The organism is Azospira sp., from assembly GCF_030247495.1.
In the GTDB taxonomy this organism is placed as follows: Bacteria; Pseudomonadota; Gammaproteobacteria; order Burkholderiales; family Rhodocyclaceae; genus Azospira; species Azospira oryzae.
Window position 1 is genome coordinate 1 of sequence record NZ_JAOTRW010000012.1, and the last position, 106,088, is coordinate 106,088.

Genomic DNA, 106,088 nt, shown 5'->3' on the forward strand with positions numbered 1-106,088 from the left:
AGGCGAAAGCTGGGGGCGAAAGCTGGGGGCGAAAGCTGGGGGCGAAAGCTGGGGGCGAAAGCTGGGGGCGAAAGCTGGGGGCGAAAGCTGGGGGCGAAAGCTGGGGGCGAAAAAAAACGGCGGCCCGTGGCCGCCGTTTTTAATCTCTGTGTTCTCTGTGCCCTCTGTGGCTAAGCTTTCCCGCCTCAGTCGATGCGGAAGAAAGCGATGTTCTGCTTCAGCCGCTCGGCCTGGGAATGGAGTTCCTGGGCCGTGGCTGCCAGCTCCTCGGAGGCGCTGGCGTTGTGCTGGGTGGTCTGGTTCACCTGGCTGATGGCCTGGCTGATCTGGCCGGCGCCGATGGCCTGCTCCTCGGAGGAGGCGGCGATTTCCTTGACCAGCTGGGCGGTCTTTTCGATGTTGGGCATCATGTCCTGGAACAGGCGCCCGGCGTTTTCCGCCTGCTCCACGCTCTTGCCGGCCAGTTCGCCGATCTCGTGGGCGGCGGCCTGGGAACGCTCGGCCAGCTTGCGCACCTCGCCGGCCACCACGGCGAAGCCCTTGCCGTGCTCGCCGGCCCGGGCCGCCTCGATGGCGGCGTTGAGGGCCAGCAGATTGGTCTGGTAGGCGATCTCGTCCACGATGCCGATCTTGTCGGCGATCTGCTTCATGGCCTCCACCGTGGCGCCCACGGTCTTGCCGCCGACCTGGGCATCGCTGGCGGCCCGGGCCGACATGTCCTGGGTCAGGTGGGCATTGTCCTTGTTGTGCTCGATATTGGCCGACATCTGGTCGATGGAGGCGGAGGTCTCCTCGACGCTGGCGGCCTGCTCGGAGGCGGACTGGGAGAGGCTGTGGGAGGTGACGCTGACCTGGTCCGAGGCATTGACCAGGGCATCGGCGCTGACCCGCACCTCCTGGATGACCTTGCGGGTGCGGTCGATCATGCGTTCGGCCGCCTGCAGCATGAGGCCGATTTCATCCCTGGCGTCGGAGGAGGCATGGACCGTCATGTCGCCCTCGGCCAGGGCCTCCATCACCTTCTGCATGCGCTGCACCGGCCCGACGATGGTCTTCATCAGATAGACGGAGAAACCGATGAGCAGGATCAGGCCACCGATGGCCAGGCTGCCCTGGGTGGTGGCGGCCTTGAAGAAGACCGCATCCACGTCATCGATATAGATGCCCGAGCCCACCAGCCAGCCCCATTCCTTGAAGGCCTTGACGTAGGAGATCTTCTCCACCGGCTCGCTCTTGCCCGGCTTGGGCCAGAAATAGGCGTAGTAGCCCTGGCCCACGTCCCGGCCGATGCGGGACATTTCCGAGAACAGGCGGTTGCCCTTGGGGTCCTTGGTTTCGGCGAAATTCTTGCCATCCATCTCCGGCTTGATGGGATGCATGACGATGTTGGCGTTGAAGTCCATGAGGAAGAAGTATTCCTCGCCCTCGTAACGCAGGCCCTTGATGGCGGCGGCGGCGGTCTGCCGCGCGTCCTCCTCGGAGAGGCGGCCTGCCTGCTGCTCCCGGTAGTAGTAGGCCAGGATGCCGTGGGCCGTTTCCACCACGTTCTTGGTCTTCAGCTTGCGGTCTTCCAGCAGGTTGTCCTTGAGCAGGAACAGCCCCTGGCCGGAATTGACGAGGAAGCCGGCGACCGCCAGGGCCACCAGCAGGAAAAGCTTCCAACCCAGCTTCATGTTTTTCATCGATTGTCTCCCGCCTCTCAACCCTTAGTTGTGCCAGCGATATTGTTTTGGTCGGCCCCTCCCCGCCTCGGTCGGCGGGGCTGCCGCAGGCTATTCTAGCCATTTTGTCGCCGTCTTTGCGCATCGCTTTTGGCACTGGCCTGCCGGGGCGGGTAAAATGGCGGGCTTGAGGTGGTGGCCCCGGCGCCGCGACCTGTCCACCATCCCTGCCCACCATCCCGCCCACGCCCCATGTCCGCAAACCGCCGCCTCCTGGACCGCAGCCTTGCCGCTGTCTGGCATCCGTGCACCCAGATGCAGCACCACCTGGCGGCCGACGGACTGCCCCTGATCCCCGTCCAGAGCGGCGCAGGGGTATGGCTGACGGACTTCGACGGCCGCCGCTACCTGGACGGGGTCAGCTCCTGGTGGGTCAATCTCTTCGGCCACCGCAACCCGCGCATCAACGCTGCCCTCAGGGACCAGCTGGAAACCCTGGAGCACGTGATCCTGGCCGGCTTCACCCACGAGCCGGTGGTGCAGCTCTCCGAGCGCCTCTCCGCCCTTACCGGCGGCGCCCTGGGCCATGCCTTCTACGCCTCCGACGGCGCCTCGGCCACCGAGATCGCCCTGAAGATGTCGCATCATTACTGGCGCAACACGGGCCAGCCGGAGAAGACCGATTTCCTTTGCCTGGAAGGCAGCTACCACGGCGAGACCGTGGGCGCCCTGGCGGTCACCGACGTGGCCCTGTTCAAGGATGCCTACGCCCCCCTGATCCGCCCCGCCGCCGTGCTGCCCTCCCCCGACGCCCGCCTGGCGCGGGACGGCGAGACCGCCGCCGACGTGGCCCGCCGCGCCGCCGCCGCCCTGGAAGCCCATCTGCAAGCCCACCACGGCCACATCGCCGCCCTCATCGTGGAGCCCCTGATCCAGTGCGCCACCGGCATGGCCATGCACGATCCGCTCTACCTGAGTCTGGCGCGGCAGGCCTGCGACCGCTACGGCGTGCACCTCATCTGCGACGAGATCGCCGTGGGCTTCGGCCGCAGCGGCACCTTCTTCGCCCATGAGCAGGCCGCGGTGGACGGCAAAACGGTGCGCCCCGATTTTCTCTGCCTCTCCAAGGGCATCACCGGCGGCTACCTGCCCCTCTCCGTGGTGCTGACCACCGACACCGTGTATGAAGCCTTCCTCGACGATGCCGTGACCCGGGGCTTCCTCCACTCCCATTCCTACACCGGCAACGCCCTGGCCTGCCGGGCCGCCCTGGCCACCCTGGACATCTTCGAGCAGGACGGCGTGATCGCCGCCAACCGGCAGCTCTCGGAGCGCCTGCACCAGCTGCTGGAACCCCTGCGCCAGCATCCCCGGGTGCGCCACTACCGGCGCCGCGGCATGATCCTGGCGTTCGACGTGGAAGGGGCCGACGCCTCCTTCTCCCGCCGCTTCTACAAGGCCGGCCTGGAGCGGGAACTGATGCTGCGCCCCATCGGCAACACGGTCTATCTGATGCCGCCCTACGTGCTCTCCGAGGACGAGGCCCGCCATCTCTGCCAGGGCACCCTGGCCACCCTGGAGGCCACACTCGCATGATCTGGGAAAGCCTGGACGCCGAACTCAAAGCCATCGAAGCCGAAGGCCTGACCCGCCGCCGCCGCATCGTCGATTCCCCCTGCGGGCCGGAAATGGTGGCAGACGGCAAGCCGGTGCTGGCCTTCTGCAGCAACGACTATCTGGGCCTGGCCAACCACCCGGAAATCGCCGAGGCCATGGCCGAAGGCGCCCGGCAGTGGGGCGCCGGCTCCGGCGCCTCCCATCTGGTGAGCGGCCACCTGCGCCCCCACCACCAGCTGGAAGAAGCCCTGGCCGCCTTCGTCATGCGCCAGCGGGCCCTGTACTTCTCCACCGGCTACATGGCCAACCTGGCCATGATTCCGGCCCTGGTGGGCCGGGGCGACGCGGTCTTCGCCGACAAGCTCAACCACGCCTCCCTCATCGATGCGGTGCAGCTCTCCCGGGCCGACAGCCACCGCTACCGGCACCTGGACCTGGCCCATCTGGAAAGCCAGCTGGCCGCCAGCCAGGCGCCGCGCAAGATGATCGTCACCGACGCCATCTTCAGCATGGACGGCGACATCGCCCCCCTGGAAGAACTCTACGAACTGGCCGAGAAATACGACACCTGGCTGGTCATCGACGACGCCCACGGCTTCGGCGTGGTGGGCCAGGGCCGGGGCAGCGCCGCCGCGGTGAAGCTCATTCCCTCGCCCCGGGTCCTCTACATGGGCACCCTGGGCAAAGCCGCCGGCGTCTCCGGCGCCTTCGTCGCCGGCAGCGCTAAGGTCCTGGAATGGCTGCTGCAGAAGGCCCGCACCTACATTTTCACCACCGCCGCCAGCCCGGCCGTGGCCTGCGCCCTGCAGAAGAGCCTGGAACTGATCGCCGCCGGCAGCGAGCGCCGGGCCCATCTGGTGACCCTCATCGCCCGCCTGCGCCTGGGCCTGGAACCCCTCTGCGCCGAGCGGGGCTGGCAGCTGCTGGATTCCCCCACTCCCATCCAGCCCCTGGTCATCGGCGACAACGAACCCACCCTGGCCCTGAGCCGGGCCCTGCTGGAGCGGGGCATCTGGGTGCCCGCCATCCGCCCGCCCACCGTGGCCAAGGGCCAGGCCCGGCTGCGCATCACCCTTTCCGCCGCCCACACCGTGGGCCAGGTGGATGCCCTGGTGGCGGCCCTGGCCGAATGCGGGCCGCTGAAAAATTGAGTCCGACGCCATGAATTCCCCTGCCAAGCGCCCCCTGGCCCTGCTCCACGGCTGGGGCCTGGATTCCCGGGTGTGGGAGGCCCTGCTGCCCCACCTGACGCCCCATTTCTCCGTCACCCGGCTGCAGTTGCCCGGCTATCCGGGCCGCCCCGACGGCGCCGACTCGGTGGCTGCCACCGCGGACGCCCTGCTGGCCGACGTGCCCGAGGGCGCCCTGCTGCTCGGCTGGTCCCTCGGCGGCCAGCTGGCCCAGCTGATGGCGGCCCGGGCCCCCAAGCGCATCGCCGGCCTGGTGCTGGTGGCCACCTCGCCCCGCTTCCTCGCCGGCAACGGCTGGAACGCCGGCCAGCCGGCCAGCCTGCTCGGCGGCTTCTCCGCCGCCGTGAGCCTGGCCCCGGGCCCGGTGCTGCCCCGCTTCGCCACCCTGATGAACCAGGGCGACAGCCTGGCCAAGGACATCAACCGCCAGCTGGCGCCCCTGACCAAGCCCCCCCTGGCGGAAAAGGCCGCCCTGCTGCGGGGCCTGGACTGGCTGCGGGACCTGGACCTGCGCGCCCTGGCGCCCAAGCTGCCCCAGCCGGCCCTGGTCATCCACGGCGAGGCCGACCCCCTGATGCCGGTGGAGGCCGCCCGCTGGCTGGCCGCCCAGCTGCCCCACGGCCAACTGCAGCTCATGGCCGAAGCCGCCCACACCCCCTTCCTGCACGATCCGGCCGCCTTCGCCGGCCTGGTGCAGGCCTGGGCGGAAGGACTGCCCGCCTGATGGAAAAACGCCACATCCGCCGCGCCTTCGACCGGGCCGCCGATTCCTACGACCAGGCCGCGGCCCTGCAACGCCAGGTGTGCGACGCCCTGGAATCCTCCCTGCCGCCCGGGGACGGCCAGCTGCCCGCCGGCTTTCTCCTCGACGCCGGCTGCGGCACCGGCTACGGCGCCGGCCTGCTGGCCCACCGCTATCCGGGCCGCCCCCTGCTCCTGGCCGACTTCGCCCCGGCCATGCTGGCCCGGGCCCGGGATGGCGGCAACGGCGGCCTGCCGCTGTGCGCCGACCTGGAGCACCTGCCCCTGGCCGCCGGCGGCGCCGCCCTCTACTGGTCCAGCCTGGCCGTGCAGTGGTGCGACCTGGGCCACAGCCTCAAGGAAGCGGCCCGGGTGCTGGCGCCCGGCGGCGTCCTCGCCTTCAGCACCCTGGGACCCGGCACCTTCGCCGAACTGGGGGAGGCCTTCGCCGGCATCGACAGCCATCGCCACGTGCTACCCTTCGCGCCTCCGGCCACCTGCGGCGAAGCCATGCTCGGCGCCGGTTTCCAGGAACTGCGGGTGGAGCGGCGCAAGCTGCAGATCTTCTACCCGGACCTGCGCAGCCTGCTGCGGGCCATCAAGGACATCGGCGCCAACCAGGTGGGCGGCGCCCGCCGCACCGGATTCCTCGGCAAGGCCGCCTGGAAGACCGTGGAAGCGCGCTACGAACGCCACCGCAGCGCCGCCGGCCTGCCCGCCACCTACGACGTGGTGCTGTGCACGGCGGTGAAGTGAGCGGGTGGAAATTCTTTTTTGCCACAGAGGGCACAGAGAACACAGAGGGGAAGAACTGTCCGGCTGCCACGGCCGGCGGCAGCATTCCGTCCCCTCTGTATTTCAGGCTTTTCTCTGTGATCTCTGTGATCTCTGTGCCCTCTGTGGCCAACGCCTTTCAGTGAGGACCGCACCATGAAACAGGGTTATTTCATCGCCGGCACCGATACGGAAATCGGCAAGACCTTCTCCGCCTGCGCCCTGCTGCACGCCGCCCGGCGCCAGGGGCTGTCGGCCCTGGCCATGAAGCCGGTGGCGGCCGGCACCGAGGCCGACGGGGATAACGACGACGTGCGCCGCCTGATGGCCGCCGCCTCCGTGGCGGCGCCCCGGGACCTGGTCAATCCCTATCTGTTCGCCCCACCCATCGCCCCCCACATCGCCGCCGCCGAAGCCGGCCGGCCCATCAAGGCGGCGGTGATCCGCCATGCCTTCCAGGAGCTCAAGCCCCTGGCCGAGGTGCTGATCGTGGAAGGAGTGGGCGGCTGGCGCGTGCCCCTGGGGGACGATTTCGATGCCGCCGACCTGGCCCGGGAGCTGGGCCTGCCGGTGATCCTGGTGGTGGGCATGCGCTTGGGCTGCATCAGCCATGCCCTGCTCACGGCCGAGTCCATCGCCGCCCAGGGCCTGCCCCTGGCGGGCTGGGTGGCCAACCGCATCGATCCGGCCATGAGCCGCTTCGAGGAAAACCTGGCCTGCCTGGAGCGGGCCCTGCCGGCGCCCCTGCTGGGCGTCATTCCCCACGGCGTGGACGCTGCCGCGGCCGGCGACCTGCTGCGCCTGCCCTAGGCGCCCGGCAACAAACCCCTGCGGGCACCCGGCCAGGAGGCGCATCCCTGGCCGATGTCCGGCATGGCATGACGGAAAGCGTCGCCGGACGGGCGTCTCCGGCCTGCCGCCGCACGCAACCCACGACTCCCGATCCCCAGCGGGCCATCCGGGCCCAGTTCCCCCACGGCAGGCTCCCGGCTTGCCGTTTCAGGCGGCGGGCGCGTCCGCCAAGAGTTCCTGGCGCACCAGTTCCAGTTCTTCCTGCAGTTGCCGCACCAGCACGCCCAGGGTTTCCACGTGGCCGCCCTTGGCCCGGGTTTCCAGTTCCAGGGCCAGGGCCGTGCCGCGGCCGGCGCTGAAGGTGGCCAGCAGCCCCTTCAGGGTGTGGGCCTCCCGCGACAGGGCCTCCATGTCCTGCCCCGCCAGGGCGGCGTTGAGGCGCTGCAGGTAGTTGGGCAGGTCGTCACTGAACATTTTCACCAGCATGGCGAACAGTTCCTCGTCCCCTTCCAGGCGGGCCACGGCCTCGGCCCGGTCGCAGCGCCGCGGCGCCGCCGGCGCCGACTCGGAGGGGGCCGCGGCAGCCGCCGCCTGGCCGTCTGCGGGTATCGCCGCAGCGGCGCCGGCCTGGCGCAACAGCTCGGGCGGCAGCACGTCGGCCATGGCGGAGAAGAATTCGTCCCGGCGCAGGGGCTTGGAAACGTAGCCGTCCATGCCCGCCTCCAGGCACAGTTCCCGGTCCCCGGCCATGGCGTTGGCGGTCATGGCGACGATGGGCAGGTGCTGACCGTCGCCCCGGGCCGCTTCCGCCGCCCGGATGCGGCGGGTGGCTTCGAGGCCGCCCATGACCGGCATCTGCATGTCCATCAGCACCAGGTCGAAATGGTCCGTCGCCAGGGCCGCCAGGGCCTGCTGGCCGTTGTCCGCCAGGGTCACCCGGTGGCCCCGCTTCTGCAGCAGGGTCAGCACCAGCTTCTGGTTCACCGGGTTGTCCTCGGCCACCAGCAGGCGCAGGGGCGGCAGCACCACCTCGCCCCGGCCGGCGTCGGCCTCGCCACTCTCGGCCGGACCGGCCACGGCCTCCAGGCGGGCGGTGAAGTGGAAGGTGCTGCCCTGGCCCGGGTCGCTCTCCACCCACATGTGGCCGCCCATCAGGCGCACCAGCCGGGTACAGATGGTGAGGCCCAGGCCGGTGCCGCCGAAGCGGCGGGTGACCGAGCTGTCGGCCTGGGAGAAGGCCTCGAAGATGAGCTGCTGCTTGTCCGCCGGAATGCCGATGCCGGTGTCGCTGACGGCGAAGTGCAGGAGCCCGTCCCGGGCTTCGACGCGCACCGCCACCTGGCCTTCCTCGGTGAATTTGATGGCGTTGCCCACCAGGTTGATGAGCACCTGGCGCAGCCGCCCCGGATCCCCCAGATAGCCGTCGGCCACCTCCTCCGGCACTTCGCAGCGCAGCGTCAGGCTGCGCTGGCGGGCGCGCAGTTCCAGGGGCTTGAGGGTTTCCCGCAGCAGCTGGCGCAGGTGGAAGTGGATGTGCTCCAGCTCCAGCTTGCCGGCCTCGATCTTGGAGAAGTCCAGGATGTCGTTGATGATCACCAGCAGGGCGTCGGCGGAGGACTTGACCATCTCCAGGTAGTCCCGCTGCTCCGGCGTCAGGGCCGAATCCAGGGCCAGGTCGGTCATGCCCAGGATGCCGTTCATGGGGGTGCGGATTTCGTGGCTCATGTTGGCCAGGAATTCGCCCTTGGCCCGGTTCGCCGATTCCGCCGCCTCCTTGGCCTGCTGCAGTTCCAGCTCCGCATGCTTGCGCTCGGTGATGTCGCGGAACAGCCACAGGTGGCCCCGGTAGTCCTCCGGCTGGGCCACCTGGGGGAAGAGGTAGATGGGAATGTAGTCCCGCTCCAGGACGCGCCCGTCGGCCAGGCGGATTTCCTCGCCGAGGACGGCGCGCCGGTCCTCCACCACCGCCTCCACCCGGGGCACGAACCGGGCCCCGTCGGCGCACAGGCCCTGCAGATGCTGCAGCACCAGGCGGCAGTCCACCCCCACCAGCTCCTGGGGGTCCACATCCAGCTCGAACAGCTGGCCCAGGGCCTGGTTGGCCAGCACGATCTGGCGGTTCTCGTCCTCCACCAGGATGCCCGCCTGCATGCTCTCGATCAGGGCCGAGAGGCGGGAGGTGGTGGCCATGAGGAAATCCTCGTCCCGCTTGCGCTCGGTGATGTCCTGGAAAGCGGCCACGGTGCCGGTGAAGCGCTCGCCCTCGAAGAGGGGCACGGAAACGACGGAGATGGGGAAAACGCTGCCGTCGCTGCGGGTGAAGGCATCCAGCTCGGAACGGAAGGGCCGGCTGGCCACCGCCGGCGAGTGCAGGGGGCATTCGTCCTGGCTGACGTGGAAGCCGGTGGCGGTCTGGAAGTGGATGGTGTGGTGCACATCCTTGCCCAGCAGCTCCTGGCGGCGCCAGCCGAGCATGCGCTCGCCCTCGGCGTTGATGAAGGTGCAGCGCCCCTCGGCGTCGGTGGCGATGACCCCTTCCCCCAGGGCGTCGGTCAGGCTCTGCAGGAAGCGGCTGTTTTCCTCGATGGTCTCTTCCTGCTGCTTGAGGCGGCGCGAAGCCCGGTTGAGGGCCTGCACCAGCTCGCCGATCTCCAGGCTGCCGTGGTAGGCCGGCAGGCTCTGGCCCCGCAGCACGTCGAGGCGGGAGGCGAAATCCGTGGCCTGGCGCAGGGCTCGCAGGGGCCGCAGGAGAAACAGCAGCAACAGGGTGGTGCTGCCGATGATGGCGGCCAGGGCGGTGACGATGCTGTCCTGCCAGATGTGGCGCTGGGCGTCGGCCAGCAGGTCGAGGCCGATCTCCAGGCGCAGCCAGCCCAGCACCTGGCCGCTGACCACCGGCTGCCACAGCAGCAGGCGGCGCCCGGCCGGGGTTTCCAGCAGGTTGGAGCGGGCTTCTTCGCCGTGGGGCGGCAGCAGGCGGGAAACGCCGTATTCGGCGCTGGAGCCGCCCTGGTCGTCCTTGCGTACCGAGGCCAGGACCTTGCCCCTGGCGTCGATCAGGGTCAGGGCCTGGATGTCCGGATACTCGGCGGAGCGCAGCAGGAAATATTCGAGGGTGCTTTCGTCCCCCAGCACCATCTGGGGCGCCGCGGTGAAGGCGATGTTCTCGGCCAGGGCCTGGCTGTGGCGGGTGATGGTTTCCTGGGACAGGTCGGCCTGCTCCTGCACCGTGTAGGCGGTGAAGGCGAACACGGTGAGCATGAACAGCAGGGACACCAGCAGCGCCACCTGGGAACTGATGCGGTAGGGCAGCAGGCTGAAGCGGCGGCGGACGGCAGGAGTCTGGTTCATGGGCAAGGGCCGGAAGAACGGAAAGTGCGCCCAAAGGGCCGCGACGAAAGGGTCCGGCGGGGCCGGGGAAGCGCCTGCCGGCGGCGGGCTGCAAAGCCCCGCCTCACGGTGTTTTTCGTGACGATTTGTAACCGCAAAGTATAGCAGAGGCGCCATGGACAGCCCGGGGGAAAGCCGCCATAATCCAGCGACCCCAGCACGGCTGCATGCCCCTTTCCGGATACCCATGAAGTTTCTCTTCGACCTGTTCCCCGTCCTCCTCTTTTTCATCGCCTTCAAGTTCGCCGGCATCTACGTCGCCACCGCCGTGGCCATCGCCGCCACCTTCGGCCAGATCGGCTGGCTCAAGCTGCGCCGCCAGCCGGTGGACACCATGCTCTGGGTCAGCCTGGCCATCATCGTCATTTTCGGCGGCGCCACCCTGGTGCTGCACGACGAGACCTTCATCAAGTGGAAGCCGACGGTGCTGTACTGGATGTTCGCCCTGATCTTGGGCGGCGCCACCCTGTTCTTCCGCCGCAACCTGATCCGCAGCCTGATGCAGGAAAAGATGGAACTGCCCGATGTCGCCTGGCAGCGCATGAATCTGTCCTGGATCGCCTTTTTCAGCCTCATGGGGGCCCTCAACCTCTATGTGGCCTTCCACTACCCCACGGAAACCTGGGTCAATTTCAAACTGTTCGGCGGCATGGGCCTGATGCTGGTGTTCGTCCTCATCCAGGGGGCCATGCTGTCCAAGTACGTGAGCGACGAGGAGAAAAACTGATGCTCTACATCATCATCGGCGAAGACCGCCCCGGCAGCCTGGAGGCCCGTCTGGCCGCCCGTCCCGCCCACCTGGAGCGGCTCACCCAGCTGCAGCAGGAAGCCCGCCTGATCCTGGCCGGCCCCTGCCCTGCCATCGACTCCCCCGATCCCGGCCCGGCCGGCTTCTCCGGCAGCCTCATCGTCGCCGAGTTCGCCTCCCTGGAAGCCGCCCGCGCCTGGGCCGATGCGGACCCCTATGTGGCCGCCGGCGTCTACGCCCAGGTCACGGTCAAGCCCTTCAAGAAGGTGCTGCCGGCGTGAGCGACACCCTGGCCGAAATGCAGCGGCGGCTGGCCGTGCTGGCCCCCCTGCGTCTGCACATCGACGACGAGTCGGCGGCCCACCGGGGCCATGCCGGCGCTGCCGGCGGCGGCGGTCATTACCGCCTGACCCTGGTCAGCGCCGCCTTTGCCGGCAAGAACACGGTGGCCCGCCACCGCCTGGTCTACGACGCCCTGGGCGACATGATGCGGGGGCCCATCCATGCCCTCGCCATAAATGCCCTGACGCCGGACCAAGACTCCGTATAATCGCGTTTTACCCCACCCATCACACAGCACAAGGACAAGTTCATGCAGACTATTTCCAAGTCCGCTTCCAAGCTGGCCGCCGCCCTGGTTTGCGGCGCCCTTCTCTCGGCCAATGCCATGGCCCAAAAGGCTCCCGCCGCCGTGGTGGTGAACGGCACCGCCGTGCCCCAGAGCCTGGCTGATGCCTTCATCGCCGAACAGAAGGCCCAGGGCGCCCCCGAAGGTCCGGAACTGCGCGCCGCCGTGCGCGAGGAACTGGTCCGCCGCGAAATCCTCAGCCAGGAAGCCAAGAAGAAGGGCCTGGACAAAAAGGCCGACGTCGCCGCCCAGATGGGTCTGGCCTCCCAGGCCGTGCTGATCCGCGCCTTCATCCAGGACTACCTGGCCAAGCACCCGGTCACCGATGCCCAGCTGAAGAAGGACTACGAAGAGATCAAGTCCAAGCTCGGCGGCAAGGAATACAAGGCCCGCCACATCCTGGTGGACAACGAAACCGAAGCCAAGGTGATCCTGGACAAGCTGAAGAAGGGCGAGAAGTTCGAGGAGCTGGCCAAGCAGTCCAAGGACCCCGGCTCCAAGGACAACGGCGGCGACCTGGGCTGGGCCAACCCCAGCAACTACGTCAAGCCTTTCGCCGACGCCCTGGTGCGCCTGGAAAAGGGCAAGCTGACCGACGCCCCGGTGAAGTCCGACTTCGGCTGGCACATCATCCAGCTGGAAGACACCCGCCCCCTGAACCCGCCTCCCTTCGACCAGGTCAAGGGCCAGCTGCAGCAGCGCGCCCAGCAGCAGATCGTGGAAAACATGGTCAAGGACCTGCGCGCCAAGGCCAAGGTGGAATAAGCCTGCTGGCGGCCTCTCCCCGGAGAGGCCCGCCGATCAAGGGGGAGCGGCCCATGGCCCTCCCCTTTTTTTCATCCCGCGTCATCGCCATGTAACCTCCCCCGCCTACAGTGGCGATCCTGCCTCCCTGGTGGAGAAGACGATGACCGCCGCCTCCCTGCTCGAACGCCTTGCCCTCAATTTCCGCGCCCACTCCCTGCCCGGCGCCGAAGAAGCCGACATCCTGCTCGAACTGATCCGGGAAGGCCGGCTCACTCCCGTCTTCCAGCCGATCCTGGATTACCGGGGCCAGTCCTACATGGGCTTCGAGGGCCTCATCCGGGGCCCCATCGACTCCCCCCTGCACACCCCGGCCGCCCTCTTCGAACTGGCCCGCCGCCTGGACCTGACCATGGAGCTGGAGCGGGCCTGCCGCATCGCCATCTTCCGCGCCTTCGCCCAGCTGAACCTGCCCGGCAACCTCTTCGTCAATGTCAGCCCCGGCTGCCTCAAGGACCCGGAATTCCGCAACGGGGAAACCCAGGGCCTGCTGCGGGAACTGGGCCTGTCCCCCAGCCGCATCATCATCGAGCTGACGGAAAACCAGCAGATCGAGGACTTCGCCGACCTCCACGATGCCCTCATGCACTACCGGGGCCAGGGCTATCGCATCGCCATCGACGACCTGGGAGAGGGTTTCTCCAACCTGCGCCTGTGGTCGGAGCTGCGCCCCGAATATGTGAAGATCGACCGGCACTTCATCCAGGGCATCGCCGACGACGCCCTCAAGTTCAAGCTGGTCAGTTCCATGCACGAGATCGCCGAAACCTGCGGTGCCTACATCATCGCCGAGGGCATCGAGACCGAGGCCGACTTCACCACCGTGCGCGACCTGGGCATCGCCTGCGGCCAGGGCTTCTTCATCGCCCGCCCGGCGCCAACGCCGCGAACCCTGCCGGAAAGCGACACCCTGGCCGCCCTGAAAAATCGCCAGATCGCCATCTTCCCCAATGCCGGCGGCGCCGGCGGCAGCACCGCCCGGGCCCTCAGCCACTTCATCGAGCCCATCGCCCCGGACGCCTGCAACGACATGGTTTACCAGCGCTTCGAGGACAACCCGGAACTGCACGTGCTGCCGGTGGTGCACCAGGGCCAGCCCCTGGGCCTGATCAACCGCCACAACCTGATCGACCGCTTCGCCCGCCCCTTCCGCCGGGAGCTGTACGGCAAGAAGCCGTGCACCCTGTTCATGGACCCGGCGCCCCTGGTGGTGGACCAGAACCTGTCGGTACAGGAGGTGGGGCTGATGATCGCCCGGGCCGCCAAGCACTATCTCTACGACGGCTTCGTCATCACCGACCAGGGTTCCTACGTCGGGGTCGGCAGCGGCCAGGACCTGATGGCCATGATCACGGAAATGCAGATTTCCGCCGCCCGCTACGCCAATCCCCTGACCCAGCTGCCGGGCAACGTGCCCATCAACGAGCATGCCGAGCGCCTGCTGGAGAGCCAGACGGCCTTTGCCGCCTGCTACTACGACATCGACAACTTCAAGCCCTTCAACGACGCCTACGGCTACCGCAAGGGCGACGACGTGATCCAGATGCTGGGGCTGCTCATGGCGGAAGTGGCGGACCCGCGCCTGGACTTCATCGGCCACATCGGCGGCGACGACTTCATCATCCTGTTCCAGAGCCCGGACTGGGAGGAGCGCTGCGCCCGCGCCCTGCGCCTGTTCGACCAGCGCATGCCGACCCTGGTGGCGCCGGAAGACCTGGCCCGGGGCGGCTTCGTCGGCGAGGACCGCAAGGGCCGCACCGTCTTCAATCCCCTGCCCTCCCTTTCCATCGGCGCCCTGCGGGTGGAGCCGGGCCTCTTCAGCTCCCACCACGAGGTGGCGGCGGCAGCCAGCATGGCCAAGAAGCAGGCAAAAAGACAGGCCGGGAGCACTCTTTTCATCGAGCGCCGCCGGCCTGGCCTGGCGGCCGCAGCCGCCATCTGATTACCGTATCGTTGGAGGCGGCTAGAGGGCGCCCTTGGACTTGAGGAAAGGCACGTAGGCCCGATCCACCTGGCAGATGTGGTGCACCAGCCATTCCTTGAGGAAATCCAGGGCTTCCATGGTCACCTCTTCCCCGTCCTCGAAACGCATCAGCAGATCCATGGCCTTGCCCGTGAAACCGTCGTGTTCGGCCTTGTGGGCCGGGGTTTCCGGGTAACCGAACTGCTGGAACAACACCTCCTCGACGATGAAGTGGTTGTGGGTGTAATCCACCAGCCCCTCCAGAATCTGTCCCACCTTGTCCCGGCTGGGGGCCGGGGCGGACAGCTCGTCGTGCAGCGCGTTGGTCTGATCCACGAGCCAGTGGTGCTGCCGGTCGATCTCGGCCAGCCCCAGTTCCAGCTCCTTGGTCCATGGCATGAATGCCATCGCATACCTCCCTGAAAGTTGAGGGCCGTTCCTGTGGCGCGGCGCCGGATCTTCTGTCCGGCTGCCGCCCCCGGCCCTGGGTGTTCCTAACCCACCCAGCGGCGGGCGTTGCGGAACATGCGCATCCAGGGGCTGTCTTCGCCCCAGGCGCTAGGATGCCATGACATTTGCACGGAGCGGAAGACCCGTTCCGGATGCGGCATCATGATGGTGAAGCGACCGTCGGCGGTGGTGAAGCCGGTGACGCCGGCAGGCGAGCCGTTGGGGTTGTAGGGATAGACCTCGGTGGGCGCACCCTTGTTGTCCACATAGCGCAGGGCCACCAGGGCCTTGGCCTGGTCCTGGGCGTTGGCGAACTCGGCCCGGCCCTCGCCGTGGGAGACGACGATGGGCATGCGGGAACCTGCCATGCCGGCGAAGAACAGGGAAGGCGACTCGGTCACTTCAGCCATGACGAAGCGGGCTTCGAACTGCTCCACGATGTTGCGCTGCAGGGCGGGCCAGTGCTCGGCACCGGGCACCAGTTCCTTGAGGGCGCTCATCATCTGGCAGCCGTTGCAGACGCCCAGGGCGAAGGTATCGGGGCGCTGGAAGAAGGCGGAGAACTCGTCCCGGGCCTTGCCGTTGAAAAGGATGGTCTTGGCCCAGCCCTGGCCGGCGCCGAGCACGTCGCCGTAGGAGAAGCCGCCGCAGGCCACGGCACCCTTGAAGTCCTGCAGGGAGACCCGGCCGGCCAGGATGTCGCTCATGTGCACATCGACGGAATGGAAGCCGGCCCGGTCGAAGGCGGCGGCCATCTCGTAATGGCTGTTAACGCCCTGCTCGCGCAGGATGGCCATCTTCGGCTTGGCGCCGCTGTTGATGAAGGGGGCGGCCACGTCTTCGGCGATGTCGAAGGTGAGGCTGGCGGAGAGGCCCGGGTCCTGGGTGTCCAGGATGCGGTCGAATTCCTGCTGGGCGCAGTCCGGGTTGTCGCGCAGGGACTGCAGCTTGTAGGAGGTCTCGGACCAGGCCCGTTGCAGGTCCACCCGGCTCTCGGAGAAGAGGGGCTTGGCGTTGCGGAAGACGCGCACCTGGTCCCGGTCGTTGGGGTAACCCACCAGGGAGTAGCACTGGCCCAGGCCGGCCTGGCGCAGGATGGCGGTGATCTTCTCCCGGTCGGCCCGGCGGATCTGCACCAGGGCGCCCAGTTCCTCGTTGAAGAGGGCCTTCACCAGCAGCTCCATGGAGCGGCCCTCGAGCAGGTCGGGGCGCTTCTCGGCGCCATCCACATCGTTCTGCAGGGGGTCGTAGGCCAGGATGTCGGCGTTGATGGTGATACCACAACGGGAGGCGAAGGCCATCTCGCAGGCAGCGGCGAAGAGGCCGCCGTCGGAACGGTCGTGGTAGGCCAGCAGCAGGCCGTCCTGGTTAAGCTGCTGCACCACGGCGAAGAAGGCTGCCAGCAGCTTGGGCTCATCCAGATCGGGCACCTGTTCGCCGGTGGCGTTGTAGACCTGAGCCAGGGCTGAGCCGCCCAGGCGGTTCTTGCCGGCGGAGAGGTCCAGCAGCAGCAGTTCGGTTTCGCCCTGATCCAGCTGCAGCACCGGGGTCAGGGTGCGGCGCACATCCGGGCTGTGGGCAAAGCCGGTGACGATGAGGGACAGGGGGGAGACCACCTGCTTCTTTTCACCGCCCTCTTCCCAGGCGGTGCGCATGGAGAGGGAATCCTTGCCCACGGGGATGGAAAGCCCCAAGGCCTGGCACACCTCGGAGGTGGCCTTGACCGTATCGAAGAGGCGGGCGTCCTCGCCCGGGTAGCCGGCAGCGGCCATCCAGTTGGCGGAGAGCTTGACGTCGGAGAGCTTGTTGATGGGGGCAGCGGCCAGGTTGGTCACCGCCTCGCCCACGGCCATGCGGCCGGAAGCGGGGGCGTCGAGCACGGCCAGGGGGGTGCGCTCGCCCATGGCGAAGGCTTCGCCCTGGTAGCCCTGGTAGCCCATCAGGGTCACGGCCACGTCGGCCACGGGCACCTGCCAGGGGCCGACCATCTGGTCCCGGGCGGTCATGCCGCCGACGGAACGGTCGCCGATGGTGATGAGAAAGGTCTTGTCGGCCACGGAGGGCAGCTGCAGCACCCGGTAGCCCGCATCCTTGAGATTGATGCTGTCGGCGGCGAAGAGCACGGCGGCGGGCGCCTGGTGTACGGCCTCCCGGGTCATGCGCGGCGGCTTGCCGAGCAGGGCTTCCATGTCCATGTCCACCGGGTCCTCGCCCAGCTTGGCGTCGGTCACCTTGAGGCGGCCATCGGCGGTGGTGACGCCGACCACGGCGAAGGGACAGCGCTCCCGCTCGCACAGGGCCTTGAATTCCTCCAGGCGGGAAGGCGGCAAGGCCAGGACGTAGCGTTCCTGAGATTCGTTGCTCCAGATTTCCGCCGGGCTCATGCCCGGTTCCTCGATGGGCACGGCACGCAGGTCGAAGGTGGCGCCGCACTGGCCGGAGTGGGCCAGCTCGGGGAAGGCGTTGGACAGGCCGCCGGCACCCACGTCGTGGATGGAGAGGATGGGGTTGCCGTCGCCGGGAGCGGCGATGTCGTTCTTCGGCACGCCCATTTGCCAGCAGCGGTCGATCACTTCCTGGGCGCGACGCTGGATTTCCGGGTTGCCCCGCTGCACGGAGGCGAAGTCCAGGTCCTCGTTGTTGGCGCCGGTGGCCATGGAGGAAGCGGCGCCGCCGCCCAGGCCGATGAGCATGCCGGGGCCGCCCAGCTGCACCAGCAGGGTGCCGGCGGGGAACACTTCGGCCTTGAAGGACTGGCCGTCCTCGATGTTGCCCAGGCCGCCGGCGATCATGATGGGCTTGTGGTAGCCGCGCACTTCCGGACCCACGTTTTCTTCATAGGTGCGGAAGTAGCCGGTCAGGTTGGGGCGGCCGAATTCGTTGTTGAAGGCTGCGGCGCCAATGGGGCCTTCCAGCATGATGGAGAGGGCCGAGGCGATGCGGGAAGGCTTGCCGATGCTGGTTTCCCAGGGCCGCTCGGCGCCAGGCACAAACAGGTTGGAAACGGAGAAGCCGCAGAGGCCGGCCTTGGGCTTGGAGCCGCGGCCGGTGGCGCCCTCGTCGCGGATCTCGCCGCCGGAGCCGGTGGAGGCGCCGGGGAAGGGAGAAATGGCGGTGGGGTGGTTGTGGGTTTCCACCTTGGTCAGGATGTGGGTCAGCTCTTCCCTGTAGGCGTAGGAGCCGTCGGCCTGGGGGTAGAAACGGGGCACCTTGGCGCCCTCGATGATGGAGGCGTTGTCCGCATAGGCCATCACCGTGCCCTGGGGATTGGCCTTGTGGGTGGCCTTGATCATGCCGAACAGGGTCTCGTCGCGGGCTTCCCCATCCACCACCCAGGCGGCGTTGAAGATCTTGTGGCGACAGTGTTCGGAGTTGGCCTGGGCGAACATCATCAGTTCCACGTCGGTAGGGTTGCGCCCCGCCTTCTGGTAGATGTCCAGCAGGTAGTCGATTTCGTCCTCCGACAGGGCCAGGCCCAGGTCGGTGTTGGCCGCCACCAGGGCGGGCCGGCCGCCGGCCAGCAGGTCCACGCGGGACAGGCGCTGGGCTTCGAAATGGCGGAACAGGCCGGCGGTCTCGTCGAAGTCGGCCATGACGGATTCGGTCATGCGGTCGTGCAGCTGGGCCGCCACGGCAGCCCGTTCCTCGGCGGAAAGGCTCCGGCCGCCCGGGGTGCGCACCCAGTAGGCGATGCCCCGCTCGATGCGTTCGACGGCGGCAAGGCCCGCATTGATGGCAATGTCGGTGGCCTTGGAGGACCAGGGGGAAATGGTGCCGATGCGGGGCGTCACCAGGAACAGTTCCAGGTCGTCGCCGCGTTCCTCGCCGTGACGCTCTTCGAGCAGTCTGGCCAGCTGGCCGCGGGCATCGTCGGCCAGGGGCTGGTCGAGCTGCACGAAGTGCCAGTAGTCCGCTTCCACCCCGGCCACGGCGGGCACGGCGGCGCTCAATCGAGCCTGGAGACGTTGCAGACGGAAAGCGGAAAAGGCGGGAGCGCCACGCAGGAAGATGATGTCGGCCATGGGATTTCGAGAGGGAGTGGCTGAAGGGGTAAGGCGAAAGGCGGGATTATACCCGCTTGGCGCCCCCCTAGCCCGGGGTAACGACGGTGTCTGCGGGGAGCCCGGCAGGCGGCGCCGCCACCACCCGGTTGCGCCCGGCCCCCTTGGCGGCGTAGAGCGCCCGGTCGGCCTGCAGCAGCAGTTCTTCCGCCGAGGCCAGATCGCTGCTGTAAGCGGCAATGCCGATGCTGACGGTGAACTGCACCACGCCCTGGGGCGTCGGGATGCGGATCTCGGCCACCTTCTGGCGCAGGCGCTCGGCCACGGGCTGGGCCTGTTCCACCGTGGTCACCGGCAGCAGGATGCCGAATTCCTCGCCCCCCAGGCGGGCGAACTGGTCGGACTGGCGCAGGCAGGACTGGGCGGCGGCGACAAAGGCGCCGAGGGCCTTGTCGCCCACCGCATGGCCGTAGCCGTCGTTGATGCGCTTGAAGAAATCCAGGTCCAGCACCATCAGGCTGAGGTCGTCGCCGTGGCGCTGACTGCGGGAAAACTCCCGGGTCAGAGAGGCCATGAAATGACGCCGGTTAAGGCAGCCCGTCAGGTCGTCGGTGCTGGCCATGCGGAACAGCTCGCAGCGGGCCCGTTCCTGGTCCCGCAGCAGCCAGATGAGGCGGCCGGAGGCGGCCAGGGCGAAGACGGTGAGGATCAGCCCCACCAGGGTGATGACCGTGGCGTCCAGCTCCCAGCGGGCCAGGATGTCGTCGGTGGCGGCGGCCACCACCACCACCAGGGGAAAATCGTCCATGGCGGCATAGGAGGTGAGCTTGCTGACGCCGTCGGTGGCGCTGGAGGAAGAGAACTCCACCCCCCGGGGCTCCCGGGGCAGGAAGTCGGCAAAGACGTCGGTCTGGGCCGCCGACTTGCCCAGCAACTGGGGCAGGTGGGGAGCCCGGGCCAGCAGGGTGCCGTCCCGGCGCAGCAGGGTGATGGCGCCGTTGGGGCGGATGCGCTCCTGCTCGAAGACGCCGGCGAAATAGTCCACCCGGATGGAGGCGAGCAGCACCGTCACGTCGTGGCTGCTCCGCTGCAGGGGCACGGAGATGGGGATCAGCCAGTGGCCGTTCTCCCGGCTCTGCACCGGGGTGCCGATGTAGAAGCCGCGCCGTCCGGCGTCGCCCTGGGCGAGGAAATAGTCCCGGTCGCCGACCCGGGCGTTGGGCTTGGGGCCTTCGGCGGGAATGCGGTAGAGGGCGCCGTCGCGCTTCACCAGGCGCAGCTGGATGGCATTGCCGGAAGCCCGGTAGAAGCCTTGCACCAGGGCGGAGAACTGGGGATCGGTGAGGGGATCGGCCTGGGGATGGTTGGCCAGCCACAGGTCGGAGGTGTCGAGAAAGACTTCCACCAGCTTGAACATGCGCCGCACCTGCTCTTCCGCGGCGGTGGACAGGCGCACCAGGGTGACCCGGGTGCTGTCGATTTCCAGATCGCGGCTGCGCAGGCTCCAGTAGGCGACGAAGGCCCACAGGCAAAGCAGGAAGACGGCGGTGAGTCCCACCACCAGCCTGATCGAGATACGCTCCGTATCCTTCCCCATGCTCCCCGTCCCTGCCCGTCTGCGCCCTGGATACCGCATTGTATCCACGACCCCGGGCTCTTCTGCTGGAGAGAACGCAAAAAACGCGAAAAGTTCGCCGGCCTCAGGCCGCCGGCGACGGCAGGATCGAATAGACGCCGGCCTCGCCATTGACGTGACGGGCCTCGCACACCGCCAGCCAGTCCTCGAACAGCTGGGGCGGATCGAACCAGGTGCCCTGCCCCAGCTCGATGCCGATCTCCCGCACCATGGCGAAGACCGCGGCATCGTCCACCATCTCGGCCACGGCGGCCACGCCCAGCTGGCGGCTGATATCGTGGATGGCCCGCACCAGGGTCTGGCTGACCCGGTCGTCGGTCATGCGGTGGATCAGGTCGCCGTCGATCTTCACATAATCCGGCGGCAGGGCCCGCAGGTAGGCGAAGGAGGAGAGGCCGCTGCCGAAAGCGTCGAAGGCAAAGCCGCAGCCCAGCTGGCGCAGGCCCTGGGCGAAGGTCTGCACCTCGGCGAACTGGCGGCTGGCGGCAGCCTCGGCCACTTCGAAGCAGAGGCAGGCCGGGGCAATGCCGTAGTGCTGCAGGCGCTCGCCGATGTATTCCAGGGTCTCGGGCCGGCCCACGGTCTGCACCGAGAGGTTGATGCCGCACTGCAGGCTGGGGTGGCTTTCCTGATCCAGCAGCCGGCGCAGGCCGGAGCAGGCCGCATCGATGGCCCAGCGGTCCAGCCGGGGCATCAGGTTGAAGCGCTCCGCCGCCGGCAGGAACACCTCCGGCAGCACCACCTCGCCCCGTTCGTTGAGCAGGCGCAGGAAGACCTCGAAGCGCAGGCAGGAGGAAATGCCGGAAACCAGGGGCACCACCGGCTGGGCGTAGAGCAGCAGGCGGTTTTCCTCCACCGCCTGGGTCAGGCGGGAGGCCCAGTCCATTTCCCCCTGGTGCCGCACCACCTCCCGATCGTCGGCCTGGTAGACGTGGATGCGGTTGCGGCCCAGGTCCTTGGCGGCGAAGCAGGCCTGGTCGGCGGCGGCCAGGGCCTCCTCCAGGGTCTGGATGCGGGAATCCAGTTCCACCAGGCCGATGCTGGCGCCAATGCCGAAGGCCCGGTTGTTCCAGACGAAGCGGAAGTCTTCCACCAGCTGGCGCAGGGATTCCACCACCCGCAGGCCGTCTTCCAGGCTGCAGCGTTCCAGCAGCAGGCCGAACTCGTCGCCGCCCAGGCGAGCCAGCAGATCCTGCCCCCGCACCCGCTGCCGCAGCAGCTGGGTGATCTGGCGCAGCAGTTCGTCGCCGGCGGCGTGGCCGCAGGTGTCGTTGACGACCTTGAAACGGTCCAGGTCGATGTAGCACAGCACGTGGTGCAGTTCTTCGCCACCGCGCCCGTCCAGGGTGGCCTGCAGATGCAGTTCGAATTCGCGCCGGTTGGCCAGGCCGGTGAGGGGATCGTGGCTGGCCTGGTGGGCCAGCTGGGCAGTGGCGGTGGCAATGCGCTCCTGCATGGATTCGTGCATGTCCTGGAGACGGCTGGCCATGTGGTTGAAGCCCCGTTCCAGGGCCCCCAGTTCGCCGGCGGAGGCCTGCTCCACCCGGGCCTCCAGCTCGCCGGCAGCCATGCGTCCGACGGCCTTCAACAGGCGCCCCACGGGACGGGACAGGGAACGGGCCATGCGCAGGGCCACGTAGGCGCCGGCCCCCAGGCCGGCCGTCAGGATCAGCAGGGTATGCAGCAGCAGGGCCGACTTGCGCGCCTGCAGGTCTTCGCTGGACAGTTCCACATAGACCCAGCCCAGGCGGTCGCTGCCGGGGGGCTGGGGCGGCATCGGCTCGAGACTGAGGAAATCGTCGATATCCAGCTGGCTGCGGCGCACCGGGGCGACGAAGCCCAGGGTGTCGTGACTGCTGGCCAGCAGCCCCACCAAGTCGCCGGCCTGCTCCGCCAGGCGCACCGGCAGCTGGGTGCGGCCGCTGATGGCCAGGACCCGGCCCTGGAAGTCCGTCACCACGGCGGCGCGCACGTCGGGCTGCTGCATGGCGGCCTGGACCAGGGCCTGCAGACTGGGCCGGTTGCCCGAGATGAGGCCGTACTCGCTGGCCGGCGCCAGGTACCGGACGATGGTGTGGCCACGCCGGCGCAGTTCCTCGTCCAGTTCGCCCATGCCGGTGATGGAGAAATAGGAGGCCAGGGCCGTGGCCACCAGCACGGCCGGCAGCAGGGCCAGCCACAGGGCCCGCTGGCGGATGCTGCCGACCAGACGCAGATAGAGGTGCTGCATCATTCGCCCTCCCCCGCCTTTTCCAGGGCTTCCCGCAGCACACCCTCGTCCGGCAGATCCAGTCCCAGGGAACGGGCCACGTTGCGATTGACGGCGACGCTGAAGTAGCTCGGGTACAGGGGCGCCCCCAGGGTCACCCGTCCCGCCGGCAAGCCCCGCAGGAACTCGGCCGTCTGGCGCCCCATCTGGGCCGGGGTGGAGAACACCGCCGCCAGGGCTCCGGCAGTCACGTAGGCCTGGGAAAAGCCCACAACCGGGCGCTGGTGGCGATAGGTGGTGAGCAGCACCGGCCGGGCCGTGTTGCGGTTGAACACCAGGCCGTCGGGCAGGGCCAGCAGCACGTCGGTACCCGGCAGCAGGCGGTTGAGGGCGGGCACGATGTCCCCCTCCTCGGCCACCTGCTCCATCTGCAGTTCAAAGCCGGCCCGGGACACGGCACTGCGCAGGCGCGGCGCCAGAGCGGCGGATTCGGGCCCCAGCAGCGCCGCCACCCGCTTGCGTCCGGGCAGGGCGAAGCGCAACAGGTTGAGCTGGCGCGACAGGGGCTGGTCCAGGTAGAGGGCGGAAAAACTGCCGGGCCGGGCGCGGCGCCCGGATTCGGCTGCGATCCGCTCGAAGGTCAGGCGGGGCACCAGGACGCTCAACACCGGCGGCGTCCCTTCCATCCGCGCCAGGGCCCGGGCGGCGCCGGCCCCTACGGCCAGGACCAGGGAGGCATCGCCCAGTTCCGCCTCGTCGATCTTTTCCCCAGCTGCCGCCACCCCGGTCAGCCGCACCACCCGCCGGCCCGGGGACTGGGCCATGCCGGCATTCAGGGCGTCAAGGAATTCGGCGTAGACACCGCCCCGCTCGCTCAGGACCACGGCCACCGTATCCGCCGCCGCGGCCGGTGCAGCACCTGCCGTCAGCCCCAGCCACAGCAATGCCAATGCGATATGACAAAGCATTCGCAGGCGAGGCAGGGCCGGGGAAGGGAACAGGCGCGACATGGGAAATCAGAATTCCAGCCGCAGATTGACGTAGGAACGACGGCCGATGAGGTTTTCGTAATAAACCTCCTGATAGGGCTTGTCGAACAGGTTCTGCACGATGAAGGCGACCTCGCCCTGGTAGGCGCCGTCGCGGAAGCGGTAGGCCAGACGGGCATCGACCCGCTCGTAGGGCGTCTGCAGATCGCCATCGCCTTGTACCGTCAGCCGCCCCACTGCGTAGTAAGCCAGACTGCCGGTCCAGCGGTGGTCGAAATCGTGGGCCAGCAACATGCTACGGCTGTGGGAGGCCGCCGATTCTGCATAGGCACCTGAGCGCTCCGAATTGAAGCCGGAAATACGGGAGGCCGCCAAGGCCAGATGAATACGGGTATTGCTAGCCACTCTCTGTTGCCACTGCATTTCCACCGCCCGGATCTGGGCATTACCTTCGTTCCGGTACTCCTGCCAACTCTTTCCGGCAGGCCGATAAGTCTCCAGCAAATCTCCAAGTCGGTCGTAGGAATACTTGAAATCCAGATGGCCACCCGGCAACTCCCACAAGTAGCCTAGTTCCCGGGAGTCGATGGTTTCAGAGCGCAGGTCATCCTGGTGATAGGCACTGCGCACGGAGGGAAAGGCGCAGGAAGTAATTAGGCCAAACGCCTTCAGCGTGGCGCAGGAGGCAGGTGTCCAGGAAGTACTGAGGCGGATGTCCGATTTCGCCTCGAAAATGGTCGGGGTATGGGTGGCACGACTGGCAATCAGGCGCAAAGTATGGCCGGGCTGCCAGTGATAGTTGGCCGCCACCCGGGGCGACCAGTAGGTACCCGTGAAGCTGTTGCGTTCCAGCATCCCTCCCGCGTTGAGCACCCACTTGGCAGTCGGCCGCCATTCCAGATTCGCAAACAGGTTCTGCTGGCGGAACTCCACCGGCTCCGTTGAGTTGAGATAGTAGGTACTGGAAAAGCGGTCCAGGCGGGCGCCACCACCCCATACCAGACGTGTCGAGGAAGTAGGGGCGAAGGCGTGCTGCAGTTCCACGTCGTAGCGCTCCGCCACCAAACGCTGGGGACTGTTCAGGGGATAGGGAACCTCGAGGTAGAACGGCAAACCGGCAATGGTGACCTTGGGGTCCCTGAGTAGGGCGGACAGGTCCAGGTTCTGCTCGTCCCGGCTGGCGTAGGCTTTAAGGGAAAGCTGCTCGTCAGCACTGAGAGTACGCTGCCAGCGCAGAGAGCCGTAGTAGCTGTTCAACTGCCTGGTGTGGGGTGGGGAGCCCTCATAGGCCCCGGGTGATTCCCGGCGGCCAGACTGGTGATCTCCGGAGGAAAGACCGGCTTGGATTTCCAGAGAATCCCGGTTTCCCAGTTGCAGATCGCCACGGAAACTGAGGTTGGCCAGACGCTTGTCATCATGGCGCCGGGCGGAAAAGGAATGACCTGGCGCCGTGGGCGCCTGCAATTCGATGCCTTGGTCTGCGCGGAGGCTGCCAGTAATCCGGTAGTCCAGGCTCCCGGACTGACCACCATAGCGAAAGGTGGAATCGTTGCCACGACTACTCTGGGTCAGGGAGACCATAGTGCCGGAAACATCGGCAGCCTGGCGGCTGATGATGTTGATGATGCCGAGGAAGGCATTGGCGCCGTAGGTGGCCGAGTTGGGGCCACGGATCACCTCGATGCGCTCGATGTCCTCCAGCGCCAGAGGCAAGGTGCTCCAGACGGCGCCGCCGAAGAGGGGGGTATAAATGGAACGGCCGTCCACCAGCACCTGCATGCGGCGCGAAAAGGAATCGGAGAGACCATGGTAGCTGACCATGGTGTTTGGCACCAATGCTCCCTTGTCCGCTCCCTCCCCCACGTACATGCCGGGCACCAGGCGGAACAGGTCGGGAATGCTCCAGGCGCCGGAATCCCGGATCATCTGGCGGTCGATCACCGTCACCGCCGCCGGCGCATCTGCTACATTCTGGCGTAGACGGGAAGCGGTCAGCACCACCGGCACATCGGCAAGCAAATCCTGTTCAGAAAGGTCGGCTAGCGACTCCGCCCCCTGGCAGGGCAGGGCAGAAATCATCAGGAACATGGGCAGAATGCTGGCCCGGAACAGGTATTTCATCATTATTGGGGCGCGGTGACAGGTGACCAATGCCGGTTGCCAGACCCGCTTCCGGTACAGCTGATTGGCGGCAAAAACTGACAGCAGCATATTGTAAATTTTTGTAGCTGCCACCTTAACGGTAATCCCCGCATCGAACAAGCGCATAAATCATCTTCCAGCATGCAGCTCTTCTACTCCGACACCTTCGTCCTGCCCCTACCCCCGGGCCACCGTTTTCCCATGGAAAAGTACGCCCGCCTGCGCCAGACCCTGCTCGACGAAGGCTACCCGCCGGCGGACTTCATCCTGCCCGAGGCCGCCAGCCGCGAGGACCTCTGCCGGGCCCACGATCCGGCCTACGTGGAACGGGTCTGCAGCGGCCGGCTGACGCCGGAGGAAATGCGCCAGATCGGCTTTCCCTGGTCGGACGCCATGGTGGAGCGCTCCCGCCGCTCCGCCGGCGCCACCCTGGGCGCCTGCCGGGCGGCCCTGGCAGAGGGCTGGGGCGTCAATCTGGCGGGCGGCACCCACCACGCCGCCCATGCCGCCGGCGCCGGCTTCTGCGTCTTCAACGATGCCGCCGTGGCCGCCCGGGCCCTGCAGGCCCAAGGCCGGGTGGGCCAGGTGGCGGTGATCGACTGCGACGTGCACCAGGGCGACGGCACCGCCCGCATCCTGGAAGGGGATGCCAGCGTGTTCACCTTCTCCATCCATGGCGCCCGCAACTATCCCTTCGCCAAGGCCCGCAGCGACCTGGACATCGAACTGCCCGACGGCTGCGACGATGCCGCCTATCTGGCGGCCCTGGAACAAGGGCTGGCGGACCTCTTCAGCCGCTGCCGGCCCCAGCTGGCGATCTACCTGGCCGGCGCCGACCCCTACGCCGGGGACCGCCTGGGGCGCCTTTCCCTGACCATGGCCGGCCTGGAGGCCCGCGACGAGCGGGTCCTGGCGGCCTGCCGGGAGCGGGGCATCCCCGTGGCCATCGCCATGGCCGGCGGCTACGCCCGGGACATCGGCGACACCGTGGCCATCCATGCCAACACGATACGTTGTGCCCGCCGGCACTTCGAGCAGCGCTAGAATCCAGTCATGACCGCCACCCTGACGCCCCCGCCCCCCGCCCTGCCCCTCTACCACAGCCAGGGCCTGCGCGCCCTCGAAGCCGCCGCCAGCAAGCAGCCCCTGATGGAACGGGCCGGCCTGGCCGCCGCCGACCTGGCCGCCAGCCTGTGCCGCCCCGGCCCGCTGCTGGTGCTGGCCGGCCCCGGCAACAACGGCGGCGACGCCTACGTGGCCGCCCGCCACCTGCAGGCCCGCTTCTTCGCCGTACAGGTGGTGGCCTGGGACGACGGCCAGCGGGCCCCGGCCGACGCCCGGGCCGCCCGCCAAGCCTTCCTCGAGGCCGGCGGCACCATCCTCGACGCCATCCCCCCCTGCCCCCGCTGGGGCCTGGTGCTGGACGGCCTCTTCGGCATCGGCCTGCAACGCCCCCTGAGCGGCGCCTACGCCGATGCCGTGGCCGCCGCCAACCACCTGGCAGAGCGGGACCATTGCCCCCTGCTGGCCCTGGACTGCCCCTCCGGACTCGATGCGGACAGCGGCCGCGCCCTGGGGCCGGCCATCCGCGCCAGCCACACCCTCACCTTCATCGCCCACAAGCCGGGCCTGCTCACCCTGGACGGGCCGGACCACTGCGGCGCCCTGCATCTGGCCGCCCTGGAGCTGGACGCCCCCGCCCTGGTGCCGGCGGACGGCTGGAGCATCGGCCGGGAACACTTCGCCGCCCACTTGCAGCCCCGCCGCCGCAACAGCCACAAGGGCAGCTACGGCAGCGCCGGCATTCTCGGCGGCGCCGCCGGCATGGTCGGTGCCGCCCTCCTCGCCGGCCGCGCCGCCCTGCTCCTGGGCTGCGGCCGGGTCTTCGTCGGCCTGGCGGACCGCCACGGCCCCGCCTTCGATCCCCAGCAGGCGGAACTGATGCTGCGTCCGGCCGCGGCCCTGGAGGCCGCCCCCCTCACCGCCCTGGCCGTGGGCCCGGGCCTGGGCCAGGCGCCGGAGGTCAGGGAATTCCTGTCCCGGGCCATTACCGGCCCACTGCCCCTGGTCCTGGATGCGGATGCCCTCAACCTGCTGGCGGCCGACCCCACCCTGGCCCAGGCCCTGGCCACCCGCCAGGCGCCGCGGCTGCTCACGCCCCACCCGGCGGAAGCGGCGCGCCTGCTGGGCACGGAAGTGGCCCCAGTGCAGGCTGACCGCATCGGCGCCGCCACGCAACTGGCCGAGCAGTTTGGCGCCTGGGTCGCCCTCAAGGGAGCCGGCACCGTGGTCGCCGCGCCGGACGGGCGCTGGTGGATCAATACCAGCGGCAACCCGGGCCAGGCCGCCGCCGGCCAGGGCGACGTGCTCACCGGCATGACGGTGGCGCTCCTGGCCCAGGGCTGGGAGCCGGGCGCAGCCCTGCTGGGGGCGGTGCATCTGCACGGCGCCGCCGCCGACACCTTGCCGGGAACCGGCGTCGGCCCCATCGGTCTGACTGCCTCGGAGACGGCAGTGGCAGCCAGGGCCCTGTTCAACGCCTGGTGCCAGTCGGCCGTCTGACCCTTACCGCGGAGCGCCGCTCCGCCCGTCAAAAGAAAAACGATGTCCCATCCCAGCCATCCCCTGCGGGGCGTGCTGCTCATGCTCGCCGCCGTCTTCTTCTTCGCCCTGCTGGATGCCACCTCCAAGACCCTGGCCGCCACCTATCCCATTCCCTTCCTGGCCTGGGCCCGCTACCTGGTGCATTGCCTGCTGATGCTGGTCTTTCTCGGTCCCCGCCTGGGCCGGGGCCTGGTCAGCACCCGGCGGCCCGGGCTGCAGATCCTGCGCGCCCTGCTGCTGGTGGGCGTCACCGCCTGCATGATGGCGGCCCTGCGCAACATGCCCCTGGCCGAGACCACTGCCGTGGTCTTCATCACGCCCCTGCTGGTGGCCATCCTGGCCGGCCCCTGGCTGGGCGAGAAGATCGGCCTCAACCGCTGGCTGGCGGTGGGCATCGGCTTCATCGGCGTGCTCTTCATCGCCCGCCCCGGCGGCGACCTCAATCTGGAAGGCATTGCCTGGGCCCTGGCCTGCGCCGGCTGCTACACCGTTTATCAGCTGCTGACGCGCCAGCTCTCGCCCACCGAGAACACCCTGACCATGCTTTTCTACACCGCCCTGGTGGGCACCCTCACCATGACCCTGGCGGCACCCTGGTTCGGCGCCGTCCCGGCCATCCAGGGCTGGGACTGGGCCCTGCTGTGCGCCATGGGGCTGTTCGGCGGCAGCGGCCATTTCCTGCTCATCGCCGCCTTCCGCCACGCCCCGGCTTCCACTCTGTCGCCCTTCCTCTACGTGCAACTGCTGTGGGCCACCCTGCTCGGCTGGATCGTCTTCGGCCACCTGCCGGACGGCCTCACTACCGCCGGCATGGCCGTCATCGCCGGCAGCGGCCTGTGGCTGGCCCTGGCCCAGCGGCGGGAAAGCCGCCGCGGCTAGGCCGGGCGGGGATAGGGATAAAGCATGTTGAGGGCCACGCTCTCGCCGTTGGGCTGCACCATGCGCACGTGCTCCCGCTGGAACTCCCGGGCGTGGCGCAGGCCGCAGGAGTGAGCAATCATGTCCATCTCCTTGCCCATGTTGCGGCAGTAGGCTGCGACCCGCTCGGCCTTGTCCTCCACATCCAGGCCCCGCTGCAGGCGCGGGTTGTGGGTGGTGATGCCGGTGGGACAGGTGTTGCTCTGGCAGCGCAGGGCCTGGATGCAGCCCAGGGAGAACATGAAGCCCCGCGCCGAATTGACGAAATCGGCGCCGCAGGCCAGGGCCCAGGCGGCCTTGGCCGGGGTCACCAGCTTGCCGGCGGCGATGACCCGCACCCGGCCCTTGAGATCGGCCTCCAGCAGGGAATCCACCACCCGGGGCAGGGCCTCCATGATGGACAGGGCCATGTGGTCCGCCAGGGCCTGGGGCGCCGCCCCGGAACCGCCCTCGCCGCCGTCGATGGCGAGGAAATCGGGAGCGCAGTGCAGCCCCCGGCGCAGCACCGCCTCGTTGAGCAGGTGCATGAACTGCCAGCCGCCGATGGCGGTCTTGATGCCCACCGGCTTGCCGGTGACGTCCCGCACCCGCTGCACCATGTCCAGCAGCTGCTCCATGTCGGCGATGTCCCGGTGCCGGTTGGGCGAGAGGGAATCCTGGCCCAGGGGAATGCCGCGGATGGCGGCGATCTCCGGCGTCACCTTGGCCGCCAGCAGCACCCCGCCCTTGCCCGGCTTGGCTCCCTGGGACAGCTTGATCTCGAAGGCCCGCACATTGTCGTGGGCCGCCAGCTCCCGCAGTTTCTGCTCCGACAGGCGCCCCTGCTCGTCACGGCAGCCGTACTTGGCGGTGCCGATCTGGAAAATGACGTCGCAGCCCCCTTCCACATGGTAGGGCGAAAGGCCGCCCTCCCCCGTATCCATCCAGCAGCCGGCCATCTGGGCGCCCCGGGCCAGGGCCTGGACGGCGGGCTTGGAAATGGCGCCGAAGCTCATGCCGCTGATGTTGATCAGGGAACGGCCGGTGAAAGGCTTGTCGCACCAGCCCTCGCCGATGACCAGGGGCGGCGTCGGCAGGCGTTCCTCGTCGAGCACGGGGAAAGGCGCATTGACGAAGAGGATGGCGCCGGTCTGGTGCAAGTCGCAGGTGGAGCCGAAGCCCAGGATGCCGCCCTCGTTTTTGGCCAGGCGGTAGATCCAGCCCCGGGTGGCCCGGTCGAAGGGACGCTCCTCCCGGTCGTTGAGGAAGAAGTACTGGCGGAAGTACTCCCCCAGCTTCTCGAAGAAATAGCGCAGGTGGCCGACGATGGGGTAGTTGCGCAGCACCGTGTGACGCTTCTGGGTGATGTCCTGCACATACCAGTACACCAGCCACGCCGCCAGGCCCAGGGCGAGCAGGACGCCCAGACTGACATGCAGGATACCCATTGCTTCGCTGCCCATGGCGCCTCCTTTGCGGATGTTAGAATTGCGTCCGGTCAATCTAACATGAACGAAAGCCTGCCGTGCCCAAGCCCGTGGATTCCCAACTCACCCTGCAACTGCCCCCCGCCGCCGAAATCGAGCGCAATGTGGATGGCGCCCTGGCCGAGGACGTAGCCGGCGGCGACCTGACGGCCCAGCTGATCCCGGCCGGCCAGCCCGGCACGGCCACGGTGATTTCCCGTGAAGCGGCCACCCTGTGCGGCACCGCCTGGTTCGAAGCCGCCTTCCGCAAGGTGGATCCGGCCTGCCGCATCACCTGGCACGCCCAGGACGGCGACCGGATCCAGCCCAACCAGCTGCTCTGTGACATCGCCGGCCCGGCCCGGGCCCTGCTCACTGCCGAGCGCACCGGCCTCAATTTCCTGCAGCTGCTCTCCGGCGTCGCCACCCGCACCCGCCGCTTCGTCGATACGGTGGCCGGCACCAGGGCCCGCATCGTGGACACCCGCAAGACCCTGCCCGGCCTGCGCCTGGCCCAGAAATACGCAGTCACCTGCGGCGGCGGCGACAACCACCGCATTGGCCTCTACGACGCCATCCTGATCAAGGAAAACCACATCATGGCCGCCGGCGGCATCGCCCAGGCCATGGCGGCGGCCAAGGCCGTGGCCGCCGCGGCGACCGTGCCCTGCAAGTTCATCCAGGTGGAAGTGGAAAATCTGGAGGAGCTGCGCCAGGCCCTGTCCGCCGGCGCCACCATGGTCCTGCTGGACAACATGAGCCTGGCCGACATGGCGGAAGCCTCCCGCCTGGCCGCCGGCCAGGCCGTGCTGGAAGCCTCCGGCGGCGTCAGCCTGGAAACGGTGCGGGCCATCGCCGAAACCGGGGTGGACCGCATCTCCATCGGAGGCCTGACCAAGGACGTGCAGGCCCTGGATCTCTCCATGCGCTTCAAGGCGGGCTGAGGGGCCGCCGCAGCGGCTCTCCACCGCCTCTCCCCGGCTTCCCCAGCGCCTTACCCATCCGCCTGGGGCCTGCCCTCCGGCAGGCCTGCATCTCTTTGTTCCCGGGCCGGCCGGGAGCCAAATATGTCACGGCAGCGCCGGAGCAGGTGGCTATAATCGGCCGAAGAACCCCGGTTCCGCCGCCACGGCGGGCCATCCGCCGGGGTCGTCACCGGGGGAACGACATGCTGTTCGCGCTTTTCTACGTCATCGCCATCGCCGTGCTGGTGCTGCACTTCACCGGCTTCCTCGCCCGTCACAATCTGGAATGGCTGGTCCTGGTCCTGGCTGCCGCCGTGTTCCCGGCCGTCATCTACCTCTAGCCGCGCCTCGCCATTCCCGCCGGGCTGAACCTCAGCCCGGCTTTCTCGCCACCAGGTCAATCAGGGCCGAACGGCCCCGATGGGCCTGGCCTTCATGCAGTTCCGCCTCATACTCCCGCAGTTCCTCGATCTCCAGGCCGGCAAAGGCCTGGCGCAGCAGTTCCGGCGTGTACAGGTTCTCTACCGCACTGGGGCCCCCGGTGCGGTACTCCAGCTGCTTCGGGGTATAGCCGTGCAACAGCAGGCGACCGCCCGGTTTCAAGGCCTGGGCCAGGCCGGCAAAAATCCGTTGCCGCTCTTCCGGGTTGGAGAACTGGATGAACACGGCCACCACCAGGTCGTAGGCGGCCTCGGGCCACGCCCAGTCCAGCAGGTCCGCCACCTGGAAATCCACCAGGACGCCCCGGCCGGCGGCCAGGCGCCGCGCCTTCTCCACCGCCACCGGCGACACTTCCACCGCCGTCACCTGCAGGCCCTGCTCCGCCAGCCAAACGCTGTTGCGCCCCTCACCATCGGCCACCGACAGGGCGGTGCTGCCCGCCCCCAGGAGGAATTCGTGGAGGGCGAGAAAACGGGTGGGAGCGGTGCCGAAAAGGTAATCCTCGCCGGCGGCGCTGAAGCGCTCGCTCCAGAATTTTTCGTGTTGGCTCATCTTGATCGCTCCGTCAAAGAAAAGGGCACCCGCAGGTGCCCCGTTCGGTAGTGGCAGGTCCTGCTCAGACCCGGGCCTGGATGAAGGCCTTCACCGCATTCACGTCCGGGTCCATGACCTCGACGCGCTGGGGCAGCTTTTCCAGACCTTGGAGATCGGCAGGCACTTCCGGTTCCCGGCCCAGGGCCTCCCGGATGGTCTCGGCGAACTTGGCCGGCAGGGCCGTTTCCAGCACCACCGTGGGCATGCCGGCGACGGGATTTTCCTTGGCCACCTTGAGGCCGTCGGCGGTGTGGGTGTCGATCATCACACCATAGGTCTGCCAACAGGACTGGATGGTGGCCAGGCGGTCGGCATGGCTGCTGGCGCCGGAGACGAAGGCGAAGCCGGCCAGCTTGTCCATGTAGGGGGTGCCGCGCAGATCGAAGGCATTGCCCGCATCCACCTGGGCCCACAGTTCCCGCACCTTGGCCGGGTCGCGACCCACCAGATCGAAGACGAAACGCTCGAAGTTGGAGGCCTTGGAAATGTCCATGGAGGGGCTGGAGGTGACGAAGGTCTCGGCGGTCTTGCGGGGACGATAGACGCCGGTTTTGAAGAACTCGTCCAGCACGTTGTTTTCGTTGGTGGCCAGGATCAGCTTGCCGATGGGCAGGCCCATCATGCGGGCGATGTGGCCGGCGCAGATGTTGCCGAAGTTGCCGGAAGGCACGCAGAAGGCCACCTGCTGGTCGTTGTTCTCGGTGGCGCCGAAGTAGCCCTTGAAGTAATAGACGATCTGGGCGGCAACCCGGGCCCAGTTGATGGAATTGACGGCGCCGATCTTGTACTTGGCCTTGAAGGCGGCGTCGTTGGAGACGGCCTTCACGATGTCCTGGGCGTCGTCGAACATGCCGCGCACAGCGATGTTGTGGATGTTCTCGTCCTGCAGGGAATACATCTGGGCCCGCTGGAAGGCGCTCATCTTGCCGTCCGGGGAGAGCATGAAGACACGCACGCCCTTCTTGCCGCGCATGGCGTATTCGGCGGCGGAACCGGTGTCGCCGGAGGTGGCGCCGAGAATGTTGATCTCTTCGCCGCGCTTGGCCAGCACGTACTCGAAAAGGTTGCCCAAGAGCTGCATGGCCATGTCCTTGAAGGCCAGGGTGGGGCCGTTGGACAGTTCCTGCAGGGCCAGCTTGCCCTGCTCCAGCCAGTGGATGGGGGTCACATCGGCGGCGTTGTCGCCGGGACGGGCATGGCAATAGACCTGGGCGGTGTAGGTCTTGTCGCAGATGGCCTTGAGGTCGGCCGGGGGAATGTCGTCGATGAACTTGGACAGCACGGCAAAGGCCAGCTCGGCGTAGGACAGCTGACGCCAGGCATCCAGCTCGGCCCGGCTCACCTGGGGATAGGTTTCCGGCAGGTAGAGGCCGCCATCGGGGGCCAGGCCGCCGAGGAGGATGTCGCAGAAGGACTGGGTCGGGGAGGAGGCTGCATCACCGCGGGTAGACAGATAGCGCATGGAAAATCCGGGACGTTCAAGGACTTAAGGAAGGGCCGAAGGATACCACGGCCGCTCCCCTTGCCGAAGCCTGGCGCCCCAAGGGCATAACGTAAGGACGAATACGGGCAACACCCTCAAGTTGGCGGGCCCAAGGCCGATAGGGATGGGTAGCCCCTTGCTCCGCAAAAAGTACGGAATAGCCGCCCATCCCGATGGTACGAACGCCCGATGCCGCTGATCATTAACACCAACGTTCTCGCACAGACCGTGCAGCAGAACCTGGCGCGCTCGTCCGGGACCCTCGCCCAATCGCTGCAGCGCCTGTCATCGGGCCTGCGCATCAACAGCGCCAAGGACGACGCCGCCGGCATGGCCATCGCCGAGGGCCTCAGCACCATCATCCGCGGCGGCAACCAGGCGGTGCGCAACGCCAACGACGGCATTTCCCTGAGCCAGGTGGCCGAGTCGGCCCTGGGTCAGATCAGCGGCAACCTGCAACGCATCCGGGAAATCGCCATCCAGGCGGCCAACGGCTCCATGGTGGACAGCAACCGCTCCCAGCTGCAAAAGGAAGTGGACCAGCTGACCCAGGAAATCAGCCGCACCGTGCAGACCACGGATTTCAACGGCTCCCGCCTGCTCTCCGGCGCCTCCACCCTGACCTTCCAGGTGGGCTACAGCGGCAGCGGCGACAACCGCATCCAGGTCAGCACCACGGACCTGGCCCAATCCCTGGGCAGTCCCAGTCCGGCGGCCAAGGCCTCCAGTGCCATCCTCGGCGCCGTCCAGGGCGGCAGCTCGCCCCTGGCCGCCATCACCGCCGCCGACCAGGCCCTGCGCAAATTCGTCACCAGCGGACTCACCACCACGGTGGGCAGCAACACCTACAACGTCAGCGGCTTCACCAGCGGCAGCCCGGCCCAGAATGCGGCCTGGGCCACCTACCAGGCCGCCGAAGCCGCCTATAACGCCAATGCGGGCGCCAAACCGGCAGTCGTCCTGGCGGCAGTGAACAATGCCGCCGCCAACGCCGCTGCAGGTTACGGCTGGGTAGGCGCCGGCACCGGTCTGTATTCCTACTACCAGAGCATGACCGCCACCGGCACCATCAACATCACCAACCAGGCCCTGGCAGCGGCGGCGGTCGTCAGTGTCGATGCGGACATCGCCAAGATCGCCAACCTGCGGGCCACCTTCGGCTCGGTGCAGAACCGCTTCGAAGCGGTGGTGGCCAATGTGCAGGCCTATGTGGAAAACACCAGCGCCGCCCGCAGCCGCATCACCGATGCGGATTTTGCCGAAGAGACCGCCCGGCTGACCCGCAATCAAATCCTGCAACAGGCCGGAACAGCAGTTCTCGGCCAAGCCAACACCGCCCCTTCCACCGCCCTTCGCCTGTTGCGATAAAAAAAGGCCGGCGCAAGGCCGGCCTGGTGGGATCGGGCGGCGCCGGGCTGGCCGGCGCGCTGCCTCAACCCTGCTTGGTGAAGTCGATGACGATGGCGCCCGGCTCGCGCTGCACGTAGGCGATGGAGATGCCGTCGCCGTAGCGGGTAAGCAGCTGGTCCAGCAGCGGCAGGGGGTCGTGGTCGTTGCAGAAGCGCATGGTCTCGCCGGGAAACAGGGCGTCGAAGGCGCCGAAGATGGCGGCGTGGCGGAAGCGCTTGGCAACGCCCCGGGCGTCGAAGGGATAGAGGGCCAGGGGAGTGGGTTGGTCGCAGGCGTGCATGGATGTCCTCGCAGGGATCGGAGTAAAAACAGGAGCGCCCATTGTGTCCAGGCGGCACCACTCCGTCTTTGATCCAGACAGGCAAAACCCCTGAGGCGGCCAAGGCCTTTTGCCCCATCCTGCCAAAGGAAAAGGACGGGCACCTTCACCGCACCATCCTGGAGACCCGCACGGGGCGGACATTTCCGGGATGGCAGGCTGAAGATGCCCGTCCTAGCTGCATCGCAGCCCGTCAGGGCTGCGCGGTGCGGCTTACTGCAGTTCTTCCAGGCGCAGGCGGGTGACCTTGCCCTGCACGGCGGCCAGGGCTTCGATCTTGGCGATGGCCGCGTCCACGCTCTTTTCCCGGGTCTGGTGGGTGAGCAGGATGATGTCGGTCTGCACTTCGCCCTCGCCCGGCTCCTTCTGGATCATGGCGTCGATGGAGATGGACTGGTCGGCCAGGATGCGGGTGATGTCGGCCAGCACGCCGGGCTTGTCTTCCACCCGCAGGCGCAGGTAGTAGGCGGTCTGCACTTCGGCCAGGGGCAGGATCGGCAGGTCCACCACGGCGTCCGGCTGGAAGGCCAGGTGGGGCACCCGGTGTTCCGGATCGGAGGTATGCAGGCGGGTGACATCCACCAGGTCGGCGATGACGGCGGAAGCGGTGGGCTCGGCACCGGCGCCCTTGCCGTAGTAGAGGGTGGCGCCGACGGCGTCGCCCTTCACCAGAACGGCGTTCATGGCGCCTTCCACATTGGCGATGAGGCGCTTTTCCGGGATCAGGGTGGGATGCACGCGCAGTTCCACGCCTTCCGGGGTGCGCTTGGTCACGCCCAGCAGCTTGATGCGGTAGCCCAGCTGCTCGGCGTACTTGATGTCGATGGCGTCCAGCTTGGTGATGCCTTCCACGTGGGCCTTGTCGAAACTCATGGGGATGCCGAAGGCGATGGCGGACATGATGGTCAGTTTGTGGGCCGCGTCCACGCCTTCCACGTCGAAGGTGGGGTCGGCTTCGGCGTAACCCAGGCGCTGGGCTTCCTTCAGCACGTCGGCAAAGGACAGGCCCTTGTCGCGCATCTCGGAGAGGATGAAGTTGGTGGTGCCGTTGATGATGCCGGCCACCCACTCGATGCGGTTGGCGGAGAGGCCTTCGCGCAGGGCCTTGATGATGGGGATGCCACCGGCCACGGCGGCTTCGAAGGCGACGATGACGCCCTTCTTCTGGGCGGCGGCGAAGATTTCGTTGCCGTGGGTGGCCAGCAGGGCCTTGTTGGCGGTGACCACGTGCTTGCCGTTTTCGATGGCCTTCATGACCAGGTCCTTGGCCACGCCGTAGCCGCCGATCAGCTCGACGACGATGTCCACATTGGGATCGCTGACCACGGCGAAGGCATCGTCGGTGACCTTGCAGGCGCCGCCGGTGACCTGGCGGGCCAGGTCCAGATTGCGATCGGCCACGATGGAAATCTCGATGGGACGGCCGGCCCGGCGGGTAATTTCTTCCGCATTACGTTTGAGGACGGTGAAGGTGCCGCCACCGACGGTACCGATGCCGAGCAGGCCGACGTTGATCGCTTTCATATGCAAGATCCCTAGTTGCTGAGTTAATTATCGTGGTTGGAAAAATCAGGTGCGGTCAGGTGCCGTGACGTTTGCGGTAGCCGGCCAGGAAGCGGTCGATGCGGCCGACGGCTTCCTTGAGGTCGTCCACATGGGGCAGGAAGACCAGGCGGAAGTGGTCCGGCTCGGGCCAGTTGAAACCGGTGCCCTGGACCAGCAGCACCTTCTCCTCCTGCAGCAGTTCGGCGATGAACTGCTGGTCGTCCTGGATCGGATAGACCTTGGGGTCCAGGCGCGGGAACATGTACAGGGTGGCCTTGGGCTTGACGCAGGTGACCCCGGGAATGGCGGTGATCAGCTCGTGGGCCACGTCCCGCTGGCGGCGCATGCGGCCGCCCTCGGCCACCAGGTCGTTGATGCTCTGGTAGCCGCCCAGGGCGGTCTGGATGGCCCACTGGCCGGGCACGTTGGCGCACAGGCGCATGGAGGCCAGCATGTTGAGGCCTTCGATGTAGTCGGCGGCGGGACGCTTGTCGCCGGAGACCATCATCCAGCCGGCCCGGTAGCCGCAGGAACGGTAGTTCTTGGAAAGGCCGTTGAAGCTGATGGTCAGCACGTCTTCCGAAAGGGAGCCGATGGCGGTGTGTTCGACGCCGTCGTAGAGCACCTTGTCGTACACCTCGTCGGCGTAGATGATCAGGTGGTGCTGGCGGGCGATCTCGACGATTTCCTTCAACAGGTCATCGGGATAGAGGGCGCCGGTGGGGTTGTTGGGGTTGATGATGACGATGGCCCGGGTGTTCTCGGTGATCTTGGCCCGGATGTCGTCCAGGTCGGGCAGCCAGCCGGCGCCCTCGTCGCAGATGTAGTGCCGCGGCGTGCCGCTGGAAAGGCTGACGGCAGCGGTCCACAGGGGATAGTCGGGGGCCGGCACCAGCACTTCGTCGCCCGGGTTGAGCAGGGCGTTCATGGACATGACGATCAGTTCGGAAACGCCGTTGCCCACGTAGATGTCTTCCAGGCCAACGCCCTTGACCTTCTTCTGCTGGGCGTAGTGCATGATGGCCTTGCGCGCCGCGAAGATGCCCTTGGAGTCGGAATAGCCCGCCGAATTGGGCAGGTTGCGGATCATGTCCTGCTGAATCTCTTCCGGCGCATCGAAACCGAAGGAGGCCAGGTTGCCGATGTTGAGCTTGATGATCTTGTGGCCGTCCTCTTCCATCTGCTTGGCCTTTTCCAGCACGGGGCCGCGGATGTCGTAGCAGACGTTGTCGAGCTTGGCGGATTTCTTGATGGGTCGCACTTTGTTTTCCTGCGGGGTTGCCGGCGGGGCCGGACGAAGATCAATTCGGTTTTGTCTGGCGGCTGGCTTACTTGAGCAGGCCGTCCTTGCGGAACATGTCCTTGATGCCGCGGATCGCCTGGCGGGTACGGGCCTCGTTCTCGATCAGGGCAAAACGCACGTGGTCGTCGCCGTAATCGCCGAAGCCGATGCCCGGGGAGACCGCCACCTTGGCCTCCGCCAGCAGCTTCTTGGCGAATTCCAGGGAGCCCAGGTGGGCATAGGGCTCGGGGATTTTGGCCCAGATGTACATGGAGGCCTTGGGCACCTCCACCATCCAGCCCGCCTCGTGCAGCCCCTTGGCCAGCACGTTGCGGCGCAGTTCGTAGGTCTGGCGCACTTCTTCCACACAGTCCTGGGGGCCGTCCAGGGCGATCACCGAGGCCACCTGGATCGGCGTGAAGGTGCCGTAGTCGTGGTAGCTCTTGATGCGGGCCAGGGCGGCGCACAGCTCCTTGTTGCCCACCATGTAGCCGACGCGCCAGCCGGCCATGTTGTAGCTCTTGGACATGGTGAAAAATTCCACCGCCACGTCCCGGGCGCCGGGCACTTCCATGATGGAGGGGGCCCGGTAGCCGTCGAAGACGATGTCGGCGTAGGCAAGGTCATGCACCACCAGAATGTCGTGCTCCTTGGCCAGGGCCACCACCCGCTCGAAGAAGTCGAGCTCGACGCAACGCGCCGTAGGATTGCTGGGGAAGCCCAGGATCATCATCTTGGGCTTGGGCGTGCATTCCCGGATGGCCCGCTGCAGTTCTTCGAAGAAATCCACATCGTCGGTCATGCGCACGGAGCGGGTGTTGGCCCCGGCGATGATGGCGCCGTAGATGTGGATGGGGTAGCTGGGATTGGGCACCAGCACCGTGTCGCCCCGGTCCAGGGTGGCGAGCATGAGGTGGGCCAGGCCTTCCTTGGAGCCGATGGTGACCACCGCCTCGCTGTCCGGGTCGAATTCCACGTTGTAGCGGCGCAGGTACCAGTCGCAGATGGCCTTGCGCAGCCGGGGAATGCCCTTGGAAACGGAATAGCCGTGGGTGTCGCCGCGCTGGGTGGCGTCCACCATCTTGTCCACGATGTGTTTCGGCGTGGCGCCGTCCGGGTTGCCCATGGACATGTCGATGATGTCCTCGCCCCGACGGCGGGCAGCCATCTTCAGCTCGCCGGTGATGTTGAACACATAGGGCGGCAGACGCTTGATGCGGGGAAAGTCTTTCATGGGCGCAGGGGAATTCCGGCAGTCGGCACCAGCGGCCGGACGGTCCGGACGGGCGCGTAAAAAGGCTATAATCCTACCCTTTCTTACCCCGTTTGTGCACCGCAGCCGACCATGAAGCTCCACAGAGACAGTACAGACGGCCATTATTCCTTCACCGGCTACGGTGACGACTACGTGGCCATCAACGGTAAGAACCACCAGGGCAATCTGGTGCTGCTGCCCCGGCGCCTGATCCAGGACTGGACCGACGCCACTTTCGACAGCCTGACCCAGGCCGATTTCGACTTCCTCGCCGAGCTGAAGATGGAAATCATGATCCTCGGCACCGGCGCCAAGCAGCGCTTTCCCCATCCCCAGTTGCTGCAGGGCCTGATGCGGGCCGGCGTCGGCCTGGAGGTGATGAACACCCAGGCCGCCTGCCGCACCTACAACATCCTGGTGGCGGAAGGCCGCAGCGTCGGTTGCGCCCTGCTGCAGGGCTGAGGGGCATGAACGCCATCAGCTTTTCCCTGATCCTGGCCGGCGTCATCCTCAACGCCGCCGGGCAACTGCTGCTCAAGGCCGGCACCAACGCCGTCGGCCACTTCGATTTCCACCTGGACAACGTCCTGCCCATCGGCCTCAAGCTGGCCTTCAACCCCTTCATCCTCTCCGGCATGGTGGCCTACGGCGTCAGCCTGGTGGTGTGGATCATGGCCCTCTCCCGGGTGCCCGTCTCCATCGCCTACCCCATGCTCTCCATCGGCTACGTCATCAATGCCTTCATCGCCTGGCACTGGTTCGGCGAAGCCCTCAGCGCCCAGAAGCTCCTCGGCATCGGCTGCATCGTCCTCGGCGTGTACGTCATCACCCGCTCCGCCTGAAGTCCGTCAGAAAGGCGTCAGTAGATACCCTTACAATTGAGGCTGTCCTCTCCTCCAAGACGGACAGCTGTACTTTCAACGCGCTCCGGACCCAACGCCGGAGCGCGTTTTTTCATTGGCGGATGCCATTCCCTACGCCTTTCCTGAGCTTTTCCGTCCACACGGCCACCGCAAACGGCCGGAATGAAACTACAATCTCCCCCCGGCCGCTGCGCAAGACGGCGCCGATCCCATTCCGGCCGCGACGGCCTCTCCAGTCAGACCCGAAATCGCCCCATGTCCCAGCCCAAACTCGCCCTCAAGATCAATGTCGACACCCTGCGCGGCGCCCGCGTCGGCGTGCCCCGCCTGGTGGAAGCCCTGCAGAAGCACGGCGCCCAGGCCACCTTCTTCTTCTCCCTGGGCAAGGACAACACGGGCTACGTGCCGCCCCGCACCACGCCGGCCGGGCAGAAGAGCTTCTCCCGCCTGGAGCGCTACGGCTTCACCAGCCTGCTCTACGGCGCCTGGATTCCCGCTCCCGAGATCGGCCGCCGCGCTGCCCACATCCTGCGGGCCGTGCATGAGGCCGGCTTCGAGACCGGCATCCAGAGCTGGGACCGGGTGATGTGGCAGAAGAAGCTGGCCCAGGCCGACAACGAATGGGTGGAAGTGGAAATGGCCAAGGCCGCCAAGCGCTACGAGGACATTCTCGGCCAGCGCCCCGCCGCCGGCGCCGCCAGCGGCTGGCAGACCACCCGCCACGCCCTGCGCCTGACCCAGCGGCTGGGCCTGGCCTACGCCAGCGACACCCGGGGCACCGGCCCCTACCTGCCGGTGATCGAGGGCGAGCTGGTCAATTGCCCCCAGCTGCCCACCACCCTGCCGACGGCGGAAGAAATGGTGGGCCGGGACGGCATCACCGCCGAAACCTATGCCGATCGCCTGCTGGCCCTGACCCACGATGCTCCCGACAACGGCCACGTATTCACCCTGCACGCCGAACTGGAAGGCATGAAGCTGCTGCCCGAGTTCGAGCGTCTCCTGGCCGGCTGGAAGGAACAGGGCTACGAACTGGTGGCCTGCCGCCAGATGGTGGACGCCCTGGACCGGGACATGCTGCCCCGTTGCCAGGTGACCCGGGGCGAAGTGCCGGGCCGGGCCGGCCAGCTCATGCAGCAGGGGCCGGAATTCCTCATGGGCTGAAGGCCTGCCACCCGGGCGGTGCCAGATCAAATCGCCGCGCCGCCCGGGCCGTTATACTGGCGCCTTCTTTCCCCATCCCCGCGCCAGACGCCATGATCCGACCCGCCCTGCCCTGGGTTGCCCAGGCCGACTACTCCGACATCCGTTACGAAACCTGTGACGGCATCGCCAAGATCACCATCAACCGGCCCGAGCGGCGCAACGCCTTCCGCCCGGAGACGGTGATGCAGCTCATCGACGCCTTCCACCGGGCCCACCGGGACAACGCCGTGGGCGCCATCATCCTCACCGGCGAAGGGCCCGACGCCTTCTGCGCCGGCGGCGACCAGAAGGTGCGCGGCGACGACGGCGGCTACCACGACGAAAGCGGCACTCCCCACCTCAACGTGCTCGACCTGCAGATGCAGATCCGCCGCCTGCCCAAGCCCGTGGTGGCCATGGTGGCCGGCTATGCCATCGGCGGCGGCCACGTGCTGCATCTGGTGTGCGACCTTTCCATCGCCGCCGAAAACGCCTGCTTCGGCCAGACCGGCCCCCGGGTCGGCAGCTTTGACGCGGGTCTTGGCGCCGGCCTCATGGCCCGCACCATCGGCATGAAGCGGGCCAAGGAAATCTGGTTCCTCTGCCGCCAGTACGACGCCGCCCAGGCCCTGGACTGGGGCCTGGTGAACACGGTGGTGCCGGTGGAAAAGCTGGAGGAGGAAACCGTGGCCTGGTGCCAGGAAATGCTGCGCCTCTCGCCCATGGCCCTGCGCATGCTGAAAGCCGGCTTCAACGCCGACACCGACGGCCTGGCCGGCATCCAGGAACTGGCGGGCAACGCCACCGGCCTCTTCTACATGACCGAGGAAGGCCAGGAAGGGCGCGACGCCTGGCTCGAACGCCGCCCGCCAGACTTCGGCAAATACCGCAAGCGGCCGTAAAAAAAGGGACCCGCCGGGTCCCTTTTTTCATACTGCGGATTGCGCCTGCTGCGACTCGTCCGTCACCCGGTACTGGTAGCCGCTGACCATGGACTGGGCCATGGGCGCGCCGCGGCGCTCGTGCCAGATCAAGGCGCCGATGTGCACGGCGATGAAGGCCCACACCAGATTGGCGCCCAGCTCATGCACTTCCTTGAAGCTGTGGGCCAGCTCCCTGGTGATGCCGCCATCGGCCAGGGGCCCCAGCTGGAAGTAGCCGGCATCGGCCACCAGCCCGGTGGCGCCCATGCCGATCAAGACCGCGTAGAGCCCCAGGTAGGCCAGGCTGGCCCAGGCGTCGTGGCCGAAGGCGCCGGCATCGGCCTTCTGGCGGCGCAACCACACGGAGACGTGGAAAAAGTCGCTCCAGCGGGCCCGTTGCGGCCCCACCAGGCCCCACAGCAGACGCAGCCCCAGGCCGGCGATGAGGCCGTAGCCAAGCAGCACGTGGCCGTGCCACACCGCCTCCCGCACCGCCCCCTTCTCCAGGGCCTCGGCCCCCAGTTCGGTGGCGAACAGCAGCACGATGGCCAGGGCGTTGAACCAGTGCAAGAGGCGCAGCAGGGGGTCGAACACCCGCTGGCGGCGGTAGGTCACGGTTTCCATGGAACACTCCACAACAGGATGATGCCTGCAGCCTAAGGCCCGATCCTTAAGCCCGCCTTAAGCGCACCGCATCCGCACTCATCCGCCCCGCCAGCCCCTCCCGGCAGCCGGAGCAACCCGCTACACTCCGCCCATGACCCTGCGCGCCTTCACCTTCGTGCCCTACCGCCTGCCCTTCCGCCAGCAATGGCGCAGCGCCGCCGGCGGCCTCGACCAGCGGGAAGGCTGGCTGGTGCGCCTGGAAGATGAAGACGGCGGCTATGGCTACGGCGACTGCGCCCCCCTGCCCGGCATCGGTACGGAACCCCCCGCCGCCGCGGCCGCCGCCCTGGCCCAATGGCAGCAACGCTTCAGGGGGCAGGAGGCGGCCGCCGCCCTGGAAGCCCTCAACGACGCCGCCAGCTTCGACACCCCCGCCGCCCGGGCCGGGGTCGAAAGCGCCCTGCTCGACCTGCTGGCCCGGCGCAACGGCCGCTCCCTCAACGCCAGCATCCGGGGCTGCGACTGCCGCCAGCGGGTGCGGGTCAACGCCAGCCTGGGCAGCCTCGGCCCGCATACGGCAGATGCCCTGGAATCCGCACTGGAAGCCGGCTTCCAGGTACTCAAGCTGAAGATCGGCCTGGCGCCTGCCTCCCAGGAGATACCCCTGGTCCAGGCCCTGTGCCGACGCCTGCCCGCCGGCAGCACCCTGCGCCTGGACGCCAACCGGGCCTGGCAGGAAGGCGATGCCCGATCCTGGCTCGACGCCCTGGCCGGCCTGCCCATCGACGCCCTGGAAGAACCCCTGGCCCAGCCCAGCGCCCCGGCCTGGGCCGCCCTGCAAGTCCGGGCCGCCTTCCCCCTGGCCCTGGACGAATCCCTGGCCGACCTGCCCCAGGCCGCCCTCTTCGACGGCACCGTGCGCCGCCTCATCCTCAAGCTGCCCCGCCTCGGCGGCTTCCTCCCCGCCGTCGCCCTGGCCCAGCGCTTCGCCGCCGCCGGCGGCGACTGCGTCGTCACCAGCAGCCTGGAATCCGCCTGCGGCCTCCTCGCCGCCGCCCATCTGGCCGCCGCCCTCGGCGGCGATCTGGCCCACGGCCTGGCCACCGCTGAATGGCTGGCGACGGACCTGGGCGCCCCGCCCCCCGTCGCCGCCGGCTACCTCACCCTCCCCGCCGGCCCCGGCCTCGGTTTCCAGCCCTTCGCCACGCCGGCCTGAGGCGCCCGCCCGCCGCGGCGACCGCCGGCAGTTGCGTCCCGGCCCTCGACATTCATGCCAATGGCAAATATGCTGCATTCCTGCCATCCTCCGGGACCGACCCGGAGTCCCCAGGAGCCACCATCCATGCGCCATCTGCACCTGATCGCCCTTGCCGCCCTCGCCCTGCTCCTGGGCACCGCCGCCCATGCCCGGGAATACGGAACCTACGATCCCAAACGCCTGCTGACGGTGACGGAAACCCCCTCGGGCAAGAAATACGGCTTCGACGGCGCCTATCTGGACCAGATGCTGAACGACCTGGCCGCCCACGCCAAAAACTACCCGCCCCAGTTCGACACGCCCCAGGACCGGCAACGGGCCACCCAGGACATCAAGGTCATTTCCGGCATGCTCGACACCCTGGTCAATGTGCCCAACCCCAATCCCGACCTGCTGCTCCGCGCCGCCCACCTGAACGGCATGGGCCACAACCTGGAGATTCCCGGCGCCGCCGACAAGGCCAACGCCCTGTTCCAGCGCCTGCTGCAGCTGGAGCCGGCCCATCCCCGGGGCAACTACCTGTACGGGACTTTCCTGGCCGGCGCCGGCAAACCCCGGGAAGCCCTCCCCTACCTGGAAAAGTCCCTGGCCGCCGGCATCGCGGATGCCGCCTTCACCCTGGGCATGGCTCACCTCAGCCTCAAGGACCAGGACGGCGCCCTCAAGTACCTGGAAGACTACAAGCGCCGCCGCCCGGGCGACGCCAATGCGGACCGCTTCATCGACGCCATCCGCAACGGCCGCATCGAGATCAGGAGCCGCTAGGCCCAATCACTACCGCCCCCGCGCTCCACCGATTGCGGCTCCCCCTATCCACCTCAGTTGCTTCCGACGTTCTCTTTGTCCATTCTGAACTGTGCATCCTGCAGTACAGACTGATAAATTCCCCCCTGAACGAATACCGGCTATTGGGGAGTGAACAGCCAATGGAAAAATCTGGACAACCTACGCAACGCAATCAAGCACCGTCCGGGCCTGCAGGCAATGGGCATTTGCTTGACGAAATCTCCCCGGGCGAAATACTCCTCGAAGAGTTCATGAAGCCCTCAGGTCTTTCACGCGCTGAATTGGCAAGAAGAACAGGGCTCTCGGCATCCCTCGTCAGCAAAATCGTCAGTGGCAACAGCTCCATTACCAGCAACAGTGCCGCCAAGCTGGCTGGCTATTTTTCAACCTCCCCTGCTATGTGGCTGAACTTGCAGCGGGAATACAGGAAGCGCCTGGCCCGTTCCCAGATTTGACCCACATCGTGTAGCCCCCCGCCGGCCCTGCGTATAATCAGGCGCTGATGAACCCTGCGCCTTTCATTGATCCCCACGAGCCCCTGGACTGGCTCGGTCCCCTGTCCGAAGATCCGCTCCAGCTGGTCACCTCCGACGGTGCCTGGCGGCGTGGGGCATTGGTGGCGGATTGCAGGGCATTGGCCGCTGCGCTCCTTGCCTGGGGCGCTGCTCCCGGCACCATCCTCCTCGTTCCCCTGCCCGCTCCGGACCTGGCCCGGCTGTTTTTCGCCTGCGCCCGGGCCGGCATCACCCTCTTTCCCCTGGACCCGACCACTTCGCCGCAACGCCGCGCCGCCCTGCTGGCCCTGGCCGGCCCCCGGGGCCGTCTGCTGGAGGCCCTGCCGTCGGCCGCAGCGATTGCGGCGACGGCTACCAATCCCTTGCCACCGCTGCCCGCGGCTGCCCAGCCGGCCCTGGTCATCGCCACCAGCGGCAGCGAGGGCGAGCCCAAGGGCGTGGTGCTGAGCCACGCCAACCTGGCGGCGGCGGCGGATGCCTCGGCCGAGCGCCTGCCCCTGGGCCCGGGCGACACCTGGCTGGCCTGCCTGCCCCTGCATCACATCGGCGGCGTCTCCATCCTCGCCCGCTGCGCCCGCAGTGGCGCCACGGCCCGGGTGCTGGACCGCTTCACGGTGGAGGCGGTGGCCGCGGCCCTGGCCGCAGGGAACATCACCCACCTGTCCCTGGTGCCGGCCATGCTCGACCGGCTGCTGGAGGCCGGCGTTTCCCCGGGTAATCTGCGCTACGTGCTGATCGGCGGCGCCGCCCTTTCCGCCCCCGTCTTCCGCCGCGCCACGGCTGCCGGCTGGCCCCTCTGCGTCAGCTACGGCCTTTCCGAATGCGCCGCCCAGGTGGCGACCTGGGTCCATCCGCCCCCCGATGCCTGGCAGGAGGGCCGGGTCGGCGCGCCCCTGGCCGGCTGCCGTGTCGAGCTGGATCCGCAAGGACGGCTGCGCCTGGCCGGGCCCCAGGTGATGTGGGGCTATCTCAATCCAGAGCTGGAGCCGGGCCGGGGCCTGACGGACGGCGCCCTGCTCAGCGGCGACCTGGCCCGCCTGGAGGCGGATGGCAGCCTGACCCTGCTGGGCCGGGCCGACGACATGCTGGTCAGCGGCGGCGTCAATGTGCATCCGGCCGAGGTGGAGGCGGTGCTGCTGGCCTGCCCCGGCGTGCGCGACGCGGCGGTGACGGCCCTGCCCGACCCGGTGTGGGGCGACCGGCTGCTGGCCCTGGTGGTGGGCGACTCCGCCGCCATGGACGACGCCGGCCTGCACCGCTGGTGCGCCGAACGCCTGCCCTCGCCGCGCCGGCCCCGGCTGATCCAGCGGGTCGCCAACCTGCCGCGCAACCCCATGGGCAAGCTGCAACGCCCGGCCCTGCGGCAGCTGGCCCAACAACTGGCCCAGGACGGGCTGCTGGCCCCAGGGGATGCGCCATGAGCCGCCCCCAGGCCCACCCCGCCGCCGACAGCGCCAGCCTCAGCCAGCGCTATCCTGGCCTGGCCGGGGAACTGGCGGCTCTGGCCGCCCAGGCCCGCCCCACGGACCTCCTCAGCCTGTGCCTGCCGGCGCCCCCGTTGCCCATGGCCGGCCCCCTGCCTTACATCGCAGCCCCCGACAGCCTGGCCTGGCAGCGGCCGGACGACGCCTGGCTGGCCCTGGGTGCCGCCTGCACCGTGGAAAGCGCCGGGCCGGGCCGCTTCACCGCCCTCAACGGCGCCTGGCAGGGCCTGGCGGCCCGCTGGCAGATTGCCACCATGTCGCAAAGCAGTAATGGCAGCGGCGACCTCCAGGCGCCCCTGGCCCACCTGGGCTTTGCCTTCTACGACGCCAGCGGCGACAGCCCCCTGCCGAACGCCCGCCTGCGGGTGCCCGCCCTGCTGCTGAGGCGCCGGGCCGGTCGCCAGACCCTGGTCCTCACCTGCCCCGCCCATGGCGCCGCCCAGGCCATGGCCGGCTGGGAGGCCCTGTGGCAAACGCTGGAACGGACCCTGCTGTCCCAACCCGCGCCGCTGGCCGCGCTCCACCTGCAACGGCCACCGGCACCCCTGCCCGAGCAGGCCTTCGTCGCCCGCACCCGGGCCGCCCTGGCCGCCATTGCCCGGGGCGAGCTGGACAAGGTGGTGCTCTCCCGCCGCGTCGCCTTCGAGGCCGACAGCCCCCTGGAAGCGGCCGCCGTCTTCGCCGCCCTGGCGGCCCAGCAGGCCGACAGCAGCGTCTTCGCCGTCGGCCACCGGGCCGGCACCTTCCTCGGCGCCACGCCGGAGCGGCTCCTCAGCCTGCAGGACGGCCGGCTGCACACCGAAGCCCTGGCCGGCACCGGCTGGGGCCGGGCCGACGCCCCCCTGACCTCGGACAAGAACCAGCGGGAACACGGCTGGGTGGCCGAGGCCATCCGCCACACCCTGGCCCCCCTCTGCGCCGAACTGCAGGCCGCCCCGGCGGAAGTGCTGCAGCTGCCCGGCGGCAGGCGCCACGCCGGCCTCAGCCATCTGCGCACCCCCTTCCACGGCCGTCCGGCGCCCGGAGTCGGCCTTTTCGACCTGGCCGCCAGGCTCCATCCCACCCCCGCCGTCGGCGGCTGGCCGGCGGCCCCGGCCCGGGAATGGCTGCAGGCCCACGGCGAGGAACGGCCCCTGTGGTACAGCGGCGGCCTGGGCTGGATCGACGCCGCCGGCAACGGCACCCTGGCCGTGCCCCTGCGCTGCGCCGACCTGCGCGGCAACCGGGCCGAACTCCAGGCCGGCGCCGGCATCGTCGCCGGCTCCGCCGCGGAACAGGAACTGGCCGAAACCGAGGCCAAGCTCGCCACCATGCTGGAGGCCCTGGCACCCTCGGCCCCAGCCCCTGCCGCCGCCAGCCGCCGCGGCGCCTAACCTCACGGTCCTTCGCCCATGAACGCCACCGGCACCACCAACTATCTCTGGTCCCGCCACTTCGCCGCCGCCCTGGCCGGCGCCGGGCTGGCCCATGTCGTCATTTCCCCCGGCGCCCGCTCCACCCCCCTGACCCTGGCCTTCCTGCGGCAGGCGGGCGTGCGCTGCCACGTGCTGGTGGACGAGCGCTCCGCCGCCTTCTTCGCCCTGGGCCTGGCCAAGGCCACGGAACTGCCGGTGGCCCTGGTGTGCACCTCCGGCTCCGCCCCGGCCCACTGGCTGCCCGCCGTGATCGAGGCCGACGCCGGCCGGGTGCCGCTGCTGCTGCTCTCCACCGACCGGCCGGCGGAACTGCACGGCTGGGGTGCCAACCAGACGGTGGCACAGGCCGGCCTGTTCACCGGCTTCGTCCGCGCCGCCCACGCCCTGGCGACGCCGGAGGAAGGTTTCCTGCCGCGCCAGGTGCATACCCTGGCGGCCCGGCTCCTGGCCGAATGCCGCTGGCCCTGCCCGGGGCCGGTGCATGTCAATCTGCCCTTCCGCGAGCCCCTGCTGCCGCCCGCCGCCAAGCTGGCGGCCAGCCCGGACCTGGGCCCGGTCCATCCGCCGGAGGCGCCGCCGCCCCTGGTGCTGCCGGCGCCCCACGCCGTGGCCCAGGCCGCGGCCCGTCTCTCCGGGCGCCCGGGGCTGATCCTGGCCGGCGCCCTGCCGCCGGGCAGCGCCGGCCCCGACTACGCCCGGGCCGTGGCCGCCCTGGCCCGGGCCCTGGATTGCCCGGTGCTGGCCGAGCCCCTTTCCGGCCTGCGCCACGGCGCTGCCGGGCTTGAGGCCGACAGCCGCCCCGACAGCCATCATTTCCTCGCCCACGGCGAAGCTCTGGTGCAGGATGCCGCCTTTGTCGCCGCCCAGGCCCCGGCCTGGATCCTGCGCTGCGGCGACGCCCAGGTGAGCCGCTCCCTGCAGACCTGGCTCAGCCAGTGCCTGGACCAGGGCACCGAACTGCTGCTGCTGGAAGGCGAAGGCCGCTGGCCCGACCCGGAACGGGGCACCACCCTGCTGTTGCGGGGCGACACCGCCGCCACCCTGGCGGCCCTGGCCCAGGCAGTGGCGGCCAAGGCACCGCCGGCCTGGATGCAGGCCTGGCGCGCCGCCGAGCAGCGGGCCGGGGAGCTGGCCCGGGCCGCCCTCGACGCGGCCGGCGACGACCTGTGGGAAGGGGCCGTGGTGGCCGACCTGCTGGCGGCCCTGCCGGCGGAGAGCCGCCTCTTCTGGGGCAATTCCATGGCGGTGCGGGACGGCGATTCCTTTTCCGGCCTCTCGGCCAAACCCCTGGAGGAGCATGGCAACCGGGGCTGCAGCGGCATCGACGGCCAGCTGTCCACGGCCCTGGGCCTGGCGGCGGCAGGCAGCGCCGAAGGCCGTTACAGTGCCGCCCTCCTCGGCGACCTGGCCGCCCACCACGACCTCAATGCCCTGGCCGCGGCCCGGGAGCTGGATTGCCTGCTGGTGGTGGTGAACAACGGCGGCGGCGGCATTTTCGAATATCTGCCGGCCCGGGCCCTGCCCGAATACGAGACGGGCTGGCTGACCCCGATGCCCCTCGTCCTGGCCCATGGGGCGGCGGCCTACGGGGTGCCTTACCGCCGGGCCGCATCCCGCGCCGAGTTCCAGGCAGCCATCGCCGAGGCCGTTGCCACGGGCGGCCCCTGGCTGGTCGAGGCGGTGGTCGAGCGGTCGGAGAGCGTCGCCCGGCACCGGGCCTACTGGCAGGCGGTGAGCGGCAGCGAGAGCTGAAGCGAGGGACGGGCCAATGGGCGCGTGACGGTCGCAGCGCCGGCGATCGGCGCCGCCAGGAGTCGTAGTGGCAACGCGGCTGGCGCCTGGGATGGCGCCGGCGGCAGGGTCAGCCCCCGGTCAGCGGAGGGTCAGAGGTGGGTCAGTCCCGGGGGCTAGCATGGCGCGCCATAAGCCGATCAACGGCTAGGAGAGTGACTTGCCCCACCCGCTTCCCCCCGGCGACGACACCGCCGTCCTGCTGCTGCACGGCCTCTACAGCAACCCCAACGAAATGTCCCCCCTCGGCAAGGAGCTGGAAAAAGCCGGCTACCGCGTCGCCATTCCCCATTTGCAGGGCTATACGGTGTGCGCCGAGGACGTGCTGGACCGCCGCTTCGCCCGCAGCCCCTGGGAGGACTGGTACGCCCAGGTGGAAACGGTCTTCGACGAACTGCGGCGGCAGCATCGTCGCGTCGTCGTCGGCGGCCTGTGCATCGGCGCCGACCTGGCCCTGCACCTGGCGGCCCAGCGGGGCCTGCAGGTGGCGGCGGTGCTGGCCCTGGCCACCACCCTTTACTACGACGGCTGGGGCATTCCCTGGTACAGCTTCCTCCTGCCCCTGGGCTACTACACGCCCCTGCGCCACATCTACACCTATCGGGAACGGGCCCCCTTCGGCCTGAAGAATCCCCGGGTACGGGCCCGGGTGGAACGGGACATGCGGGAACGGGAAGTCTCCGCCGCCGGCGCCTCGGAGTTGCCTCTCAACGGCATCTACCAGGCCCAGCGCCTGATCGGCAGCATCAAGAAGGAATTACCCCAGGTGGTCAGCCCCACCCTGGTGATCCACTCCCGGGAAGACGACGTGGCCAGCCTGCGCAGCCCGGAGCAGGTATACCGCCGCATCAGCGCCGAGCGCCGGCGCAAGGTGGTGCTGGACGACAGCTACCACATCATCACCCTGGACAACGAACGGCGCCGGGTCAGCGGCGAGGCGCTGGATTTTCTCGCCCAGGTGCTGGGCGCGCCGGCTGCGGCCCGGCTGCCCCAGGCCGCCTGACAAGCGGCCGGCTCAGCCCCGCAGCCAGTACCAGAAACGCCCCAGCCATTCGTGCAGGGCGGTGCGCGAGGCGCGCAGGCCGTCGGCCTGGGGCAGGTAGTCCAGGGCCGTGGGCACGCCGCCCTGGAACAGGGTCGGCATGGGCACCACTTCCAGGCCCGCCCGGCTGAAGGCCAGGGCCGCCCGGGGCAGGTGCCAGGCGTGGCTGACCAGCAGGACCCGGGACACGCCGGCCTCCTTGAGCAGGGCCGCCGTCTTCAGGGCATTCTCCCGGGTGTTGTCCGACTCGCCTTCGACCCAGCGCACCGGCACCTTGAATTCGTCCCGCAGCACTCGGGCCATGGCCTCGGCCTCGCTCACCTCGCCGCCGTCCGGTGTGCCGCCGGTGACCAGCAGCGGCAGGCCGGTCTGGCGCTGCAGCTGCCCGGCGTAGCGCAGGCGGACCAGGGTCTCGTTGCCCACCGTGTCGCCGCCGTATTCCGGCGCTTCCCGGTAGCGGCCGCCGCCGAGGACGACAATGGCGCCGGCACCCTTGGCCTTTTCCAGCACCTGCTCCGGCACCACCGGCGGCGCCTCCAGGCGCTGCACCAGGGCACGGCCCACCACCGGCAGGGACAGCACCAGCAGCAGCAATCCCCCCGTCAGTCCCAGGCTCATGGCCAGCTGGGGGCGTCGCTGTCGGAAGAGGAAGGCCAGCAGCAGGAGCCCCAGACCGTTGCCCGGCGGCAACAGAAAGGTAGCCACCAGATTGGTGGCGAGCCAGGACGTGGACATCGCTTGTTTTCCTCCCCAGGAAGGGGCCGCCGGCACCGCGCCGGCCTGCCGCCTATGACGTTTGGCAGACAGTGTAGCCGTTTGCCGCCCCGAGGGGGAGCCCCTGCCGCAACCGGCCGGCAGGCCGCTGCGGAGCGCGGCCATCTGGGCCCTTCCTGCCTGATGCCGGCCTGACGCCGGCGGCGAATGTCCAAAAAAAAGCCCGCTGCAGCGATGCAGCGGGCTTTTTGCCGGAGGCCGGCGGGATCAGGCGCTGAGGGCGGCCTTGATCTGCTCCAGGGCGGTGGGGTCCTCGATGGTGGTGAGGTCGCCCGGATCCCGGCCTTCGGCCAGGGCCTGGATGGAACGGCGCAGCAGCTTGCCGGAACGGGTCTTGGGCAGGCCGGAGATGAAGTACACGCGGCCGGGACGGGCGATGGCGCCCAGGGTCTCGTCCACCCGCTTCATCACTTCCTTCTCCAGGGCCGCCACCAGTTCGGGAGTGGCAATCTTGGAGGCGTCCTTGACCACGGCGAAGGCCACCGGCAGCTGGCCCTTGAGGGCGTCGTTCACACCGACCACGGCCACTTCGGCCACGGCGGGGTGACCCTGCACGGCTTCCTCGATTTCCCGGGTGCCGAGGCGGTGGCCGGCGACGTTGATGACGTCGTCGGTACGGCCCAGGATGAAGTGGTAACCCTCGTCATCCTTGATGGCCCAGTCGTAGGAGGAGTAAACCAGCGGTTCCTTGAACAGGCTGAAGTAGGTGTTCACGAAACGCTCGTCGTCGCCCCACACGGTGGTCAGGCAGCCGGGCGGCAGGGGCGGCACCACGCCCAGGATGCCCTTCTCGTTGGCGTCGCACTCGGAACCGTCTTCGCGGAAGATGCGCACGTCGTAGCCATAGACCGGGAAGGACGGGGTGCCGTACTTGATCTTGGTGTCTTCGACGCCGCGCACGGTGGACAGCATGGGCCAGCCGGTTTCGGTCTGCCAGTAGTTGTCGATCACCGGCAGCTTCAGCTCGCCCATGATCCATTCGTGGGTCGGCTGGTCCAGGGGCTCGCCGGCCAGGAACAGGTGCTTCAGGCTGGAGAGGTCGTACTTGTGCAGGAAGGCGGGGTCGTGCTTCTTCAGCACCCGGGCAGCGGTGGGGGCGGAGAACATCACATTGACCTTGTACTTCTCGACGATCTGCCACCAGATGCCGGCGTCCGGACGGATCGGGGTGCCTTCGTACATGATGGTGGCCATGCCGCCGATCAAGGGGCCGTAGATGATGTAGGAGTGACCCACCACCCAGCCGATGTCGGAAGTGGAGAAGAAGGTCTCGCCGGGCTTGCCGCAGTAGATGTGCTTGATGGAGGAAGCCAGGGCCACGGCGTAGCCGCCGGTGTCACGCTGCACGCCCTTGGGCTTGCCGGTGGTGCCGGAGGTGTACAGGATGTAGGAGGGGTCGGAAGACTCCACCCAGGTCACGGGCACCTGGGCGTCCATGAACTGGGCGCGCAGGGCGGCGTAATCCACGTCCCGGCCTTCGACCTTGTTGAAGGCCTTGTCCAGGCCCCGGTCCACCATCAGCACCTTGCCGGGCTTGTGCTCGGCCTGGTTGATGGCGTCGTCCAGCAGGTGCTTGTAGGGCACGGCCTTGCCGCCGCGCATGCCGGCGTCGGAGGAGACGATCAGCACCGGCTTGGCATCGTCGATGCGGGTAGCCAGGGAGCCGGAGGCGAAGCCGCCGAAGACCACGGAGTGGATGGCGCCGATACGGGCACAGGCCAGGATGGCGAAGCAGGCTTCGGCAATCATGGGCATGTAGATCAGGACGCGGTCGCCCTTCTTGACGCCCAGGCTCTGGTAGATGGCGGCCATGCGCTCGACTTCGCGCTGCAACTCGGCGAAGGAGTAGACCTTCTCCACGTCGGTTTCGGTGGAGATGAAAATCAGGGCGTTGTCGTTGGGGCGGGTCTTGGCGTGGCGATCAACGGCGTTGTAGCACAGGTTGGTCTGGCCGCCGACGAACCACTTGGCAAACGGAGGACGGGAGTAATCGCAGACCTGGTCGAAAGGCTTGTGCCAGTCGATCAGTTGGGCCTGCTCGCTCCAGAAGGCATCCGGTTGTTCGATGGAACGACGATGAAACTCTTTGTAGCTGGTCATAAAACTCCCTCTAGCGTTTGCGTCCTGCACTACTTTGGTTTGCTGATTATTTTTTATGGGGTGGATTCGAGGCTGATCTCGTCCTGTTCTATTTTCACCTAGGGCGCATCCCCACCCGGATTGCGGTTGCCCTGGGGTTCCCCCGACGCCTGGAATTTGGACTCCGGTACGTCTGCGGAAGGCCCGTATTGTAATTCATAATTAAGAAAGCTAAGGAGGGGCATCAAGGCCTTGGCCAAAGCCGCCGCCTGGGGCCGCAATTCCTCGTCCTGCCCGGCGGCCAGCATGGCCAGGGCCTGGTCGACGCTGACCGCCGCACCGCCGCGCACCGCCGCCGGTTCAACGGCAGGCGCCGGCGCCACGGCCCGGTTGCCGCCGGCAGCGGCCGCCGCCGCCCGCCGCGCCTCGGCCATGGCCAGCAGGCTGGTGGCGCTGGGCGCCCCGTCCAGGGGGAAGCTGGCGATGCCGATGCTGATGGTGAGGGGCAGACGCTGGCCGTGCACGGCGATGTTGGAAGTTTCCACCGCATGGCGCAGGCGGTTGGCGAAGGCCTCGCTGGCCGCCCCCGGGGTGCCGGGGGAGACGATGGCGAAGGTGGTATCGGAATAGTGGCCCAGGCTGTCTTCCTTGCGGATGTTGCCGGCCAGGAGCTTGGCGAAGCGTTCCTGCAGCTTGTCCACCAGGGCGCCGCCGTATTGGGCGGTATAGCGTTCCAGGGAATCGAAGCCCAGCACCAGCACGCTGGCGGGGGCCTGCTGCCGCCCGGCCAGGGAGAGGGCCTGTTCGGCCTGGGCTTCCAGATAGGCCCGGGTGAACAGGCCGCTGTGGGGATGGCGCAGCTGCTGGTCCTGGTGACTGTGCAGGGCCTGCTCGGCCTGGCCCAGGCGCACCAGGGAATCGACCCGGGCCAGCAGCTCGGCGGTACCGATGCCCTTGGTGATGAAATCGTTGGCTCCCAGGGCCAGGGCCTTGTCCCGGGACTCCTCGTCCTCCTCGCCGGAGATCATGATCACCGGCAGCTGGCGCAGGCGGCTGACCTTGGAATCCCGGATGCGGGCCAGCAGGTCGAAGCCATCCATCACCGGCATGGACAGGTCGGAAATGACGGCCTGGATGTCGTGGTCCAGCACCAGGGTCTGCCAGGCGGCCTCCCCGTCGCCCTCCTCCCGGATCTCGTAGTGCCCTTTCAGGTGCTTGATGATGGAAGCCCGCACCATGCGGGAATCGTCCACGATCAAGATTCTGGGATGGGGTGCTTCGGTCATGGTCTTTCCTGTTGGCTCATGGGGTCCGGGGCAAGCAGGGACGGCGCGGGCGCAGGGGCGGCACCGCCAGGCAAGGCCTGCGCAGCCCACCGGGGTCCCGGGATTATAACCACGGCGCCGCGCCCCGGCGGCGGGGCCGGCGTAAAAGCGGCTTTACCCCCGGCTGCCGAATGTGACAGAAGCTTTGTACGTATATGACCTTAGGTTTACAACTGGCTGATTTTCCAATAAAGTCCGGCCCCATGCTGAATAAAAAACAGCTCGCAGCTTCCCTCCTGGCCCTGTTCATCGGGGTTCTGGCCAACACCGGCACCGCCACGGCGGATGAATTCAGGATGGAGCCCCGCGGGGAGGAACCCACCTTTTTCAAACGCTACACCAGCGGCGTCCAGGACCTGATCATCAAGGGCCTGGAGTTCGTTGGCGTGCGTTACGTTCGCGGCGGCAACACGCCGGATTCCGGCCTGGACTGCAGCGGCTTCGTGCGTTACGTCTTCCAGGACTCCCTGGGCCTCAACCTGCCCCGCACCGCCAAGGAAATGAGCCAGGTGGGCGAGCAGGTCGCCAGCAACGACCTCAAGCCGGGCGATCTGGTGTTCTTCAACACCATGCGCCGCGCCTTCTCCCACGTCGGCATCTACCTCGGCAACAACCAGTTCGTCCATTCCCCCCGCCCCGGCGGCGAAGTGCGGGTCGAGGACATGCGCCAGAGCTACTGGGTGGCCCGCTACAACGGCGCCCGCCGCGTCACCGAACAGCAGTAACGCAACACCACCACCTCCCTGACAAAGCCGGCCGATGCCGGCTTTTTTGTTGCCCGCGCCCCGGCCACCGCTGTCGCGACCACCGGTTACAGCACAAGAAACATTCTCATTTACACAAGACTCAAGCCTGACTAGAATCTGACACTTACCTGACCAACCCGTGCTGGAGTTCTCCATGACCCTGCGTCTCCCCCTTCTCGCCGGCGCCCTGGCCGCAGCCCTGTCCCTCAATCTGCAGGCCGCCGAGGAAAACGTGCTGAACCTCTATTCCGCCCGCCATTACCAGACCGACGAAAAGCTCTACGAGAATTTCAGCAAGCAGACCGGCATCAAGATCAACCGCATCGAAGGCAAGGAAGAGGAACTGCTGGAGCGCATCAAGAACGAAGGTGCCAACAGCCCTGCCGACGTGCTGTTGACGGTGGACGCCTCCCGCCTGGCCCTGGCCCACGAACTGGGCCTGTTCGCCCCGGTCAAGTCCAAGGTCCTGGAATCCCGCATCCCGGCCAATCTGCGCACCGACGACTGGTTCTCCTTCTCCACCCGGGCCCGGGTCATCGTCTATAACAAGAGCGCCGTGAAGGCCGAGGACGTGCAGAACTACGACGACCTGGCCAACCCCAAGCTCAAGGGCCAGGTTTGCACCCGCTCCGGCTCCCACCCCTACAACCTGTCCCTGATGGCCTCCATCATCGCCAACCAGGGCGAGGCCAAGGCCGAAGCCTGGGCCAAGGGCGTGGTGGCCAACTTCGCCCGCGCCCCCAAGGGCGGCGACACCGACCAGATCAAGGCCGTGGCCGCCGGCGAATGCGGCGTCACCGTCTCCAACACCTACTACGTGGCCCGCCTGCTGCGCTCCGACAAGGCCGAGGACAAGAAGGTCATGGAAAAGGTCGGCGTCGTCTGGCCCAACCAGAAGACCAGCGGCACCCACATCAACGTCTCCGGCGCCGGCATGCTGAAGAACGCACCGCACAAGGCCGCCGCCGTGAAGTTCCTCGAGTACCTGGCCTCCGACGAAGCCCAGCGCTACTTCGCCGACGGCAACAACGAATGGCCGGTGGTGGCCAGCGTCAAGGTCGGCAACCCGGCTCTGGAAAGTCTCGGCAAGTTCAAGGCCGACGCCCTGCCCGTGGGTTCCCTGGCCATGTACCGGGCCAAGGCCCAGATCCTCTTCGACCGGGCCAACTACCGCTGATCCGAAGCGGCGCCAGGCGGATGCCCCTGGGGGACATCCGCCGTTTTTGATCCCGTTTTTGATCCATCTCCATGGTCAAAACCGCTTCCGGCGCCTAGAATGCCTCCCATGCGACTCACCGCCCTCCTCACCACTGCCATCGCCCGCGGCCTCCTGGCCGTGATGCTGGCCGGTTTCCTGACGCCGACCTTCGGCTGGGAAATGGTGAGTGCGGCCGCGCCCCACGACCATGCCGCCGTGGCCGAGCACCACCACGGCGACCAGGGTGCCCACGACAGCCTGCAGCACACCCACCACGACCAGGACTGCGCCCCCCAGCACCACGCCGCCGGCGACGACGGCCAGGGCCAGCCGGGCCATCACCACTGGTGCGCCGGCCACGTTTTCGGCCACCTCATCGGCCTCACCGCCGACGCCACCCTACCGGCCGCTGCCGGCAAGGACGTGCGCCCCCCGGCCATCGCCGCCCGCTATCTCTCGCCCATTCCCCTGGGCCTGGAACGTCCCCCCCGCTCCTTCTCCGCCTGAAGTCCGGCGGCAATTCCCGTTGAGCCAGCCCGTGCTGCCGACGCCCTGAAAGGCGCCGCGCCGCCTGCGCCCGTGACCTCACCGCGGAGTACCGCCGGTTTTTCCCTGCCTCACCGGAGAAAACCATGCGGAAGACCGCAACCGCCCCCCATCCGGGGCACCCCGTCCGCCTTCGCGTTCACCATCGCGCCCGCCTGCTGCCGGCCCTGCTCGCCCTGAGCCTGGGCCTCGGCCTGGGATTCCTGTCCCCTGCCCGGGCCGCGGAGCCTGCCGTCGCCCCGGCAACGGCACCCCTGCCCGCCTCGCCCCTGGCCCGGGCCTTTGCCGCCGCCTGGGAGCGCCAGCCCCTGGCTGCCGCCCTGCCCCAACGCCAGGATGCCGCCCGGGCCCAGCAGGAAGCCGCCGACTCCCTTTTGGCCCAGCCGCCGAGCCTGGACCTGTCCACCCGCACCGACCGCTACAACCGGGACCGGGGCGCCCGGGAAGTGGAAACGGGCATTGCCCTGCCCCTCTGGCTGCCCGGCGAGAAGGACGGCACCCGGGCCCTGGCCGATGCCCGCAAGGAAGCCCTGGACGCCCGCACCCTGGCCGCCCGCCTGCAACTGGCTGCCGAACTGCGCAGCGCCTGGTGGGCCTGGCAGCAGGCCGGCCAGGACCAGCAGGTGGCCCAGGCCCGGGCCGACAACGCCGCCCGTCTCGCTTCTGATGTGGAACGGCGGATGAAGGCCGGCGACCTTTCCCGGGCCGACCTCAACCAGGCCCAGGGCGCCCAGGCGGCGGCCCAGGCGGCCCTGGCCGAAAGCCGGGTGGCCGCCCTGGCCGCGGCCCGCCGCCTGCAAAGCCTCACCGGCCAGCCCCCCAAGCCGGCCGACGGCCCACCCCAGACCGAACCGGAACCGGCCGCCAACGCCCTGCCTGGGAGCCTCGCGGATGAGGATGGCGCCGACGCCGAAGGCGCCGCCAGCGGCCACCCCTTGCTGCAGGATCTGGCCCAGCGCAGCGCCGTTTCCCGCCGGGCCCTGGAACTGGCCTCCCGCCAGACCCGGGCCAATCCGGAAATTGCCATTTCCACCCGCCGCGACCGCAGCGCCGCCGGCGAGATGACGGACCAGACCTGGGCCCTGGCCCTGCGCCTGCCCTTCTCTTCGACCCCGCGCAACCAGGCCCGCATCGCCGAAGCCAACGCCGACCTAATCGAGGCCGAAACCCAGCTGCGCCTGGAACGGCAGCGCCTGGCCCAGGAGGGCGAGACCGCCCGGGCCCAGCTCGATGCGGCCCGCCTGCAGCTGGCGGCGGCAGAAACCCGGGCCCGGCTGGCGGCGGAAAACCGGGGCTTCTACGACAAGTCCTTCCGTCTCGGCGAAGCGGACCTGCCCACCCGCCTGCGCATCGAACTGGAAGCCTTCGAGGCCGAGCGCCAGGCGGTGCGCTCCCGCATCCAGGCGGCCGCCGCCCTTTCCCAACTGCGCCAGGCCCTGGGCCTGCTGCCGGAGTAAAGCCATGTTGCGACTGATATCCCCCCTGCTCCTCTGCCTCGCCCTGGCCGCCCCGGCCCGGGCCGACGGCCCCGCCGCCCCTGCCGGCAGCCCCGCCCCCAGCCCCCGGGTGGAAGCCGTCTCCGACCAGTTCGAACTGGTGGGCCGGCTGCGTCCCGAAGGGCTGGTGCTGTGGCTGGACCGCAGCGCCGACAACGCCCCGGTGCTCAACGCCCGGCTGGAAGTGGAAAGCGGCAGCCAGAGCGCCGTCGCCACCTTCCGCCCCGAGCACGGCGACTACCTGCTCGGCGACGCCGCCCTGCTGCCCGCCCTGCAACAGGCCGGCGAGCACAGCCTGACCTTCACCCTGAGCCTGCCCGCCGCCGAGGGACAGGCGGAAGAAAGCGACCTGCTGCTGGGGGACCTGGACGTACATGAGGATCACGCCCTGGCCTCCAGCCCAATATCCACGGCCCTGCTGGCCGGCCTTGCCCTGGCAGCCGCACTGTTGCTGGGCCTTGGCCTGGCCTGGCGCCGCCGCCAGCAACGACAAGGAGGTGCCGCATGAGCGCCCGTAGAATCCCGTCCCGCCTGCTGCTGCAGGCATCCCTCGCCGCCTGCCTGGGCGCCGCCCTGGCCCTGCCGGCCATGCCCCTGCAGGCCCACGAAGGCCACGGCGACGAAGCCGCCGCCCCGGTCTCCGGCGATGCGCCCCGGCGCCAGGCCGACGGCAGCGTCTTCCTGCCCAAGGCCAGCCAGCGCCAGATCGAGATCCGCACCCTGCCGGTCACTCCCGGCCCCCTGCCCCGCACCCTGGAGCTGAACGCCACGGTGATCATGGACCCCCACAAGGGCGGCCGCGTCCAGTCCATGCTGGCCGGGCGCCTGGAGCCGGGTCCGGCGGGTCTGCCCAGCGTCGGCCAGAAGGTGCACAAAGGCCAGGTGCTGGCCTACGTGGTGCCCAGCGCCGGCCAGATCGAGCGTTCCAACCAGAGCGCCCTGCTGGCCGAGCTGCAGGCCGCCCGCAGCCTGGCGGAAAAGCGCCTGGCCCGGCTGCAGGAGCTGGCCGACACGGTGCCGCGCAAGGACATCGAGGCGGCCGAGAGCGAGGTGAAGAGCCTCAAGGGCCGCATCGCGGCGGTGGGCGGCGGCCTCTCCAACCGGGACACCCTGGTGGCGCCGGTGACCGGCGTCATCGCCGCCGCCAACGGCATGGCGGGCCAGATCGTGGAGGCCCGGGACATCATTTTCGAGGTGGTGGACCCGGACAGCCTGCACATCGAGGCCATGGCCTACACGCCCCTGGCCGCCGAAGCCATCGAGGCGGCCAGCGTCGCCGTCAGCGAAGGCGGCGCCGGGGCCGGGCCGGCCGCGCCCCGGGTCATTCCCCTGGAATTCCTCGGCGCCGGGCGGCGCCTCAAGGAGCAGGCCTTGCCGGTGATCTTCGACAACCACAGCACCGGCGTCGGCCAGTGGCTGGCCCTGGGCCAGCCGGTGAAGGTCCAGGTGCGTCTCAAGGGCACCCTGGAGGCGGCCGCCGTGCCGGCCACGGCCCTGGTGAAGAATCCCAGCAACGAGACCATCCTCTGGGTCAAGCGCAGCCCCGAGCTGTTCGAGCCCCGGGCCATCCGCTACCAGCCCCTGGACGGGGCCCGGGTGGCGGTGACCCAGGGCCTGGCCCCGGGCGACCGGGTGGTGGTGCAGGGCGCCCCCCTGCTCAACCAGGTGCGCTAGGAGAACCGGCATGTTCAAGTGGCTCCTGGAAAACAGCCTGGCCAACCGCCTCCTGGTGCTGGCCGCGGCCTTCGCCCTGATGGTCTTCGGCGGCCTGCAATTGTCGCGCACGCCGGTGGACGTCTTTCCCGACCTCAACCGCCCCACCGTCACCCTCATGAGCGAGGCCGGCGGCATGGCCCCGGAGGAGGTGGAACAGCTGGTCACCTTCCCCCTGGAAACGGCCATGAACGGCCTTCCCGGGGTGGCGGGCATCCGCTCCGTCTCTTCCGCCGGCCTGTCCATCCTCTACCTCAGTTTCGACTGGGAGACGGACATCTACCGGGCCCGGCAGATGGTGGCCGAGCGCCTCACCACCCTGGAGGGAGCCCTGCCGCCGGCCGTGACGCCGCGCATGGCGCCGGTCTCCTCCATCATGGGCGAGATCCTGCTCATCGCCATCCCCATCGACCCGGCCAAGACCACGCCCATGGCGGTGCGGGAATACGCCGACTGGGTGCTGCGGCCCCGGCTGCTGTCCATCCCCGGGGTGGCCCAGGTGATCCCCATCGGCGGCGAGGTGCGCCAGTTCCAGGTGCAGCCGGACACCCGTCTCATGGGCAGCCTGGACATTTCCCTGGAGCAGCTGAAGGCGGCCCTGCAGGGCTACGCCGCCAACACCTCCGGCGGTTTCCTGGAACTCAACGGCCGGGAATATCTGATCCGCCACCTGGGCCGCACCTCCCGTCTGGAGGACCTGCAGAACCTGGCCGTCACCGCCAAAAACGGCCAGCCCATCCTGCTGCGGCAGATCGCCAACGTCACCTTCGCCCCGGCCATCAAGCGCGGCGACGCGGGCTACGACGGCGGTCCGGCGGTGATCCTGTCGGTGCAGAAGCAGCCGGCGGCGGACACTGTGGCCCTGACGCGCACCGTGGAAGCGGCCCTGGCCGACATGGAGAAGGCCCTGCCGCCGGGCCTGGCGGCGCCCCGGGTGACCTTCCGCCAGGCCAACTTCATCGAGGCCTCCATCAACAACCTGGAGGTGAAGCTGCTGGCCGCCTCGGTCTTCGTCGCCGCGGTGCTGTTCCTCTTCCTCGGCAACTTCCGCACCACCTTCATCTCCCTCACCGCCATTCCCGTCTCGGTGCTGACCACGGCCCTGGTCTTCAAGTACTTCGGCCTCTCCATCAACACCATGACCCTGGGCGGCATCGCCATCGCCATCGGCGAACTGGTGGACGACGCGGTGGTGGACGTGGAGAACATCCTGCGCCGCCTCAAGCTGGCCCGGGCCCGCCACGAAGCCCTGAGCCCGGCCCGCCTGCTGACCCTGGTGCGGGACGCCAGCGTCGAGGTGCGCTCGGCGGTGGTCATCGCCACGGTCATCATCGCCCTGGTGTTCGTGCCCCTGTTCGCCCTGCCGGGCATCGAGGGCCGCCTCTTCGCCCCCCTGGGCACCGCCTACATCGTCTCCATCCTCGCCTCCCTGGCGGTGGCGGTGACCCTGACCCCGGTGCTGGCCTGGTACCTGTTGCCGCGCATGAAGCACCTGCACGACGGCGACACCCGCCTGGTGCGCTGGCTCAAGGAACGCTACCGGACCCTGCTGCAGCGGGTCCTGGCCCGGCCCCGGCCGGTGCTGGCGGGCACGGCAGCGGCGGTAGTGCTGGCCCTGGCGGCCATTCCCTTCTTTCCCACCACCTTCCTGCCGCCTTTCAACGAGGGCGCCCTGATCCTCTCCCTGCGCCTCAACCCCGGCGCCACCCTGGCCGAATCGGTGCGCATGGCCAGCCAGGCGGAAAAGCTGGTGCGCCAGGTGCCCGAGGTGGAGCACGTGGGCCGCCGCTCCGGCCGGGCCGAGCTGGACGAGCATGCCGAAGGGGTCCATGTGACCGAGCTGGACATCCGCCTGACGCCCTCCAAACGCAGCAAGGAGGAAGTCTTCGCCGACCTGCGCCAGCGCCTCTCGGTGCTGCCGGCCTCCCTCAACCTGGGCCAGCCCATCTCCCACCGCATCGACCACATGCTCTCCGGGGTGCGGGCCCAGATCGCCATCAAGATCTTCGGCGACGATCTGGACGTGCTGCGGGCCCAGGCCGGCCCCCTGCAGGAGAGGCTCAAGGCCATCCCCGGCCTGGCCGACCTGGAGATCGAAAAGCAGGTGCTCTCGCCCCAGATCCAGGTGCGCATCGACGCGGGGGCGGCGGCCCAGTACGGGCTGTCCACGGCCCAGCTGCTGGCCAGCCTGCAGTCCCTGGTGGACGGGGAGCGCATCACCCAGGTGGTGGAAGGCAACCGCCGCTTCGCCCTGGTGCTGCGCCTGCCCGAAAGCGCCCGGGGCACCGCCGGGCTGGAGCAGCTGCTGATCGAGACGCCGGCGGGCCGGGTGCCCCTGGCCAAGGTGGCCCAGATCGAGGAGTCGGACGGTCCCAACCAAATCTCCCGGGACGACGGCCGGCGCCGCCTGGTGATTTCCGCCAACGCCCAGGGCCGGGCCCTCTCCGACGTGGTGGCGGACATCCGCGCCGTGGTGGCAGCCCATCCCCTGCCCCAGGGCTACTTCGTCACCCTGGGCGGCCAGTTCCAGGCCCAGGAGGAGGCGGCCCGGCGCATCGGCCTGCTCTCCCTGGTCTCGGCCCTGATGATCTTCCTGGTGCTCTACAGCCGCTACCGCTCCGGCCTGCTGGCCGGGCTGATCATGGCCAACGTGCCCCTGGCCCTGGTGGGCAGCGTCATCGGCCTGTGGCTCTCGGGCCAGCCCCTCTCCATCGCCGCCCTCATCGGCTTCATCACCCTGGCCGGCATCGCCACCCGCAACGGCATCCTCAAGGTCAGCCACTTCCTCAACCTGATGCGCTTCGAGGGCGAGGGCTTCACCAAGGAGATGATCATCCGCGGCTCCCTGGAACGCCTGACGCCGGTGCTGATGACCGCCCTGGTGGCGGCCTTCGCCCTGGCGCCCCTGCTCTTCGAAGCCGGCGAGCCGGGCACGGAAATCCTGCACCCGGTGGCGGTGGTGATCTTCTCCGGCCTCATCAGCTCCACCCTGCTCGACACCTTCCTCACCCCCCTGCTGTTCTGGCGCCATGCCCGGCCGGCGGCGGAACGGCTGCTGGCGGAAGCCGGCGGCGAAGCCCTGTGAGCCGGCCCATGTTCCAACCATTTCCCAGCCTTTATCCAATGCCAATCATGTCCCATTTGCCAAGGAGCACTGCCATGAAAAAACTGCACACCCTCGCCTCCTCCCTGCTGCTGGCCGCCGCCCTGGCCGCCCCCGCCGCCGTGATGGCCCATGCCGAACACGGCCAGCCCCAGTACGGCGGCATCTTCGCCGAAGCGGGCGAGGCCCAGCTGGAACTGGTGAACCAGGCCGGCAAGGTTGCCCTCTACGTCACCCAGCACGGCGCCCCGGTGCCGGTGCAGGGCGGCAAGGCCCGCCTGACGGTGCTGGAAGGCGGCGCCAAGCGCGAACTGCAACTGGCCCCGGCGGCGGAAAACCGCCTGGAAGCCGCCGCCAGCCTCAAGCCCGGCGCCAAGGTGGTGGCCGTGGTGGAACTGCCCGGCCGCAAGCCCCTGCAGGCCCGCTTTGAAGTGAAGTAAGGGAGCAAAGCAAAACAAAAGCCCCGCCGGAGCGATCCGGCGGGGCTTTTTCTTGCCAGCAACGCCCACCCTGGCCGACGCCGGGTGAATCGGCCCTGAGCGCGGCCCGATGCGCCCCACCCAGGCCCTTTTCCATACTCCGGCGTAGGGTATCCCCTAATACAGCACCCGCTACCCGAACACCATAATCCCGGGCAAATAAAACAGTTTCATCACTTTGTCTTTGGGAGAACATCACCATGCCGCTGAACATCGCGGTGGTTCGGGAACGAGCGTCCGGCGAACGCCGGGTGGCGCTGGTGCCTGAAACCGCCAGGAAATTCATGGCCCTCGGGGCCGCCATCCGCATGGAGCAGAGTGCGGGCAGCGAAAGTCACTTTCTCGACAGCGACTACCCGGAAGTCCAGGCCGTGCCCGGCATCGCCGAGGCCTACGGCGGCGCCGACCTGGTGCTGCGGGTAACGCCCCCCAGCGCCGAGGAAATCGCCGCCATGCCGGAAGGATCGACCCTCATCGGCCTGCTCAAGCCCTTCGAGGACCCGGCCCGCCTGGCGGCCCTCAACGCACGCCGCATCACCGCCTTCGCCCTGGAGCTGCTGCCCCGCATTTCCCGGGCCCAGAGCATGGACGCCCTCTCCTCCCAGGCCTCCTGTGCCGGCTACCAGTGCGGCCTCATCGCCGCCGCCCGCTGCACCAAGTTCTTCCCCATGCTGACCACCGCCGCCGGCACCATCCGCCCGGCCCGGGTGCTGGTCATCGGTGCCGGCGTCGCCGGCCTCCAGGCCATCGCCACCTGCAAGCGCCTCGGCGCCATGGTGGAAGCCTACGACGTGCGTGCCGCCGCCAAGGAGCAGATCGAATCCCTGGGCGCCAAGTTCGTGGACACCGGCGTCTCCGCCGACGGCGCCGGCGGCTACGCCCGGGAGCTGTCGGCCGAAGAGAAGGCACGCCAGGCCGAGCGCCTGGCCAAGGCCGTGGCCCAGGCCGACGTGGTCATCACCACAGCCGCCATCCCCGGCAAGAAGGCACCGGTGATCGTCACCACCGACATGATCAAGGGCATGAAGTACGGCGCCGTGATCGTGGACATGGCTGCCGAATCCGGCGGCAACTGCGCCCTGACCCAGCCGGGGGAACACGTGGTGGCCAACGACGTGAACATCCACGGCCCCCTCAACCTGGCTTCCCGCATGCCGACCCACGCCTCGGAGCTGTACGCCAAGAACCTCTACAACTTCCTCTCGCCCTGGATCAAGGAAGGCCGCCTGGCCTTCGACTGGGAGGACGAGGTGGTGGCCGGCACCCTGCTGTGCCGCGACGGAAAGACGACGCACAACGGCGTCAGACAAGCCATGGGAGAGGCGTAATGGACGGCTTTATCGCGATCTACATCTTCATGCTCGCCGCCTTCACCGGCTACGAGATCATTGCCCGGGTGCCGGTGATCCTGCACACCCCCCTCATGTCGGGCTCCAACTTCATCCACGGCGTCGTCGTGGTGGGCGCCATGCTGGCCCTGGGCCGGGCCGAAACGCCCCTGGAGCAGGCCATCGGCTTCTTCGCCGTGGCCCTGGGGGCGGCCAACGCCGCCGGCGGCTACGTCGTCACCGAGCGCATGCTGGCCATGTTCCAGCCCGGCAAGCGGGCCGGCGGCAAGGAGGGTGCGTAAATGAACCTGCCCCTCTACGTCCAGCTGCCCTGGTTCCTCGGCGCCCTGCTCTTCATCGTCGGCCTCAAGGGCATGAGCTCCCCGGCCAGCGCCCGCCAGGGCATCCTGCGGGCCGGCGTCGGCATGGTGGTGGCGGTGGCCGCCACCTTCCTCGTGCCGGACCTGCACAACCTGGGCCTGATGGCCCTGGCCCTGGCCCTCGGCACCGTCGGTGCCTGGCTGTCGGCGAAGAAGGTGAAGATGACCGACATGCCCCAGATGGTGGCCATCTACAACGGCATGGGCGGCGGCGCCGCGGCCGCCATCGCCGCCGTGGAACTGGCCCGGGGCGAGGCCCACGGCCTGGTGACCGTCACCCTGGCAGTGATCGGCGCCCTCATCGGCGCCGTCTCCTTCACCGGCTCCTGCGTCGCCTTCGCCAAGCTCCAGGGCCTGCTGAAAAAGGCCTACCGGCTGCCCGCCCAGAATGTCGTCAACGTGCTGCTGGCCTTGCTGGTGGTGGGCCTGGGCGCCGCCCTGGTGCTGGCCGAAAACGCCGGCCCCGGGCTGATCCTGGCCTTCTTCGCCCTGGCCCTGCTGCTGGGCCTGGTGGTGACCCTGCCCATCGGCGGCGCCGACATGCCGGTGGTGATCTCCCTCTTCAACGCCTTCACCGGCCTGGCCGTGGGGTTCGAGGGTTACGTCCTGGGCAGCCCGGCCCTCATCATCGCCGGCATCGTCGTCGGCGCCGCCGGCACCCTGCTCACCCAGCTCATGGCCAAAGCCATGAACCGGCCCATCAGCAACATCCTGTTCACGCCCATCAGCGGCGCCGCCCAGGGTGGCGAGACCATCGCCGGCAGCATGAAGGAGCTGGGTGCCATCGACGCCGCCGCCATGATGCGCTACGCCCAGAAGGTCATCATCGTGCCCGGCTACGGCATGGCCGTGGCCCACGCCCAGCACAAGGTGTGGGAAATGACCGAGCTGCTGGAAGAAGCCGGGGTGGAAGTGAAGTTCGCCATCCACCCGGTGGCAGGCCGCATGCCGGGCCACATGAACGTGCTGCTGGCAGAGGCCGGGGTGCCCTACGACAAGATCTTCGACCTGGAGGAAATCAACGCCGAATTCGGCCAGACCGACGTAGCCCTGATCATCGGCGCCAACGACGTGGTCAATCCCACGGCCCGCACCGACAAATCGAGCCCCATCTACGGCATGCCCATCCTCAACGCCGACCAGGCCCAGAACGTCATCGTCATCAAGCGCGGCAAGGGCACCGGCTACTCCGGGGTGGAAAACGCCCTCTTCTACACCGACAACTGCCGCATGCTCTACGGCGACGCCCAGCCCATGGCCGGGGAGATCATCCAGCATTTGAAGAGCATGTGAGTTGGGGTGGTAGTGATAAAAAACGCCGGCCTTGGGGCCGGCGTTTTCTTTTGCTACATGGAGCTTGTGGTAGTCCGTTATCAGCCCAAAGTAGGCGTTCAATAGGGACACTGCTGTAGGTGTGCTTATCGGCCATAGCTGACTCTGGGCATTCGGCCAGAATCAGGCGGCAATGTGCCGGCTAACTGCCACTCAGCGAGGATGGGTCTTGAACGGCAGCATTCTCGTTCCGCTAATAAGTGCTCCCAACCCAAAGTGGCCCATCGAACCTAGTGAAAGCAGACGTTCTGGACAGTTCAGCTTGGCTGACACCCGAGCGCGCAACGCGGAGGGAAGCCAAAAGCATAGCTTTGGGGCGGACGGATCGAAGCGTTTGTTAGGAAGTAAACCGGGAAAGGGTTTTGTGTGCAGGCATTTCTCGACCGTCAGCGGTAGATGGAATTGAGCTGTACTGGGTAGAGAGGCCACGCATCGGCAGGTGTGTGCGATCCTTACAGCAATCGCTCATCTTTTCTAGACATTCGGTTTCTTGAAAGAAAACCCAATGAGCTAGAGAAGGAAGTTTAGTTCTCCCGTACAAGCTAGCCCTAAGGAGCGACCATGCGCCTCTCTGTTGGATAGACTATCAGCTTAGTAGGCTTGTTTCAATTCCTTCTTTTCGAGTTGGTTAAGCAAATCGATCTCATCCCAACTAACAAACCAGTGCGGGAATTTATTATCTGAGAAGAATTGTTGAAGCTCCGTAGGGTCAGGTGTGGGCTCCTTCATCGCTTTATAGAAATTGGTCATTACCTGAACTTTTCGTTCAATTTCAACATAGGGGCAAGAGAGGAAGTCTAGAAACAAGCAAGCTTTCTCAGTATCCATGCCAATGTTGTTTAAATCTCGAAGATTTCGTGAAGCCTCTTGGATCAACGACTTTCGTATGCTTTCGTACTCAGGATGGTCACTAACGTAGTAGAGCCCAGAGATTATTTCAAAATAATTCAGCGGCCCTTTGTGCTGGAATATTTTTTCAACAGATTTTAGCGGGAGAAGGTGCTCTTTCCCGAGTTCTGTGATTGCAAGTGCGATGTTTAATAGCTCAAGTGGTATGAAGCGCTCAACACTACTATTTTTGTTTAGGTACTGGGAAAGCAGCATCTGTTCCGAAAGTTCGATGATGCGCTGTTTAATTGTTGCACCGTATTCTCCAAGGTTCATTTGAGAAAACCTGATAAGGACAATTATTGAGGTGCTCAGCTTGTAAGAGGAACTGACTGCGGGGGCGACGCTATAGAGGAAAAAGAGGGCTTCGAGCAATACGAGGCACGCATCTTTATAAGATCTTTGTCTTTCCTTCTCGAGTACTGGTGAATCAATATTGACCAATTTTTTGATTCGCTCAAAGAAAACGGATATTAGGAAAGAAGATAGCTCATCGTAAGTCGCGTTGTTTTCCGAGCAGATTGATTTTATAGATGCTATGAATTTTCTAGTCAGTTTCCACACGTCAAACACGGTTTGGGGCTTCAAGCTGCGTTTCGAGTGTTCGTCAGCCTCAAGGAAAGTGTTTATGAAGTCGTTCGCAGCATTGCTGGCACGATGAATTATTCTAGATTTTGCGGTATAGAACGGACGGGTTAAAAGAGTAGATTTTGATTTGTTCGGATAGAGGTTAAATTTTGCGAGGTTATCTGCGTATTGCTCGTATACGAGGCGTACCGAATCTTCGCTATGTCCGAAAATAAACAAATCATCAACATATCGGCGAATAGAATAGTCTGCGCCAAGTTTTAGGGGGCGAGCGGATTTTTCTAAATTTTCTATCGTTGTATTATCGATGAATTGAAATATTATCTCTGAGAATATACGGCTGATTTCTGGTCCAATAACGATGCCATTTGTCTCATTGTGATTAGCACGCTGCATAAGTGAATCAAATTGTTGCGCGAATGTAGAAGTTACTTTTACGTATGATTTTGTAAATTCTTTGTGCTTAACCGCCCACGACAAAGTGTGTGTATAGATGCTGTCGAAGCACTTGGATACGTCTAGATTGAGGAAGTATGAGAAACGCTTTTCGAGATTAAAATAATCTCTGGAGTCAAAAAACTTGTATAGACGATCATGACCCTTGTATGAGAAATATGATGGGCTGTGTTTTGCTACTCCATCGGTCCAGTGCTCTTGGATGCCGCCATTTTTATATTTATGAATATTCTCCCACGAGCTCTTTTTGTAGTATGTGCTCGCAATTTTAAGTGGTGCTCTTATAGAGATAGGGCTAAGGGAGCAGTAATGTAGGATAAGTTGGTCATACTCTTGGTAAAACTCCTTCATTTGCCACTGGGATGCAGGGTGTAATAAAGAGAGCCTCCTATACTCAGTAGCATTTTTTCGGATTTGATATCTAAAAGGTATGGTTACAGATTTGTTCTCTTTAATTAGGGATTTCTTGATGAAAGAAACGAATTTGCATTCGTCGATTGTATCAATGCTATTAGAGTGCAGACCGTCATTTGAAAATATTATTGGTGTCTCGTATGGGACAGTTTCGGTGGCCAATACTCTCGCATAATCACTTACGGCGATTTTTATAGCTCGATTCTTCTTACTCATTTTTCCAGCACTCTTGGATTAATTTGATCGTTTGCGGATGGAAGTGGACGATTGGTTTATTTATGTGTCCGTTCAAAAAAGAGTGCCCAAGTAATTGGCGTTTCATAGGTTTTGTTAGTGCTGTGCTGCTTGCAGAGTATATTCTTCCACACTTTGATAAGATCGCGTTTTTTAGGAATTTGTCTAGCTGCTGTATGCCTCGTGAATTTACGCCTTGGATGAAAGGGTAGCTATAAAAAATTCCGGCCAGCCTAGTCTGGTGAGTATCAGGGTCTTTAATGCGGAAATTTGTAGTTAAAAACTTTATTCTTAATTTTAGTAGTTCAAAATCACCGGTTTTCGAGAAGTCCAGCATACTCCTAGAGATTCGAGTTTTCAGTTTTTTGATTTTTTTTGGTGCGATGTCTGTCGTAACGCTGCGAAAGTGTTTTAATGACTGGCTGACTGTTGAATCCTTGGGAGGCTCCTTTACGGAAAACGAATAGCCGAGATAGTCAAATTGCAAAAGCTCTTTTTGTAATGCAGGTGGCTTGTATGGCTCAACTCTAGATTCTGCTGTCTTGACGTGCTGCTTGGTTGGATTTAGTTTTAATCCGCCCGGTAGTTGTTGTGCAATCCATTTTTTAAATGCAGTTTTCTTCTCATTCCTGCTGGTAATGATGATTATGTCATCAACGTATCTTGCGTAGAAAAAAACCTCTGGGGCATTTTTGACCTTTCGGTCAAAGGGTTGCATCAGCAACTCAGATAATGTTGCACTTAGAGGAAGGCCTCGCGGTATCCCAGTTCCGCCTGCTTGGTAATGGCTGTTGAGAATATACCTAAGCAATTTTGCGCTCTGGGTTGATAGCTTCCGGAGGCTATCAATTGTCTCTTCAATATATTCCGTGGAAAACGACTCGTAGAAGCTTCTGATGTCGAGTCTATATATGCGATATGGTGTACCTTCAGCGAGTAGCTTAGTGATAGAAAAAATTATTGCGTTCCTGTTTTGCTGTCGGACTAAGGTCGCGTGCTTTAAATTTTTGCAAAGCTTCCGGATCACAAGGTCGTACGCTAGCCTGTCTACGCAGGAGATTGTTTTCCCCTTGAGGCTGAAAGACCGAAGGGGATTACTCCCGTCAAACAATGTCTTTGATGACTCTACTGCGGCAGTAAGAAGCACGTCTTTGGTGGCTTCTACCTTCAAGGATGGGTCGTTATGAATATCTGTTTTCCGTAGTTCCCTAGCCAGCGTTTTCTTGTTGTAGGAAGCGTCATACATGGTGTGGTTCAATCACTTTGCACGGTTGTTTCGATGATTTTGCCATGCGTTATACAGATGGGCTATTCCATTCTGTTGTGTGGCTTGGCATAAGACTCCTTCTCAATGAACTCGAAGGCAAGATCTGGGCGATGACGTTAGGAATGCCGCCATTCGTTGCTACTCGTGGCTGAACGACAGCTAAGATTGGATTACTGCCCGATGGAGTTCCTGCGGTAAACGACCGCTTTGGCCGAAAAGCAGGCTGCTGAAAGCACCTTAGTTAGCGGCTGCTATTGGCTGGTAGCAGCCCTCCATTCAGCCTGACGAATAACCCGAAAATCCGCCCCCTACTCCCACCCATAAAAAAACCCCGGACCGCCGCAACGCGGTCCGGGGTTTTTTACGATCACAGACGACTCAGGCCGCCACTGCCTTGCATTCCTTGAGGCAGGCGGCGCAGGAGTCGGCGCAGGCTTTGCACTCGGCGTGCTTCTTTTCGTGCTTGCGGCATTCCTTTTCGCAGGCGGCGCAGACGTCGGCGGCTACCTTGGCCATGGCCGGGGTGAACTTGGAGCCTTGCAGGGCCAGCTTCATCAGGGCGTTGCAAGTGGCCAGCAGTTCGCTGACGGATTGAGCGCAGGCGGCCATTTCCTTGTCGCCCTGGCCCAGCAGCACCAGACAGTGGGCGAGGCAGGCTTCGCCGGTCTTCTGGCAGTCGCTGCTGCTGTCGATCAGGGCGGCGTAGCTTTTGCCGCCCATGGCGCCGTGGTCGTGGTGATGTTGGTGGTCCTGGGCGGCGGCGGCCGCGGAGGTGGCCATGGCGGCGGCTACGGCGCCGGCGACGGTTTTCAGTACTTCACGTCGTTGCATTGATCGCTCCTTTGCGTGGGGTCGGTGAGGCGGTTCGGCGGGTTTGCCCCGCTGTTTGAACGGGCGCGCTTGCGCCCAAAAATCGGTGAGGCGGCCAGCATAACCTGGATGGCCTGCAAGCCAATAGCCATGGGCATCTCCGGCATGCCTGCCCGGACAGGTCCGTCCTGCCTCGGGCCTGGGCCATCGCCCTGGCCGGGCCTAGCGGGGGTTCTGGGGTGCGGCGGGCATGGCCATGCCCTTGAAGCGGGCCGGGTCCACGTACTTGCCCAGGTTGCCGACGCCGGCCATCACGTCCGGGTTGGAGAAGAGTTCCCGGGCGGCCACCTGGCCCAGCACCTGGAAGCTCTGCTGCACGGTCTGGGGGCCTTCCAGGGTCAGGGCCTGCTGGGTTTCGCTGCGGCAGGTCTCGGTCATGAGGCGGACGATGAGGTTGGCGGTGTTGCGGTCCAGCCCTTCCCGCTGGGCCGGTTCCACCCGGGCCATGGATTTGACGTCGGGGTGCAGGGCCATGGCGCTGAACATCCATTTGACCGGGGAGGCCCGGTCGGCCGGCGTGGTGGAGCGGACCAGGCACTTGGCCATGTCGTCGCTGTAGATGCCGGCCTGGGCCGGGGCGGTGGAGGCGGCCAGCGCGGCGAGGCCGGCGGCGAAGGCAAGCAGTTTGGCGGGGGCCATGACGTCATCCTGAGTGAATACGGCAGCGGCGATGGTAGCACCCGCCGCCCCGGGGCTTCGCGCAGCGGCGAAGACGGCGCCTCAGCGCCGGGAGCGGGCGATCTGGCGGGAGATGGCGATGAGGGGCAGGATGCCGACGGCGACGATGGCCAGGGCGGCGGTGGAGGCTTCGGCCAGGCGTTCGTCGGCGGCCAGGGTATAGGTCTGGGTGGCCAGGGTGTCGAAGTTGAAGGGGCGCATCACCAGGGTTGCCGGCAGTTCCTTCATCACGTCCACAAACACCAGCAGGCCGGCGGTGAGCAGGCTGCCTTTCAGCAATGGCGCATGCACCCGGGCCAGGGTCTGGCCCTGGGAGAGGCCCAGGCTGCGGGCGGCGTCGTCCATGGAAGGGGTGATCTTGCCCAGGCTGGCATCCACCGTCTGCAGGGCCACGGCGAGAAAGCGCACCAGGTAGGCATAGACCAGGGCGGCGATGCCGCCGGTGAGCAGCAGCCCCGGATTGGCGCCGAACCAGACCTGCCACTGGGCGGCCAGCCAGTTGTCGAGCCGGGTCACGGGAATGAGCACTCCGACAGCGATGACCGAGCCGGGCACGGCATAGCCCAGGCCCACCAGCCGGTTCAGGCCCCGGGCCAGCAGGCTGGGCCAGCCGGGCTGGCTGCGGCGGGCCAGGCGCACGCTGTAGGCCAGCACCAGGGCCAGCAGCACGGCCACGGCGGCGGTGACGCCGGCCACGGTGAAGCTGTTGCGGGCCAGGATGAGGAAGCGTTGGCCGAACTGGGCATCGCCCTCGGCCAGGGCCATTTTCAGCAGCAGGGCGGCGGGCAGGAGAAAGCCGGCGGTGAGGGGCAGCAGGCAGGCCAGGGTGGCCAGGGCGCCCTTCCAGCCGGTGAGGGTGTGGCCCGCCAGGGGCCGGCTGCGGCCGGTGGTGTTGTGGAAGCGGGCGCGGCCCCGGGAGAGCTTTTCCAGCAGCACCAGCAGGATGACGCAGCCGAGCAGGCTGGCGGCCAGCTGGGCCGCGGCGATGCGGTCGCCCAAAGAGAACCAGGCCCGGTAGATGCCGGTGGTGAAGGTCTGCACGGCGAAGTAGGCGACGGTGCCGTAGTCGGCCAGGGTTTCCATCAGGGCCAGGGAAACGCCGACCACGATGGCCGGCCGGGCCAGGGGCAGGGAGACGCGGAAGAAGCTGGCCCAGGGCCCCACACCGAGCATCCGCGCCGCTTCCAGCATGCCCGAGGCCCGCTCCAGGAAAGCCGCCCGGGCCAGCAGATAGACGTAGGCGTAGAGGGTGCACACGAACATGGCGACGGCGCCGGGGAGGCTGCGCACCTCGGGGAACCAGTAGTCAGCCTTGCTCCAGCCGAAGGTCTCCCGCAGCCAGATCTGCACCGGGCCGACGAACTGCAGCAGGTCCGTATAGACGTAGGCCAGCACATAGGCCGGCACCGCCAGGGGCAGCACCAGGGCCCACTCGAACACGGCCTGGCCGGGAAAGCGGTGCATGGCCGTCAGCCAGGCCGTACCCACCCCCACCAGGGCCGTGCCCAGGCCGACCCCCAGGCACAGCCAGAGAGTGTTGCCCACGTATTCGGGCAACACCGTGGCCGCCAGGTGCTGCCAGGTTTCCCCGGTGCCGCCGGCGAAGAGGTGGGTCAGCACACTGGCCACGGGCAGGCCCACCAGGGCGGCGATGGCAACGGCGACGGGCAGCAGGGGGGAGCGCATAAGGATCATGGTGGAAGGGTGGCCGGAAGCGGCAAAAGCGGCAGCAAAGGCGCCGCGGCACATTATAATTGCCAATCCTTCTCAACTGACTCCAAAGATGGCCCATCTGGAACTGGCGGACGTGATGCAGCGCTACGGCGCCCACACGGTGGTGGACGGCATCGGTTTCCACATCGAGGCCGGCGTCATCGCCTGCCTGCTGGGCCCCTCGGGCTGCGGCAAGACCACCCTGCTGCGCTGCATCGCCGGTTTCGAGGACATCGCCGCCGGCAGCATCGCCCTCGACGGCGAACTGGTGAGCCGCCCCGGTTTCAAGCTGGCGCCGGAGCAGCGGCGCATCGGCATGGTGTTCCAGGACTACGCCCTCTTCCCCCACCTCACGGTGGCCGACAACATCGCCTTCGGCTTGAAGACCAAGGGCGGCGAACGGCAGCAGCGGGTGGCAGCCATGCTCGACCTGGTGGGCCTCTCCGGCCAGGGCGAGAAGTATCCCCACGAGCTTTCCGGCGGCCAGCAGCAGCGAGTGGCCCTGGCCCGGGCCCTGGCCCCGGCGCCCCGCCTGGTGCTGCTGGACGAGCCCTTCTCCAACCTGGACGTGGACCTGCGCGAGCGCCTCTCCCTGGAGGTGCGGGAGATCCTGAAGAAGGCCGGCACCACCGCCATCCTGGTCACCCACGACCAGCATGAAGCCTTCGCCATGGCCGACGAAATCGGCGTCATGCACGAGGGCCGCATCCAGCAATGGGACACGCCCTACAACCTGTACCACCAGCCGGCCAACCGCTTCGTCGCCGACTTCGTCGGCCAGGGCGTGTTCGTCCCCGGCACGGTACTGGCCGGCAACCGGGTGCAGATGGAACTGGGCATCCTGGAATCCGGCGTGCCCGTCGAATGCAGCGCCGGCTGCGGCGTCTGCGGCAAGGGCTGCGGCGTGGACATCCTGCTGCGCCCCGACGACGTGGTGCACGACGACAAGAGCCCCCTGCAGGCCGCGGTGGAACACAAGGCCTTCCGCGGCGCCGACATCCTGTACACCCTGCGCCTGGAAAGCGGCGCCCGGGTGCTGTCCCTGGTGCCCTCCCACCACAACCACGCCCTCGGCGAGAAAATCGGCATCCGCCTCGACGTGGACCACGTGGTGGCCTTCAAGCGGACTCCGGCGGCCTGAAACTGCAGCAGGAACAGAAAAGGGACGGCGGGCAAATTTTGCCCTCGTTTTGTGACTTTCCTGCCTAGCCGAGCGATCTAGACCATGATCCAATAAGCGCACTCGGCCACCAGCCTACCCAGACATCCCATGCTTGTTACTGGACTGCAAGCCATGTCGCTCCTACCGGACAGTTTCAGAAACCGCCTCACCCTGCTGTTGATCGGACTGGCCCTGCTGGTGGGTCTGCCGACCTACATCTACCTGGACCACGTCTATGCCGCCCGGCTGATCAGGGACCGGGGGGAAGCCCTGCGGGACCTGGCCTCCGCCGTGGCCGCCGTGCTCGGCGAAAACCTGCGGGAGCGGCAGCGGGAAATCGAACTGCTGGCCCAGACTCCCCTCTACCGCCGCACCCCCCTGGACAGCCCCGACTTCCAGGCCAGCCTGGAGCGGGTTCAGGAATCCTATCCCCAATATTCCTGGATCGGCCTGGCCGACCCCCAAGGCACGGTGCGGGCCGCCACCGGCAAGCTACTGGTGGGCAAGAGTGTGGCCCAGCGTCCCTGGTTCATCAACGGACTGCAGGGCCCCTTCTTCGGCGACCTCCACGAAGCCCTGCTGCTGGCCAAGCTGCTGCCTCCGACCGAAGGCCAGGGGCCAGTGCGCTTCATCGACTTCGCCTCGCCGGTGTTCGACGAGGCCGGCCAGGTGCGCGGGGTCCTGGCTTCCCATGCCCACTGGCGCTGGGCCGCCGAAGTGGTCCAGGTGATGACACCCCACGACGCGGCCACCAACGCCCTGGATATATTCATCGTCAACCAGGACAACGTGGTGATCTATCCCGACGGCCAGGACAAAACCCTCCTGGCCCCGGACAAGGCAGCCTTCAATCCTCAGTCCTACACCACCGATGGCTGGGGCGATGGCATCTCGTACCTGGCCGCCACGGCCCCGATACGGGAGTTCATCGCTGGCCAGAGCCTGGGTTGGCGGATTGTGGTGCGCCAGCCCACGGCCCGCACCCTGGCCGATGTGAGGGACCTGCAGCGGGTGGTGCTCCTGGCCCTGGTCGGTGCCACCGCCCTGTTCCTGGTGCTGTCCTGGTGGAGCGCCTCCCGTTTCAGCCGTCCCCTGGAACGCCTGGCCGCGCTGGCCCACCGCATCGAGGCGGGGGATGAAAAGACCCGGCTGGAAGTGGCCGACGCGCCCCAGGAAATCCGTGGCCTGGCCGCGGCCCTGCAGGACATGGCCGACGCCCTGCTCAGCCACCAGGAGGCCCTGGCCCAGAGCAACGCCCAGCTGGAAGAGAGAGTGACCGAGCGCACCGCCGCCCTGGCCCAGGCCAATGCGGAACTGTACCAGCTGGCCCGGCGGGACGCCCTCACCGGCCTGGCCAACCGCTTCGCCGCCAACGAGCGCCTGCAGGACGAATTCCTGCGCATGAGGCGCCATGGCGGCAGCTACGGCCTGCTGATGCTGGACATCGACTTCTTCAAGCGCATCAACGACACCCTGGGCCATGCCGGCGGCGACGAAGTGCTGCGCCACGTAGCGGCGACGCTGCGCACCCTGGTGCGGGAGAGCGATTTCATCGCCCGGGTGGGCGGCGAGGAATTCATGGTCCTCCTGCCCGAAAGCAGCCTGGCCGACGCCGCCCGGGTGGGGGAGAAAATCCGCGCCGGCATCGCCGCCAGCCAGCCCCCCATCGACCGCCAGGTCACGGTCAGCGTCGGCGTTGCCCTGGCCACGCCGGAGCAGGAAGACATGGACGAGGCGGTACGCCAGGCCGACGCCCAGCTCTACCGGGCCAAGGAAGAAGGACGCAACCGGGTCGCCGGCGGGCCGCAAAGCGCCGCCTGAAACCCTGTCCATCATGCCAGGGGCCAGGCTGGAGGCGGGCCCTGGCACTAGCACCCTGCTCCGGGCCAGGGGTGGTCCGCAGCGGCGGGCATCAGGCCCAGCGCCCGCCCACGCTTCAGTGACAGGGCATGGACCCGGCGGATGCCCGTCCGGCGCGGCCCGGCGGGCAGGTGGTGAGAGAAGCAGCGCCAATTCCGCCCCGCCGCCGACCAGCCGATTCGCCCTTTCCCCCGCCAGCCGTTAAACTCTCACCCCCGCCCGGGAACCCCATCGGTCAGCCCGGCACTGCAAAGGCCCGCCATGAAACAGATCCACGACATCGACACCCTCCTCCTGCTCGCCCTGGGCATTGCCGCCAAGCGCCGCCCAGCCGAACTGCTGGAGATCATGGCCGCCATCGATTTCCTGCAGGGCAACATCCCCAGCGAGGCCAAGCTGAGCGAGGCCTTCGCCCGCCTTTCGGGCCTGGGCCTGGTCCTGGCCGAAGACGGCGGTTTCCGCCTGAGCCCGGCGGCCGAGGAGATGGTCAGCAACCTGCCGAAGAAGGGCGAGGCCGAAGAGCGCCTCTTCCGCGTCAAGGACAACCTGTCCACCTTCAAGCCCGAAGGCGAACACGCCGCCGTGGCGGTGGCCGCCGACGACATCAAGGCCGCCATTCAGGCCCACCGGGAAGCCGGCAAGGGCGGCGCCAAGAACCTGCTGATGCCCAAGCCCAAGCCCGTGGAAGACAAGCCCCGCCCCGGCCAGCGCCAGCGCAAGCCGGCCCCCAAGGCCCGGCGCCGGAGCTGAAGCACCCCATGAGCGACGCCCCCACTTCCCCCGATGCCGAGCTGAACGCTGCGGCCGACCTGTCCTTCGCCAGCCTGCCCCTCTCCGCCGGCCTGCTGGCCACCCTGGAACAGCTGGAATACCGCAGCATGACGGCCATCCAGGCCGCCAGCCTGCCCCTGGCCCTGGCCGGCCACGACCTCATCGCCCAGGGCAAGACCGGCAGCGGCAAAACCGCCGCCTTCGGCCTCACCCTGCTCAGCCGCCTGGACCCGCGCCGCCTGGAAATCCAGGCCCTGGTGCTGTGCCCCACGCGGGAACTGTCGGAGCAGGTGACCCAGGAACTGCGCCGCCTGGCCCGGGGCGAGGAGAACGTGCGCATCCTCACCCTCTGCGGCGGCAGCCCCATGAAGCCCCAGATCACCAGCCTGGAGAACGGCGCCCACATCGTGGTCGGCACTCCGGGCCGCCTCATGGACCACCTGGAACGGGGCAGCCTGAGCCTGGCCGCCCTCAACACCCTGGTGCTGGACGAGGCCGACCGCATGCTGGACATGGGCTTCCACGACGCCATCGCCTGGGTCGCCCGGCGCTGCCCGGCGGAACGCCAGACCCTGCTCTTCTCCGCCACCTATCCGCCCGGCATCGCCGAGCTGGCCCAGCGCTTCCTGCGCCAGCCGAAGGAAGTGAAGCTGGCGGAACAGCACGAAGGCAGCAAGATCCGCCAGCGCTTCTACGAGGTGAAGCACGAGGAACGGCTGCAGGCCGTGTGCACCCTGCTCAAACACTACCGCCCGGCCAGCACCCTGGCCTTCTGCAACACCAAGCAGCAGTGCCGGGACCTGGTGCAAGTGCTGCACGGCCAGGGCTTTTCCGCCCTGACCCTGAACGGGGACCTGGAACAGCGGGAGCGGGACCAGGTGCTGATCCAGTTCGCCAACCGCAGCTGTTCCGTGCTGGTGGCCACCGACGTGGCCGCCCGGGGCCTGGACATCGCCCAGCTGGAAGCGGTGATCAACGTGGACGTGACGCCGGACCCGGAAATCTACATCCACCGCATCGGCCGCACCGGCCGCGGCGAGGAGGACGGCTGGGCCCTGAGCCTGTGCAGCCCGCGGGACCGGCGCCGAGTGGAGACCATCGCCCAGATGATGGGCATGGAGCCGGAATGGCACACCCTGGGCAGCCTGCAGAGCGGCAACGAGGCGCCCCTGGTGCCGCCCATGGCCACCCTGCTGCTGCTCGGCGGGCGCAAGGACAAGCTGCGTCCCGGCGACGTCCTCGGCGCTCTCACTGGCGAAGCCGGCTTCGCCAAGGAACAGGTGGGCAAGATCACCGTCACCGAGCAGGTCACCTATGTGGCCGTGGCCCGCAACATCGCCCGGGAGGCGGTGCGCAAGCTGGCCAAGGTCAAGGGCAAGAGCGTCAAGACCCGCCTGCTGGAAAACTAGGCCGGGGCTTTATTCCGGCGAAGAGGGCGAGGCGGCGGCCCACAGGGGCGCACCGCCCTGTTCCAGGTAGCAAAGGTAGGTGCGCAGGTCGAATTCCAGCTGGTGGTAGTCCGCCTCCATGTGCCGGCACAGCTGGTAGAAGGCCTTGTCGTGCTGCCGCTCCTTGAGGTGGGCCAGTTCGTGGACCACGATCATGCGCAGAAAGACCTCCGGCATCTCCCGGAACAGGGCCGAGACCCGGATCTCCCGCTTAGCCTTCAACTTGCCGCCCTGGACCCGGGCCACCGTGGTGTGGGTGCCAAGGGCGTTGCGCAGGTCATGCAGCTTGCTGTCGAAGGCCACCTTGCTCGGCGTTTCCGCATTGCGCAGATGGCGCCCCTTCAACTCCAGCACGTAGTCGTACAGCGCCCGGTCGGTGCGCACCTCGTGGGCCCGGGGATAGCGTTCCAGCAGCCAGGGCGCCAGCCGGCCCTGGCCGATCAGGTGCTGCACCCGGGCCGTCAGCTCGGCCGGATAGCCGGCCAGATAATCCAAGGGTCGCTTGTTGGTCATGGTGAAAATTGAGGGCCGCTAGAAGTCGTAGCGCAGGCCCAGGGTGAGGAAGTGGTTGTCGTAGCGGGAATGGGCCGAGCTGCGCGCTTCTAGGTGCAGCCGGGCCGAGACCCGGGGCGTCAGCCGGGCCCGGTAGATGAGGCTGTTGGCGATGATGTCGGCACCGGGCAGGATGGCCTCGTCGATGTCCATGCGGGCGTGGCCCAGCAGCAGGCTGTGCTCCGGCAGGCCGTAGGGGCCCAGGTCCAGCAGCAGGGTGGCCTTGCGCAGGCGGCTGCGGGCGATGGCCGACATGGCGTCGTTCTCGGCGTAGAGATAGGGCATCAGCACGAATTCCGGATAGCCGCCCCAGTTGCCGTAGGCCGTCACGGTGCGCTGGTCGCCGCCGAAGCGGTTGGCCATCAGGGCCAGGCTGAGGCCGCTGGGAGCGTGGGCCAGGGTGCCCTTGAGGCCCGCCAGGCCGTAGCTGGCATTGAGGCCGTGGCGGGCCAGGTAGTCGCGGAAGGCACCCACCTCCGACACCCGGTAGGCCTGGCCGTCGATGAGGGCGGTAAAGCCCCGGCCCAGGGGCTGCTTGAAGCGGCCGTCGGCATAGACGGTCTGCAGGGTGTCGCGGCCGTAGTAGTGCCACAGCTGCAGCTTGTGCTCCGCCTCGTAGGCCACCCCCGTCATCCACACGCCCCGGTGGCCGACCACGGTGGAGGGGTCCAGGGTCTCGCCGTTGCGCGCATCCGGCCGGCCCCGGCCGTCCACCAGCAGGGAGGTGTAGGTCTGCTGGGACATGCTGCGGAAATCGGAAAAGCTCACCAGGCCGTCCAGGCCCGACATCTGGCCGACGTAGCCCAGGGTCAGGGTAGTGCCGGGCAGCTCCCGGCTGCTCAGCACGTAGGCGTCGAACAGGTTGGGGATGATGCGGTATTCGTAGCTGTTGATGAGGGGCGACTGGATTTCCTGGCGCCCCAGGGTCAGGCGGCTGCGGCCCCGGCTGTAGATGAGCTGGGCCTCGCCCCACAGGGAATAGGGGCGCTTGTCCAGGCCGAACATGTAGGCGTCGGTCTGGCGCGGATTGTCCCGGGCCAAGCCCAGGTCCTGGGTGGTGTACCAGGCGGCCCGCAGGCGCCAGCCCCGGTAGTCGCCGCTCTCCAGGCCCAGCTTGCCGCCGAAGCCGGCGGTGTTCTGGTTCGGCCGGCCGCCCTTCTTGTCGTCGAAGACGTGCATGGCCTTGCCGTAGCCGAAGAAGGTGGTGCCCGCCAGGGCCTCCGCCCCATCGTCCCCGGCCCGGCCCTGGACCGAGGCGCCCAGGAGGCAGGCCAGGACCAGCAGGCGAAGGCAGCGCCCCACGCCCGCGCCTATTGCCATTCCACCCGGTTGCGGCCCAGGTCCTTGGCCCGGTACAGGGCGGCATCGGCCCGGGCCACGATGTCCTTGGCCTGGTCGTCGGGGCGGTAGGTGGCGACCCCGAAGCTGGCGGTCTTCTGCCGCACCACCGGAAACTCGTTGAGCTCGAACACCCGGCGCAGGTCCTCGGCCAGCACCCGGGCCCCCGCCTCGTCCGTGTGGGGGCAGACCACCATGAATTCCTCGCCGCCCCAGCGGCCTGCCAGGTCCGTCTCCCGGGTGTGACGCTGCAGCAGCCGGGCCACTTCCAGCAGCACCTGGTCCCCCGCCTGGTGGCCGTGGCAGTCGTTCACCAGCTTGAAGTGGTCCAGGTCCAGCAGGATCAGGCTGAAGGGCTGGCCGAAACGCTGGGAGCGCTGGATTTCGCTTTCCAGTACCTCGTCCAGCTTCATGCGGTTGAACAGGCCGGTCAGCTTGTCGGTGACGGAAAGTCGCTCCAGCTCCCGGTTGAGGGCGCTCAGCTTGCGGTTGGAGTAGATGACCACGGCCAGGACGAAGGCGGCCACGGCCAGGCTCTTCCACAGCAGGCTGTAGTCGGTGTGCTGCTCCACCTTGATGGCCACGTGCCGGTTGGCGATGGCCTCCCGCTCCTGGGGCGTCACGGTGCGCACGCCCTTGTCCAGGATGTCCCGCAGCAGGGGTTCGTCCTTGACCACGCCGATGCGCAGCTGGTTGGTGTAGGCGGGAATCTGGCCGGCGATCTTGAGGTTGAACAGGCCTTCCTTGCGGATGGCGTAGGCGGCGACGATGAGGGAGCGCACCGTCAGGTCGGCCTTGCGCTCGGAAACCAGGGAGACGGCCTCCGGCTCGCTGCCGGTGAGGATCACCCGCAGGTTGGGGAAGTCCTTGCGGATGCGCTCCTCCACCATGGTGCCCCGGGGCAGGGCCACGCTCTCGCCGCTGAGGCCGAGGAGGTCGCCGACGAAGGCGTGCTCCTCCCGGGTGACGATGATGTTGGGGTCGGTGAACACGGGAGCGGTGAAATTCAGCCAGCGGTCCCGTTCCGGACTCTGGTTGAGGAAGCTCATGAGCTGGCAGCGCCCGGCCTTGGCGGCGGCCAGGCTTTCGTCCCAGGTCCGCACCGACAGCAGCTCGATGCGCAGGCCGACCCGCTGGGCCACCAGCTGCACCAGGTCGGCGCCGATACCCTCGTGCCGCCCCTGCTCGTTGATGCGCTCGAAGGGCTCCCAGTCCGGATCGACGCACATCTTCACCGACTGCACCCTGTCCAGGTAGGCCTGCTCGGCAGCCGTGAAGACGATGGACGCCGGCTCGGAGGCGACGCCGGGCAGCGGACTCAGGGTAAGGCAGGCGGCGCACAGGGCCAGGGCTGTCTTGAGGGACATGGGGACTAGGCAGGTTGGAGGGATCGTCACTGCCGATGCCCGGGCAGCCTGGGTTGCGGAAGGCGCCATGCCGATCACGGCACGGGCTCCGGCCCATCTTGTTCTGTCGGCAGTATAACGGCCCGCCACCGCTGAATTGGCTCGACTATGTCACACCGCGGTGGGGGGCCGCTGCCCGGCCGGGCAGCCTGCCGCCTGCCGTTCCGGGCCGGAAACCGGGCGCCCGCCCCGACCGGGGCGGGCGATGGCCGGCGCCTAGGCCAGACGCCGCCCCAGGGGCTGGGGCACGGGCACCGGGCGGCCGTCGTAGCCCACCGCCACCATGGTGAGGCGGCCCCGGGTGCACAGGCGGCGCTGGCCGGTGAGCAGGGCCTCGGCGTGCAGCAGCACTTCCACCGTCATGGAACTGTTGCCGATGGCCACCACCCGGGCCGCCAGGTCGGCGATCTCCCCCTCCAGCACCGGCGCGTGGAAGTCGATGCGCTCGGAAGCGGCCATCACCACCGGCATGCGGGCCTGGCGGCTGGCCGCCACCATGGCCGCCTTGCCCAGCCAGGCCAGGGCCTGGCCGCCGAAGAGGCTGCCGTGGTGGTTGGTGTGGCCGGGAAAGACCATCTCCACCATGGCCGTCACCGGGCCGATGCCGGGCAGCTGGGCGAAGCTCTCGTCGTCCTCCTGCAGCGGCGCCCCTGGACCGTCCACCGCCACCAGGGTGAAGTGGGCGGTGGCGCTGGTCTCCCGCAGCCCGGTGGCCAGGTCCTCCGCCGCCAGGGCCACCTCCACCTGCACCGAGCGCCGACCCCGCTGCACCACCCGGCCGGACAGTTCCACCAGGCGCCCCTGGGGAATGGGCTTACGGAAGTCGATGCGGCCGCTGCTGGCGGTGACCATGGGCCGGCGGGTCTCCCGGGTGGCCACCAGGAAAGCCAGCTTGTCCATCATGGCCATGGCGGAACCGCCGAAGAGGGTGCCGTGATGGTTCACCTGTTCGGGGAAGACCACGTCCACCATGAGGGTGGCCTGCTGCTGCCGCGGCGAAGTGGACGAAGTGGGGGCGGGATTGGCTTCTACGGGCTGGGCGGCCGTCCCCACGACGGCGCCGATTTCCATTGCTTCCATGCGCATGCGCAACTCCTTGGATAAAGCGGAGCGGGAGCATCGGAGAAGGGCGAACACCCCGGGCCGCGGCAAAGCGGCTCGGAGCGGCAGGCAGCCGAGAGCGGACAACGATGACAGTCAGGGAATGCGCGCATTTACCTTCCTCAGGGGACACCCCGCCCCAATTAGGATTGATATGAAGTAATGCCGCGGCAGGTCTCCTGACTTGCGGGTCGTCACGTTGCGCCAGCCTTCCCGGCAGTATCGCCAGTGGCAAAGAGTGGAGCGCAACGCTCGCCGCCTACAGTTGCGGGGGCAGTTCCGGACTGGAGTCGGGGCGTCGCCGCCCTGTCTCGCACCGGATTCCCTTTTCATCCCCTGGAGGGGGGAACCGAAGCGGGGCCAGTCTAACCCGCCCCGACCGATTCGCCAAACGCCGCGCCTGGCGCGGCGGATTGCCCAGCCCGGGGGGAGTGGGCTATCATCCGCCCCGATTCAGGTGCCGTGCCTCGCGCTCTGCGGGGACGGTGAAACGGGAAGCCGGTGACTCCAGGGACCACCCAGGACAGTCCGGCGCAGCCCCCGCTGCTGTAAGCCAGACGACGCTGCCTCACGCCACTGTGGTTCATCACGGGAAGGCCGGCAGGGAAGGATGAAGGCAAGCCAGAAGACCGGCCTGACATCACAAGTTGCACCATTCCCCGGGGTGACGGGAACGGTTCTGGTGATTTGCCGCCTCCTCGCTGTTCCATCCGCCGCGGCCCTTTATCCGACCTGCCACAACTCCCCCGCCTGGTGCGCCACCGTCATGCTCGCCGAGGGAGAGACTCATGCACATCATGGAAGGCTTCCTGCCCATCGAACACGCCGTGGGCTGGAGCGTCGCCGCCGCCCCCTTCGTCGCCTGGGGCATCCGTTCCGTGAACCGCCGCATCCGCGAAAATCCCGAGCAGCGCATGCTGCTGGGAGTGGCCGCCGCCTTCACCTTCGTCCTCTCGGCCCTGAAGCTGCCCTCGGTCACCGGCAGCTGTTCCCACCCCACCGGCACCGGCCTGGGCGCCGTGCTCTTCGGCCCTGCCGCCATGGCTCCCATCGGCGCCGTGGTGCTGCTGTTCCAGGCCCTGCTGCTGGCCCACGGCGGCCTCACCACCCTGGGCGCCAACATCTTCTCCATGGCCGTGGTGGGACCCTTCGCCGCCTACGGCATCTTCGCCCTGGCCCGCCGCCTCAAGGCCTCCCTGGCGGTGAGCGTGTTCCTCGCCGCCAGCCTGGCGGACCTGCTCACCTACGTCACCACCTCGGTGCAACTGGCCTGGGCCTTCCCCGATCCGGTGGGCGGCTTTGGCGCCTCCTTCCTCAAGTTCGCCGGCATCTTCGCCCTCACCCAGATTCCCCTGGCCATCAGCGAGGGCCTGCTCACCGTGGTCATCTGCAACGCCCTGGCCCGCTTCAACCCGCAGGAACTGCAGGACCTGGGCGTGGCCCCGGCGCCGGAGGTGCGGGCATGAAGCGCCACCAGAACCTGCTGCTGCTCATCGCTGTGGTGCTGCTGGCGGCCCTGCCCCTGTGGCTGGTGGAACGGCCGGTCGGGCCGGACGGCCAGCCGGCGGAAATCTTCGGCGGCGCCGACAGCGAGGCCCAGGCCCTCATCACCCGCATCGCCCCGGACTACCAGCCCTGGTTCCAGCCCCTGCTGGAGCCGGCCAGCGGCGAGATCGCCTCCCTCCTTTTCGCCCTGCAGGCGGCCCTCGGCGCCGGCTTCATCGGCTATTACCTGGGCTGCGCCCGCACCCGGGAAAAGCTGCGCCGGGAACAACGACGCGGTGAAGCGGCAGCCCGGCGCGAAGACAAGGACCAGGAAGGGCCGGCGTGCTGATCGAGCAGTCGGCCTACGCCAACCGCTGGCGCGGCGTGGCGCCCCAGGCCAAGGGCCTCTTCGCCCTGGGCGGGGTGACGGCCGCCTTCGTCGCCGCCGCCACCCCGGCCGCCGGGCTCGGCGTGGCCGCCCTGCTGGCGGCCGTGACCATCGGCGGCGCCCGGGTATCGCCCCTGCTCTATCTGCGGGTGGCGGCCCCGGCCCTCTTCTTCCTCGCCATCAGCGCCCTCTCCCTGGCCGTCTCCGTGGATGGGGGCGGCCTGCAGGCCACCGCCGCCGGCACCCACCAGGCCGCCGTGGTGGCGACCCGCTCCCTGGGCGCCCTGGCGGCCCTGCTGTTCCTGGTGCTGACCACGCCCCTGAGCGACCTCATCGCCCTGCTGCGCCGCCTGCGCACCCCCGAGGTGCTGCTGGACATCATGGTGCTGTGCTACCGCACCCTGTTCGTCTTCGCCGCCGCCCTGCAGGACATGCGCGCCGCCCAGGCCGCCCGCCTCGGCCACCTGGACCGCAGCCGCCTGCTGCGCAGCCTGGGGCAGATGGCCGCCCACCTCACCCTGCAGGTGTGGCAGCGTTCCCACGCCCTGCACCTGGCGGCCCTGGCCCGCAACAACGACGGTCCCCTGCGCTTCCTCGGCAGCCGCCACCCCCACGCCCGGCGCGATGCCGGCCTGGCCGGCGTGGCCGCCCTGGCCCTGGTGCTGCTCGCCTGGAGCGGCCGGTGAGCGTGCCCCTGCTGCAGCTGGAGGACGTGCACTACCGCTACCCGGACGGCAGCGCGGGCCTGGCCGGCTGTTCCCTGGGCGTTTCCCGGGGCAGCCGCAACGCCCTCATCGGCGCCAACGGCTCGGGCAAGACCACCCTCTTCCAGCACTGCAACGGCCTGCTGCGCCCCGCCGCCGGCCGGGTGCACTACGCCGGCACCCCGGTGGACTACGGCCGGGCCGGCCTGCGCGCCCTGCGCAGCAAGGTGGGCCTGGTCTTCCAGAATCCGGACCGGCAGCTTTTCTCCGCCAGCGTGCGGGAGGACGTCTCCTTCGGCCCCCTCAACCTGGGCCTGGACGAGGCCACCGTCGCCGCCCGGGTGGAAGCCGCCCTGCAGGCCGTGGGCATGGACGACCTGGCCCACAAGCCGGTGCAGAACCTCAGCTTCGGCCAGAAGAAGCGGGTCTGCATCGCCGGCGTGCTGGCCATGGAGCCGGAGCTCTTGGTGCTGGACGAACCCATGGCCGGCCTCGACCAGGCCATGCAGGAGGAACTGCTGGCGGTGCTGGACGGCCTGCACCGCCGGGGCATGACCATCCTCCTGGCCACCCACGACATCCACTTCGCCTACCGCTGGGCCGACCGCATCCACCTCATGGCCGCCGGCCGCTGCTGCGCCAGCTTCGACGCCCCGGCCCTGGCCGGGCACGAGGCCGAGCTGGCCGCCATCGGCCTGCGCCTGCCCTCGGTGATCGGCCTGGAACGGCAGCTGCGGCAGCGCGGCCTGCTCCGCGGCGACACCCCCATCCACAGCTGCAGCGCCCTCCTGGCCCAGCTGCAACAAGAAGACTGCTGAGAAGGAACATGCCATGACCCCAGCCACCCTCGGCAAGATCTGGTTCGTCGGCGCCGGCCCCGGCGACCCGGACCTCATCACCGTCAAGGGCCGCCGCCTGCTGGAACAGGCCGGCGCCATCCTCTTCGCCGGCTCCCTGGTGGACCAGGCGGCCACCCTCTACGCCCCGCCGGGCTGCGAGATCCGGGACTCCAAGGACATGACCCTGGAGGAAATGACCTACTGGCTGCTCCAGGCCAGCCGCCGCCACCAGACCGTGGTGCGCCTGCAGACCGGCGACCCGGGCCTCTACGGCGCCCTGGTGGAAATGACCCGTCCCCTGGACGAGGTGGGCGTGCCCTGGGCCGTGGTGCCCGGCGTTTCCTCTGCCCTGGCCTCCGCCGCTGCGGCCGGCGAGACCCTGACCCTGCCGGAAGTGACCCAGACGGTGATCCTCACCCGGGTCGCCGGCCGCACCCCCATGCCCCCGGGGGAGGAACTGGAGGCCCTGGCGGCCCACCGTTCCACCCTCTGCATCTTCCTTTCCATCACCCTGCTGCACGAGGTGCAGCGCGCCCTGCTGGCCGCCGGCTGGCCGGAGGATGCGCCCATCCTGGTGGTGCAGAAGGCCTCCTGGCCCGGGGAGGAAAAGATCGTGCGCGGCACCATCGCGGACATCAAGAAAAAGTGCCAGGCGGAAAAGATCGCCGCCCAGGCCATGATCATCGCCAGCCCGGCCCTCGGCGCCCGGGACTGGGAGGACATCGCCCGCTCCAAGCTCTACGACCCCAGCTTCACCCACCGCTTCCGCAAGGCCAGCGTGGGCGAGGCCTCCTGAGAAATGCCCATGACCTTCAGTGCCCAAGACACCACCCTGCTCCTGGTCGGCCACGGTTCCCGCAACCGGGACGGCAACAAGGAAATCCTCCATTTCGCCGCCCAGTGGCGGGAACGCCACCCCGGCTGGCGCATCGAGGTGTGCTTCATCGAGCACGCCGAGGTGCTGCTGGATGAGGGCCTGAACCGGGCCGCCGGCAATGCGAAGAAGGTGGTGGTGATCCCCTTCATCCTCAACGCCGCCGGCCACGTGAAAATGGAGCTGCCCCACGCCGTGGAAGAGGCTCGGGCCCGCCACCCCGGTGTGGAATTCCAGGTGGTGCGCCACCTGGGCATGGGCCGGGAGATTTTCGAGGTGCTGCAGGGCCAGCTGGACCGGCTGATGAAGCAGCTGGACATGCCCGACCCCTGCACCACCGGCGTCATCCTGCTCGGTCGCGGTTCGTCGGACGCCGGCGCCAACGGCGAGCTGGCCAAGATGGCCCGCTGGATCTTCGAGGACAACGACCACGAGCTGGTGGACATCGCCTTCACCGGCGTCACCTGGCCCCGGCTGGAAACCGCCGTGCAGCGCCAGGTCAAGCTGGGCATGACCCAGGTGGCCATCGTTCCGGTCTATCTCTTTACCGGCGTGCTCATGGAGCGCATCAAGGCCCAGGCCGAGCGCCTGCAGCGCCAGTATCCCCAGGTGGCCTTCGCCCTGGGCACCCACTTCGGCTTCGACAAGGGCATCTTCGACCTGCTGGACGCCAAGGTGGGCGGCGATGAACTGCCCGAAGGCAGCCTGCTCGAATGCGACGGCTGCAAGTATCGCCTGGCCGCCGAGGACGAGCACCTGCACGACCACAGCCACACCGCCACCCACGACCACAGCCACACCGCCACCCACGACCACGGGCATGAGCATGGCCACACCCACGGCGGCTGCGGCCACCAACATGGGGGCAAACATGATCACGATCATGGTCACGGCCATTGCCATGGGCACAATCACTCCCACGATCATCACTCCCACGGGTAAGCCATGAACCACAACGCCAACGTCGTCACCGAACAGCTCACCGCCGCCGGCCGCGCCATCGAGCACGATTCCTTCGCCATCATCGATGCCGAAGCCGGCCCCCACGCCTACAGCGCCGACCAGTGGCCGGTGGTGCGGCGCATGATCCACGCCAACGCCGACTTCGAATTCAACGGTCTCACCGACTTCCATCCGGCAGCGGTGGAAGCGGGCCTGGCCGCCATCCTCAAGGGCGGCACCCCCATCGTGGCGGACGTGGAAATGATCTGCGTCGGCCTCTCCGCCAGCCGCCTCAAGCACTTCGGCGTCACCACCCACCACTTCATTTCCGACGCCGACGTCATCGCCCAGGCCCAGGCCGAGGACACCACCCGGGCCGTGCAGGCCATGCGCAAGGCCCATCGCCAGGGCCTGCTGGACGGGGCCATCGTCGGCATCGGCAACGCCCCCACGGCCCTCATCGAAGTGGTGCGCCTGATCAAGGAAGAAGGGGCCCGCCCGGCCCTGGTCATCGGCATGCCCGTGGGCTTCGTCTCCGCCGCCGAATCCAAGGACCTGATGGCCGAAGTGCAGGACGTGCCCTGGATCGTCATCCGCGGCCGCAAGGGCGGCTCCACCCTGGTGGTGGCGGCCATCCACGCCCTCCTCGGCGTCGCCGAAGCCCGCCAGCGCAATGCCGCCTGAAGCCGCCAACAGCGCTCCCGTGAACAGCGAAGCGCCGCCGGCCGAGAAGGTCCGCAAGGGCACGGCCAAGCGGGAACGGGGCAACCGCACCGGTTTCACCACCGGCGCCAACTCGGCGGCGGCGGCCGTGGCCGCCACCCAGGGCCTGGTCCAGGGCCAGGTGCCGGACCAGATTTTCTGCCGCCTGCCCAACGGCCAGGAAGTGCCCTTCCAGATCACCGACGGCCGCGTCGAGGGCGAAGGCATGCCCCTGCGGGCCCACGCCGTCAGCATCAAGGATGCGGGCGACGATCCGGACGCCACCCACGGCGCCCACATGACCGCCGACGTGGTGCGCATTCCCGGGGGCGGCGGCCAGGTCATCCTCAAGGGCGGCCCAGGCGTCGGCGTCGTCACCAAGGAAGGCCTGGGCCTGGAAGTGGGCGGCCCGGCCATCAACCCGGTGCCCCGGCGCAACATCAGCGACAACGTGGCCCGGGCCGGTGCTGCCATCCTGGCCGCCGGCGACAGCCTGGAAGTGACCATTTCCGTGCCCGGCGGCGAGGAGATGGCGAAGAAGACCCTCAATGCCCGCCTCGGCATCCTGGGCGGCATTTCCATCCTCGGCACCACCGGCATCGTGCGCCCCTATTCCACCGCCGCCTTCCGCGCCAGCGTGGTCCAGGCGGTGGACGTGGCGGCGCGCCAGGGCCAGACCAGCGTGGTGTTCACCACCGGCGGCCGCACCGAAAAATTCGCCATGAAGCAGTTGCCGCAACTGCAGGAAGCCTGCTTCGTGCAGATGGGGGACTTCGTCAAGGCCGCCTTCCAGAGCGCCATCAAGCGCAAGATGCAGCACGTCTACATCGGCGCCATGGTGGGCAAGCTGACCAAGATGGGCCAGGGCCTGGCCGTGACCCACGCCTGGAAGCAGGAGATCGACCGGGACCTGCTGGCCGCCTGCGCCACCGAAGTGGGCGCCCCCGCCGACCTGGTGGAGGAAATCCGCAATGCCGAGACGGCCCGCTTCGCCGCCGAGCGCCTAGCCCTGCTGGGCCTCACCGTGCCCTTCCATCGGGCCCTGGCCATCCACGCCATGCAGAGCCTGCGGGCCTGCCACCCGGGCCCCTACCAACTCACCGTGCTGGTCTGCGATTTCGAAGGCCAGTTCATCTGTCGCGTCGAAGAGGGCGAAAGTGTCTAAACAACCCTACTGCACCGTCCTCGGCATCCTGGACGACGGCTGGGCCGGCCTGCCGGATTCTTCCCGCCACTGCCTGCAATCCGCCGGCCTCATCGTCGGCGCCGGCCGCACCCTGGCCCTGGTGCAGCCCCATCTGGCCGCCGGCACCACCCTCAAGGACATGGACGGCAAGCTGGGCCAGGTGCCCGGCTGGATTCAACAAGCTACCGCTGACGGCCTGCACACCGTCGTGCTGGCCACCGGCGATCCCCTCTGCCACGGCATGGCCAGCTATCTGGTGGGCAAGCTGGGAGCCGCGGCGGTCACCGTACTGCCCGCCCCCTCCACCCTGCAACTGGCCTTCGCCCGCTTCCAGCGGCCCTGGCAGGACTACCGCATTTCCACCTGCCACACCGCCGATGCGGGCGAGTGGCAGTTCGGCACCACCCCGGAGAACGGCCTCTACAAGCTGATCCGGGCCATCGCCGAGTATCCGAAAGTAGCGGCCTTCACCGGCCCGGACAACAACCCGGCCCGCCTTGCCCGGGCCCTGCTGGCGGCGGGCTACGGTGAAGAGATTCACCTCTCGGTGGCCGCCAAGCTGGCCCTGCCGGAGGAGCAGCTGTTCCCCGACCTTTCCCTGGAACAGGCCGCGGCCATGAGCTTCCCCGACCCCAATGTGGTGCTGGTGGAACGCCAGGAGGCCGACCCGCGGGCCATCTTCGGCTTTGACGACCTGGACTTCGTCCAGCGCCAGCCGGAGAAGGGGCTCATCACCAAGCTGGAAGCCCGGGCCCTGTCGCTGGCCAAACTGGGCTTGAAACCCGACAGCGTGGTGTGGGACATCGGCGCCGGTTCCGGCTCCGTGGGTCTGGAAGCCAGCCGTCTGTGCCGCCACGGCCACGTGTACGCCATCGAGAAAAACGAGGGCGATGCCGCCAACGCCCGGGAAAACGCCCGGCGCTTCCAGGCCACCAACTACACCCTGCGCCACGGCAAGGCCCCGGAAGGGCTGGACACCTGGCCCGACCCGGACGCGGTGTTCGTCGGCGGTTCCGGCGGCGAACTGGCCGCCCTCATCGACCTGATCCTGGGTCGCCTCAAGCCCCATGGCCGCCTGGTGATGAACTTCGTCACCCTGGAAAACCTGGCCACGGCCACCACCGCCCTGGCCGCTGCGGTGGAGAAATTCGGAGCGAACTGGGAGGTGACCCAGCTCCAGGCCTCCCGCAGCCAGCCCATCCTGGACATGCACCGCATGGCCGCACAAAACCCCATCTGGATAGTCTCCGCAAAGAAGAGCTAAACATGACCGACAGAAAATACGGCCGCCTCATCGGCGCCTCCCTGGGTCCCGGCGACCCCGAACTGATCACCCGCCGTGCCTGGGCCGTGCTCAACGGCGACGCCCGCTGGCTCTATCCGGTGAAGAAGGCCGAGGAAAGCTCCTACGCCCTCTCCATCGTCACCCGGGGTGGTCTGGAAGTGCCCGCCGACGCCGAGGAACTGGTGTTCCCCATGACCCGGGACGCGGAGATCCTGACCAAGGCCTGGGCCCGGGCCGCCGCCCGCACCGTGGAACTGCTGGCCGAGGGGCGGGACCTGGTGTTCCTGGTGGAAGGCGATGCCTCCACCTTCGCCACCTTCGGCCACCTGGCCCGGGTGGTGCGGGAACTGGTGCCGGAAGTTGAGGTGGAAACCATCCCCGGCGTCTCCTCCTTTGCCGCCGCGGCCGCCACCACCGGCACCACCCTGGCCGAGGAAGACGAAACCCTGGCGGTGATCCCCGCCGCCTACGGCGTGGAAGTCATCGACCACCTGCTGGACGAATTCGACACCCTGGTGCTGCTCAAGGTGAAGCCCCTGGTGGATGAGGTGCTGGACCTGCTGGAACGGCGCGAGCTGCTGACCACCAGCTGCTTCATCGAAAAGGTCGGTTCCCCCGACGAGCGCATCGTGCGCGACGTGGCTTCCCTCAAGGGCGAGAAGGTGAACTACCTCTCCCTCATGCTGGTGCAGAACCCCAAGCGCCAGCGCGGCGAACTGCGCCGGGGCTGCCGCAAGCGCAAGGCCGAGGCCGCACAGCCCAACGAAACGGCTGCCGCCTGAACAGTTTTGCCCCAACCTAAAAAATAAAATGACCATTCCCCTCCCCTTCCCCAACGAGAGAATCGCCGTCGTCTCCATCACCCGCCACGGCATTGCCCTGGCGGGCAAGGTGGTGGCGGCCTTGCCCGGCGCCCGCCTGTTCGCCCCGGATAAATTCCGGGCCGAGGCGGAAGCCGCAGTTGCCAACACTCCTGGCGCAGCAGCCACCTACAGCGGCAAGACCGGCGACCAGATTCCCGCCCTCTTCGCCAACTTCGACGGCATCGTCGCCATCGTCTCCCTGGGCGCCCTGGTGCGCCTCATCGCCCCCCACCTCAAGGACAAGGAACAGGATCCGGGGGTGGTGGTGGTGGACGAGGCTGGGCGCTTTGCCATTCCCATGCTCTCCGGCCACCTGGGCGGCGCCAACGCTCTGGCCGGCATCCTGGCGGCCAGCCTGGGCGCCACCCCGGTGCTCACCACCGCCTCCGACTCCCGCCAGACCCTGGGCGTGGACCTGCTGGGCCGGGAGCTGGGCTGGACCTTTGAAGCGACCCACGACGAAGTGGTGAAAGCCAGCGCGGCCGTGGTGAACGACGAGCCGGTGGCCCTGGTGCAGGAAGCCGGCAGCCCCGACTGGTGGCCGCGCCACGCCAATGGCCGCAGCGGCCCGGTGCCCGCCAATATCAAGCAGTTCAGCCGCCTGGAAGAGGTGGACCTGGACAGCGTCGCTGCCGTACTGTGGATCAGCCACCGCCCCCTGCCGCCGGAACTGGCGCCCCGCCTGGCAGGCCGCCTGGTCACCTACCGGCCGCCCGTGGAGCAAGGCGCTTGAGCCTGGGCAGCCGCAGAGTGGCGCTGGGCCTGGGCTGCGACCGGGGCACCCCGGAGGCGACCATTGCGCAAGCCGTGCAGGAGGCCCTGGCCGCCGCCGGCCTCGCCCCGGAACAGGTGGCGGCCGGTGCCAGCATCACCCTGAAGGCGGACGAGGTGGGCCTGCTGGGCTTTGCCGAACGCTTCGGCCTCACCCTCACCTTCTACCCGCCGGAAGTGCTGGCCACCGTCCCCGTGCCCAACCCGTCGGAGACGGTGCGCAAGTACACCGGCACCCCGTCGGTGTCGGAAGCCGCCGCCCTGCTGGCCGCCGGCACCGACATGAGCCGGCTGCTGATCGAAAAACACAAGCTGCGGGGTCCGGACGGGCGCAACGCCACCGTCTCCATCGCCCTGCTGCCCTGAGCCCCACAACTGCATTCACTGAATTTCCGAGGAACGATTTCATGACCGACATTCAAACCAACGCCCCGGCCAAGAGCGGCAAGATCATGCTGGTGGGCCTGGGCCCCGGCGCCGTGGAACACATGACCGGCCGCGCCCGGGCCGCCATCGCCGAAGCCGACACCATCATCGGCTACGTCACCTATGTTCGCCTGGTGGCCGACCTGATCGACGGCAAGGAAGTCATCAAGAAGTCCATGACCGAAGAGCTGGACCGGGCCATCGAAGCCCTGGACCGGGCCAAACAGGGCAAGAAGGTGGCGTTGATTTCCTCCGGCGACGCCGGCGTGTACGGCATGGCCGGCCCCACTTTCGAGGTGCTGTTCCAGGCCGGCTGGACACCCGATTCCGAGATCGAGGTGGAAATCGTGCCGGGCGCTTCCGCCCTCAACACCTGCGCCGCCCTGGTGGGCGCGCCCCTGACCCACGACTTCTGCGCCATCTCCCTCTCCGACCTGCTCACCCCCTGGCCCACCATCGCCCGCCGCCTGGATGCGGTTGCCTACGCCGATTTCGTGGTGGCCCTGTACAACCCCAAGAGCGGTCGCCGTACCCGCCAGATCCAGGAAGCCCAGCGCATTTTCCTGCGCCACCGCGATCCCAAGACCCCGGTGGCCATCGTCAAGAGCGCCTTCCGCCCCAAGCAGCGGCTGGAATTCACCACCCTGGAAAAGATGGCTGAGGCCGACATCGGCATGCTGTCCACCGTGCTCATCGGCAACTCCAACACCTTCATCCGGGATGGTCTGATGGTCACGCCCCGGGGCTATGCCAACAAGTACGACGTGGCCGAGGGAGAACGTTCCACCAAGGGCGGCGAGCAGGCCGGCCGCTCCCTTTCCACCGGCCTCAACGGCTGGCTGGAAGCCATCCGCGACAGCGGCAAGAGCGCCGCCGAACTGGCCGTGGAATACCGCCTGCCGGAGGACTACATCGCCGCCGCCCTGGCCGCCGGCCCGGAAGCGGCGGACGAAACCGAAGCCGAGGCGGAAGCATGAGCGAAGTCAGCAAGCCCCGCATCGGCGACTACCGCCGCCACCTGCTGGTGTGCACCGGCCCCCGCTGCACCCAGAACGGCGAGGGCCAGGCCCTCTTCGACTCCCTGGGCGACAAGCTCAAGGCGGCCGGTCTCACCGAGGGCGAGCTGCGGGTCAAGCGTTCCCGGGTCAATTGCTTCGCCGCCTGCAAGGGCGGCCCGGTGATGTGCGTGCAGCCCGACGGCACCTGGTACTACAACGTCACCGCCGACAACCTGGAGCGCATCGTCGAGGAGCACCTGAAGCAGGGCCGCCCCGTGGACGATCTGGTTTTCCACCAGGGGCCCGGCCTGTGAGCCGGGTCTGGTCGGAACAGGCGCCGGGCAGCGTCTCCCTGGTGGGGGCCGGCCCCGGCGATGCGGAACTGCTGACCCTGCGCGCCTGGCGGCGCCTGCAGACGGCGGAAGTGCTGGTCTACGACAATCTGGTGGGCCCGGGCATCGTCGATTTCGCCCCGGCGACGGCGGAGCGCATCTACGTCGGCAAATCCGCCGGCAACCACACCCTGCCCCAGGAAGACATCTGCCAACTGCTGCTGGAGAAGGCCCGGGAAGGCAAGCGGGTGGTGCGCCTCAAGGGCGGCGATCCCTTCGTATTCGGCCGCGGCGGCGAGGAGATGGACGTGCTGCTGCAACAGGCGGTGCCGGTGGAAATCGTGCCCGGCATCACCGCCGCCCTGGGGGCCGGCGCCAGTTTCGGCTTTCCCCTGACCCACCGGGACCATGCCCAGAGCTGCGTCTTCGTCACCGGCCACCTCAAGGACCAGGCCCTGGAACTGAACTGGCAGGCCCTGGCCCAGCCCAACCAGACCCTGGTGATCTACATGGGCATCCACGGCCTGGAACGCATCGCCGCCGGCCTGCAGGGCGCCGGCCTGGCCCCGGAAACGCCGGCGGCCCTGGTCTATCGCGCCACCTGGCCGGAACAGCGGCTCCACACCTGCACCCTGGCCACCCTGGCGGCAACGGCCCGGCGCCACGACATCAGGCCGCCGACCCTGCTGGTCATCGGCAGCGTGGTGGCCCTGGCCGCCCCGGAGCGGCCCTCCGCCCTGGCCTGAGGCCGGCCTTGGGTCAGGCCGGCAGGCCGGCGGCCCGCTGCTCCAGGCAGTCGTAATCCCCCGCCTGGTAGTCGCGGCAGATGAAGGGACGCTGCTCGTAGATGGTGCACAGCATGGTGCGGCGGTCCAGGGCGGCGCACCAGCCATCCTCCAGGCGGTGCATGATCCAGCCGCCCCAGGGGTCCTGCCGGGTCAGGGCTTCGGGCACCTCGTCGTCGCCCCCCAGCAGCATCACCTCCAGCTTGCAGCAGCAGGCCCGGCAGGTGGCGCAGGTGACGTTTTCCTCGGCGGCCACGGCGCTCACCGGATGCCCAGCTTGGCGCGGATCAGGGGCAGGGCCGCCTGGGCCGCCCGCTCCCCTTCCAGGATGGCGTCGTTGCGGGACTTGAAGTCGGTGGAGCCGATGCCCGGAATGTCGGGGCGGATGACGACGTCGGCCTCCTTCATCTCCGCCTGGCCCAGGTGGCTGCCCATGATGGCGAAGGTCTGCAGCAGCACCTCCATGAGGCCGGAAACCTTGCCGTTCTTCGGCTTGCTGGAAATATCCACGGCGATCACCACCTCGCCGCCCATGGCCCGGGCGGCCCGCACCGGCACCGGGCTGACCAGGCCGCCGTCCACGTACTCGCGGCCGTTGATGGTGACCGGCTGGAAGACGCCGGGCACGCTGCTGGAGGCCCGCACCGCCATGCCCGTGTTGCCGCTGCGGAAGGTCACCGCCTCGCCGCTCTTGAGATCGGTGGCGACGGCGGCGAAAGGCTTCTTCAGCCTTTCCATGGGCTGCTGCTTCACCGCCTCGTTGATGAACTTCTGCAGGGCCTCGCCCTTGAGCACGCCCCGATCCGCCAGGGACCAGTCGGTGATGGCCGATTCGTCCAGCTTCATGGCCAGCTTCTGCAGTTCGTAGCCGGAATAGCCGGCGGCATAGAGGGCGCCGACGACGGAGCCGGCGCTGGTGCCGATCACCATGTCCGGCACGATGCCGTGGGATTCCAGGGTCTTGATCACCCCCACATGGGCAAAGCCCCGGGCGGCGCCGCCCCCCAGGGCCAGCACCACCTTGGGCGGCGGATGGCCCACCGCCGTCGCAGCCGCTGCCGGGGCCTCCGTCCGGTCCAGGGTGACGCAGCCGCAAAGCAGCAGGGAAGCGGCCCCCAGGAGGGCGCCAAGGCAGGTACGACGGGCAGAATACATGGAGGTCTCGCAGAATTTTCCCGGGCGCTGGCCCGGGGCAAGGGCCACATTATAATGAGCCCCACCCCGGCCCGCCCTTCCACCTTTGCCTCCGGCTGAAAGCACCCATGCTGCCCTGGCTCACCGCCGCCCACGAATTCCCGCCCCTCGCCACCGCCCTCAGCGAGCCCAACGGCCTGCTGGCCGTAGGCGGCGACCTGGCGCCGGAACGCCTGCTGGCGGCCTACCGGCGCGGCATCTTCCCCTGGTATTCGCCCGGGGAACCGATCCTGTGGTGGAGCCCGGACCCGCGCATGGTGCTGTTCCCCGCCGAATTCAAGGTTTCCCGCTCCCTCGGCCGGACCCTGCGCCGGGGCGGCTACGAGGTGCGCCTGGACACGGCCTTCGCCCGGGTCATCGCCGCCTGCGCCCAGACGCCGCGGCGGGGCCAGCACGGCACCTGGATCGTGCCGGAGATGCAGGCCGCCTACCGCCGCCTGCATGAACTCGGGCTGGCCCATTCGGTCGAAACCTGGGTGGATGGCGAACTGGTCGGCGGCCTCTACGGCATCGCCCTGGGACGCATGTTCTACGGCGAATCCATGTTCTCCTGGCGCAGCGACGCCTCCAAGATCGCCGTCGCCCATCTCGCCCGTTACCTGGAAAGGCTCGGATTCGGCATGGTAGATTGCCAGATGCACACCGCCCACCTGGCCTCCCTCGGCGCCCGGGAAATTCCCCGGGACGATTTCATCGCCCGCCTCGACGCCCTGGTGGCCGCGGGGCCCGCCCCCGGCCCCTGGCCGGCGGCAGATGCAAGCCACCTGTGGCATAGCGCAGCCTGACCGACATGTCCCAACTCAACGACTCGTCCCTGCCCTTTTCCCTGCTGCAGTTCTACGCCACCTCGCCCTACGGCTGCAGCTACCTGCCGGAGCAGCAGGCCCGCTCCCAGGTGGCCACGCCCACCCACCTGATCAACACGGAAATCTACAGCGAGCTGGTGCGGGCCGGCTTCCGCCGCAGCGGCGTGTTCACCTACCGTCCCTGGTGCGACGCCTGCCGCGCCTGCGTGCCGGCGCGCATCCCGGTGCAGCGCTTCGCCCCGGACCGGACCCAGCGGCGGGTGGCCCGCCAGCACGAAAACCTGGTGGCCCGGGAAGTGCCCCTGGAATTCGCCGCCAGCCACTACGAGCTATACCAGCGCTACCAGGCCAACCGCCACGCCGGCGGCGGCATGGACCAGGACAGCCACGAGCAGTACGCCCACTTCCTGCTGCAAAGCCGGGTGGACACCCGGCTGGTGGAATTCATCGAACCCGGGAGCGGCGCCGTGCGCATGGTCAGCGTCATCGACGTGCTCACCGACGGCCTCTCCTCCGTCTACACCTTCTACGACCCGGACGTGCCCGGCGCCAGCTACGGCACCTACAACATCCTGTGGCAGATCCAGCAGTGCCGGGAACTGGGCCTGCCCCACCTGTACCTGGGCTACTGGATCGGCGCCAGCCGCAAGATGGCCTACAAGATCCGCTTCAAGCCCCTGGAAGGGCTGGTGGACGGGGAATGGCAGGAGCTGGAGGCGCTCGCCGCCGCCCAGACGGAGCCAGGCCCCCAGCCCTGATCCTTCAGGCAGACCCTAACACTGGCACCTCCTGCTGCAATTCCCGGCGCCGCCGGCCCTGCCGCTTTCTCCACCACACATAGACCCCAGTCGCCGACAGCACGGCCACCGCCAGGCCCATCAGGGAAATGAGGATGCGCCCGGGCAGGCCCAGGATGCGGCCGGAGTGGACGGGGAACTGGAGTTGCACGAAGACGTCCGCCGCCGTGCCCTGCCAGGGCACCCGCTCACCCAGGATGCGGCCGTCCTGGCCGTCCAGGTAGAGGGATTTGACCTTCATGTTGCCGAAGTCGTCCCCGGGCTCGTTGAACTGGACGCCGTAGATGCCGTATTGCAGGGTATAGAAGAGGCTGCCGGCAGGCTCCGTCCAGCCCCGGGCCCGGGCCGCCGTCTCGGCCGCGGCGATCGCTTCGGCATAGCTGAGGCGGGGGGCGATGGGCTGCTCCAGGGGACGCATGGGACGCTGGGTGAAGGGGTCCGGCGTCAGGGTGGAGACGGCGGCCAGCACCGGGCGGAACACTTCCTGGTAGAGGTTGAGGGAGACGGAGGACAGGGCCAGGAGGAACAGCAGGCTCCAGGTCCACAGGCTGCCGGCCCGGTGCAGGTCGAAGTTGAACTTGTAGGCGCCGGCGCCGCGGCGGATTTTCCAGGAGGTGCTCCAGCGTGCCCACCAGGAGCGGCGTTCGGCCTGCCCTGCCCCGACAGGCGCATCCAGCCTGCCTTTGCGGCGACCTGCCGGCAGGGTCAGCACCACGGCGACGAAACAGTCCAGCAGCCAGAGCAGGGCGACGCCTCCCATGAACCAGTAGCCCCAGCGGTTTTTGCCGCCGAAGTCGGGGATGTGCAGGCTGTAGTGCAGCTTGTAGAGAAAGGGCAGCAGGTTTTCCCGGGACAGGGAAAGGCCGCCCCACTCCCGCCGCCCCCGGATTTCGCCACTCACCGGGTCGGCAAAGACCTGGTTGTAGCCCGGCGCGAAAAGCTTGCCGGTGGCCGGATCAAGCCGGGGCCGCACGCCCAGTTGCAGGTTGTGCCCCGGCTCCAACTGCAGGGGCAGGAAGGTGACCTGGATGCGCGGGTCCGCCGCCTCCACCCGCCGCACCACTTCCAGGGGCGGCAGGGGCTGCCCCGGGGTGACGGCCTCGAACAGGTGGTCGTTGAGCCACTCGTCCAGTTCGTGGTCCCAGGAGATGATGGCCCCGGTGAGGCCGGCCGCAACCAGGAACAGGGCCATGGCCAGGCCGACCCAGCGGTGCAGCAGGGAACAGAAGCGCCGCATGGACAACCCTTAGAAATCCACCGTGGCGGAGAGGGTCAGGGTGCGGGGGGCGCCCAGGGTCAGGTAGCCGCCGGTGGCGGAAGCCCAGTAGTTCTTGTCCGCCAGGTTCTCGATGTTGGCCCGCAGCACCACGGCCTGGCTGCCGGCCTGGAAGCCGTAGCGCACGCCGGCATCGAAGCGGGTCCAGGCCGGCACTTCCTGGGTGTTGGCCGTATCCAGGTACTGCTTGCCGGTATGCACCATGCGCCCCACCACCGCCAGGCCGGGCACGCCGGGCACGTCGTACTCGCCGCTCAGGTTGGCCAGGAACCTGGCCACACCGATGGCCTGCTTGCCCACGTTGGCGGCGCTGGCGACCTGCTCCAGCTTGGCGTCCATGACCGTGATGCCACCGATGAGGCGCAGGTTGCGGCTGGCTTCGCCGAAGAGGCTCAGTTCCAGGCCCCGGTTCACCTGCTCGCCGCTGACTTCATAGACGTTGGTGCCCGGATTGGTGGCGGCGCTCAGCTGGTTCACCTCGAACAGGGCGGCGCTGGCGGCGATACGGCCGAAGTCGGCCTTGGCCCCCACTTCCTTCTGCTTGGAGCGGAAAGGCGCCAGGGTCTGGCCCTGGTTGGCGGTGCCGGTGGGAGCGACGCCGCCTTGCAGCAGGCCTTCGATGTAGTTGGCGTAGAGGGAGAGATTGTCGGCCGCCTTCACCACCAGGCCGGCGGAGGGGGTGGTGACGGAAACGTCGTACACCGAACTCTGCACCCCGCTGCCGTAGGCATAGTTGCCCACCAGGGCCTTCTGCTGGCGGGCGCCCAGGGTCAGCAGCACCTTGTCCTGCAAGAAGCCCAGGGTGTCGGCCACGGCGATGCTGGAGAGGCGGGTGTCGGCGGTGCGCTGGGGATTGTTGAGGTCGCCACCGAAGAAGGCCAGGCCGGGCTTGGCCAGATCCGCCGGGTTGTAGATGTTGGTGTTCTGGGCCGGCCAGGACATGGCCCAGGCATTGCGCCCCACCAGGTTGGTGCGGCTGGCGGAAAGGCTGACCCGGTGGCTGACGCCGCCGGTGACGAATTTGCCGCGCAGGCCGGCCTCGCCGGTGGACACGTCTTCCTCGTGGGGCACTTCGAAGCGGGAAAGGGTGGCGTTGCCGTTGCTGCTGTTCACCGTCGGCGTGGCGTAGATGCCCAGTTCCTTGTTGTAGCGCACGCCGTAGGCAGCGTAGGCGGTCCAGTCCTGGTTCAGGTCGTACTCGCCGCGCACGGCGGCGAAGGTGTCCTCGGTGTCGGAATAGCTCCAGGAGGGCGCGAAGTTGCGGCTGGCGTCCGGGGCCGTGGGCACGGCCACGCCGGCAGCCACCTGCACGTTGGGCCGGCCCTGGCGGATCTTGCTCTTCTGGTAGCCGAAGTCGGCGGAGAGGCGCAGCTTGTCGCCGCGGAAATCCAGGCCCACGGCCAGCATGTCCAGGCTGCGCTTTTCCCGATCGATGGAACCCTCGCCGTCCCGGCTCAGGGCATTGACCCGCACGCCCACGGACTGGTCCGGGCCGAAGCGGCGGCCGATATCCACATGGCCGCCGAAGAGGGAATCGCCGTGCAGGGTGCCGGTCACCTGGGTCACCGGCAGCTCGCCGGCCCGCTTGGGCACCAGGTTGATGCTGCCACCCATGCCGGAATTGCCGGAGGCCATGCCGTTGAGGAAGGCATTGGCGCCGCGGAACACTTCCACCCGCTCCAGCATTTCCACCGCCACGTACTGCCGCGGCAGCAGGCCGTAGAGGCCGTTGAAGCCCAGGTCGTCGGCGTAGAGGGGCAGGCCGCGCACCGTATAGGCCTCGGCATAGTTGCCGTAGCCGCGATAGACCCGCACCGCCGGATCGTTGGCCACCACGTCGGCCACGCTCTTGGCGGCCTGGTCCTGCATCAACTGGGAGGTATAGGCGGCGGTGGCGAAGGGGGTATCCATCATGTCCAGGTCCCCCAGCAGGCCGACCCGGCTGCCCCGGGCCATCTGGCCGCCGGCATAGGGTTTGGGCTGCTGGCCGGGCTGGCCAGCGCTGTTGGCGGTGACGGCCACCGTGGCCAGGGCCGCCTCCTTGCCGCTGCCGGCGGGCAGGCGGCGCAGGGTATAGCCACCGCTGTTCTGGGGCACCGCTTCCAGGCCGCTGCCGGCCAGGATGCGCTCCAGCCCCTGGGCGACACCGTAGCTGCCCTGAAGACCGCTGCTCTGCTTGCCTTCGGTGAGGGCGGCATCAACGGATAGAAGCACCCCGGCCTCGGCGGCGAACTGGCTGAGGACCCGGCTCAAGGTGCCAGCCGCAATGCTGTAGCTGCGTGCCGCCGCCTGGGCCTGGGCCGCCGGCATCAGGGCGGGCGTCAGCAGGGGGGCGGCGACGAAGGCCAGTTGCAGGGCCAGCACCAGGGGCCGGCGGGAAGGTTGGGCGAAGGACATGGGGAAACCTCTATCAATGCGTGGAAGATGTGCGCCGCAGGGGGCTCATCTGCATTGCCGAGGAGGAAACGAAAAAGGGAACCGGAACGGCAACAAATATTTGGGGGCGCCGCCGGACCTGCTTCAAATCCGGTCCAGGCCGGGGCCGGCGCCGTGGCAGAACCTCAGCGGGGCTCCACGCTGACCCACCAGGGCAGGGTGCGGCGCACCCGCAGGGGCAGGCTTTCCTCCAGGCTGGCCAGGATGCGGTCCGTATCTCCCAGGGGGAAGGCGCCCACCAGGCGCAGCTCAGCCACCGCCGGGTCCCAGCCCAGGTGGCCGCTGCGGTAGCGGGACAGCTCGGCGAGGAAGTCGCCCAGGCGCATGTCGTCGGCCACCAGCATGCCCCGGCTCCAGGCCTGGCGCGCCGTCTGGGCCGGCACCGGGGTGGCGACGCCGTTACGGTCGTAGCGCACTTCCTGGCCGGCGGCGATTACCTGCCGGGCCCCGGGCTGGCCATGGGGCGTGATTTCCACCGCCCCGGCGAACACTGCGAGGGATTCGCCGGACCCGGCGCCCTCATCCCGGCGCACCAGAAAGCGGGTGCCCAGGGGCCGCAGCAGGCCTTCCGGCGTGGCCAGGCGCAGGGGCCGGGGCGATGCTGCAGCGTCCACGCCCGGCTCACCCTTGCCCGTTTCCACCAGCACTTCGCCGCGCAGCAGACCCAGGCGACGCTCGCCAGCCTGGAAGCGCACGCTGATGGCGCTGTCGGTGTTGAGCCAGACCCGGGTGCCGTCGGCCAGCTGCACTTCCCGGGTTTCGCCCCGGGCGGTCTCGAAATCTGCCGTTTCGCCGGGCCACAGCCCCAGGCGGCGACCGCCCCAGGCCATGCCGCCGACGGCGGCGAACAGCACCAGGGCCTTCATAGCCTGGCGTCGCTGCATGCGGCGCTGGCGACTGCCCGCCTCCACCGCCAGCCGGGCCGCTTCGCCGGACTGTCCGGCCCGGGGCAGGCTGGCAAAGCTGCGGCTTACCGCCTCCACCTGCTGCCAGGCCCGGCGATGTTCCTCCCGGGCTTCGAGCCAGGCCTGCCAGCGCTGCCGTTCGGCGGCGCTGACGCCCGGGTCGTGGAGCACGGCAAACCATTCAGCCGCCGCCTGCAGCACCTGGTAGTCGGTGGCCTGGATGCCAGCCCGGGCGCTCAAGCGTCACTCCCGGCCAACAGGCAGTGGAGCATGGCCCGGGCCATGTATTTCTTCACCATGCGCTCGGAAACGCCTAGGCGCTCGCCGATCTCCCGGTAGCCCAGGCCGTCGAGCTGGGCCAGGAGGAAGGCCTGGCGCACCTTTTCCGGTAGGGCCGCGAGCAGGGCCTCGATTTCCAGCAGTGCCTCCAGCACCAGGGCCCGCTCCTCCGGCGACGGAGCCAGGGCCTCGGGCTGCCAGGCCAGGGCTTCCAGGTAGGCCCGCTCGATTTCCAGGTGCCGCCAATGGTCCACCACCAGGCCGTGGGCCACCGTGGTCAGGTAGGCCCGGGGTTCCCGCAGCCCCTCCAGGTTTTCCCGCCGCAGAATGCGGCAGAAGGTATCCTGGGCCAAATCGGCGGCACTCTCGGCGCAACCCAGCTTGTGCCGCAGCCAGGAACGCAGCCACCCGCCGTGCTCCCGGTAGAGGGCGGCCACGGCCAGATCGGATTGGGAAAGGACGGCGCTCATGGCAAAGGAAAGAAACGAATAAGAATTATTCTTATTGTAGAACGGAAAAACCTGTACGAAAAGCCATCCCCACCGGGTTCGATGGCACCGCTATCCAGACGGCATGGCTGCCCTCTCCGCCCTCTCCGCCCTCTCCGCCCTCTCCGCCCTCTCCGCCCTCTCCGCCCTCTCCGCCCTCTCCGCCCTCTCCGCCCTCTCCGCCCTCTCCGCCCTCTCCGCCCTCTCCGCCCTCTCCG

Annotated in this window: 94 protein-coding genes and 2 riboswitches; of the genes, 59 read left to right on the forward strand and 35 right to left on the reverse strand. The window is 67.8% G+C overall.

All coding sequences use genetic code 11. The features are described from left to right. Window positions 1–185: 185 nt before the first annotated feature. On the reverse strand, window positions 186–1,682 hold the full coding sequence (locus OEL49_RS16295) for a methyl-accepting chemotaxis protein (RefSeq protein WP_287875671.1): 1,497 nt from the start codon (window positions 1,680–1,682) through the stop codon (window positions 186–188). A gap of 231 nt (window positions 1,683–1,913) precedes the next feature. On the opposite strand from OEL49_RS16295, the gene OEL49_RS16300 reads away from it, so the two are divergent. The 5 genes from OEL49_RS16300 (at window position 1,914) to bioD (ending at window position 6,793) form a co-directional block, all read left to right on the forward strand. Next, the gene (locus tag OEL49_RS16300; RefSeq protein WP_287875673.1) at window positions 1,914–3,257 is read left to right on the forward strand and encodes an adenosylmethionine--8-amino-7-oxononanoate transaminase; all 1,344 of its coding nucleotides are present in this window, start codon (window positions 1,914–1,916) and stop codon (window positions 3,255–3,257) included. Then, a complete protein-coding gene (bioF, locus tag OEL49_RS16305) occupies window positions 3,254–4,429 on the forward strand; it encodes an 8-amino-7-oxononanoate synthase (protein WP_014237897.1) in 1,176 nt (391 codons plus the stop codon). The genes OEL49_RS16300 and bioF overlap by 4 nt, the downstream gene beginning before the upstream one ends. A 10-nt stretch (window positions 4,430–4,439) precedes the next feature. Further along, on the forward strand, window positions 4,440–5,192 hold the full coding sequence (locus tag OEL49_RS16310; RefSeq protein ID WP_287875675.1) for an alpha/beta fold hydrolase: 753 nt from the start codon (window positions 4,440–4,442) through the stop codon (window positions 5,190–5,192). Beyond that, window positions 5,192–5,965 carry a malonyl-ACP O-methyltransferase gene (locus tag OEL49_RS16315; protein WP_287875677.1) on the forward strand — a complete coding sequence of 258 codons (774 nt, stop codon included), beginning with the start codon at window positions 5,192–5,194 and terminating at the stop codon, window positions 5,963–5,965. Before OEL49_RS16310 ends, OEL49_RS16315 begins: the two co-directional genes overlap by 1 nt. Before the next feature lie 174 nt (window positions 5,966–6,139). Beyond that, window positions 6,140–6,793 (forward strand): dethiobiotin synthase, encoded by a 654-nt coding sequence (gene bioD, locus OEL49_RS16320; protein WP_130458650.1) that lies wholly within the window; start codon window positions 6,140–6,142, stop codon window positions 6,791–6,793. A gap of 189 nt (window positions 6,794–6,982) precedes the next feature. Here bioD and OEL49_RS16325 read toward each other — a convergent pair whose 3' ends face one another. Then, window positions 6,983–10,126, reverse strand: coding sequence for an ATP-binding protein (locus OEL49_RS16325; RefSeq protein WP_287875679.1), 3,144 nt, complete (start codon window positions 10,124–10,126; stop codon window positions 6,983–6,985). Window positions 10,127–10,352: 226 nt separating this feature from the next. On the opposite strand from OEL49_RS16325, the gene OEL49_RS16330 reads away from it, so the two are divergent. The 5 genes from OEL49_RS16330 (at window position 10,353) to OEL49_RS16350 (ending at window position 14,287) form a co-directional block, all read left to right on the forward strand. Further along, the gene (locus OEL49_RS16330; RefSeq protein ID WP_205231229.1) at window positions 10,353–10,892 is read left to right on the forward strand and encodes a septation protein A; all 540 of its coding nucleotides are present in this window, start codon (window positions 10,353–10,355) and stop codon (window positions 10,890–10,892) included. After that, entirely contained in the window at window positions 10,892–11,194 is a 303-nt protein-coding gene (locus tag OEL49_RS16335; RefSeq protein WP_014237903.1) for a YciI family protein, read from the forward strand. Before OEL49_RS16330 ends, OEL49_RS16335 begins: the two co-directional genes overlap by 1 nt. Next, window positions 11,191–11,463, forward strand: a complete 273-nt coding sequence (locus OEL49_RS16340) for a BolA family protein (protein WP_014237904.1) — start codon at window positions 11,191–11,193, stop codon at window positions 11,461–11,463. The genes OEL49_RS16335 and OEL49_RS16340 overlap by 4 nt, the downstream gene beginning before the upstream one ends. Before the next feature lie 42 nt (window positions 11,464–11,505). Next, entirely contained in the window at window positions 11,506–12,306 is an 801-nt protein-coding gene (locus OEL49_RS16345) for a peptidylprolyl isomerase (protein WP_152089051.1), read from the forward strand. Between the two features lie 142 nt (window positions 12,307–12,448). Continuing rightward, window positions 12,449–14,287, forward strand: coding sequence for a GGDEF domain-containing protein (locus OEL49_RS16350; RefSeq protein WP_287875684.1), 1,839 nt, complete (start codon window positions 12,449–12,451; stop codon window positions 14,285–14,287). A 21-nt stretch (window positions 14,288–14,308) separates the two neighbouring features. Here OEL49_RS16350 and OEL49_RS16355 read toward each other — a convergent pair whose 3' ends face one another. The 6 genes from OEL49_RS16355 to OEL49_RS16380 all read right to left on the reverse strand — a co-directional run bounded on the left by OEL49_RS16355 (window position 14,309) and on the right by OEL49_RS16380 (window position 25,861). Further along, window positions 14,309–14,716 (reverse strand): bacteriohemerythrin, encoded by a 408-nt coding sequence (locus OEL49_RS16355; protein WP_130458653.1) that lies wholly within the window; start codon window positions 14,714–14,716, stop codon window positions 14,309–14,311. 86 nt (window positions 14,717–14,802) lie between these two features. Then, on the reverse strand, window positions 14,803–18,780 hold the full coding sequence (gene purL, locus OEL49_RS16360) for a phosphoribosylformylglycinamidine synthase (protein ID WP_287875686.1): 3,978 nt from the start codon (window positions 18,778–18,780) through the stop codon (window positions 14,803–14,805). Between the two features lie 67 nt (window positions 18,781–18,847). After that, window positions 18,848–20,356: a sensor domain-containing diguanylate cyclase gene (locus OEL49_RS16365; protein ID WP_287875688.1), complete on the reverse strand. Its 1,509-nt coding sequence runs from the start codon at window positions 20,354–20,356 to the stop codon at window positions 18,848–18,850. A gap of 103 nt (window positions 20,357–20,459) precedes the next feature. Next, window positions 20,460–22,628: an EAL domain-containing protein gene (locus tag OEL49_RS16370; RefSeq protein WP_287875690.1), complete on the reverse strand. Its 2,169-nt coding sequence runs from the start codon at window positions 22,626–22,628 to the stop codon at window positions 20,460–20,462. After that, window positions 22,625–23,572: an ABC transporter substrate-binding protein gene (locus tag OEL49_RS16375; protein WP_205231233.1), complete on the reverse strand. Its 948-nt coding sequence runs from the start codon at window positions 23,570–23,572 to the stop codon at window positions 22,625–22,627. The genes OEL49_RS16370 and OEL49_RS16375 overlap by 4 nt, the downstream gene beginning before the upstream one ends. Before the next feature lie 48 nt (window positions 23,573–23,620). Continuing rightward, window positions 23,621–25,861 (reverse strand): TonB-dependent receptor plug domain-containing protein, encoded by a 2,241-nt coding sequence (locus OEL49_RS16380; RefSeq protein WP_014237912.1) that lies wholly within the window; start codon window positions 25,859–25,861, stop codon window positions 23,621–23,623. A gap of 15 nt (window positions 25,862–25,876) precedes the next feature. Between OEL49_RS16380 and OEL49_RS16385 the strand changes: the two genes are divergently transcribed. The 3 genes from OEL49_RS16385 to OEL49_RS16395 are packed head-to-tail and all read left to right on the forward strand — an operon-like array spanning window position 25,877 to window position 29,218. Continuing rightward, window positions 25,877–26,779, forward strand: coding sequence for a histone deacetylase (locus tag OEL49_RS16385; RefSeq protein ID WP_287875693.1), 903 nt, complete (start codon window positions 25,877–25,879; stop codon window positions 26,777–26,779). 9 nt (window positions 26,780–26,788) lie between these two features. Beyond that, window positions 26,789–28,297: a bifunctional ADP-dependent NAD(P)H-hydrate dehydratase/NAD(P)H-hydrate epimerase gene (locus tag OEL49_RS16390; protein ID WP_014237914.1), complete on the forward strand. Its 1,509-nt coding sequence runs from the start codon at window positions 26,789–26,791 to the stop codon at window positions 28,295–28,297. Between the two features lie 42 nt (window positions 28,298–28,339). Continuing rightward, entirely contained in the window at window positions 28,340–29,218 is an 879-nt protein-coding gene (locus OEL49_RS16395; RefSeq protein WP_014237915.1) for a DMT family transporter, read from the forward strand. Here the strand turns inward: OEL49_RS16395 and OEL49_RS16400 are convergent. Beyond that, window positions 29,215–30,699, reverse strand: a complete 1,485-nt coding sequence (locus OEL49_RS16400; protein ID WP_287875695.1) for an FMN-binding glutamate synthase family protein — start codon at window positions 30,697–30,699, stop codon at window positions 29,215–29,217. The genes OEL49_RS16395 and OEL49_RS16400 overlap by 4 nt on opposite strands. Window positions 30,700–30,761: 62 nt before the next feature. On the opposite strand from OEL49_RS16400, the gene nadC reads away from it, so the two are divergent. Further along, on the forward strand, window positions 30,762–31,646 hold the full coding sequence (nadC, locus tag OEL49_RS16405) for a carboxylating nicotinate-nucleotide diphosphorylase (protein WP_287875697.1): 885 nt from the start codon (window positions 30,762–30,764) through the stop codon (window positions 31,644–31,646). 224 nt (window positions 31,647–31,870) lie between these two features. Beyond that, window positions 31,871–32,008, forward strand: a complete 138-nt coding sequence (locus OEL49_RS16410; RefSeq protein ID WP_014237918.1) for a hypothetical protein — start codon at window positions 31,871–31,873, stop codon at window positions 32,006–32,008. 31 nt (window positions 32,009–32,039) lie between these two features. Here the strand turns inward: OEL49_RS16410 and OEL49_RS16415 are convergent, their stop codons facing one another. Both OEL49_RS16415 and thrC read right to left on the reverse strand, forming a co-directional pair. Next, on the reverse strand, window positions 32,040–32,660 hold the full coding sequence (locus tag OEL49_RS16415; protein WP_287875700.1) for a class I SAM-dependent methyltransferase: 621 nt from the start codon (window positions 32,658–32,660) through the stop codon (window positions 32,040–32,042). A gap of 64 nt (window positions 32,661–32,724) precedes the next feature. Further along, window positions 32,725–34,164 carry a threonine synthase gene (gene thrC / locus OEL49_RS16420; protein WP_287875703.1) on the reverse strand — a complete coding sequence of 480 codons (1,440 nt, stop codon included), beginning with the start codon at window positions 34,162–34,164 and terminating at the stop codon, window positions 32,725–32,727. Window positions 34,165–34,374: 210 nt separating this feature from the next. Here thrC and OEL49_RS16425 point away from each other — a divergent pair, with 210 nt between their 5' ends. Continuing rightward, complete coding sequence (locus OEL49_RS16425) at window positions 34,375–35,553, forward strand: flagellin (RefSeq protein ID WP_014237921.1); 1,179 nt, start codon at window positions 34,375–34,377, stop codon at window positions 35,551–35,553. Between the two features lie 64 nt (window positions 35,554–35,617). Here the strand turns inward: OEL49_RS16425 and OEL49_RS16430 are convergent, their stop codons facing one another. The 4 genes from OEL49_RS16430 to alaC all read right to left on the reverse strand — a co-directional run bounded on the left by OEL49_RS16430 (window position 35,618) and on the right by alaC (window position 39,975). Continuing rightward, on the reverse strand, window positions 35,618–35,875 hold the full coding sequence (locus OEL49_RS16430; RefSeq protein ID WP_014237922.1) for a DUF2249 domain-containing protein: 258 nt from the start codon (window positions 35,873–35,875) through the stop codon (window positions 35,618–35,620). A gap of 252 nt (window positions 35,876–36,127) precedes the next feature. Beyond that, window positions 36,128–37,438 carry a homoserine dehydrogenase gene (locus tag OEL49_RS16435; RefSeq protein ID WP_287875706.1) on the reverse strand — a complete coding sequence of 437 codons (1,311 nt, stop codon included), beginning with the start codon at window positions 37,436–37,438 and terminating at the stop codon, window positions 36,128–36,130. Between the two features lie 55 nt (window positions 37,439–37,493). After that, window positions 37,494–38,720 carry a pyridoxal phosphate-dependent aminotransferase gene (locus OEL49_RS16440; protein WP_205231244.1) on the reverse strand — a complete coding sequence of 409 codons (1,227 nt, stop codon included), beginning with the start codon at window positions 38,718–38,720 and terminating at the stop codon, window positions 37,494–37,496. A gap of 67 nt (window positions 38,721–38,787) precedes the next feature. Beyond that, window positions 38,788–39,975, reverse strand: coding sequence for an alanine transaminase (alaC, locus tag OEL49_RS16445; protein ID WP_014237925.1), 1,188 nt, complete (start codon window positions 39,973–39,975; stop codon window positions 38,788–38,790). A 111-nt stretch (window positions 39,976–40,086) separates the two neighbouring features. Here alaC and OEL49_RS16450 point away from each other — a divergent pair, with 111 nt between their 5' ends. The 4 genes from OEL49_RS16450 (at window position 40,087) to menB (ending at window position 42,946) form a co-directional block, all read left to right on the forward strand. Continuing rightward, on the forward strand, window positions 40,087–40,458 hold the full coding sequence (locus OEL49_RS16450) for an Mth938-like domain-containing protein (protein WP_130458666.1): 372 nt from the start codon (window positions 40,087–40,089) through the stop codon (window positions 40,456–40,458). Window positions 40,459–40,463: 5 nt separating this feature from the next. After that, window positions 40,464–40,838 carry an SMR family transporter gene (locus OEL49_RS16455; RefSeq protein ID WP_014237927.1) on the forward strand — a complete coding sequence of 125 codons (375 nt, stop codon included), beginning with the start codon at window positions 40,464–40,466 and terminating at the stop codon, window positions 40,836–40,838. A gap of 276 nt (window positions 40,839–41,114) precedes the next feature. After that, window positions 41,115–42,023, forward strand: coding sequence for a polysaccharide deacetylase family protein (locus OEL49_RS16460; RefSeq protein WP_205231246.1), 909 nt, complete (start codon window positions 41,115–41,117; stop codon window positions 42,021–42,023). A 92-nt stretch (window positions 42,024–42,115) separates the two neighbouring features. Next, entirely contained in the window at window positions 42,116–42,946 is an 831-nt protein-coding gene (gene menB / locus OEL49_RS16465) for a 1,4-dihydroxy-2-naphthoyl-CoA synthase (RefSeq protein WP_287875716.1), read from the forward strand. Between the two features lie 27 nt (window positions 42,947–42,973). Here menB and OEL49_RS16470 read toward each other — a convergent pair whose 3' ends face one another. Then, window positions 42,974–43,591 carry a cytochrome b/b6 domain-containing protein gene (locus OEL49_RS16470; RefSeq protein WP_287875718.1) on the reverse strand — a complete coding sequence of 206 codons (618 nt, stop codon included), beginning with the start codon at window positions 43,589–43,591 and terminating at the stop codon, window positions 42,974–42,976. A 133-nt stretch (window positions 43,592–43,724) separates the two neighbouring features. Between OEL49_RS16470 and menC the strand changes: the two genes are divergently transcribed. The 7 genes from menC to OEL49_RS16505 all read left to right on the forward strand — a co-directional run bounded on the left by menC (window position 43,725) and on the right by OEL49_RS16505 (window position 51,825). Further along, entirely contained in the window at window positions 43,725–44,789 is a 1,065-nt protein-coding gene (gene menC / locus OEL49_RS16475) for an o-succinylbenzoate synthase (RefSeq protein WP_287875721.1), read from the forward strand. A 126-nt stretch (window positions 44,790–44,915) separates the two neighbouring features. Continuing rightward, the gene (locus OEL49_RS16480) at window positions 44,916–45,596 is read left to right on the forward strand and encodes a hypothetical protein (protein WP_287875723.1); all 681 of its coding nucleotides are present in this window, start codon (window positions 44,916–44,918) and stop codon (window positions 45,594–45,596) included. A 161-nt stretch (window positions 45,597–45,757) separates the two neighbouring features. Further along, window positions 45,758–46,072 (forward strand): HigA family addiction module antitoxin, encoded by a 315-nt coding sequence (locus tag OEL49_RS16485; protein ID WP_014237935.1) that lies wholly within the window; start codon window positions 45,758–45,760, stop codon window positions 46,070–46,072. Between the two features lie 47 nt (window positions 46,073–46,119). After that, window positions 46,120–47,553 (forward strand): class I adenylate-forming enzyme family protein, encoded by a 1,434-nt coding sequence (locus OEL49_RS16490; protein WP_287875727.1) that lies wholly within the window; start codon window positions 46,120–46,122, stop codon window positions 47,551–47,553. Then, window positions 47,550–48,989 carry an isochorismate synthase gene (locus OEL49_RS16495; protein WP_287875729.1) on the forward strand — a complete coding sequence of 480 codons (1,440 nt, stop codon included), beginning with the start codon at window positions 47,550–47,552 and terminating at the stop codon, window positions 48,987–48,989. Before OEL49_RS16490 ends, OEL49_RS16495 begins: the two co-directional genes overlap by 4 nt. Before the next feature lie 18 nt (window positions 48,990–49,007). Beyond that, the gene (menD, locus tag OEL49_RS16500) at window positions 49,008–50,783 is read left to right on the forward strand and encodes a 2-succinyl-5-enolpyruvyl-6-hydroxy-3-cyclohexene-1-carboxylic-acid synthase (RefSeq protein ID WP_287875732.1); all 1,776 of its coding nucleotides are present in this window, start codon (window positions 49,008–49,010) and stop codon (window positions 50,781–50,783) included. Window positions 50,784–50,982: 199 nt separating this feature from the next. Further along, window positions 50,983–51,825 carry an alpha/beta hydrolase gene (locus tag OEL49_RS16505; protein WP_287875734.1) on the forward strand — a complete coding sequence of 281 codons (843 nt, stop codon included), beginning with the start codon at window positions 50,983–50,985 and terminating at the stop codon, window positions 51,823–51,825. Between the two features lie 12 nt (window positions 51,826–51,837). On the opposite strand, the gene OEL49_RS16510 is transcribed toward OEL49_RS16505, so the two are convergent. From OEL49_RS16510 to OEL49_RS16520, 3 genes are all read right to left on the reverse strand, one after another. Next, window positions 51,838–52,599, reverse strand: coding sequence for a YdcF family protein (locus tag OEL49_RS16510; RefSeq protein WP_287875736.1), 762 nt, complete (start codon window positions 52,597–52,599; stop codon window positions 51,838–51,840). A gap of 246 nt (window positions 52,600–52,845) precedes the next feature. Beyond that, the gene (locus OEL49_RS16515; protein ID WP_083833987.1) at window positions 52,846–54,795 is read right to left on the reverse strand and encodes a propionate--CoA ligase; all 1,950 of its coding nucleotides are present in this window, start codon (window positions 54,793–54,795) and stop codon (window positions 52,846–52,848) included. A 41-nt stretch (window positions 54,796–54,836) separates the two neighbouring features. Then, the gene (locus OEL49_RS16520) at window positions 54,837–56,003 is read right to left on the reverse strand and encodes a response regulator (protein WP_130458679.1); all 1,167 of its coding nucleotides are present in this window, start codon (window positions 56,001–56,003) and stop codon (window positions 54,837–54,839) included. Between the two features lie 242 nt (window positions 56,004–56,245). Here OEL49_RS16520 and OEL49_RS16525 point away from each other — a divergent pair, with 242 nt between their 5' ends. From OEL49_RS16525 to OEL49_RS16575, 11 genes are all read left to right on the forward strand, one after another. Beyond that, window positions 56,246–56,767 carry a C40 family peptidase gene (locus OEL49_RS16525; protein WP_014237943.1) on the forward strand — a complete coding sequence of 174 codons (522 nt, stop codon included), beginning with the start codon at window positions 56,246–56,248 and terminating at the stop codon, window positions 56,765–56,767. A gap of 175 nt (window positions 56,768–56,942) precedes the next feature. Next, on the forward strand, window positions 56,943–57,965 hold the full coding sequence (locus OEL49_RS16530) for a Fe(3+) ABC transporter substrate-binding protein (RefSeq protein ID WP_014237944.1): 1,023 nt from the start codon (window positions 56,943–56,945) through the stop codon (window positions 57,963–57,965). A gap of 108 nt (window positions 57,966–58,073) precedes the next feature. Then, on the forward strand, window positions 58,074–58,493 hold the full coding sequence (locus OEL49_RS16535) for a hypothetical protein (RefSeq protein WP_014237945.1): 420 nt from the start codon (window positions 58,074–58,076) through the stop codon (window positions 58,491–58,493). A 125-nt stretch (window positions 58,494–58,618) separates the two neighbouring features. After that, window positions 58,619–59,989 carry a TolC family protein gene (locus OEL49_RS16540; protein ID WP_287875741.1) on the forward strand — a complete coding sequence of 457 codons (1,371 nt, stop codon included), beginning with the start codon at window positions 58,619–58,621 and terminating at the stop codon, window positions 59,987–59,989. 4 nt (window positions 59,990–59,993) lie between these two features. Continuing rightward, entirely contained in the window at window positions 59,994–60,536 is a 543-nt protein-coding gene (locus tag OEL49_RS16545) for a hypothetical protein (RefSeq protein ID WP_287875744.1), read from the forward strand. Then, window positions 60,533–61,702, forward strand: coding sequence for an efflux RND transporter periplasmic adaptor subunit (locus tag OEL49_RS16550; protein ID WP_287875746.1), 1,170 nt, complete (start codon window positions 60,533–60,535; stop codon window positions 61,700–61,702). The genes OEL49_RS16545 and OEL49_RS16550 overlap by 4 nt, the downstream gene beginning before the upstream one ends. Before the next feature lie 10 nt (window positions 61,703–61,712). Further along, on the forward strand, window positions 61,713–64,826 hold the full coding sequence (locus OEL49_RS16555) for an efflux RND transporter permease subunit (protein WP_287875749.1): 3,114 nt from the start codon (window positions 61,713–61,715) through the stop codon (window positions 64,824–64,826). A gap of 74 nt (window positions 64,827–64,900) precedes the next feature. Beyond that, window positions 64,901–65,284 carry a hypothetical protein gene (locus OEL49_RS16560; protein WP_287875751.1) on the forward strand — a complete coding sequence of 128 codons (384 nt, stop codon included), beginning with the start codon at window positions 64,901–64,903 and terminating at the stop codon, window positions 65,282–65,284. A 239-nt stretch (window positions 65,285–65,523) separates the two neighbouring features. After that, window positions 65,524–66,651, forward strand: coding sequence for an NAD(P) transhydrogenase subunit alpha (locus tag OEL49_RS16565; RefSeq protein ID WP_130458687.1), 1,128 nt, complete (start codon window positions 65,524–65,526; stop codon window positions 66,649–66,651). Continuing rightward, on the forward strand, window positions 66,651–66,953 hold the full coding sequence (locus OEL49_RS16570; RefSeq protein ID WP_014237952.1) for an NAD(P) transhydrogenase subunit alpha: 303 nt from the start codon (window positions 66,651–66,653) through the stop codon (window positions 66,951–66,953). The genes OEL49_RS16565 and OEL49_RS16570 overlap by 1 nt, the downstream gene beginning before the upstream one ends. Further along, complete coding sequence (locus tag OEL49_RS16575) at window positions 66,954–68,324, forward strand: NAD(P)(+) transhydrogenase (Re/Si-specific) subunit beta (protein WP_287875754.1); 1,371 nt, start codon at window positions 66,954–66,956, stop codon at window positions 68,322–68,324. It abuts the gene before it with no gap. A gap of 630 nt (window positions 68,325–68,954) precedes the next feature. Here OEL49_RS16575 and drt3b read toward each other — a convergent pair. The 6 genes from drt3b to OEL49_RS16605 all read right to left on the reverse strand — a co-directional run bounded on the left by drt3b (window position 68,955) and on the right by OEL49_RS16605 (window position 75,453). Beyond that, window positions 68,955–70,925 carry an antiviral reverse transcriptase Drt3b gene (drt3b, locus tag OEL49_RS16580; RefSeq protein WP_287875756.1) on the reverse strand — a complete coding sequence of 657 codons (1,971 nt, stop codon included), beginning with the start codon at window positions 70,923–70,925 and terminating at the stop codon, window positions 68,955–68,957. Then, window positions 70,918–72,189, reverse strand: coding sequence for an antiviral reverse transcriptase Drt3a (drt3a, locus tag OEL49_RS16585; protein ID WP_287875758.1), 1,272 nt, complete (start codon window positions 72,187–72,189; stop codon window positions 70,918–70,920). Before drt3a ends, drt3b begins: the two co-directional genes overlap by 8 nt. Window positions 72,190–72,588: 399 nt before the next feature. Then, complete coding sequence (locus OEL49_RS16590; protein WP_287875761.1) at window positions 72,589–73,041, reverse strand: four-helix bundle copper-binding protein; 453 nt, start codon at window positions 73,039–73,041, stop codon at window positions 72,589–72,591. Beyond that, window positions 73,020–73,172, reverse strand: a complete 153-nt coding sequence (locus tag OEL49_RS16595; protein ID WP_287875764.1) for a hypothetical protein — start codon at window positions 73,170–73,172, stop codon at window positions 73,020–73,022. The genes OEL49_RS16590 and OEL49_RS16595 overlap by 22 nt, the downstream gene beginning before the upstream one ends. A gap of 70 nt (window positions 73,173–73,242) precedes the next feature. Beyond that, entirely contained in the window at window positions 73,243–73,719 is a 477-nt protein-coding gene (locus OEL49_RS16600) for a hypothetical protein (protein WP_287875766.1), read from the reverse strand. A gap of 81 nt (window positions 73,720–73,800) precedes the next feature. Beyond that, on the reverse strand, window positions 73,801–75,453 hold the full coding sequence (locus tag OEL49_RS16605) for an ABC transporter permease (RefSeq protein ID WP_287875768.1): 1,653 nt from the start codon (window positions 75,451–75,453) through the stop codon (window positions 73,801–73,803). An 88-nt stretch (window positions 75,454–75,541) separates the two neighbouring features. Between OEL49_RS16605 and OEL49_RS16610 the strand changes: the two genes are divergently transcribed. The 4 genes from OEL49_RS16610 to dbpA all read left to right on the forward strand — a co-directional run bounded on the left by OEL49_RS16610 (window position 75,542) and on the right by dbpA (window position 80,673). Next, window positions 75,542–76,612, forward strand: a complete 1,071-nt coding sequence (locus OEL49_RS16610; RefSeq protein ID WP_287875770.1) for an ABC transporter ATP-binding protein — start codon at window positions 75,542–75,544, stop codon at window positions 76,610–76,612. A gap of 153 nt (window positions 76,613–76,765) precedes the next feature. Beyond that, on the forward strand, window positions 76,766–78,454 hold the full coding sequence (locus tag OEL49_RS16615) for a sensor domain-containing diguanylate cyclase (protein WP_287875772.1): 1,689 nt from the start codon (window positions 76,766–76,768) through the stop codon (window positions 78,452–78,454). Window positions 78,455–78,754: 300 nt separating this feature from the next. After that, on the forward strand, window positions 78,755–79,243 hold the full coding sequence (locus tag OEL49_RS16620) for a hypothetical protein (protein WP_287875774.1): 489 nt from the start codon (window positions 78,755–78,757) through the stop codon (window positions 79,241–79,243). 8 nt (window positions 79,244–79,251) lie between these two features. Further along, window positions 79,252–80,673 carry an ATP-dependent RNA helicase DbpA gene (gene dbpA / locus OEL49_RS16625; protein WP_287875776.1) on the forward strand — a complete coding sequence of 474 codons (1,422 nt, stop codon included), beginning with the start codon at window positions 79,252–79,254 and terminating at the stop codon, window positions 80,671–80,673. 9 nt (window positions 80,674–80,682) lie between these two features. Here the strand turns inward: dbpA and OEL49_RS16630 are convergent, their stop codons facing one another. The 4 genes from OEL49_RS16630 to OEL49_RS16645 form a co-directional block, all read right to left on the reverse strand. Beyond that, on the reverse strand, window positions 80,683–81,225 hold the full coding sequence (locus OEL49_RS16630; protein WP_287875778.1) for a YgjP-like metallopeptidase domain-containing protein: 543 nt from the start codon (window positions 81,223–81,225) through the stop codon (window positions 80,683–80,685). 18 nt (window positions 81,226–81,243) lie between these two features. After that, entirely contained in the window at window positions 81,244–82,566 is a 1,323-nt protein-coding gene (locus tag OEL49_RS16635; RefSeq protein WP_287875780.1) for an OprD family outer membrane porin, read from the reverse strand. Between the two features lie 8 nt (window positions 82,567–82,574). Further along, window positions 82,575–83,969, reverse strand: coding sequence for a diguanylate cyclase (locus OEL49_RS16640; RefSeq protein ID WP_287875782.1), 1,395 nt, complete (start codon window positions 83,967–83,969; stop codon window positions 82,575–82,577). 255 nt (window positions 83,970–84,224) lie between these two features. Further along, a complete protein-coding gene (locus tag OEL49_RS16645; protein ID WP_287875784.1) occupies window positions 84,225–85,094 on the reverse strand; it encodes an acyl-CoA thioesterase in 870 nt (289 codons plus the stop codon). A 167-nt stretch (window positions 85,095–85,261) separates the two neighbouring features. Then, window positions 85,262–85,478: riboswitch (cobalamin riboswitch) on the reverse strand. A 69-nt stretch (window positions 85,479–85,547) separates the two neighbouring features. Continuing rightward, a riboswitch (cobalamin riboswitch) is annotated at window positions 85,548–85,761 on the forward strand. Between the two features lie 136 nt (window positions 85,762–85,897). On the opposite strand from OEL49_RS16645, the gene OEL49_RS16650 reads away from it, so the two are divergent. Genes OEL49_RS16650 through cobA form a run of 15 tightly spaced genes read left to right on the forward strand, consistent with a single transcriptional unit; the run spans window position 85,898 to window position 97,650 of the window. Continuing rightward, the gene (locus OEL49_RS16650; RefSeq protein ID WP_014237971.1) at window positions 85,898–86,575 is read left to right on the forward strand and encodes an energy-coupling factor ABC transporter permease; all 678 of its coding nucleotides are present in this window, start codon (window positions 85,898–85,900) and stop codon (window positions 86,573–86,575) included. Next, window positions 86,572–86,943 carry an energy-coupling factor ABC transporter substrate-binding protein gene (locus tag OEL49_RS16655; RefSeq protein ID WP_287875786.1) on the forward strand — a complete coding sequence of 124 codons (372 nt, stop codon included), beginning with the start codon at window positions 86,572–86,574 and terminating at the stop codon, window positions 86,941–86,943. Before OEL49_RS16650 ends, OEL49_RS16655 begins: the two co-directional genes overlap by 4 nt. Further along, window positions 86,937–87,668, forward strand: coding sequence for a cobalt ECF transporter T component CbiQ (gene cbiQ / locus OEL49_RS16660; protein ID WP_130458702.1), 732 nt, complete (start codon window positions 86,937–86,939; stop codon window positions 87,666–87,668). Before OEL49_RS16655 ends, cbiQ begins: the two co-directional genes overlap by 7 nt. Beyond that, window positions 87,665–88,504 carry an energy-coupling factor ABC transporter ATP-binding protein gene (locus tag OEL49_RS16665; RefSeq protein WP_287875789.1) on the forward strand — a complete coding sequence of 280 codons (840 nt, stop codon included), beginning with the start codon at window positions 87,665–87,667 and terminating at the stop codon, window positions 88,502–88,504. The genes cbiQ and OEL49_RS16665 overlap by 4 nt, the downstream gene beginning before the upstream one ends. Window positions 88,505–88,517: 13 nt before the next feature. Beyond that, window positions 88,518–89,321 (forward strand): precorrin-4 C(11)-methyltransferase, encoded by an 804-nt coding sequence (gene cobM, locus OEL49_RS16670; protein ID WP_014237975.1) that lies wholly within the window; start codon window positions 88,518–88,520, stop codon window positions 89,319–89,321. A 9-nt stretch (window positions 89,322–89,330) separates the two neighbouring features. Beyond that, on the forward strand, window positions 89,331–90,341 hold the full coding sequence (locus OEL49_RS16675) for a sirohydrochlorin chelatase (protein WP_287875791.1): 1,011 nt from the start codon (window positions 89,331–89,333) through the stop codon (window positions 90,339–90,341). A 3-nt stretch (window positions 90,342–90,344) separates the two neighbouring features. Then, window positions 90,345–91,025 (forward strand): precorrin-8X methylmutase, encoded by a 681-nt coding sequence (locus OEL49_RS16680; RefSeq protein WP_026687354.1) that lies wholly within the window; start codon window positions 90,345–90,347, stop codon window positions 91,023–91,025. After that, complete coding sequence (locus OEL49_RS16685; protein ID WP_287875795.1) at window positions 91,015–92,208, forward strand: cobalt-precorrin-5B (C(1))-methyltransferase; 1,194 nt, start codon at window positions 91,015–91,017, stop codon at window positions 92,206–92,208. Before OEL49_RS16680 ends, OEL49_RS16685 begins: the two co-directional genes overlap by 11 nt. Further along, window positions 92,201–93,493: a precorrin-6y C5,15-methyltransferase (decarboxylating) subunit CbiE gene (gene cbiE, locus OEL49_RS16690; protein WP_287875797.1), complete on the forward strand. Its 1,293-nt coding sequence runs from the start codon at window positions 92,201–92,203 to the stop codon at window positions 93,491–93,493. The genes OEL49_RS16685 and cbiE overlap by 8 nt, the downstream gene beginning before the upstream one ends. A 2-nt stretch (window positions 93,494–93,495) precedes the next feature. After that, window positions 93,496–94,296 (forward strand): precorrin-2 C(20)-methyltransferase, encoded by an 801-nt coding sequence (cobI, locus tag OEL49_RS16695; RefSeq protein WP_287875799.1) that lies wholly within the window; start codon window positions 93,496–93,498, stop codon window positions 94,294–94,296. A 28-nt stretch (window positions 94,297–94,324) separates the two neighbouring features. Beyond that, entirely contained in the window at window positions 94,325–95,110 is a 786-nt protein-coding gene (locus OEL49_RS16700) for a cobalamin biosynthesis central domain-containing protein (RefSeq protein WP_287875802.1), read from the forward strand. Next, complete coding sequence (locus tag OEL49_RS16705) at window positions 95,107–95,514, forward strand: cobalamin biosynthesis protein (RefSeq protein WP_014237982.1); 408 nt, start codon at window positions 95,107–95,109, stop codon at window positions 95,512–95,514. The genes OEL49_RS16700 and OEL49_RS16705 overlap by 4 nt, the downstream gene beginning before the upstream one ends. Window positions 95,515–95,555: 41 nt before the next feature. After that, window positions 95,556–96,551 (forward strand): precorrin-3B C(17)-methyltransferase, encoded by a 996-nt coding sequence (gene cobJ / locus OEL49_RS16710; RefSeq protein WP_287875804.1) that lies wholly within the window; start codon window positions 95,556–95,558, stop codon window positions 96,549–96,551. Next, entirely contained in the window at window positions 96,548–96,886 is a 339-nt protein-coding gene (locus tag OEL49_RS16715) for a (2Fe-2S) ferredoxin domain-containing protein (RefSeq protein WP_287875806.1), read from the forward strand. The genes cobJ and OEL49_RS16715 overlap by 4 nt, the downstream gene beginning before the upstream one ends. Next, complete coding sequence (gene cobA, locus OEL49_RS16720) at window positions 96,883–97,650, forward strand: uroporphyrinogen-III C-methyltransferase (protein ID WP_287875808.1); 768 nt, start codon at window positions 96,883–96,885, stop codon at window positions 97,648–97,650. The genes OEL49_RS16715 and cobA overlap by 4 nt, the downstream gene beginning before the upstream one ends. 13 nt (window positions 97,651–97,663) lie before the next feature. Here the strand turns inward: cobA and OEL49_RS16725 are convergent, their stop codons facing one another. Both OEL49_RS16725 and OEL49_RS16730 read right to left on the reverse strand, forming a co-directional pair. Then, window positions 97,664–97,945, reverse strand: coding sequence for a YkgJ family cysteine cluster protein (locus tag OEL49_RS16725; protein ID WP_287875809.1), 282 nt, complete (start codon window positions 97,943–97,945; stop codon window positions 97,664–97,666). Window positions 97,946–97,950: 5 nt separating this feature from the next. Then, the gene (locus OEL49_RS16730) at window positions 97,951–98,844 is read right to left on the reverse strand and encodes a patatin-like phospholipase family protein (protein WP_014237987.1); all 894 of its coding nucleotides are present in this window, start codon (window positions 98,842–98,844) and stop codon (window positions 97,951–97,953) included. A 107-nt stretch (window positions 98,845–98,951) separates the two neighbouring features. Here OEL49_RS16730 and aat point away from each other — a divergent pair, with 107 nt between their 5' ends. Then, complete coding sequence (aat, locus tag OEL49_RS16735; RefSeq protein ID WP_152088991.1) at window positions 98,952–99,668, forward strand: leucyl/phenylalanyl-tRNA--protein transferase; 717 nt, start codon at window positions 98,952–98,954, stop codon at window positions 99,666–99,668. A gap of 5 nt (window positions 99,669–99,673) precedes the next feature. Then, a complete protein-coding gene (locus tag OEL49_RS16740; protein WP_287875813.1) occupies window positions 99,674–100,447 on the forward strand; it encodes an arginyltransferase in 774 nt (257 codons plus the stop codon). Between the two features lie 4 nt (window positions 100,448–100,451). On the opposite strand, the gene OEL49_RS16745 is transcribed toward OEL49_RS16740, so the two are convergent. From OEL49_RS16745 to OEL49_RS16760, 4 genes are all read right to left on the reverse strand, one after another. Next, window positions 100,452–101,723 (reverse strand): PepSY-associated TM helix domain-containing protein, encoded by a 1,272-nt coding sequence (locus tag OEL49_RS16745; protein WP_287875816.1) that lies wholly within the window; start codon window positions 101,721–101,723, stop codon window positions 100,452–100,454. 9 nt (window positions 101,724–101,732) lie between these two features. Further along, complete coding sequence (locus OEL49_RS16750; protein WP_287875819.1) at window positions 101,733–104,159, reverse strand: TonB-dependent receptor; 2,427 nt, start codon at window positions 104,157–104,159, stop codon at window positions 101,733–101,735. A 164-nt stretch (window positions 104,160–104,323) separates the two neighbouring features. Then, window positions 104,324–105,343: a FecR domain-containing protein gene (locus tag OEL49_RS16755; RefSeq protein ID WP_287875822.1), complete on the reverse strand. Its 1,020-nt coding sequence runs from the start codon at window positions 105,341–105,343 to the stop codon at window positions 104,324–104,326. Beyond that, the gene (locus OEL49_RS16760) at window positions 105,340–105,852 is read right to left on the reverse strand and encodes a sigma-70 family RNA polymerase sigma factor (protein WP_287875825.1); all 513 of its coding nucleotides are present in this window, start codon (window positions 105,850–105,852) and stop codon (window positions 105,340–105,342) included. The genes OEL49_RS16755 and OEL49_RS16760 overlap by 4 nt, the downstream gene beginning before the upstream one ends. Window positions 105,853–106,088: the final 236 nt, after the last annotated feature.

Coding starts and splice junctions, on each gene's coding strand:
- OEL49_RS16565 (WP_130458687.1), top strand. CDS start 65,524: ATGCCGCTGAACATCGCGGTGGTTCGGGAACGAGCGTCCGGCGAACGC.
- OEL49_RS16325 (WP_287875679.1), bottom strand. CDS start 10,126: ATGAACCAGACTCCTGCCGTCCGCCGCCGCTTCAGCCTGCTGCCCTAC.
- OEL49_RS16570 (WP_014237952.1), top strand. CDS start 66,651: ATGGACGGCTTTATCGCGATCTACATCTTCATGCTCGCCGCCTTCACC.
- cobI (WP_287875799.1), top strand. CDS start 93,496: ATGACCGACAGAAAATACGGCCGCCTCATCGGCGCCTCCCTGGGTCCC.
- OEL49_RS16460 (WP_205231246.1), top strand. CDS start 41,115: ATGTCCCAGCCCAAACTCGCCCTCAAGATCAATGTCGACACCCTGCGC.
- aat (WP_152088991.1), top strand. CDS start 98,952: ATGCTGCCCTGGCTCACCGCCGCCCACGAATTCCCGCCCCTCGCCACC.
- OEL49_RS16415 (WP_287875700.1), bottom strand. CDS start 32,660: ATGAGCCAACACGAAAAATTCTGGAGCGAGCGCTTCAGCGCCGCCGGC.
- OEL49_RS16630 (WP_287875778.1), bottom strand. CDS start 81,225: ATGACCAACAAGCGACCCTTGGATTATCTGGCCGGCTATCCGGCCGAG.
- OEL49_RS16335 (WP_014237903.1), top strand. CDS start 10,892: ATGCTCTACATCATCATCGGCGAAGACCGCCCCGGCAGCCTGGAGGCC.
- OEL49_RS16355 (WP_130458653.1), bottom strand. CDS start 14,716: ATGGCATTCATGCCATGGACCAAGGAGCTGGAACTGGGGCTGGCCGAG.
- OEL49_RS16345 (WP_152089051.1), top strand. CDS start 11,506: ATGCAGACTATTTCCAAGTCCGCTTCCAAGCTGGCCGCCGCCCTGGTT.
- OEL49_RS16455 (WP_014237927.1), top strand. CDS start 40,464: ATGAACGCCATCAGCTTTTCCCTGATCCTGGCCGGCGTCATCCTCAAC.
- OEL49_RS16390 (WP_014237914.1), top strand. CDS start 26,789: ATGACCGCCACCCTGACGCCCCCGCCCCCCGCCCTGCCCCTCTACCAC.
- OEL49_RS16715 (WP_287875806.1), top strand. CDS start 96,548: ATGAGCGAAGTCAGCAAGCCCCGCATCGGCGACTACCGCCGCCACCTG.
- OEL49_RS16745 (WP_287875816.1), bottom strand. CDS start 101,723: ATGCGGCGCTTCTGTTCCCTGCTGCACCGCTGGGTCGGCCTGGCCATG.
- OEL49_RS16535 (WP_014237945.1), top strand. CDS start 58,074: ATGCGACTCACCGCCCTCCTCACCACTGCCATCGCCCGCGGCCTCCTG.
- OEL49_RS16700 (WP_287875802.1), top strand. CDS start 94,325: ATGACCATTCCCCTCCCCTTCCCCAACGAGAGAATCGCCGTCGTCTCC.
- alaC (WP_014237925.1), bottom strand. CDS start 39,975: ATGAAAGACTTTCCCCGCATCAAGCGTCTGCCGCCCTATGTGTTCAAC.
- OEL49_RS16540 (WP_287875741.1), top strand. CDS start 58,619: ATGCGGAAGACCGCAACCGCCCCCCATCCGGGGCACCCCGTCCGCCTT.
- OEL49_RS16555 (WP_287875749.1), top strand. CDS start 61,713: ATGTTCAAGTGGCTCCTGGAAAACAGCCTGGCCAACCGCCTCCTGGTG.
- OEL49_RS16380 (WP_014237912.1), bottom strand. CDS start 25,861: ATGCGCTTGTTCGATGCGGGGATTACCGTTAAGGTGGCAGCTACAAAA.
- OEL49_RS16620 (WP_287875774.1), top strand. CDS start 78,755: ATGAAACAGATCCACGACATCGACACCCTCCTCCTGCTCGCCCTGGGC.
- OEL49_RS16310 (WP_287875675.1), top strand. CDS start 4,440: ATGAATTCCCCTGCCAAGCGCCCCCTGGCCCTGCTCCACGGCTGGGGC.
- OEL49_RS16430 (WP_014237922.1), bottom strand. CDS start 35,875: ATGCACGCCTGCGACCAACCCACTCCCCTGGCCCTCTATCCCTTCGAC.
- OEL49_RS16525 (WP_014237943.1), top strand. CDS start 56,246: ATGCTGAATAAAAAACAGCTCGCAGCTTCCCTCCTGGCCCTGTTCATC.
- OEL49_RS16545 (WP_287875744.1), top strand. CDS start 59,994: ATGTTGCGACTGATATCCCCCCTGCTCCTCTGCCTCGCCCTGGCCGCC.
- OEL49_RS16520 (WP_130458679.1), bottom strand. CDS start 56,003: ATGACCGAAGCACCCCATCCCAGAATCTTGATCGTGGACGATTCCCGC.
- OEL49_RS16375 (WP_205231233.1), bottom strand. CDS start 23,572: ATGCTTTGTCATATCGCATTGGCATTGCTGTGGCTGGGGCTGACGGCA.
- OEL49_RS16550 (WP_287875746.1), top strand. CDS start 60,533: ATGAGCGCCCGTAGAATCCCGTCCCGCCTGCTGCTGCAGGCATCCCTC.
- OEL49_RS16615 (WP_287875772.1), top strand. CDS start 76,766: ATGTCGCTCCTACCGGACAGTTTCAGAAACCGCCTCACCCTGCTGTTG.
- OEL49_RS16650 (WP_014237971.1), top strand. CDS start 85,898: ATGCACATCATGGAAGGCTTCCTGCCCATCGAACACGCCGTGGGCTGG.
- OEL49_RS16760 (WP_287875825.1), bottom strand. CDS start 105,852: ATGAGCGCCGTCCTTTCCCAATCCGATCTGGCCGTGGCCGCCCTCTAC.
- OEL49_RS16450 (WP_130458666.1), top strand. CDS start 40,087: ATGAAGCTCCACAGAGACAGTACAGACGGCCATTATTCCTTCACCGGC.
- purL (WP_287875686.1), bottom strand. CDS start 18,780: ATGGCCGACATCATCTTCCTGCGTGGCGCTCCCGCCTTTTCCGCTTTC.
- OEL49_RS16485 (WP_014237935.1), top strand. CDS start 45,758: ATGGAAAAATCTGGACAACCTACGCAACGCAATCAAGCACCGTCCGGG.
- OEL49_RS16365 (WP_287875688.1), bottom strand. CDS start 20,356: ATGGGGAAGGATACGGAGCGTATCTCGATCAGGCTGGTGGTGGGACTC.
- OEL49_RS16425 (WP_014237921.1), top strand. CDS start 34,375: ATGCCGCTGATCATTAACACCAACGTTCTCGCACAGACCGTGCAGCAG.
- OEL49_RS16470 (WP_287875718.1), bottom strand. CDS start 43,591: ATGGAAACCGTGACCTACCGCCGCCAGCGGGTGTTCGACCCCCTGCTG.
- OEL49_RS16295 (WP_287875671.1), bottom strand. CDS start 1,682: ATGAAAAACATGAAGCTGGGTTGGAAGCTTTTCCTGCTGGTGGCCCTG.
- OEL49_RS16400 (WP_287875695.1), bottom strand. CDS start 30,699: ATGGGCAGCGAAGCAATGGGTATCCTGCATGTCAGTCTGGGCGTCCTG.
- thrC (WP_287875703.1), bottom strand. CDS start 34,164: ATGCGCTATCTGTCTACCCGCGGTGATGCAGCCTCCTCCCCGACCCAG.
- OEL49_RS16655 (WP_287875786.1), top strand. CDS start 86,572: ATGAAGCGCCACCAGAACCTGCTGCTGCTCATCGCTGTGGTGCTGCTG.
- OEL49_RS16490 (WP_287875727.1), top strand. CDS start 46,120: ATGAACCCTGCGCCTTTCATTGATCCCCACGAGCCCCTGGACTGGCTC.
- OEL49_RS16300 (WP_287875673.1), top strand. CDS start 1,914: ATGTCCGCAAACCGCCGCCTCCTGGACCGCAGCCTTGCCGCTGTCTGG.
- OEL49_RS16370 (WP_287875690.1), bottom strand. CDS start 22,628: ATGATGCAGCACCTCTATCTGCGTCTGGTCGGCAGCATCCGCCAGCGG.
- OEL49_RS16330 (WP_205231229.1), top strand. CDS start 10,353: ATGAAGTTTCTCTTCGACCTGTTCCCCGTCCTCCTCTTTTTCATCGCC.
- OEL49_RS16590 (WP_287875761.1), bottom strand. CDS start 73,041: ATGCAACGACGTGAAGTACTGAAAACCGTCGCCGGCGCCGTAGCCGCC.
- cobM (WP_014237975.1), top strand. CDS start 88,518: ATGACCCCAGCCACCCTCGGCAAGATCTGGTTCGTCGGCGCCGGCCCC.
- OEL49_RS16530 (WP_014237944.1), top strand. CDS start 56,943: ATGACCCTGCGTCTCCCCCTTCTCGCCGGCGCCCTGGCCGCAGCCCTG.
- menD (WP_287875732.1), top strand. CDS start 49,008: ATGAACGCCACCGGCACCACCAACTATCTCTGGTCCCGCCACTTCGCC.
- OEL49_RS16610 (WP_287875770.1), top strand. CDS start 75,542: ATGGCCCATCTGGAACTGGCGGACGTGATGCAGCGCTACGGCGCCCAC.
- OEL49_RS16595 (WP_287875764.1), bottom strand. CDS start 73,172: ATGGCTATTGGCTTGCAGGCCATCCAGGTTATGCTGGCCGCCTCACCG.
- drt3b (WP_287875756.1), bottom strand. CDS start 70,925: ATGAGTAAGAAGAATCGAGCTATAAAAATCGCCGTAAGTGATTATGCG.
- OEL49_RS16685 (WP_287875795.1), top strand. CDS start 91,015: ATGCCGCCTGAAGCCGCCAACAGCGCTCCCGTGAACAGCGAAGCGCCG.
- menB (WP_287875716.1), top strand. CDS start 42,116: ATGATCCGACCCGCCCTGCCCTGGGTTGCCCAGGCCGACTACTCCGAC.
- OEL49_RS16435 (WP_287875706.1), bottom strand. CDS start 37,438: ATGAAAGCGATCAACGTCGGCCTGCTCGGCATCGGTACCGTCGGTGGC.
- drt3a (WP_287875758.1), bottom strand. CDS start 72,189: ATGTATGACGCTTCCTACAACAAGAAAACGCTGGCTAGGGAACTACGG.
- bioD (WP_130458650.1), top strand. CDS start 6,140: ATGAAACAGGGTTATTTCATCGCCGGCACCGATACGGAAATCGGCAAG.
- OEL49_RS16640 (WP_287875782.1), bottom strand. CDS start 83,969: ATGTCCCTCAAGACAGCCCTGGCCCTGTGCGCCGCCTGCCTTACCCTG.
- OEL49_RS16410 (WP_014237918.1), top strand. CDS start 31,871: ATGCTGTTCGCGCTTTTCTACGTCATCGCCATCGCCGTGCTGGTGCTG.
- OEL49_RS16315 (WP_287875677.1), top strand. CDS start 5,192: ATGGAAAAACGCCACATCCGCCGCGCCTTCGACCGGGCCGCCGATTCC.
- OEL49_RS16495 (WP_287875729.1), top strand. CDS start 47,550: ATGAGCCGCCCCCAGGCCCACCCCGCCGCCGACAGCGCCAGCCTCAGC.
- OEL49_RS16395 (WP_014237915.1), top strand. CDS start 28,340: ATGTCCCATCCCAGCCATCCCCTGCGGGGCGTGCTGCTCATGCTCGCC.
- OEL49_RS16750 (WP_287875819.1), bottom strand. CDS start 104,159: ATGTCCTTCGCCCAACCTTCCCGCCGGCCCCTGGTGCTGGCCCTGCAA.
- OEL49_RS16600 (WP_287875766.1), bottom strand. CDS start 73,719: ATGGCCCCCGCCAAACTGCTTGCCTTCGCCGCCGGCCTCGCCGCGCTG.
- menC (WP_287875721.1), top strand. CDS start 43,725: ATGACCCTGCGCGCCTTCACCTTCGTGCCCTACCGCCTGCCCTTCCGC.
- OEL49_RS16480 (WP_287875723.1), top strand. CDS start 44,916: ATGCGCCATCTGCACCTGATCGCCCTTGCCGCCCTCGCCCTGCTCCTG.
- OEL49_RS16740 (WP_287875813.1), top strand. CDS start 99,674: ATGTCCCAACTCAACGACTCGTCCCTGCCCTTTTCCCTGCTGCAGTTC.
- cobJ (WP_287875804.1), top strand. CDS start 95,556: ATGACCGACATTCAAACCAACGCCCCGGCCAAGAGCGGCAAGATCATG.
- OEL49_RS16680 (WP_026687354.1), top strand. CDS start 90,345: ATGAACCACAACGCCAACGTCGTCACCGAACAGCTCACCGCCGCCGGC.
- OEL49_RS16645 (WP_287875784.1), bottom strand. CDS start 85,094: ATGCGCATGGAAGCAATGGAAATCGGCGCCGTCGTGGGGACGGCCGCC.
- OEL49_RS16675 (WP_287875791.1), top strand. CDS start 89,331: ATGACCTTCAGTGCCCAAGACACCACCCTGCTCCTGGTCGGCCACGGT.
- OEL49_RS16605 (WP_287875768.1), bottom strand. CDS start 75,453: ATGATCCTTATGCGCTCCCCCCTGCTGCCCGTCGCCGTTGCCATCGCC.
- bioF (WP_014237897.1), top strand. CDS start 3,254: ATGATCTGGGAAAGCCTGGACGCCGAACTCAAAGCCATCGAAGCCGAA.
- OEL49_RS16560 (WP_287875751.1), top strand. CDS start 64,901: ATGAAAAAACTGCACACCCTCGCCTCCTCCCTGCTGCTGGCCGCCGCC.
- dbpA (WP_287875776.1), top strand. CDS start 79,252: ATGAGCGACGCCCCCACTTCCCCCGATGCCGAGCTGAACGCTGCGGCC.
- OEL49_RS16730 (WP_014237987.1), bottom strand. CDS start 98,844: ATGTATTCTGCCCGTCGTACCTGCCTTGGCGCCCTCCTGGGGGCCGCT.
- OEL49_RS16385 (WP_287875693.1), top strand. CDS start 25,877: ATGCAGCTCTTCTACTCCGACACCTTCGTCCTGCCCCTACCCCCGGGC.
- OEL49_RS16350 (WP_287875684.1), top strand. CDS start 12,449: ATGACCGCCGCCTCCCTGCTCGAACGCCTTGCCCTCAATTTCCGCGCC.
- OEL49_RS16575 (WP_287875754.1), top strand. CDS start 66,954: ATGAACCTGCCCCTCTACGTCCAGCTGCCCTGGTTCCTCGGCGCCCTG.
- OEL49_RS16510 (WP_287875736.1), bottom strand. CDS start 52,599: ATGTCCACGTCCTGGCTCGCCACCAATCTGGTGGCTACCTTTCTGTTG.